The sequence below is a fragment of the Paenibacillus sp. FSL R7-0210 genome (genome assembly GCF_038009085.1).
Lineage (GTDB): Bacteria > Bacillota > Bacilli > Paenibacillales > Paenibacillaceae > Paenibacillus_AQ > Paenibacillus_AQ silagei.
Window position 1 is genome coordinate 5,246,169 of the sequence record NZ_JBBPAR010000001.1, and the last position, 115,343, is coordinate 5,361,511.

92 protein-coding genes and 3 riboswitches (2 of these 95 cut by a window edge) are annotated in these 115,343 nt (G+C 54.1%); of the genes, 19 read left to right on the top strand and 73 right to left on the bottom strand.

Annotation, left to right across the window (positions count from 1 at the left end):
- Positions 1–590 carry the 3' portion of a (2Fe-2S)-binding protein gene (locus MKY64_RS22180; RefSeq protein WP_340955753.1) on the top strand. The gene continues 202 nt to the left of window position 1, outside the view, so only the last 590 of its 792 coding nucleotides appear in the window; the start codon falls outside the window, past its left edge; its stop codon occupies positions 588–590.
- Between the two features lie 48 nt (positions 591–638).
- Here MKY64_RS22180 and MKY64_RS22185 read toward each other — a convergent pair whose 3' ends face one another.
- The 4 genes from MKY64_RS22185 to MKY64_RS22200 form a co-directional block, all read right to left on the bottom strand.
- Entirely contained in the window at positions 639–2,843 is a 2,205-nt protein-coding gene (locus MKY64_RS22185) for an alginate lyase family protein (protein ID WP_340958146.1), read from the bottom strand.
- A 48-nt stretch (positions 2,844–2,891) separates the two neighbouring features.
- The gene (locus tag MKY64_RS22190) at positions 2,892–3,761 is read right to left on the bottom strand and encodes a carbohydrate ABC transporter permease (protein WP_036723143.1); all 870 of its coding nucleotides are present in this window, start codon (positions 3,759–3,761) and stop codon (positions 2,892–2,894) included.
- A gap of 24 nt (positions 3,762–3,785) precedes the next feature.
- Entirely contained in the window at positions 3,786–4,694 is a 909-nt protein-coding gene (locus MKY64_RS22195; RefSeq protein ID WP_036723142.1) for an ABC transporter permease, read from the bottom strand.
- Between the two features lie 78 nt (positions 4,695–4,772).
- Positions 4,773–6,344: an extracellular solute-binding protein gene (locus MKY64_RS22200; protein ID WP_339312952.1), complete on the bottom strand. Its 1,572-nt coding sequence runs from the start codon at positions 6,342–6,344 to the stop codon at positions 4,773–4,775.
- Positions 6,345–6,566: 222 nt separating this feature from the next.
- Here MKY64_RS22200 and MKY64_RS22205 point away from each other — a divergent pair, with 222 nt between their 5' ends.
- Both MKY64_RS22205 and MKY64_RS22210 read left to right on the top strand, forming a co-directional pair.
- A complete protein-coding gene (locus MKY64_RS22205; RefSeq protein ID WP_339312951.1) occupies positions 6,567–8,372 on the top strand; it encodes a sensor histidine kinase in 1,806 nt (601 codons plus the stop codon).
- Complete coding sequence (locus MKY64_RS22210; protein ID WP_339312950.1) at positions 8,359–9,975, top strand: helix-turn-helix domain-containing protein; 1,617 nt, start codon at positions 8,359–8,361, stop codon at positions 9,973–9,975. The genes MKY64_RS22205 and MKY64_RS22210 overlap by 14 nt, the downstream gene beginning before the upstream one ends.
- A gap of 193 nt (positions 9,976–10,168) precedes the next feature.
- On the opposite strand, the gene modB is transcribed toward MKY64_RS22210, so the two are convergent.
- From modB to MKY64_RS22225, 3 genes are all read right to left on the bottom strand, one after another.
- Complete coding sequence (gene modB / locus MKY64_RS22215) at positions 10,169–10,831, bottom strand: molybdate ABC transporter permease subunit (RefSeq protein WP_036723137.1); 663 nt, start codon at positions 10,829–10,831, stop codon at positions 10,169–10,171.
- 29 nt (positions 10,832–10,860) lie between these two features.
- The gene (gene modA / locus MKY64_RS22220) at positions 10,861–11,604 is read right to left on the bottom strand and encodes a molybdate ABC transporter substrate-binding protein (RefSeq protein WP_340958148.1); all 744 of its coding nucleotides are present in this window, start codon (positions 11,602–11,604) and stop codon (positions 10,861–10,863) included.
- 335 nt (positions 11,605–11,939) lie between these two features.
- Complete coding sequence (locus MKY64_RS22225; protein ID WP_340955758.1) at positions 11,940–12,161, bottom strand: hypothetical protein; 222 nt, start codon at positions 12,159–12,161, stop codon at positions 11,940–11,942.
- Positions 12,162–12,364: 203 nt separating this feature from the next.
- Here MKY64_RS22225 and MKY64_RS22230 point away from each other — a divergent pair, with 203 nt between their 5' ends.
- Positions 12,365–13,576 (top strand): IS4 family transposase, encoded by a 1,212-nt coding sequence (locus MKY64_RS22230; protein ID WP_340955761.1) that lies wholly within the window; start codon positions 12,365–12,367, stop codon positions 13,574–13,576.
- Positions 13,577–13,865: 289 nt separating this feature from the next.
- Here MKY64_RS22230 and MKY64_RS22235 read toward each other — a convergent pair whose 3' ends face one another.
- The 11 genes from MKY64_RS22235 to MKY64_RS22285 form a co-directional block, all read right to left on the bottom strand.
- On the bottom strand, positions 13,866–14,243 hold the full coding sequence (locus tag MKY64_RS22235) for a PLDc N-terminal domain-containing protein (RefSeq protein ID WP_339253901.1): 378 nt from the start codon (positions 14,241–14,243) through the stop codon (positions 13,866–13,868).
- Positions 14,221–14,541 carry a hypothetical protein gene (locus MKY64_RS22240; RefSeq protein ID WP_340955762.1) on the bottom strand — a complete coding sequence of 107 codons (321 nt, stop codon included), beginning with the start codon at positions 14,539–14,541 and terminating at the stop codon, positions 14,221–14,223. The genes MKY64_RS22235 and MKY64_RS22240 overlap by 23 nt, the downstream gene beginning before the upstream one ends.
- Positions 14,542–15,096, bottom strand: coding sequence for an RNA polymerase sigma factor (locus tag MKY64_RS22245; protein ID WP_340955764.1), 555 nt, complete (start codon positions 15,094–15,096; stop codon positions 14,542–14,544).
- A 473-nt stretch (positions 15,097–15,569) separates the two neighbouring features.
- The gene (gene nikC / locus MKY64_RS22250; RefSeq protein ID WP_036723130.1) at positions 15,570–16,463 is read right to left on the bottom strand and encodes a nickel transporter permease; all 894 of its coding nucleotides are present in this window, start codon (positions 16,461–16,463) and stop codon (positions 15,570–15,572) included.
- A gap of 12 nt (positions 16,464–16,475) precedes the next feature.
- Positions 16,476–17,480, bottom strand: a complete 1,005-nt coding sequence (locus MKY64_RS22255) for an ABC transporter permease (RefSeq protein WP_036723129.1) — start codon at positions 17,478–17,480, stop codon at positions 16,476–16,478.
- Between the two features lie 25 nt (positions 17,481–17,505).
- Positions 17,506–19,173 carry an ABC transporter substrate-binding protein gene (locus MKY64_RS22260; protein WP_155991270.1) on the bottom strand — a complete coding sequence of 556 codons (1,668 nt, stop codon included), beginning with the start codon at positions 19,171–19,173 and terminating at the stop codon, positions 17,506–17,508.
- Between the two features lie 113 nt (positions 19,174–19,286).
- Positions 19,287–20,279 carry an ABC transporter ATP-binding protein gene (locus MKY64_RS22265; protein WP_036723126.1) on the bottom strand — a complete coding sequence of 331 codons (993 nt, stop codon included), beginning with the start codon at positions 20,277–20,279 and terminating at the stop codon, positions 19,287–19,289.
- Positions 20,276–21,265: an ABC transporter ATP-binding protein gene (locus tag MKY64_RS22270; RefSeq protein WP_036723125.1), complete on the bottom strand. Its 990-nt coding sequence runs from the start codon at positions 21,263–21,265 to the stop codon at positions 20,276–20,278. Before MKY64_RS22270 ends, MKY64_RS22265 begins: the two co-directional genes overlap by 4 nt.
- Positions 21,266–21,524: 259 nt before the next feature.
- Positions 21,525–22,490: a helix-turn-helix transcriptional regulator gene (locus tag MKY64_RS22275; RefSeq protein ID WP_036723123.1), complete on the bottom strand. Its 966-nt coding sequence runs from the start codon at positions 22,488–22,490 to the stop codon at positions 21,525–21,527.
- 233 nt (positions 22,491–22,723) lie between these two features.
- On the bottom strand, positions 22,724–23,407 hold the full coding sequence (locus MKY64_RS22280; RefSeq protein ID WP_036723121.1) for a hypothetical protein: 684 nt from the start codon (positions 23,405–23,407) through the stop codon (positions 22,724–22,726).
- Positions 23,408–23,594: 187 nt separating this feature from the next.
- A complete protein-coding gene (locus tag MKY64_RS22285) occupies positions 23,595–24,281 on the bottom strand; it encodes a M50 family metallopeptidase (RefSeq protein ID WP_036723120.1) in 687 nt (228 codons plus the stop codon).
- A 211-nt stretch (positions 24,282–24,492) separates the two neighbouring features.
- On the opposite strand from MKY64_RS22285, the gene MKY64_RS22290 reads away from it, so the two are divergent.
- Both MKY64_RS22290 and MKY64_RS22295 read left to right on the top strand, forming a co-directional pair.
- On the top strand, positions 24,493–24,981 hold the full coding sequence (locus MKY64_RS22290; RefSeq protein ID WP_036723118.1) for a hypothetical protein: 489 nt from the start codon (positions 24,493–24,495) through the stop codon (positions 24,979–24,981).
- A gap of 12 nt (positions 24,982–24,993) precedes the next feature.
- The gene (locus MKY64_RS22295) at positions 24,994–25,698 is read left to right on the top strand and encodes an AIM24 family protein (protein ID WP_036723116.1); all 705 of its coding nucleotides are present in this window, start codon (positions 24,994–24,996) and stop codon (positions 25,696–25,698) included.
- A 155-nt stretch (positions 25,699–25,853) separates the two neighbouring features.
- On the opposite strand, the gene MKY64_RS22300 is transcribed toward MKY64_RS22295, so the two are convergent.
- The 24 genes from MKY64_RS22300 to MKY64_RS22415 form a co-directional block, all read right to left on the bottom strand.
- A complete protein-coding gene (locus MKY64_RS22300; protein ID WP_036723115.1) occupies positions 25,854–26,309 on the bottom strand; it encodes a Dps family protein in 456 nt (151 codons plus the stop codon).
- Between the two features lie 247 nt (positions 26,310–26,556).
- Positions 26,557–28,035: a potassium/proton antiporter gene (locus MKY64_RS22305; RefSeq protein ID WP_209879434.1), complete on the bottom strand. Its 1,479-nt coding sequence runs from the start codon at positions 28,033–28,035 to the stop codon at positions 26,557–26,559.
- A 129-nt stretch (positions 28,036–28,164) separates the two neighbouring features.
- Entirely contained in the window at positions 28,165–30,849 is a 2,685-nt protein-coding gene (locus MKY64_RS22310) for a discoidin domain-containing protein (protein ID WP_445671706.1), read from the bottom strand.
- Between the two features lie 76 nt (positions 30,850–30,925).
- Positions 30,926–32,446, bottom strand: coding sequence for a glycosyl hydrolase (locus MKY64_RS22315; RefSeq protein WP_340955773.1), 1,521 nt, complete (start codon positions 32,444–32,446; stop codon positions 30,926–30,928).
- A 193-nt stretch (positions 32,447–32,639) separates the two neighbouring features.
- Entirely contained in the window at positions 32,640–35,012 is a 2,373-nt protein-coding gene (locus tag MKY64_RS22320; protein WP_340955774.1) for a PA14 domain-containing protein, read from the bottom strand.
- 14 nt (positions 35,013–35,026) lie between these two features.
- Positions 35,027–35,107: riboswitch (cyclic di-GMP riboswitch) on the bottom strand.
- Between the two features lie 137 nt (positions 35,108–35,244).
- Complete coding sequence (locus tag MKY64_RS22325; RefSeq protein WP_339253882.1) at positions 35,245–36,618, bottom strand: sugar phosphate nucleotidyltransferase; 1,374 nt, start codon at positions 36,616–36,618, stop codon at positions 35,245–35,247.
- 863 nt (positions 36,619–37,481) lie between these two features.
- Positions 37,482–37,871 carry a hypothetical protein gene (locus tag MKY64_RS22330; RefSeq protein WP_340955777.1) on the bottom strand — a complete coding sequence of 130 codons (390 nt, stop codon included), beginning with the start codon at positions 37,869–37,871 and terminating at the stop codon, positions 37,482–37,484.
- Between the two features lie 71 nt (positions 37,872–37,942).
- On the bottom strand, positions 37,943–39,283 hold the full coding sequence (locus MKY64_RS22335; RefSeq protein ID WP_036723416.1) for a UDP-glucose dehydrogenase family protein: 1,341 nt from the start codon (positions 39,281–39,283) through the stop codon (positions 37,943–37,945).
- Between the two features lie 4 nt (positions 39,284–39,287).
- Entirely contained in the window at positions 39,288–40,388 is a 1,101-nt protein-coding gene (locus tag MKY64_RS22340) for a glycosyltransferase (protein ID WP_036723418.1), read from the bottom strand.
- A gap of 101 nt (positions 40,389–40,489) precedes the next feature.
- Complete coding sequence (locus MKY64_RS22345) at positions 40,490–41,629, bottom strand: glycosyltransferase family 4 protein (protein WP_036723419.1); 1,140 nt, start codon at positions 41,627–41,629, stop codon at positions 40,490–40,492.
- Positions 41,626–42,816 (bottom strand): glycosyltransferase family 4 protein, encoded by a 1,191-nt coding sequence (locus tag MKY64_RS22350; protein WP_036723420.1) that lies wholly within the window; start codon positions 42,814–42,816, stop codon positions 41,626–41,628. The genes MKY64_RS22345 and MKY64_RS22350 overlap by 4 nt, the downstream gene beginning before the upstream one ends.
- A complete protein-coding gene (locus MKY64_RS22355; RefSeq protein ID WP_036693614.1) occupies positions 42,803–43,657 on the bottom strand; it encodes a glycosyltransferase family 2 protein in 855 nt (284 codons plus the stop codon). The genes MKY64_RS22350 and MKY64_RS22355 overlap by 14 nt, the downstream gene beginning before the upstream one ends.
- A gap of 303 nt (positions 43,658–43,960) precedes the next feature.
- Entirely contained in the window at positions 43,961–45,340 is a 1,380-nt protein-coding gene (locus MKY64_RS22360; RefSeq protein WP_076078987.1) for an oligosaccharide flippase family protein, read from the bottom strand.
- Positions 45,306–46,736 carry an O-antigen ligase family protein gene (locus MKY64_RS22365; RefSeq protein WP_340958151.1) on the bottom strand — a complete coding sequence of 477 codons (1,431 nt, stop codon included), beginning with the start codon at positions 46,734–46,736 and terminating at the stop codon, positions 45,306–45,308. Before MKY64_RS22365 ends, MKY64_RS22360 begins: the two co-directional genes overlap by 35 nt.
- Positions 46,737–46,834: 98 nt before the next feature.
- Positions 46,835–47,608 (bottom strand): WecB/TagA/CpsF family glycosyltransferase, encoded by a 774-nt coding sequence (locus MKY64_RS22370; RefSeq protein ID WP_076078985.1) that lies wholly within the window; start codon positions 47,606–47,608, stop codon positions 46,835–46,837.
- The gene (locus tag MKY64_RS22375; protein ID WP_339312936.1) at positions 47,605–48,951 is read right to left on the bottom strand and encodes an O-antigen ligase family protein; all 1,347 of its coding nucleotides are present in this window, start codon (positions 48,949–48,951) and stop codon (positions 47,605–47,607) included. Before MKY64_RS22375 ends, MKY64_RS22370 begins: the two co-directional genes overlap by 4 nt.
- Positions 48,952–48,966: 15 nt before the next feature.
- Positions 48,967–49,902, bottom strand: a complete 936-nt coding sequence (locus MKY64_RS22380; RefSeq protein ID WP_209879411.1) for a glycosyltransferase — start codon at positions 49,900–49,902, stop codon at positions 48,967–48,969.
- Positions 49,903–49,926: 24 nt separating this feature from the next.
- The gene (locus tag MKY64_RS22385) at positions 49,927–50,619 is read right to left on the bottom strand and encodes a sugar transferase (RefSeq protein ID WP_339312934.1); all 693 of its coding nucleotides are present in this window, start codon (positions 50,617–50,619) and stop codon (positions 49,927–49,929) included.
- 79 nt (positions 50,620–50,698) lie between these two features.
- Positions 50,699–51,589, bottom strand: a complete 891-nt coding sequence (gene galU / locus MKY64_RS22390; protein WP_340955785.1) for a UTP--glucose-1-phosphate uridylyltransferase GalU — start codon at positions 51,587–51,589, stop codon at positions 50,699–50,701.
- A gap of 46 nt (positions 51,590–51,635) precedes the next feature.
- Positions 51,636–52,277, bottom strand: coding sequence for a CpsD/CapB family tyrosine-protein kinase (locus MKY64_RS22395; protein WP_036723430.1), 642 nt, complete (start codon positions 52,275–52,277; stop codon positions 51,636–51,638).
- Entirely contained in the window at positions 52,261–53,001 is a 741-nt protein-coding gene (locus MKY64_RS22400) for a YveK family protein (RefSeq protein ID WP_209879404.1), read from the bottom strand. The genes MKY64_RS22395 and MKY64_RS22400 overlap by 17 nt, the downstream gene beginning before the upstream one ends.
- Positions 53,002–53,456: 455 nt before the next feature.
- Positions 53,457–54,092: a response regulator gene (locus MKY64_RS22405; protein WP_036693598.1), complete on the bottom strand. Its 636-nt coding sequence runs from the start codon at positions 54,090–54,092 to the stop codon at positions 53,457–53,459.
- 23 nt (positions 54,093–54,115) lie between these two features.
- Entirely contained in the window at positions 54,116–55,561 is a 1,446-nt protein-coding gene (locus tag MKY64_RS22410) for a sensor histidine kinase (protein WP_339312933.1), read from the bottom strand.
- Positions 55,562–56,401: 840 nt separating this feature from the next.
- Positions 56,402–57,256: a helix-turn-helix transcriptional regulator gene (locus MKY64_RS22415; protein ID WP_339312932.1), complete on the bottom strand. Its 855-nt coding sequence runs from the start codon at positions 57,254–57,256 to the stop codon at positions 56,402–56,404.
- A gap of 84 nt (positions 57,257–57,340) precedes the next feature.
- Here MKY64_RS22415 and MKY64_RS22420 point away from each other — a divergent pair, with 84 nt between their 5' ends.
- The 3 genes from MKY64_RS22420 to MKY64_RS22430 all read left to right on the top strand — a co-directional run bounded on the left by MKY64_RS22420 (position 57,341) and on the right by MKY64_RS22430 (position 61,509).
- Positions 57,341–59,272, top strand: coding sequence for a beta-N-acetylhexosaminidase (locus MKY64_RS22420; protein WP_339312931.1), 1,932 nt, complete (start codon positions 57,341–57,343; stop codon positions 59,270–59,272).
- A 972-nt stretch (positions 59,273–60,244) separates the two neighbouring features.
- Positions 60,245–61,186 (top strand): hypothetical protein, encoded by a 942-nt coding sequence (locus tag MKY64_RS22425; RefSeq protein WP_339312930.1) that lies wholly within the window; start codon positions 60,245–60,247, stop codon positions 61,184–61,186.
- 74 nt (positions 61,187–61,260) lie between these two features.
- On the top strand, positions 61,261–61,509 hold the full coding sequence (locus tag MKY64_RS22430) for an NHLP leader peptide family RiPP precursor (RefSeq protein WP_372238068.1): 249 nt from the start codon (positions 61,261–61,263) through the stop codon (positions 61,507–61,509).
- A gap of 23 nt (positions 61,510–61,532) precedes the next feature.
- On the opposite strand, the gene MKY64_RS22435 is transcribed toward MKY64_RS22430, so the two are convergent.
- Entirely contained in the window at positions 61,533–63,377 is a 1,845-nt protein-coding gene (locus MKY64_RS22435; protein ID WP_340955791.1) for an ATP-binding protein, read from the bottom strand.
- Positions 63,378–63,558: 181 nt separating this feature from the next.
- Positions 63,559–65,454 (bottom strand): ATP-binding protein, encoded by a 1,896-nt coding sequence (locus MKY64_RS22440; RefSeq protein WP_340955793.1) that lies wholly within the window; start codon positions 65,452–65,454, stop codon positions 63,559–63,561.
- Positions 65,455–65,723: 269 nt separating this feature from the next.
- Between MKY64_RS22440 and MKY64_RS22445 the strand changes: the two genes are divergently transcribed.
- The 3 genes from MKY64_RS22445 (at position 65,724) to MKY64_RS22455 (ending at position 68,700) form a co-directional block, all read left to right on the top strand.
- Entirely contained in the window at positions 65,724–66,329 is a 606-nt protein-coding gene (locus tag MKY64_RS22445; RefSeq protein ID WP_340955796.1) for a hypothetical protein, read from the top strand.
- An 86-nt stretch (positions 66,330–66,415) separates the two neighbouring features.
- A riboswitch (Fluoride riboswitch) is annotated at positions 66,416–66,477 on the top strand.
- A 72-nt stretch (positions 66,478–66,549) separates the two neighbouring features.
- Positions 66,550–67,863 (top strand): voltage-gated chloride channel family protein, encoded by a 1,314-nt coding sequence (locus MKY64_RS22450; RefSeq protein ID WP_340955798.1) that lies wholly within the window; start codon positions 66,550–66,552, stop codon positions 67,861–67,863.
- 159 nt (positions 67,864–68,022) lie between these two features.
- Positions 68,023–68,700, top strand: coding sequence for a peptidylprolyl isomerase (locus MKY64_RS22455; RefSeq protein ID WP_340958152.1), 678 nt, complete (start codon positions 68,023–68,025; stop codon positions 68,698–68,700).
- Positions 68,701–68,821: 121 nt separating this feature from the next.
- Here the strand turns inward: MKY64_RS22455 and MKY64_RS22460 are convergent, their stop codons facing one another.
- The 6 genes from MKY64_RS22460 to MKY64_RS22485 all read right to left on the bottom strand — a co-directional run bounded on the left by MKY64_RS22460 (position 68,822) and on the right by MKY64_RS22485 (position 72,948).
- A complete protein-coding gene (locus MKY64_RS22460) occupies positions 68,822–69,166 on the bottom strand; it encodes a DUF898 family protein (protein WP_036723447.1) in 345 nt (114 codons plus the stop codon).
- 96 nt (positions 69,167–69,262) lie between these two features.
- The gene (locus MKY64_RS22465) at positions 69,263–69,592 is read right to left on the bottom strand and encodes a hypothetical protein (RefSeq protein ID WP_209877215.1); all 330 of its coding nucleotides are present in this window, start codon (positions 69,590–69,592) and stop codon (positions 69,263–69,265) included.
- A gap of 36 nt (positions 69,593–69,628) precedes the next feature.
- Complete coding sequence (locus MKY64_RS22470) at positions 69,629–70,330, bottom strand: pirin family protein (RefSeq protein ID WP_340955803.1); 702 nt, start codon at positions 70,328–70,330, stop codon at positions 69,629–69,631.
- Between the two features lie 22 nt (positions 70,331–70,352).
- The gene (locus MKY64_RS22475; RefSeq protein ID WP_036723452.1) at positions 70,353–70,928 is read right to left on the bottom strand and encodes a hypothetical protein; all 576 of its coding nucleotides are present in this window, start codon (positions 70,926–70,928) and stop codon (positions 70,353–70,355) included.
- Positions 70,929–71,091: 163 nt separating this feature from the next.
- The gene (locus MKY64_RS22480; RefSeq protein WP_036723453.1) at positions 71,092–72,024 is read right to left on the bottom strand and encodes a manganese-dependent inorganic pyrophosphatase; all 933 of its coding nucleotides are present in this window, start codon (positions 72,022–72,024) and stop codon (positions 71,092–71,094) included.
- An 87-nt stretch (positions 72,025–72,111) separates the two neighbouring features.
- On the bottom strand, positions 72,112–72,948 hold the full coding sequence (locus tag MKY64_RS22485; protein WP_083684953.1) for an AAC(3) family N-acetyltransferase: 837 nt from the start codon (positions 72,946–72,948) through the stop codon (positions 72,112–72,114).
- Between the two features lie 151 nt (positions 72,949–73,099).
- Between MKY64_RS22485 and MKY64_RS22490 the strand changes: the two genes are divergently transcribed.
- The gene (locus tag MKY64_RS22490) at positions 73,100–74,083 is read left to right on the top strand and encodes a ring-cleaving dioxygenase (RefSeq protein ID WP_340955808.1); all 984 of its coding nucleotides are present in this window, start codon (positions 73,100–73,102) and stop codon (positions 74,081–74,083) included.
- A gap of 124 nt (positions 74,084–74,207) precedes the next feature.
- Here the strand turns inward: MKY64_RS22490 and MKY64_RS22495 are convergent, their stop codons facing one another.
- Both MKY64_RS22495 and MKY64_RS22500 read right to left on the bottom strand, forming a co-directional pair.
- Positions 74,208–74,900, bottom strand: coding sequence for a hypothetical protein (locus MKY64_RS22495; protein ID WP_076078959.1), 693 nt, complete (start codon positions 74,898–74,900; stop codon positions 74,208–74,210).
- A 105-nt stretch (positions 74,901–75,005) separates the two neighbouring features.
- Positions 75,006–75,695: a YjjG family noncanonical pyrimidine nucleotidase gene (locus MKY64_RS22500; protein ID WP_340955810.1), complete on the bottom strand. Its 690-nt coding sequence runs from the start codon at positions 75,693–75,695 to the stop codon at positions 75,006–75,008.
- Between the two features lie 94 nt (positions 75,696–75,789).
- Here MKY64_RS22500 and MKY64_RS22505 point away from each other — a divergent pair, with 94 nt between their 5' ends.
- Complete coding sequence (locus MKY64_RS22505; RefSeq protein ID WP_445323362.1) at positions 75,790–76,749, top strand: MraY family glycosyltransferase; 960 nt, start codon at positions 75,790–75,792, stop codon at positions 76,747–76,749.
- 906 nt (positions 76,750–77,655) lie between these two features.
- On the opposite strand, the gene MKY64_RS22510 is transcribed toward MKY64_RS22505, so the two are convergent.
- The 5 genes from MKY64_RS22510 to MKY64_RS22530 all read right to left on the bottom strand — a co-directional run bounded on the left by MKY64_RS22510 (position 77,656) and on the right by MKY64_RS22530 (position 83,591).
- Positions 77,656–78,177 (bottom strand): mismatch-specific DNA-glycosylase, encoded by a 522-nt coding sequence (locus MKY64_RS22510; protein WP_339253844.1) that lies wholly within the window; start codon positions 78,175–78,177, stop codon positions 77,656–77,658.
- A 258-nt stretch (positions 78,178–78,435) separates the two neighbouring features.
- On the bottom strand, positions 78,436–80,466 hold the full coding sequence (locus MKY64_RS22515) for a YrzE family protein (RefSeq protein WP_340955814.1): 2,031 nt from the start codon (positions 80,464–80,466) through the stop codon (positions 78,436–78,438).
- Positions 80,420–81,322, bottom strand: a complete 903-nt coding sequence (locus MKY64_RS22520; RefSeq protein WP_036731456.1) for an ABC transporter ATP-binding protein — start codon at positions 81,320–81,322, stop codon at positions 80,420–80,422. The genes MKY64_RS22515 and MKY64_RS22520 overlap by 47 nt, the downstream gene beginning before the upstream one ends.
- Positions 81,315–81,704: a GntR family transcriptional regulator gene (locus tag MKY64_RS22525; RefSeq protein ID WP_209877193.1), complete on the bottom strand. Its 390-nt coding sequence runs from the start codon at positions 81,702–81,704 to the stop codon at positions 81,315–81,317. Before MKY64_RS22525 ends, MKY64_RS22520 begins: the two co-directional genes overlap by 8 nt.
- Before the next feature lie 438 nt (positions 81,705–82,142).
- A complete protein-coding gene (locus MKY64_RS22530; RefSeq protein ID WP_235192053.1) occupies positions 82,143–83,591 on the bottom strand; it encodes an MFS transporter in 1,449 nt (482 codons plus the stop codon).
- A gap of 157 nt (positions 83,592–83,748) precedes the next feature.
- Here MKY64_RS22530 and MKY64_RS22535 point away from each other — a divergent pair, with 157 nt between their 5' ends.
- Positions 83,749–84,366, top strand: coding sequence for a TetR/AcrR family transcriptional regulator (locus MKY64_RS22535; RefSeq protein ID WP_036731451.1), 618 nt, complete (start codon positions 83,749–83,751; stop codon positions 84,364–84,366).
- Between the two features lie 126 nt (positions 84,367–84,492).
- On the opposite strand, the gene MKY64_RS22540 is transcribed toward MKY64_RS22535, so the two are convergent.
- Positions 84,493–85,647: a polysaccharide deacetylase family protein gene (locus MKY64_RS22540; protein WP_340955820.1), complete on the bottom strand. Its 1,155-nt coding sequence runs from the start codon at positions 85,645–85,647 to the stop codon at positions 84,493–84,495.
- Positions 85,648–86,146: 499 nt separating this feature from the next.
- Here MKY64_RS22540 and qoxA point away from each other — a divergent pair, with 499 nt between their 5' ends.
- From qoxA to qoxD, 4 genes are read left to right on the top strand one after another with little or no spacing between them, the layout of a single operon-like run.
- The gene (gene qoxA, locus MKY64_RS22545) at positions 86,147–87,163 is read left to right on the top strand and encodes a cytochrome aa3 quinol oxidase subunit II (RefSeq protein ID WP_076078945.1); all 1,017 of its coding nucleotides are present in this window, start codon (positions 86,147–86,149) and stop codon (positions 87,161–87,163) included.
- Between the two features lie 44 nt (positions 87,164–87,207).
- Positions 87,208–89,157, top strand: coding sequence for a cytochrome aa3 quinol oxidase subunit I (gene qoxB, locus MKY64_RS22550; RefSeq protein WP_036731445.1), 1,950 nt, complete (start codon positions 87,208–87,210; stop codon positions 89,155–89,157).
- Positions 89,154–89,750: a cytochrome aa3 quinol oxidase subunit III gene (gene qoxC, locus MKY64_RS22555; protein ID WP_036693560.1), complete on the top strand. Its 597-nt coding sequence runs from the start codon at positions 89,154–89,156 to the stop codon at positions 89,748–89,750. Before qoxB ends, qoxC begins: the two co-directional genes overlap by 4 nt.
- 1 nt (position 89,751) lies before the next feature.
- Positions 89,752–90,045 (top strand): cytochrome aa3 quinol oxidase subunit IV, encoded by a 294-nt coding sequence (gene qoxD / locus MKY64_RS22560; protein ID WP_036731442.1) that lies wholly within the window; start codon positions 89,752–89,754, stop codon positions 90,043–90,045.
- A 125-nt stretch (positions 90,046–90,170) separates the two neighbouring features.
- Here qoxD and MKY64_RS22565 read toward each other — a convergent pair whose 3' ends face one another.
- The 15 genes from MKY64_RS22565 to MKY64_RS22635 form a co-directional block, all read right to left on the bottom strand.
- Positions 90,171–91,301 (bottom strand): TolB family protein, encoded by a 1,131-nt coding sequence (locus MKY64_RS22565; protein ID WP_340955824.1) that lies wholly within the window; start codon positions 91,299–91,301, stop codon positions 90,171–90,173.
- Positions 91,302–91,423: 122 nt separating this feature from the next.
- On the bottom strand, positions 91,424–93,133 hold the full coding sequence (locus MKY64_RS22570) for a methyl-accepting chemotaxis protein (protein WP_340955827.1): 1,710 nt from the start codon (positions 93,131–93,133) through the stop codon (positions 91,424–91,426).
- Positions 93,134–93,282: 149 nt separating this feature from the next.
- Entirely contained in the window at positions 93,283–93,969 is a 687-nt protein-coding gene (locus MKY64_RS22575) for an ECF transporter S component (RefSeq protein ID WP_340955829.1), read from the bottom strand.
- Entirely contained in the window at positions 93,942–95,720 is a 1,779-nt protein-coding gene (locus tag MKY64_RS22580) for an ABC transporter ATP-binding protein (protein ID WP_340955831.1), read from the bottom strand. Before MKY64_RS22580 ends, MKY64_RS22575 begins: the two co-directional genes overlap by 28 nt.
- Positions 95,636–96,580 (bottom strand): energy-coupling factor transporter transmembrane component T, encoded by a 945-nt coding sequence (locus MKY64_RS22585; RefSeq protein WP_340955833.1) that lies wholly within the window; start codon positions 96,578–96,580, stop codon positions 95,636–95,638. Before MKY64_RS22585 ends, MKY64_RS22580 begins: the two co-directional genes overlap by 85 nt.
- Complete coding sequence (locus tag MKY64_RS22590) at positions 96,577–97,467, bottom strand: DUF4430 domain-containing protein (protein ID WP_340955835.1); 891 nt, start codon at positions 97,465–97,467, stop codon at positions 96,577–96,579. The genes MKY64_RS22585 and MKY64_RS22590 overlap by 4 nt, the downstream gene beginning before the upstream one ends.
- A gap of 454 nt (positions 97,468–97,921) precedes the next feature.
- Entirely contained in the window at positions 97,922–100,093 is a 2,172-nt protein-coding gene (locus MKY64_RS22595) for an S-layer homology domain-containing protein (RefSeq protein ID WP_340955837.1), read from the bottom strand.
- Between the two features lie 213 nt (positions 100,094–100,306).
- A riboswitch (cobalamin riboswitch) is annotated at positions 100,307–100,500 on the bottom strand.
- A 1,205-nt stretch (positions 100,501–101,705) separates the two neighbouring features.
- The gene (locus MKY64_RS22600; protein ID WP_340955839.1) at positions 101,706–104,936 is read right to left on the bottom strand and encodes a GAP1-N2 domain-containing protein; all 3,231 of its coding nucleotides are present in this window, start codon (positions 104,934–104,936) and stop codon (positions 101,706–101,708) included.
- Positions 104,933–106,195, bottom strand: a complete 1,263-nt coding sequence (locus MKY64_RS22605; RefSeq protein WP_209877174.1) for a hypothetical protein — start codon at positions 106,193–106,195, stop codon at positions 104,933–104,935. The genes MKY64_RS22600 and MKY64_RS22605 overlap by 4 nt, the downstream gene beginning before the upstream one ends.
- A 48-nt stretch (positions 106,196–106,243) precedes the next feature.
- Entirely contained in the window at positions 106,244–106,879 is a 636-nt protein-coding gene (locus MKY64_RS22610) for a beta-mannanase (protein WP_340943941.1), read from the bottom strand.
- Positions 106,880–106,908: 29 nt separating this feature from the next.
- Entirely contained in the window at positions 106,909–108,180 is a 1,272-nt protein-coding gene (locus MKY64_RS22615; RefSeq protein WP_340955841.1) for a vWA domain-containing protein, read from the bottom strand.
- 498 nt (positions 108,181–108,678) lie between these two features.
- Positions 108,679–108,933 carry a hypothetical protein gene (locus MKY64_RS22620; protein ID WP_340955844.1) on the bottom strand — a complete coding sequence of 85 codons (255 nt, stop codon included), beginning with the start codon at positions 108,931–108,933 and terminating at the stop codon, positions 108,679–108,681.
- A gap of 402 nt (positions 108,934–109,335) precedes the next feature.
- Entirely contained in the window at positions 109,336–111,762 is a 2,427-nt protein-coding gene (locus tag MKY64_RS22625) for a transcription initiation factor TFIID (protein WP_340955846.1), read from the bottom strand.
- 4 nt (positions 111,763–111,766) lie between these two features.
- Entirely contained in the window at positions 111,767–115,156 is a 3,390-nt protein-coding gene (locus MKY64_RS22630) for a tubulin-like doman-containing protein (protein ID WP_339253814.1), read from the bottom strand.
- An 85-nt stretch (positions 115,157–115,241) separates the two neighbouring features.
- Positions 115,242–115,343 carry the end of a vWA domain-containing protein gene (locus MKY64_RS22635; RefSeq protein WP_340955847.1) on the bottom strand. The gene runs 1,719 nt beyond the window's last position, so the window shows 102 of its 1,821 coding nt (coding positions 1,720–1,821); its start codon lies off the right edge, out of view; its stop codon occupies positions 115,242–115,244.

The window sequence follows — 115,343 nt, forward strand, 5'->3', positions numbered from 1 at the left end:
TTGCCAAAAGGTACTCGGTGTTGATTATGGGACTGGCCGCCTCCATCACTCTCTTCGATACCCCGCTCTCTCTGCTGCCCGGTGCTTTACGGTTCAAGCTAACGGATGCAGGAATGATGCAGTATGAAGCGGAGACCGCAGCCACGGACAGATGGTTTGATAACTCTTCGAAAATCCGTCAAGCCTGCCTTGCCGACTATATAGATCGCCTGCTGGCACATTTACGGCAGGTGCTCCAGGCTGTATCAGGGTATACGGGAGCTAAGGAGAAAGTCATGTGGTCGCTGATTGCACATAATCTGCATAATCTGTATGGACGGCTGCATACGGACAAGGAACTCTGGGACTCTGAGGATCGGGGCCGGATCATCAGCCAGGATTATACTGCCCTGCTTCAGCCGGAGAAGCCGGATGAATTATCCATGCGGTTCCGCAAGGTTGAGCATCCGAAGCTGCGCGGCCGTTCATTATATCTGCGCAGGCATTGCTGTCTGGCCTACCAGATCAGGATTGGGCCTGATGCCGGAGAGTATTGCAGCACTTGCCCCAAGCTATCACCGGAAGACAGATGGAATATATTAGACAACTAAGCAACGCCCATCCCCGGTTCAGGATGGGCGTTGCTTAGTTCTGTTCTGCTATCCTCTAGGACCACTAATAACAATAACATCCCGGTTATAGCTGCCTGCGGCAAACGCGATGCCTTCCGGCTCCGTCTTGCGGGGCAGCAGCGCTTCAGAGATAATATTGCCGGTATGGTCGAGGTAGCTGGTGACATCGACACTCTTATGATAGAGGCAGATGTCATCCACCCGGTCTTCCATGACGATACGCAGCGAGGTGGCCTCCTGTACGGAGAGTAGTTCCCCATGCTGCCGTACCGGCAGCCGTTCTACACTCACCTGCGGCTTCGCTGTTCCGAACGGAACGGCCAGGGTAACGATGGCTGCGCTTCCGGTCAGGGTAAGGGAACGTTTCATTACCGGATTCCCGCTGTAGTGGCCCTGCTTGAAGATCAGGCCCTGCTCCAGCGTCAGCCGGTCGTCCGCCAGCCCGGAGGGCAGCGGCTTCAGCAGCAGATTGGCCCCCTCCAGCTGCGAGACCACTTCCCCGCTGAGAGAATCGTAAGACGCTGTACCCGGCGGCAGGTGGAAATACTGCTCATAGCGGTGCTGCCCTTCTGCTTGGAACAGGTCCACGATCAGCCAATAGCTGTTCTTAACGAACAGCACCTTGCGGGAGTGAACCACCGGATCTTCGTACCGGGTATATCCGTACTGGCTCGCAAAGGTGTAGTCATACGCCTCATTGAACTGGGTATCCCAGATTCTGCAGTTCGCCGTAGGCGGCGTATTCCAGTGGAAGCTGCGGACATGCTGGTCCTGACCGTCGACAACTACAGTGTTATGGGCACGGGTCGAGACTGTATATTTACGTTCTTTGTTCCACTCGAACAAGCCCATACCTGAATCCGCCAGCAGCTCGCGTCCTCCGGCGTAGAGCACCAGGCTGAGCGCATCGGAATGCGCATGCCCGCCGATCCCGACACCTGCCCGCATCGCCATGTACATATCGTCAGGGCTCCAGCCCTGGCGCGAGGTCACATAACCGCCTGCCGGGAAGCAGGCTGCCGTCTCCGCAGGCTCCACAGCCTTGAGCTGAGCATACTCCGCCGCAGCCTCCGGCCCGATTCTCCACAGCAGGGAGAACGGCAGCCGCTCATGCCCCAGCGCCTTGAAGTCCCCCCGCTGATACAGGAAAGCGCCCAGGCTCATGACATTACGCAGCTCGCTGAGCACCTGAACATCGGTATCGCCGAACTTGACCAGCTGCCCGTCCGGTGCCAGCAGATGCATCGTGACGACATACATCTTCTCCAGCGTCTCCCGGTATTCTCCGGCATCGATGCCGAGCTTCTGGTACAGAACCACCAGTTCATACAGCTCGCGCATGACGATCAGGTGGTAATTCGGACTGCCCTCGAACTGTACCCCGTCGGGGTAGACGTTCTCAAGGATGTATCCCGGCAGCTTACGCCCGGCGTATTCCAGCCATTCGGCGGAATCCTTCAGCTCCGGCAGAAGCAGCGCCGTCTGAGTCAGCCCCCGGAGCTGCATGCAGACATGATTGCCGCCGCTGGCATGGTATTTGCGCACATATTCGCCATGCTGCTGGAAGGACTGAATCAGCTTCAGCTTCACCTCAGGCTCGAAGGCCGGAGAGCCGAAGAAGGTAATGAAGGCTTCCGGCAGCATGAACATCCGCACACCGGCCGAGAGGGGGTCCCAGCTACAATGCTCCGCCCGGAACGTACCATCCACCGGCATAGGGTTATCGTCAATGAAATGACTGATCATATCATTGAAGCATTTGGCGTATTTATCATCCCCGGTCAGCGCGTAGGCTCTGGACAGACGCTTCACATAGACGAACCGGGTCAGATGCAGCTGATACTGCGAGCTGTCGAACAGCCAGCTGTTCCAGTCGTAGCTTCCGTTCCGGAAGAGCACTCTTTTCCCTTTGAACAGGGGGATATCCCCCTCCACAATCCGGTCCGCCTCGGTAATATCCTGCTGCGCCTCCTCCTCTCCGCTGTAATGGCTGGCGGCGTACGCCTTCAGCTTAGGAACATCCTTCACATCAAAGTAGTATCTCCCGTTGTTACCCGCTGCAATGACTTCTAAATAAGCATCCCGTGCACCGGGGACATCGCCTACGTCCAGCTTCGCAGCTACCTCAGCAAGCTCCGGTCTGGTCAAATCCAGCATTGTGCTTAAGAACTCCCCGGCAGCCAGCTGCGGCTTCGTATATGCGGGATTGTGCCGCAGATCTTTATACCCCATAGTCAATTCTATCATCACCTTTATATTCGCGGATCTCTCCGCCTGAGTCTATTCCTTAATCGAACCAAGCATGGCTCCTTTGGCAAAATACTTCTGCAGGAACGGGTACACTATGACGATAGGCAGCATCGCCAGCAGAATGGCCGCATTCTGGACATTGGGTCCAAGGTTGGCCGCAAGTGAAGCATCCACCGCTGCCTCTGCCGAGATATTGGAGGCGCTGATCGCCACCATCTGCCGCAGGAGAGGTTGAATCGGCCAGCGTGTCGTATCATTCAGATAGATAACCGCCGAGAAGAATTCATTCCAGAACTGCACCATGAAGAACAGGGTGAACGTGGCGATAATCGGCTTGGACAGCGGCAGCACGATCGAGTAGAGAATCCTGAATTCCCCCGCCCCGTCTATTCTTGCCGCTTCGTCCAGACTCTCAGGCAGGCTCTGGAAGAACGAGCGGATGACCATGATATTGAAAGCACTGGAGGCTGCCGGAAGCACTACCGCCCAGTAAGAATCGATCAGACCCAGATTTTTGACGACCAGATAGTTCGGAATCATGCCCCCGTGAAAGATCATCGTGAAGAAAATAACCAGCAGCATGATCCGGCGGCCGGGCAGAAATTTCTTCGACAGGGCATAAGCCAGTGTAATCGAGACAAACAAGCTGAGCACCGTGCCCATCGCCGTGATAATGACAGAGTTCTTGACGGAGGTCAGGAACGTATTCGCATTCAGCAGATAGCTGTAGGCGTCCAGTGTCCAGTGCTTGGGCCAGATGAAGAAATTCCCGGCCATCGAATCTCCCGGCGGACTGAACGAGACCGCGATAATATATAGAAAAGGCAGAATAACCAGCAAGCTGATTAAGCAAATCATGACTACAATAATGGTGTCAAACCAGGTTGCCTTAAGCTTCATAACCTCTCCACTCCTGTTCTTGTTCTAGAATATGCCTTCCTCACCCAGCAGCTTCGCCGCATAATTGGCCCCGAGGACCAGGATCAGACTGGCAACGGATTTGAACATGCCTACGGTAATCGCGAAGCTGTAATTGAATTGCTCCAGACCGACATGGTAGACGAACAGATCGAAGACATTGGAGACATCCAGGTTAAGGCTATTGGTCATCAGGAAGATCTGCATGAAGTTGGAGTCCATCGAGGAGCCCAGTCGGAGCAACAGCAGAATCACGATGGTCCCTTTGATGCCGGGGAGGGTGATATGCCAGATGCTCTGCAATCGGCTTGCTCCATCCACCTTGGCTGCTTCATACTGCTCAGGGTTAATCCCCGCCAGTGCCGCCAGGAAGATAATCGTGCCCCAGCCCGCATCCTTCCAGATCGACTGGAAGATGACCAGCGGCCGGAACCATTCGTTGCTGACCAGGAAGTTAGCGCTGCCGTCGAACCATTGGCCGAGGTAATGGTTAATGACGCCCGAAGGCCCGAAGAAGGAAATCGTAATCCCGTAAATCACGACCCAGGAGAGAAAATGGGGCAGATATACGATGGTCTGCGAGACACGCTTGAACACCTTGAGCCGCACTTCATTCAGAAGCAGCGACAGGAGGATCGTGAAGGGAAAATAAATGATCAGATTCAGCAGACTGATCAGCAGCGTATTTTTCAGCAACATATAGAAATCGGAGGTTCCGAAAAACTGTCTGAAATTATCCAGCCCCACCCAGGGACTGTCCATCATGCCCTTGAACGGGCTGTATTCCTTGAAGGCCAGAATGAGTCCTGTCATCGGGATGTAATGAAAGGTGAGAAAGTAGAGAATACCCGGTGCTGCCAGTAAGTAAAAAGGCCATAGCTGATGAAACCGTTTGGGTCGTAAAGCTCTCTGCACAGGCTAAACCTCCTTATCCAAATGGGCAAAAGAAAGGGGAAAGCCCCCTCCTTTGCCTCTGTATATAGTGTTGTTGTATTACTTCGCGGAATGCTCTGCGTTATACTGGTCCTGCAGTTCCTTGGTGATCTGCACGCCCGGACCCTCCGTCCAGGTATCAATCTCCTTCTGCACATCCTCCCAGGCTCCCTCGCCCAGCACATACTTCGTCATTACCGCACTCATTTTCTTATAGCTGTCCGGATTCTTGCTGGCGTACTGTGAGTTGTAGCTGAGGAACGGATTCTCCACCCCGATCTTGCTGATCGTATCGAGAGTTGTCTTTTGCAGCGCCAGGATGTCCGGCTCCTTGGAGTTGGCGTATACATATGGATCTGCACGGTTCTCCAGGATGAAATTGTTCGGCTTATCCAGCTCATACTGCTTCTTCTGCTCCTCGGTCTGCACCGCAACCCCATTCTTGAAATCGCTGGAATGGATGCCGGTGACTCCCGCTTTGGAGAACGCTACATTCTCTTCTGAGGCCGTGAAGTCAAGGAAGTCTACAATCTGCTGCACCTTATCCTCCGGTACGGAGCTTGGAACCGCCCACAGTCCGTAGTACCCGGAGAGTACAGAAGCACCCTTCTGTCCGTTCGCGCCTTCAAGTACATCGACAATCGCGATTTCGGCCTTCGGGTCCGTCTGCTTCAGCTTTTCTACGTTGGTCTCTACAATATCACTGACATTCCCGACAAAAGCACCCGCTGTGCCCGCAAGGAACTTACTCCGCGCCTGCCCCTGGTTCTTCAGTACCGGCGCATCCTTGTCGATCAGGCCCTTGCTCCAGGAATCTCTCAGCCACTCCAGGAAGGCCTTGTATTCAGGCGTCTGGAAATCACGGACCACGTTGTCGCCGTCCAGCTTCCACACATTTGGAATGCCAAAGGCATACTGGATCGGGAGGACACCCGAGAACGGCCCGGGGCTATTCACACCGTCTGAACCGTAGATCGTGAACGGGATGGTTTTGCCGCCGCCCGCCGGGTCCTTCTCCTTGAACACCGCAAGCGCATTCGTCAGCTCGTCCATCGTCTTCGGAACTGGCAGATTATACTTATCCAGCCAGTCCTTGCGGATCAGAATATTGGCTTCGCCTCCGCCGTACAGACCGCGCGGCCGGGGAATCCCGTACGATTTGCCGTCAATCTTGGCACCATTCCAGACCACCTCATCAATCTGGCTGATATTCTTGGTCTTCGCAAGGTAAGGGGTCAGGTCATGAAAAGCGCCCATTTTCACCAGGTTGTTGAATTTATCGTCCTTGCCGCCATCCATCAGCAGCAGATCATAGGAATCTCCGGCCGATACCGCCACAGAGAGCTTGTCCGTATAGGCTTCGGATGGCACGAAGGTTACGTTCAGATCTACATTGCCGCGCTTCTCCAGATCCTCCAGCGCCTTGTTGTTCGTCATCTCCGGCGGATTGCCGAAAAGAATGGTCATGGCCTTGATGCTGGCCTGCTTGCTAGCCGCACCGCTTGGTGTACTGCCTTCCGGTGCCGCTGTGCTGCCTGCCGCTGAATTATTACCGCTGCCGCAGCCCGCCAGTGTAGTTACCATCAACGCCGCCGAAGCTACAAGTGGTACAAGCTTTTTTGTAATATTCATTGTCATCCCCCATTTGCTTGTATTGATTGCGTTTACATCGTGCTTACACTTTGGATTATAGAAGACGCCGGAGCTTAAGAACATGCCGGATTCCAGCCAAAGTGTCACCATTTTTAAGATTTGCCGGTCCGCAGGTATCTCCATGTCCGCCAATGTACTATAATCTGTTTAGGATAGCCTGCCCGGTATCCGTAGTCCAAAACCCTTAACGGATGTGACTCTATGAATTCACCCTTTTTCAGCTTTTTGCGGCGGAGCTTCTATATTAAGATGATTGTCGTCATGTTCGCCATCTCGGTGGTTCCGCTGATTGTGCTGTCCTTCATTTCTGTAAGCGTATCCAGCACGACGGTGGAGCAGCAGGTGAACCGCCTGAATGCCCAGCTCGTCAATCAGGTCGTGGACCGGATTGAATTAACCATGACCCGGCTGCGGGAGCTCAGCGAGCAATATTCGCGGATCTCGTCCATTCAGAGCGCGCTGGTATCGCCTTCGGCCCAATATTTTGAAGAGGTGGTCCGCAAAAAGGATCTGATCTCCGTGCTCAGCGGCGCCTCCGCCATCATCGGGAATGTGGAGGGCCTACAGGTCTATTCCGCCGTTACAGGAGAGGTCCTCTCCTCCACGGAAGCCCCGGCCATGCTGGAGGAGTCCCCATACCGGCCGCTGATTGAAGCGTATCTGGCTTCGGGACGGCCGAATCTTTTTCTGGACAAGCATTCGCTGCCTGAGCTGGCTATTCTGAATTCGTCTACCTATTATATCTCACGCGTTCCCTTCGACTTATATAAGGACCTGAAGGGCGTGCTGCTGATCTCCATGAATAATAGCCAATACCAGCAGCAGATTGAGAATATTCAGCTTGGGAGCGAGGGCTCTATCTCCCTGCTGACGGAAGACGGCCTGACCATTGCCACGACCAGCAAGCTGGAGAAGCAGGCGGATAAGCAGCGGGTTCAGGAGATTCTGAGGCGCTGGAAGGAGCTGAAGCGCCCGGATCAGTTCGCGGCAGGCTCCTCTATTGTCTCTGTCAAGCAGACCTCCACCTACGACAAGTGGATCGTGCTCTCGGAGATTCCGTCCAAGGAGCTGACGGCCAGCGCCGAGATTATCCGCCGGACGGTCACTTATTTTCTGCTCATTCTGGTCTGTCTGGGGGCGCTCTGTGTGGTCGGCTTCGGGTATCAGCTCTACCGGCCTCTACAGGCTGTGAAGCGGCAGGTCGATGCTCTGAAAAAAGGGAATTTCGATGCCAGGGTCACCCATTTCGCCAATAATGAAATCGGGGATCTGGGCCGGATGCTCAATACCATGGCTGTCCGCATACAGGATCTGCTGGCAGACCTGCATGATTCGGAGGATCTGAAGCGCAAGCTGGAGATCCGGGCGCTGCAGTCGCAGATCAACCCCCATTTCATGTACAATACCCTCAATACGATCCGTATGTTCGCCATGATGAAGGATTATGAGAAGATCAACTCCCTGATGGGAAGGCTGGTGGCCTTGCTGCGGTATTCCATGGAGAATTTCGAGCAGACGGTACAGCTCCAGCAGGAGCTTGATTATCTGGCGGATTATGTCGGGCTGCTAAATATGCGCTACAAATGCCAGATCCATCTGGAGGCTGAGATTGAGGAGCCGCTGCGGGGCATGATGATTCCGAAGCTGGGTCTGCAGCCGCTGATTGAGAACTCCGTGTTCCACGGCATTCTCCCGCGTAAGGCACCGGAAGGGCATATCCGTGTGCGCGTATACAGAAGTCCCGGCGGGAGCCATATTATTGTACAAGTCGAGGACGACGGGAACGGTCTGGAAGAGGCTGAGCTGAGGAAGCTGCAGCTCCATCTCCAGCAGGAAGAGTCTGCCGAGAACATCGGACTGCAGAATGTATGGATGCGTATGAAGCTGCTGTTCGGGGCGGAGACACAGATCCTGCTCACCAGCGCTCCGGGCGAAGGCTTGACCATCCGCATGCTGCTGCCGTCCGGGAACGTTCTGATTAAGGAGGAACATCATGAATCACTATAGAGTTGTCCTTGTGGAGGACGAGATTCCGGCAAGAACGGTTTTCCGGCATTTCATTGAGGAGCGTGCAGATCTGTTCACCCTTGTCGGCGAAGCCGAGGATGGCCGGGACGGGCTGGAGCTGTTCCTGAAGCATAAGCCGGAGCTGATTGTTACCGACATTACAATGCCGGGCATGAACGGGCTGGAGATGCTGCGCGAGATCGAACGGAGCGGGGCACCTGCCCCTCAGATCATTATCCTGACCTGTCATCAGGATTTCCACTATGCCCAGCAGGCCATTCATCTGAAGGCGGCTTCCTACCTGATTAAGGATGACTGCCTCTCCGATCCGGGCCTGTTGACCCGGACGATGGAGGAGCTGGCAGTCCTGGCGGATTCACGCGGCGAGACGAGAGACAATTATCTGCAGTTGGAGCAGCAGGTCCGCCTGAGCGAAGTCGAGATCGAGCAGAGCCTGTTCCTCGACATGCTGCGCAGCCCGGCGGCTGAAGCCAAATGGCTGCGCAGTCTTGCGGACTCGCAGCTCCCGCTTCACGGCCAGGGCTTCATGACCCTGCTTGTGGAGCTGGACCGCAACTCCCTGCGCTTCCCGATCGACCAGCTGGAGGAGCTGAAGCTGTGGCAATTCGCCGGGGTGAACGTGCTGAAGGAGCTGCTCGGCAGCATAGGCCCGCATAAGGTTATCGCCCTCGACAAAGGGCGGTTCCTTGCCCTGTATACCGACAGCTTCAAGACGGAGAGACCCCGCTTCCTGGAGCAGGTGCTGGAATCCCTGGCCGCGAATCTCCGGATGAGCTGCATCGCCCTGCTGTGCAGCTTCGAACAGGGACTGGAGGACCGGCCGGAGGCACTGAAGCGGCTGGCTTCGGCGCCGTATCCGTTCTTTTACCGCTGCAATGAGCTTATCGGCATTAGGGAGTGGGGGCAACTCTCCAGCTTCCAGCGGATTCCTGAGCCGCAGAGCCGCTTCTGGAGCAAGGTGCTGAAGAAAGCGCTGCTGGAGCCGCATCTCAGCACGGCAGCTCTGGAGCAGGAGCGGGTGTCCCTGCACCGTCAGGCGATGGAGCAAGCCTGGGACCCGGAGCAGATCAAGTCCCTATATCTGCGAGTCTTTCTGGATATGAGCCATAACGTTATTGGGGCGGAAGGCGGGGCGGATCTCGAAGCAGAGCTGCGTGTACAAATCGAGCTGTGCCAGACATTCAACGCTGTACATGAGATCACCTGCGATCATTTCCGCAAGCTTCAGCAGCTTCAGGAGGGCGGCCGGAAGATCGATGCCTCCATCACACGTATCATTCAACAGATGCGCGAAGATCTCAGCTATCCCTACAAGCTGGAGGAGCTGGCCGCTTCGATCAATTACAGCGTGCCCTACTTCAGCTCCATGTTCAAGAAGGCCGTCGGCGAGAGCTTTGTCCAATACCTGACCCGCCTGCGGATCGAACAGGCCAAGCTGCTGCTGCTCACCACCGACCACAAAACCTTCGAAATCTCCGAATCCATCGGCTTCGAGAATTACCGGTCCTTCAACCGGATCTTCAAGAAGGAGACCGGCGTCTCCCCCTCGGATTACCGCCGGCAGGGGACACAAAGTATATAAATTCAGAAACAGCAGCATGGCCTACGCGCGCTCCCGGTCCCATGTGGTCGGTTTTTCGATTACATTTTGCCTACGCGCCCGCGCAACGCCGATTGTGGTCGGTTTTTCGATTGTATCCGGTTTACCGCAAAAAGCCCCCGCCTTCACCGGAAATTCCGGTGAGGACGGGGGTTACCCTTGTTAAGCTAAGCCGTCAGGTACGGCGGTTCACGAACATCAGCATAAGTGCGGAGATGACAATGATTGAGCCGACCCACATCCAGGCCAGCGTCATATTGCCGCCATCCACCGCTACATAGATCGCGGTAGGCACGGTCTGGGTGCGTCCCGGAATATTGCCCGCCACCATAATCGTTGCCCCGAACTCGCCCAGCCCGCGGGCGAAGCCGAGGACATAACCGGCAGCCAGTGAACGCCCGGCCAGCGGCAGGGTCACATAGCGCAGCACCTGAAGCTCGCTGGCTCCCTGCGCCCTCGCTGCATCCTCAAGGTCCTTCTCTACCCCTTCGAAGCCTGCCTTGACCGTGCGGTATACCAGCGGAAAAGCAACCACAACAGCGGCAATGACTGCCGCCCCCCAGGTGAACAGAATCGTTTGCTCCGTGAACTGTTCATACAGCCTCCCGATCCAGCTCCGCCGTCCGAGGATCACCAGCAGGACGAAGCCGACCACGGTTGGCGGCAGCACCAGCGGCAGCAGCAGGACCGTTTCGACCAGGCTGTGTCCGAAGAACCGGCGTCCCGCCATCTTCCGGGCAGCCAGTGTGGCCAGCAGGAACACGATCATACTGGTTAATACCGCAATCTTGATGGACAGCCAGACCGGGGCGAAAAAGTCGGTCCAATTGATCTCCATCTCTTTTCACCCTATCTAATAGAAGTTACTTATTTCGCCAATTGAAACCCGTAGCCAGTAAAGACCGAGCTGGCAGCAGTTGTCTGTACATAGCTATAGAAGGCTTTGGCCTCCGCCTGATGCTTCGAATCCTTAACAATGCCCACCGGATAGTTAATCGCCTTGTGTACATGGCCGCCCACCGTCAGGGCGATCTTCACCTTCTTCGAGGTTAACGCGTCCGTCTTGTAGACGAACCCGGCATCTGCATTGCCTGTCTCCACATAAGACAACACCTGACGGACATCCTTAGCGAAGACCAGCTTGCTTTGCAGCGTATCCCATACCTTCTTCGCGGTCAAGGACTGCTGAGCGTATTGTCCGGCTGGTACCGATTCCGGCTGGCCTACGGCTACCTTTTTGAAGGCTGGAGCGGTAAGGTCAGTAATGGTTGTAAGCTTCGTGTTCGAATCGGAAGGCACAACGACGACCAATTGATTCTTCAGCAGCGCCTTGTGGTCTGCAATCAGCCCTTTATCCACCAGCGCGTTCATCTGCTTATCGCCTGCCGAGAAGAACAAGTCGGCCGGTGCTCCCTGCTCAATCTGCTTCTGCAGCGTACCTGAGGCGCCATAATTGAACACCAGCTTAATCTCAGGATGCTGCTTCTCATACTGCACAGCAATCTTGTCCAGACTATCCTGCAGACTCGCTGCTGCGGAGACAATAATCTCCGTCTTCTTCACTGCCGCCTCAACATCTCCTGCTGAACCCGCCGACACGCCCGCCACCATAAGCAGCACCAACAATCCCGCTAACCACTTCTTCAGCACACTCCATACCTCCCAATCCCTATTCTTTATTTTGATCATATTCTAGCAAGTTAAATCGAATTATACAATGCATTTGATTATGTTTGTATATGTTTAGTTATAATTAGTATCAAAACACCCCCACAAAGTGCAGCTTTAGCTTCGATGATGACTCAGGTACTTTGCGGGGACCCCAAAACATATAAATCCTAACAAAATAGGGACTCCCCTAATCCATACAACAAAAAAACCCCGCCCTATGTATATGGAAGAGGCCTGTTCTAAGGCTATTCGCAATAAACTTCTCACAGTTCCAGTTATTCGACCTTGAAAGCAACCTTGAAGCTTCCCTTGGCATCTTCCCCCTTGATTTCAATCCGGTATTTCCCGTCTTTCCCGGCTTCCACCTTCTCGGTACCTGATTCATTGGTTGCCAGTTCAGTAAGCACCTCATTATCCGGCCCGTATAACTTTATGGACAGCTGGCCCTTTTCCACCTTGGATTTGTAATCGATGCTGATCGTTTCGCCGCTTTTCATGCTCAGCTTCTTCTCCTCTGTGCCCGTAAAAAGCTTGTAGGAGCCACTAAACATGCACAGAATCTAACATAAAAAGTTAGAAGATAATTATTACTAATAATGGATAAAAAAAGATATGTTTGCTCTAGTGTACAAAAAGAAAAAGCCCTAATGTAGAGAGTGTAGGCAGGTTACCCATCACTCTCCACAAAAGGAGCTCAACCATGGGTAACATAACAAAAAATTCAGTTTTACGCAAGTGTTTGCAGCGTCTAGCGTTCCATTCTTTTCGTTGTCCATTCGAAGATCATTATTCAAAAAAACTTACCGTCGGAGCTACCGTTACCCTTTTTGTAGAAGCCCAGTTCCAGCAGAGACGCTTTCTTCCCGACATTGTACTCAACCTGCAAACCAATTCGGAACTTCAAGACCTTATTGAAATCTCTACCATCCATGAGTCATCCTTGAATCGCAAGCTGGATGCCATTCCGCTTGCTTATCTGGAGTGGTTGTTTACGGAGCTCGTCCGGGAATTAAAAGTACGTAAAGCAGAAGCCAAGGGGATTCAACATTTTGGGAAATTGACTCCCGTCGATTCAACGAGCATATCCCTACCGAAAGTGCTGGGGGACTGGGCGTTTTATCAAAGCAAAACAAAGGGTGTCAAAATGCATGTCCGGCTGCTTTCTGTGGAGGCCGGATGTCATTTCCCGGATGAAATTGTGCTTTCCACCATCGGCGTGTCGGATCAGCAAGCGGTCAAACGTCTCGTGATTCCCGCAGAAACCACATATATTTTCGACCGTGGCTACGTGAATTACGGGAACTTCAGAGAATGGTCAGAGAGCGAAGGAGCGCTGCTATTTGTCGCCCGGCTACGTGCAAAAACAAAGTATACCGTGCAGGCCGAACGTCCAGTTTCTAGCCACAGCCCTATTTCCCGGGATGCGGACGTAGAGATTTTAGACAAAACGTCAGGTCAAACCTTTCACGTTCGCCTTGTGCAGTTTCAAGATCAGCAAGGGAAAGTCTACGAGGTGATTACGAATCGTCAGGATCTTTCCGCTGAAGATATCGGTGAAATCTATCGCTGCCGCTGGCAAATCGAGTTGTTTTTCAAATGGATCAAGCAGCATCTGGCGACCATACATTTTCACAATCATCATCCGCATGCCGTATGGGTGCAGTGTTACATCGCCATCATTACGGCACTGATCTGCCAGCTCATACATCTGGAGATCCAGACCTCCCAGAGTGTATGGAATATGCTGAGGATGATGAGATATTATGCCAGGGAAGACTGGGAAGACTTTATTAAAGCGCTGAATCGTGAGCCCACCCGCTCTTCGAAAGGGCGACAGAAGGTTCCAAAGCTTGAAGAGCCTCATGCACAAACGAAAGAGAAACGAGCGACGGTAAAGATCATTTTGGCATAACAAACACTAAATACCTTTATTTGGTAACTGAAGTCTACACTTTAAGTCTTGTCTCTCTTTTTTTTCATTGAGTCTGAAAAACGAACTGTAAAATTATTACTTTTGATGGATTGAGTTCATATGTCAGATTTTAAGCATGTGTAGTGTGTAGGAGCCGCTTATTTTGCTCTTTGTGCTGGACCCGACGTACATTATTTTCTTGTCACAGGAAGTCAGCAGCACCGACGCCATGACGATCAAAATCCCCAGTTTCATCCATTTATTCTTCATATCCCTAACACTCCCCGGTTTAGATTAGATGGCCGCAGTGCGGACAACGGATACCCTCATTGCCTGCATTAGATGCTATGTGAATATGATGCTGTTTCCTTGCCAGGAGATACAGGATCAGACCGATGAAATTAGGGATATAGATGACCGCAGTCACCCACAGCCAGGCATTCATCCGCCGCCGCGAGGCATCTTTATAAATGAATACCGCGATTAGCACATTCAGCCCCAGGAACAGCAGGGCCAACAGGCTTATCACGATGAGCCAGGTCAGATTCTCCTCCATAAACTCGCCCATATAGGGGCTTATAGCGTACCCCAGCGCAATACAGCTTACCAGGATGGTTGCTGTAAGCGCCCAAAAAACAAATTTCTCAACGGTTAAGTGAACTTTCATAAGACCCTCTCCCGCCTCCCATAGTACTGTACAACAGCAATGTTCCGGCGACCATTGGAGACAGGATGAACAGCAGCCCCATGCTGATCTTCCATTGCATGGCAGCCGGACCGGCCAGGAAATACAATCCCAGCATCAGGAATACCAGCCATTGCAGGACCATTAACCCGGAAAGGATTACCATTCTTCTGCGCCCGTGAATCCGCCGAATCGCATTAGAGACAAGCTCTGGTGATGGCGTGAGCGGCAGATTGAAATATTCCGTCAGCAGCCGGTCTTCTTCTCCGGACTCCTTCATTTAGTTCATCTCCTTCATTAGCTTGTGCAGCAGCTTCTTACCATGATTCAATCGGGATTTGACAGTTCCGAGGGGAACTCCCAGCACCTCCGCTATGCCCTCATAGCTGAACTCCTCATAGTAATACATTACGAGAGGGGCAAGGTAACGTTTGGGCAGACTCCGGAGGCATTCCTCCAGGAGCCGGTGCTCCTCATGCCGCAGCAGATCCTCTTCTGCCAGTGGAGCCGGGTCTCTAATATGTATAAGCTCCGCATCCGAGGACAACCAGGTCCAAAGGGCATACACGCTTTTCCACTTCCGGTAGCGGTCACGGTACATGTTGAAGGCCACCTGGAACAGCCAAGGCTTAAAGGGACGCTCCGCATCATACTTCTCCAGCTTGCGGAGCACACGTACCCATACCTCCTGGAACAAATCCTCCGCATCCTGCCGGTTCAAGGTAAGATGGCGGCAGAACCGGTATAAATCATCCCTATACCTGACAATGAGAAACTCAAGATGCTCTTGTTGACCGGACTTGCATCCTTCAACGAGCTGTTTGTCGGTCATCATCTGTTCTCCGCCCACCCTTTCAACCTACATTACGTAGCGTCCCGGATATTGTTCGAAAATTCACAAAGTTATTTTTGGGAAAAGTAGGGCTTCGGTTCACAGAACTCTGAGAAACGAATCTCCCATTCGGGAACCACGTTGGGCTAATTCTGAACTAAGGTTTAGCCCTGACCCGAGGACAGGACGGGGTTGGCTTAATTGCAATTCGTACAACTAAAATGCCCGATTCCTAACCCTTCTCACGTTTAGTTGTATTTCGTACATTTAAAAGGCAGCCTTCTCCCGTTTATCAGCTAATTGGGCAGATTTAGTTGTACAGAATACAGTTAGAAGATGAAACTATGCCTTTTGGCTGCTTTTAAGTGTACATTCTGCAACTAACACAGGAAACCACCTTCCATCAAAACAAGAGCTGTCCCAAGCAGCCATTAATATGGCTTGGAACAGCCCTTGCTAATACCTTCTATTCAGATTTAATTCTTCATCCGCGGGTCCAGCACATCCCGCAGGCCGTCGCCCATCAGGTTGAAGCCGAGGACCGTCAGCATGATAGACAGGCCCGGGAACACCACGGTCCAGGGGGCCTTCTGGATAAACTGGCGGGAATCGGAGAGCATCTTGCCCCATTCCGGGTCCGGCGGCTGAGCGCCCAGTCCAAGGAAGCCCAGGGCAGCGGCTTCAATGATGGCTGTCGCGACGCCGAGAGTGCCTTGAACAATGATCGGCGTCAGGCTGTTCGGCAGGATGTGGCTGAACAGAATCCGCCCGTTCTTCATCCCGATGGCCCTGGCCGCCGTAATGTACTCCTCGGACTTCAGGCTCAGCACCTTGGCCCGGACCAGCCGGCCATAGGTCGGAATGTTGACGATGGCAATCGCGTAGAGCGCATTCTGCAAGGAAGGTCCCAGAATAGCTACAATAGCGATGGCCAGCAGAATACTCGGAAAAGCCAGCAAAATGTCAAACAGACGGGAAATGATCATATCCATCCATTTGCCGTAGTATCCGGCGAGGATGCCCAGCGCAGTGCCGACAATGATCGAGCCGATTACGGAAAAGAATCCCACCCAGAGTGAAATCCGCGCCCCATAGATTACCCGGGTGAACAGATCCCGCCCCAGATCATCCGTACCGAACCAATGCTCTGCCGACGGCGGCTTCAGGCGGTTCACCAGCTGCTGGGCCTTGAAATCATATGGGGCGATCCACGGCGCGAGCAGCGCAATCAGTACAAAGAACAGGATAATGCCAAGCCCGGCCATGGCCGTCTTGTTCTTGCGGAAGGCCTTCCACGCATCGCGCCAGGGGCCGGAAGCTTGATCCGCCGGAGCCTTAGGAGGTGGAGCCTGTAGTGCTGCCTGTCCCATAGCTGCTCCCCCTCACTTGTAATTGATGCGCGGATCGATAGCGGCATACAGCAGATCCACCAGCAGATTGATGACCACAAAGATAAAGGCAATAATCAGAATCCCGGTCTGGATCACCGGATAATCCCGCGAGCTGATCGCTTCAAAAATATAACGCCCTACCCCGGGCCAGGCAAAAATCGTCTCGGTCAGCACCGCCCCTCCGAGCAGCGCCCCTGTCTGCAGACCGATTACCGTCAGCACCGGAATGAGTGCATTTTTCAGCGCATGCTTATAGACCACGAGGAACTGCGACATACCCTTGGCCTTCGCTGTACGGATATAATCGGAATTCATTACCTCCAGCATACTGGAGCGGGTCATCCGGGCAATGATCGCCATCGGAATCGTGCCAAGCGCAATACTCGGCAGAATGAGATGCTTAATGACCGTCCACAGCTGGTCCCACCGACGGGCCAGAATCGTATCCAGCACGTACAGATTGGTTATCGTCTCCACCGGATTGCGCTGGTCCATCCTGCCGATGGACGGCAGCCAGTGCAGCTTCAGCGCGAAGAGCAACTGCTCCATCAGCCCCAGCCAGAAGATCGGCATCGATACCCCAATGAGCGCGATGATCATCGCCGTATAGTCAAACCAGGAGTTCTGCCTCCAGGCGCTGAGGATACCGGCGTTCACCCCGACGAAGGTTGCGAACAGCATGCTGGCAGCCGTCAGCTCCAGCGTAGCGGCCAGATACGGTACGATTTCTTTGGCAATCGGCGTTTTGGTGCGGATCGAAGTCCCGAGGTCCCCCCGGGCCAAATCACCCATGTAATTAAAATATTGCTGCAGCCAGGGCTTGTCGAGGCCAAGCTGGTTACGCAGCGCCTGCTTGGATTGCTCGGTCGCCTTCTGGCCGAGAATCGTCTCGGCCGGATCACCCGGAATGGCATGGATAATAGAGAAGACGATCAGGGTCATGCCGATCAGCACGGGGAACAGCACCATCACACGTTTTATGAGGTAAGAGTTCAATTCCGTTCACCTTCCAAAGGTGTATTTATTCAAAATAAATCTCACTGTAATACTCTGTCCCTGTCGGTCCGGGAACGAAGCCCTTCAGATTGGCCTTGCCGGCCAGCAGCGGTGTGGTATGAACCAGCGGAATCCATGGCGCATCGGCTTTGATAATCTCCTGAGCCTGCTTGTACAGCTCGGTGCGTTTGCCCTGGTCTGTCTCCTTCTGGGCGCCGGTCAGAAGCGTATGCAATTCTTCGTTCACATAAAAGGCACGGTTATTGCCGGGAATAGCATCCTTGTCCAGCAGGGTATACAGGAAGTTGTCCGGGTCGCCGTTGTCGCCGGTCCAGCCTAGCATGAAGATATCGTCCTTCTCCCCGGCCTTGGTGTCATCGAGATAAGTCGCCCATTCCGGGGACTCAATAACGGTCTTGACCCCGATCTTCTCCCATTCTGCTTGAATCGCTTCGGCTACCTTCTTGCCGTCAGGCATATAAGGACGGGATACAGGCATCGCGTACAGTGTCACCGGATCAGGCAGTCCGTCAGGATAACCCGCTTCGGCCAGCAACGCTTTGGCTTTGTCCAGATCATACTCATAATCCTTCACACTGTCGTTATAGCCCCACAGGGAAGGCGGCATAGGATTCACCGCAGCCTGGGCCTGGCCGGCGAAGAATGCATCGATAATCTCCTGCTTGTTGACTGCATGGCTGAGCGCCTGCCTTACCTTCACATTGTCGAACGGCTTCTTCTTGAAGTTGAAGCCGAGGTACGCCACATTGAACGGCGGACGCTCAATCTTGGTCAGAGCACTGTTGCTCTCCAGCGTGGACAAGTCATCCGGGCTGAGATCTTCCATCAGATCGATTTCCCCGTTTTGCAGCGCCGTGAAGCGGGCTGAGTTGTCCGGAATCGAGCGCACGATGACCTTGTTCAGCTTGGGAAGCCCTTCCTTCCAGTAGGCGGTATTCTTATCCAGTGTGATGGAATCATTGCGCTTCCACTCCTTGAACACGAACGGGCCTGTCCCTACCGGCTCATTTTTGAAATTCTCCTTTTTCTCCTTGATCGCAGCAGGACTGGCAATCCCGAAGGTGGTCATGGCGATATTCTGCAGGAACGGCGCCTGCGGCTGGTTCAGTACAAATTGAACCGTCGACTCATCCACCGCCTTCACTTCCTTGATCACCCGCGCCCCGTCCGGACCGAACATGGAGTCATAGTAATCGAAAGAATCACCTTCGAATTTGTATTCACTGGCCGGATCACTCCAGCGCTGGAAATTGAACACGACTGCCTCGGCGTTGAAATCGGTTCCGTCATGAAACTTCACGCCAGGATGCAGCTTGAAGGTGTAGCTCAGCCCGTCCGGCGTTACTTCCCAGCTGTCGGCAAGTGAGGCCTGGACTTCAGAGGTACCCGGCTTATACTCGAGCAGCGAATCGAAGACCTGATGCGCAATCTTCAGCGACTCCCCGTCCGTCACAATCGCCGGGTCCAGGGAAGCCGAGTCGCCCCCGCGCCCCAGGATCAGGGTATCCTGCGCTGTCCCAGAGGTCTCAGGTGAGCTTGCCGGAGCATTTGTTGCCGCCGTATTCCCTCCGGTATTTCCCGTGTTGCCTGTGTTGTTCCCTCCGCCGCAGCCGCTGAGCGCGAGCCCCGCGCCAAGCATCAGTACCAATGTGAGATTACCCCATTTGTTCATCTCCAGAAAGCTCCCTTCTTTCATTGAAATATCAAAGTGTTTATATAGAGCCGTGCAGGTAGCACAGCTATAAACCAAGGTTCTTCTGTATATGGCTCTAAGATGCAAGCAAATCAGGCTAGCGGTGTATTGGCTTCTCCATCATAGAGATGGCAGGCTGTGAAGTGTCCGGATTCTGTCTCCATCAGCGGAGGCCTGATCACCCGGCACTGCTCCATCACGCGCGGACAACGCGTGTTAAATGCACATCCGACTGGCGCATTCGCCGGATTCGGTACCTCCCCCTGCAGAATGATCCGCTCCTTACGGATATCGGGATCAGGTTCAGGAACCGCAGACAGCAGAGCCTGCGTATAAGGATGCTGCGGCCGGGCATAAAGCTTATGCTTGTCCGTAATTTCGACAATCCGCCCCAGGTACATTACCGCTACCCGGTCGCAGATATGCTTCACCACACTGAGATCATGGGCGATAAATATGTAAGTTAAGCTGAATTCCCGCTGCAAATCCTGCATCAGGTTAATAACCTGGGACTGGATCGATACATCCAGCGCAGAGACAGGCTCATCTGCAATAATCAGCTTCGGATGGAGTGCCAGTGCTCTGGCAATGCCGATCCGTTGGCGTTGTCCGCCGGAGAACTGGTGAGGGTAACGCTGCAGATGGGCCCTGGACAATCCGACTACATCCGCCAGCCGCTCCACCTCTGCCTTGCGCTGCCTGGCATCGCAAGTAGCGTGTACAATCATCGGCTCTTCGAGAATACGCTGCACAGTATGACGCGGGTCCAGGGAGGAGAACGGGTCCTGGAAGACAATCTGCATCTCCCGGCGCTGACGCCGCATATCTTCCGCAGACAGCTTCGTAAGCTCCTGCCCTTCGAACCAGATCTCGCCCGCTGTCGGCTCAATCAGCCGGAGCAGCGCGCGGCCGGTAGTCGATTTGCCGCAGCCGCTCTCCCCTACCAGACCGAAGGTCTCCCCCTTGCTCACAGCAAAGGAGATATCATCCACAGCCTTCACACTGCCGCGTTCCCGGCTGAAGAAGCCCTTGTTCAGCGGATAATACTTCCGGAGTCCCTTGACCTCAAGCAGGCTCTCACTCATACCGCATCCTCCTGTTCCCTGTCATGCAGCCAGCATCTGCAGCTGTGCTGCTCCTCTTGCCGTGTCAGCGCCGGAAGGCTCTGCATGCACAGCTCCATGACCTCCGGGCAGCGCGGTGCGAACCGGCAGCCCTGCATCTCTGTGCTGAGAATCGGCACATTGCCCGGAATGGAGTAGAGACGTTCCTTAGCTTCATCCATCCGGGGGACGGAGGCAATCAGTCCTCTCGTATACGGATGCAGCGGATTTTTGAAAATATCATGTACACTGCCTTCCTCCACCACCTTGCCGGCATACATCACAGCCACACGGTGGCACATCTCGGCTACTACGCCAAGATCATGGGTAATCAGCATAACGGCAGTGCCCTGCTCCTCATTCAACTGGCGGATCAGCTCCAGAATCTGGGCCTGAATTGTTACATCAAGTGCGGTTGTCGGCTCATCGGCAATCAGCAGCTCCGGGCTGCAGGAGATCGACATGGCAATCATGACACGCTGGCGCATGCCTCCTGATAGCTGATGCGGGTACTCGTCGATGATCGCTTCCGGCCGGGGAATTCCAACCTTGCGCAGCATACCGACAGCATGCTCCCGGGCCTCCTTCCTGGAGAGACCACGGTGCAGGCGTACCGTCTCCATAATCTGCTGTCCAACCGTGAATAAGGGATTCAGCGAGGTCATCGGCTCCTGAAAGATCATCGAGACCGAATCCCCCCGGATCTTACGCATATCCTTCTCCTTCAGCGGAACAATATCGCGGCCCTTCAGCAGGATGCGTCCGTCAACAATTCTCCCTGGGGGGCTTGGGACCAGCTTCAGGATAGACAGGGAGGTGACACTTTTACCGCAGCCGGATTCTCCTACGACACCCAGAACTTCGCCCGGATTAATGTAGAGATCGACACCATCCACTGCCGGAACCTCACCGCGGTCCGTTAAAAAGTGGGTATGCAGGTTTTCAATGCTCAGAATCGGCTGGATCAAGTCTCTCCCTCTTTTCTGTTAAAAATTGAACGAAGGTCAAATGCCTGCTCAGGAAAACTATTTAAAAAGTTAGATATATTAACTAATACCTAACATAATAAGTAATCTAATTAACTTTAAATACATATTACTGTTATTTAATGTATAACTTTACTATGGATATCCTATCTAGGCAAGGAAAATTTGTACATATAACTAACCCTATGAATTTTATATGAATATATCAGAGCATAAAAGTGTGAGGAAAATATACCTGCAGTTATTTGTACAGCGACAGCCACTTCTCCAGTTGTTGCTTCAGCACATCCCGGTAATATAGCGGCTCCATAATCTCAGCCTCTTCCTTGTATTTCATAATCCAATGAACGAAGCCGATATCCTGCTCCACAGCGACCTTGAAATGCAGGCTGCGGTTCTGGCGGTCTACCCTGCTCGGCTTCACAAACATCTCCTCCTGCTTCAGCCGTTCCATCATCCGCTGCGAGAATTTGACTCTGAATTCAACCTGCAGGCTGTCCTGTTCCAGGGACCACTTCTGCTCCATGAAGGACTGCAGATCGAACTGGTCTTTGGAGAACCACCTGTCCAGCGGATTGACACTGGAGAAGCCGTTAATATGAAAGGTGCGGATGATCCCGAAGCGGTGACAGAAACCAATCAGGTGAAAACGATTCTCTAGCGGGACCAGGCAATAGGGATCAATCCGGATACCTTTTTCTTCGTAGGCATTCTCACTATAGTCAGCCTGTATGCTTCTCTGCTTCATTACGGCATCCAGAATGTCGGTCAGAAAGAGGGGCTGGTCTCCCTGAGATCTGCTATTTTCCGTCCAGTTTGGTCCGGCTTCCTTTTTCGTACGCTCCATTGTTTCTTCCCTTTCTGCCTTTTGCTTATAATCTGCCGCCATCACTTTCTCGTATGCGTCTTCAAAGCCCGGGGGCAGCAAAGGTTTGATCTCTGCCATAATACTGCGTAACTGTGAAAAAGCCTCTTCTTCCTCTTCTGACCAATCCAAGGGGTACAGCGCGAAATTACCGATAAAAGCATACCCCTTGCCATGTCCCATATGAGTAATGGGGATATGCATGGCACTGAGCGCATCCATATCCCGATAAATCGTTCTCTCGCTGTTGCCGCATCGTTCCGCCAGCTCACGGGCCAGAATTCCCGGTTTGGCTTGAACTAGCGTAATGATGCGCATCAGCCGGATCAATCGGTCTGTCATATTCAGTTCTCCTTGACTTATGGTAAAATAGACCCATTATTTTTAAATAAACTAGTTATATATATCTATAACCAAGGATGTAATAACCGAGATAAGAAAATATAATAGAACTATTTTACTATGTTACCACATTTAGATATTACGCATTTCTTAATCTGCTCCGCCCGGTGTGATTCTATATTTGAGCCCTATGTATGGGTAATTCCTATTCTATCTACGCAGCTTCCCAGCAATTATCTCATTCCTATCCTGCTGAGCGGCAGATGCTCTGCCTCCAGTCTTTTATACAGCGCTTCCGCTTCTCTGAGCAGCTGCATATCCCCGGATCGGGCAGCCATCAGGAGTAGTTGATCGGCCTGCCTGCGAAGAATATCTGCGGGTACCTCAGGCTTGTTCTTCATCCGGGCCTCCTGGGCTTCCGCGATTAGCGCCTCTGTCTGCAGCAGCGCCAGATGCTTCTCCACATGGAAGCAGGAGCCTGCCCCCAGCAGGCCGGTATGATGGGAATATTCGATTCCCAGCTTCTTGAGCGGCAGCTCGCGGATACGTTCCACCGTAGGCTGCTTGTATTGCCATTGCAGCCAGAGGGCTTCATGTATGCCTGCAGGCATACCCGCCATCATGAATTCCAGGGCGATGTACCTGCGCTGCCCGGAATGGATTTTGCCAAGCTTCAGGAGCAGTGATCTCCCCTCTCCTTCTTCTGCACTACAGCCGTAACATCCTGTTACCTTGACATGACTTTCGAGCCAGACACGCAGCTCAATATCCCGGGCTACCACCTTCCGGCTCTTCTTGCGGGAATCCTCCCCTTGTAGCGCTCCCTTCCACTCCACGAGCAGCACTATTTTCTTGGCACCGCCTGCCAAAATACGCTCCTGGCTCCATGTAAACAACGTCTGAATACTTGCTTGCATATTTCCACCTCTTTCTTAATTTGGGTCTTCTATTAATGTACCAATATTGGCGGACAACTCCTTGTCATGGAATGTATGTTCGGTCCTATAATATCGACAAAAAAAGAGCCAACCTACCCCAAAAGGTGATTGCCTCTTTATGAAAGTCTATTCTTTTGTCAAAATATGACGAACAAAGTTTTACGCATTACATCAATCGGACCCGTCTGCCCGCCTTCTCATGCCGGAAGAACAGCCCAAGGGCCCAGGTTGCACACAGCAGTGCGAAGAGGAAGAACAGCAGAGACCATACAGCGGCCGGTAAAATGGTCAATCTGGCCAGATTCGCTGCGTCCCCTGCCCGGGAAGGTGTCACGACGGAAGCATAGACCAGGAATAAGGTCCCCATCACGGACTCTTCCAGGGTCAGGAACGCAAGAAACAGATAGTAGTACTTGCTGACCTTCGGCCAGAGGAACAGCATCGCAGCATTCAGCAGAATGAAGCCGCTCAGCCAGATCATTCCGAAGCCGCCCCGTACATACAGCACAAGCATAATCAGCGCGACCAGGCTGGTCAGAACAAGCCCCCATTCCCGCTTATCTCTACTATAGAAATAGAAGAGCAGCAACGCGAACAGTGAAGCCAGAGGATAACCCGCCAGCGACACCAGGATCGCCTTGCCTCCGGCAGCAATCGCCGAATAGGTCACACCGCTGTGATCAGAATACAGCTCAATGCGCAGCACATTGCCGGAGAGCAGCAGAGTCATCAGCGCATGGCCGAATTCATGGAACATGGTATCCAGATTACGGAATAAGGAGGAGAACGGAATAAACCGGGTCAACAGGGCGGAGCCCGCCAGGAACAACAGTGTTTTGAGCCATCTATTCATTGAATACAGCCCCTTTCCGTTCACAGTATACGTTAATTTGCAGTTACACTCAATATTATGGAAACCATCCCTGCCTTAACGCTGTATTACCTCTTGGTTCTCTCCATAGACACAAAGGGTAATTATGCCTACAGCCGCCCGGGTTGTTCAAACAGCAAGCAGCTATGATAAAATAGGAGGACAATTAGCTCTAACAGGTGGTGATCAGCTTATGAAAAGACGGGTAACAGGAGTGATGCTGAGGCTGCTGGGTTCTTCCCTGCTTATGCTTGGCCTTACTCTCACTTGGCCTGCCCCCCAGGCCAAGGCCAATTATCTGAATGATATATACAATGGAATACAGAGCTTCTCGGAGCTTCCCGGAGAAGTCACCAAGCTGCAGGAGAGTTACCAGAAGACTGCAGAAGAGCTTCAGCAGACGAAGGAGGATCTCGGTGAAGCCAAGGAGCAGCTGACGGACAGCCTGCAGCAAATGCAGACGTATCAGTCCCAGAATGCTGCCCTGCAGGAGCAGAACCGCCAGCTCAGCCAGGTCGTGGACGAACTGAAGAATGACCGCACGGCGAGAGAGAACTACTTCAACCGGATCAAGGTGACGGTCATCTCCGGGATTGCTCTTCTGCTGGGCTACTTCCTGCTGATCCGGGTGCTGCGCTTCACGATGCGGTACCGCTCCAGAAGAAGCGACCGGCTGCGTTAAGGAGGATGAAGAATGAACATTGACATTCAGGATGAAGGCGACAGCGGCAGCGGACAGGCGGTTGCTTTTACCGTTCAGGAGAACGAGGAGGTCCATGTGCTGCATCCGCAGCAGATTATTGCTTACCAGGGCCCTTCGGCGGGACGGGCCGACCGGTTCATGGATGTGAAGGGCATGTACCGCAAGCGCAAGCTGATCCGGGCGGATCTGACCGGCCCTTGCCGGTTCACAGCCGCGCTGCCGCCCGGCTACCGGGTCAAGACCATCCAGCTTGACAGCAAAAGCGATCTGCTCTACGACTTCAGGCACCTCTTCTTCTACAGCAAGGGCGTCACGATGCAGACGAGAGTGCTGAGCATGAAGAATATGCTGATTACCCGGGATATCGTCAAGGTCAAATTCTCCGGCCGCGGCAGCATCGGCATTCTGACGGAGGGCACGGTCTGCGAAGCCGAGCTGCATCCCTTCGATCCGCTCTATGTCGATGCCGGCAGTATTATCGCTTATCCCGAGAATGCCAAGCTTGAGCTGACGGTGTACGGCAACCATCTCGCCAGCCAGCATATGAGCTATCACTGGAAGATGACCGGCCACGGGCCTGTGCTGTTCCAGGCCGGACGCCAGAGCAGACGCTTCGAGCGCGACAATAATGAAGACGGTATTATCAAGCGCTTCCTGCGGGAAGCCCTGCCCTTCGGCGGTGTATTTATTAAGTAAGTGGAAACGGCATTGCCGTCCTTTTAAAGGACGGTACCGTTTCAGCGAGAAATAGAAGGATAAGTTATTGTGTGCAACATATAAATTCTTATATTTTAAGCAAAGAGCGCCCGCATGTATAACGCGGGCGCTCTTCTATATGTCCTATGCCGGAGTTACGCCAGATAAGCGTTCAGCATCCAGGCTGTCTTCTCTACACTTGTCCGGATGCCGATCAGCAGATCGGCGGTAGGCTGGTCGCTGGCCTCCTCTGCGCTAGTAATGCCCTGCTTCAGCTCTTCAGCTACGGCAGCGAAGTCTTGAACCAGCTGTACCACCATTTCCTTGGCGCTCTCACCGCCGGCAGCTTCCTTCAGGCTGGAGAGCTTCAGGTACTCTGCCATAGTAGAAGCAGGACGTCCGCCGATCGCAAGCAGCCGCTCAGCCAGCTCATCCACATAACCCGCAGCTTCATTGTACAGCTCTTCGAATTTCTCATGCAGGGTGAAGAATTGGGTTCCGCTGACATACCAGTGGTAGTGATGCAGCTTCACTCCCAGCAACGTCCAGTTCGCGGTCTGACGGTTCAGAACAGCATGCAGTGCAGTGTGGCTGTTAACTTGTGTACTCATTTAAATAACCTCCCGGAATGTGTATTCTACAATATATTGTATTTAGACTCGTTCTAAATCTATATACAATTTAACACACTTTTTACTGTATTGCAATCTAATGTCCCGCATCCTTGATGTACTGCACATTCTAGCACTCCTCCGGGAGGCTATCCTATAATTTGAATCACAATTCTGCAAAAGCATATGGATTGACATAAATCACTCGAACCGGAAGAGAAGCTCACATCCTCCCGTAGGATGTCCCTTATACCGTAGGGATATCCGTCTCTGCCGCCCGTCCCAGTCCGCTGCGGAAGATGGCACGCATCTCCTCCCGCTTGCTCTTGGGGCTAAGCACATATACCGTATCTCCGGGCTCAATCACCGTGCTGCCATGCGGCGTCACGATGGTCTTGTTCCGTATAATGGCCGTGAACAGAATATCGTCCGGCAGGCCGATCTCTGCAATCTGCATGCCGGATATCGCCATCTGCCGGTCGATTCCGATATGATTGAATTCGGAATCAGTCTTCCCTAGCGCGACAAGCTCCATCAAGGATGGCTGGGATGCCTGCTCCCGGCCCACCAGCCTCAGCCGCGAGGCCAGAGGTGAAATGGTTGTTCCCTGAATCACTGCCGAGGTCAGAACAACGAAGAATACGACATTGAAGAACAGCCTGCCATGCGGCAGCCCCGCGAGCAGCGGGTAGGTCGCCAGGACAATCGGGACGGCTCCCCGGAGCCCGGCCCAGGAGATCAGTGTCTTTTCACGGAAGGAGAACCGGGACAACAGCAGGCTGAGGAATACGCCGAGCGGCCTTGCTAGGGCCATCAGAATCACGGACAGCAGCAGCCCCTGCCAGGCCACAGCCGCCAGCTCCTGCGGGAAGACCAGCATCCCGAGCAGAATGAACATGGCAATCTGCATCATCCAGGCAAAGCCATGACTGAAATTCATAATGGTGCGGTGGTACATCAGCTCGGAATTCCCCAGCACCAGCCCCATGACATAGACAGCTAGCAATCCGCTGCTGTGTACCATAGCCGAAACCCCGTAAGTCAGAACTGCGAAGCCGACCGCCATGACTGGATACAATCCGGTGGAGTCCAGATTAATCCGGTTAATCAGGTACACCGCCAGCTTGCCGATGATGATCCCGACCAGCAGCCCTACCCCCATCTCCCAGAAGAACGACAGCACCAGGCGCAAGACTGCGGTATCCGGGTGCTGCACCCATTCAATCAGCGACACGGTAAGGAATACAGCCATCGGATCATTGCTGCCGGATTCGGCTTCAAGCGTCGAGGTTAGCCGTTTGTCGATATTTTTGCCGCCCAGCACGGAGAATACCGCCGCTGCATCTGTCGAACCGACAATGGCCCCGAACAGGAAGCTCTCCGCCCAGGGCACTCCAAGTATAAATTTGGCAAACACACCGACGATCACCGCAGTCAGCAGCACTCCGAGTGTAGCCAGCGACAACGCCGGCTTCAGAATCGGGCGAATATCCTTCATGCTCGTCTGCATCCCGCCCTCAAACAGAATCACCACCAGGGCAAAAATGCCGGCAATCTGCGTGAGCGAAGCATTGTTGAAATAAATGAAATGGCTGAGTACCATGCCGGCTGCAATAAACAGGACCAGAGCAGGCATGCCAAAACGGGTGGAGAATTTGGTGGAGAGCACGGCGATCAGCAGCAAAGCCGCCAGCAGCAGGATGATTTGATCTGCAAGATGAGTCATGAACCGGTTCACACCTTCCCCGGAGCCGGGTATCCGCCTTAGCCCCATGTATTTTATAGTATGTGTATGATTCTGAGACAGAAAAAAACCCCGGTGGGCTGAATTCCACGGAGGTTATTATGCCGTCCTTCATTCTCTTGAATACACCTGCAGCTCCTGAATGGACCAGTAGTTGCCGCCGGAGCCAGTCTGGGTAATCTTGATATGCCGGGTCTTGACCGGGGCAAACGTAATCTTGGTCTTCTCCAGCTGGCCTTTGCCCGCTGCGACCTGTCTCCAGCTCTTGGCATCCTCCGATACGTGGACAGTGTAGCCGCGCGGATAGTCATATGGCGATAAAGGGTAATCCATATCTATAGCTTCTACCGTATGTTCTGCGCCCAGATCAATCTGGAAGTACTCCCCCGAGGCCTGATGCTTGACCGTATCCCAGCGGGTCCGCCGGTCTCCGTCAATGGCACCTGCCGGATTGGAAGCCTCCTTACTCACACTGGACGTCACCTTCCAGCCTGCCCGGTCCAGCGGGACAAGTCCGGTTGCTGTAATCTGTGTCTTCTCTGACATCACGCCAGAGCCGGACACTCTTACAGCATAAGTATAAAGTGTGCCTTCCTTCAGCTTGCTGTCGTTGTACTCGGTTCCCTTCACTGCTGTAGCGATGACCTTCAGCTTCTCGTCCGGGCCGTCCGCCCGGAGCACTTCATAGCTTGCTCCGGGGGCTTCCAGCCAGTTCAGATGCATCGATAATCCCTTGACAGCAGTCGCCTTGAGGCCCTGAGGCGCCATATCCGCCACCTCAGAGGAAGGCTCCAGAATGTACTGCACGCCTTCTCCCGGAGCCAGCGTCTCCGTGAATTCCAGCTCCGGCGAAGCAGCCCTGCCGGTTACATAGCTGCGGGCCTCCTCATAAGTATCGCCCTTGCCAAACCGTTCTCCTTCGTACTCCGTTTTCTTCGGCATAGTGACCTTGATCTTAACGGTCTGCTCCGTCTTCTCGAAATTGACGAAGTTCACCAGCACCTTGTTGGAGGTCGCCTTGCTGCCAGCCAGCGGCTCAAGCGTGGAGGTGTCCACTGCTCTTACGTAGACCAGCTTATCCTTCAGCTCCTCCTTATTGCTGATCTGATAGGTCAGCGGAGCGCCGTGTGTAGCATAAGCCAGATCCAGCCTGCGCATGATACTGACGCGGGATTCTTCGCCTTCCTTGGTGTAGTAGATCTCTGTAGCCGCCGGATCATGATCCTCCAGATTGAAGCCGTATTTGAACAGGCTGAAATTCTTGAAGAAGGCGGCATGCTGCACGAACATCTCGGCATAGCCGATATGTGCCCGCATAATCCGGTCGAACACCGCTGAAGTCCGCTCCTTGGCCCCATATTGATACGCGTCCACATGGGAGTCCGAGGTGCCGAACTCGGTGGCGAGCATTTTTTTGCTAAGGCCGTCTACCGAGCCCCCGAAGGTCTTCAGGTTCTCCGTGAAGCTCCCGCCCTGTCCGAAAATATAGGAATCCCCATAAGAATGGCCATTCGTCAGATCCGTTACCGCTTCAAGCTCATCGCGCTGCTTCGGATCGCGTTCCCAGCCGTCCGGGTCTCCGCACTGCTTCACCGGACCCTTCTGATTGCCGCACGAGTCTTCGCTGTAGCCCGGCCAGTAGGCCCATCCGGGTGCAACCGTCTGCAGATGCGGGGCGATCGTCTTACCCTTGCTGTTCAGCCACTCGGCTATGGCCAGATTGACCGCTTTGGAACGGTTGAACAGGCCCGGTTCGTTATCCACCTCGTAATACTGGAAGTACGGGCTGTACTTCTGGAAATAATCCGTCAGCTTCTTCTCCGCATCCTCTGGCAGCGTTCCATCCGCCTTCAGCTTGATATCGCCTGTGTACAGATAGAGCGCTACGGCCTGCATATTGTAATCCTTCAGGACCTTGTAGTACTCCTCCATATTCTCACACGAGCGGCCTACATCGCTGGCACAGCTGGTCCGCATGATATTGCCGCTATAGGCTACACCCAGCCACTTCATAATATAGGGCAGATGGGTAACCGCCCCCTCGTCAAAATAAAACTGCTTGTTATTCACCACCGTCCCCGTCAGCGTATAGCTGCCGTGAATCGGCTCCTTAATCGGAGACTTCAGCGCCTCCAGACTGAGATTATCCCATGTCCACCAGTTGTACTTATCCTCAGCCTCTGAGGAATAGATTCCTCTGGCCGTCCGCAGCGTCAGCTCGTTGGTGCCGCTGATGAGCTGCTCTTTGGGAATGTACAGCTCATAGGTTTTGCGGAAGTCGTATTTGCTGCCTGTTCCGGCAATCCCGGCGATCTGAATGATGCCTGAGAGCTGACGGTTGGAGAACACGCTCATCTGGGGAACGGATTTGTAAGCATCGATAATGCTCACGCGAAATAAGACCCCGTGCTCCGGGATCTTATCCAGCTCATACTGAATCCGCAGCTCCGGGTTGGTCTCCCCGTGCAGGCCGGAGGGCAGTGACTTCAGCTCTGCCGACCTGGCAGTGGTTGAGGCTATGCTGAGCGTCTTCTTCACCCCGCTTGACCCTGCCGCCTTGAACTCACCGGCAGAGCCGTCATGCTTGCCAAGCTTCCATAGAACAGTTCCTTCCGGCATCTCAGGACCGGCATCCTTGGCCGCCGACAATGAAGACAGATCCACATCATCTTCACCGTCCTTCGTCCCGTAATCTCCGAAGACAGAGACGGACAACAGAATCAAGATGATCAGTGCTGCAAATTTTAGTAGTCGGTGGAGATATTTACTGGGTTTCTTTTGAACTCTAGTCCTCATTCCCTTGTCCTCGCTTTCTTCCGGAATTCTATGCTGTACCTGGTTTACGTCACACTTCGTCTTCCGCGGGGCTTCCTTAAGGAAGCGTCAGCGCGCTCTGGGGAATAATCATCTGCTTCTGGCTCTGGCTCCTCCACATCAGACTGACGCTGGCATCCCCGCGGTTCTCGTAATACTCCACCTTGATGGCGTAGGGGGTACCCGCAGAGAGCGTGATGCTGCCCTCCTTGCTCGCACTGCTCTGGTTCTTCCAGCTGTCGATCAGGAGCTTGCCGCCGATCCATACGCGGATGCCGTCATCCGAAGAAGCGGTGAACGTATACTTTTCACTGTAGAGAGGCTTAAGGGTCCCGGTCCAGCGTACCGAGAATGCATCCTTGGGAAGGCTGGGAGCCGGTGAATTGCCATGCCAGTTGAATTGAAGGGTGCTGTCGTTACGGGTAAGCAGCGGTGTGCCGGACAGGTCCATATTGCCATAATACTGGCCTCTCAGGCCGTTCCTTGAGCTTACAGCCGCCGCATGCGTTTTGGCACCCGCCGCGAGCTTGTAATCCTCCCGCGATACCGTGTATTTATGGTTCATGAAGCTTTGAATTTTCACAGTTGGGTTATTCTCAACCAGCATCTTGCCCCATGTCATCGTATATACCCATTTGCTTTGTTTTTGAGACATGATGACAGGGTCTGGAAGCTCTCCGCTCTCCCCGATTCCGATCGGTTTGCCATCGGCCAGCTTCAGGAGGCTGTCATAATAAGACTGCTTGAAATCATTGTCATAAATGTCGGCGGCCAGAATATCCACCTTGGCGATGCCGGGAAAATAGGCGGCGTACGGCTCAGACGACTTGTTGGGAGCATTCGGATTCCATACCCACAGCAGATTATTCAGCTTATGCGTATTCACCATGCGGTCATAGACCAGGTCCCAGAGCTTCGCGAAGTCATCCTTCTGCCCCCACCAGAACCAGCCGCCGTTCATCTCATGATAGGGCCGCCATAACACCGGAACTCCGGCATCGCGCAGCTCGCCCAGATACTTGGCCACTTCATCCAGCTCGGCGACCAGGGCTTTGTACTGCGGCGTTCCGGGAGTGACATACAGCTTGAATTGACTCTGGCTCAGCGGCTTCTGCACATTGGTCCATACCGGCGCGGTTCCCGGCAGATTCTGATGGAAGGTCATGGCGACAATACCGCCGCCCTCATGCCAACGGATAGCGCTGTCCACGACAGCCTGACGCTGCTTGGCAATGGTCTCCTTGGACTGGTTGCCTATGGCTCCCAGCTCATAGCCATGCAGAACGGCATAGCGGCCGGTTGTGGTGCGGAGCTTATTATTGAATTCATCGGGGCTCTCCAGGTAATCATGCTGGCCGGATATCATACCCTTGCCGCTGAGATCACTGAGATAGCTTAACAGTGCGGAAGCCTCCTTGGAGGCTGAAGGATTAATGGGCTTGATGGAAGCGGGGGCGGCAGGTGCCGTAACCTTGGCGGCTGCGGGCAGACTGCGCCCTTCCCCCCATGGAAGTAATGAAAGGATAAGGATTAGAGGAAAAATAGTTGTATATAGCCTGTACTTACGGTAAGTGTTCAATGTAATCTCCTTTCTCCAGCCACACTCTCCGGCAGGGCCCCCGGAGGTTACGCCTGCCGGATTGTCTGCCTTTCTATAGCTTAGTAGCCCTGCTGGTAAGCAGGGCCATTAAGAGTGGCTTACAGGATTTATAATTGTAACGTCTTAACCAGTAACAGCGCCAATGTTGAACACAGCTGCGGACCTTATGAGCTTACGAAGCGGACGGGAGGAACAACGCGCTTGCCGGAATGGTTCCTTTGGCCTGGCTTGGACTCTGCCACATCAGCCGCGCTTTTGCATCCCCTTGATTCTCATAATACTCTACCTGAATATCATACAGCTCGCCTGCGGTCAGGCTGATGCTGCCCATGCGTTCGGTGCCGCTCTGCTTCACCCAGCTGTCAATCACAAGCTCACCGTTCACCCGTACGCGGATACCGTCATCAGAAGTGGTGTAGATCTGATAAGTCTCCGTGTAGAGTGGCTTCATCTTCCCGCTCCAGCGGACAGAGAAGAAGTCTATGCCGATAGCGGCATCCGGCGTGCCTTGGCGCCAGTTGAAATCAAGCACAGCATCGGTACGCACTACAGCGGGTTCGCCCGATAACGTCATGTTATTGAAGTATTCCGCGTACAGTCCATTGGCAGCAGGAACTTCTACCGGCGGATCCGCCGGTGTTGCTGTAGGAGAAGGAACGGGAACAGGAACCGCTGTCGGCGTAGGCACCGGTGTTGGCGTTGGTGTCGGTACTGGCGTCAGTGTTGGTGCTGGTGTTGGCATTGGTGTCGTTACTGGTGCCGGCGTTGGTGTCGGTGCTGGTGCTGGTGCTACTGTCGCTGCTGGTACCGTGGTCGGTACTGCTGTTGTAGCCGGAGCAGGTATGGATGTGTTGCCTGCTCTGGAGAAAAGCGCACTTGCAGGCACGGTTCCCTTCACCTGGCTGGGGCTCTGCCACATCAGATGGACATTCGCATCGCCTGCATTCTCATAATACTCTACCTTAATATCGTACAGTTGCCCGGCAGTCAAGGCTATGCTTCCTGTGCGGGCAGTTCCGCTCTGCTTGACCCAGCTGTCAATGACTGCTGTGCCGTTCACCCACAGGCGGATACCATCATCCGATGTAGTATAGAACTGATAGGTCTCACTGTAAGCCGGCTTAATCTGGCCGGTCCAGCGGATCGAGAAGTAGTCTACACCGAGTGCAGCATTAGGAGTACCCTGGCGCCAATTGAAGCTGATGACATCATCGTTACGCACCATAACCGGCGTTCCCAAGAGCGTCATGTTCTTGAAGTATTCTCCAAGCAAGCCATTCTGGGCAGGCTTACTGTCCGTATCACCGGAGGTTGGGACCGGCTTCGGAATCGGCGCAACGGTTGGTGTTGCCGTTGGTGTCGGTGTTACAGTCGGCGTTGGTGTTGGTGTTGCAGTCGGCGTTGGTGTCGGTGTTGCAGTCGGCGTTGGTGTCGGTGTTGCAGTCGGCGTTGCGGTAGGCGTTGGCGTTGCCGTTGGCTTAGGAGCCGCCGCCGGAGCAGACCAGGCCTTATATTGGTCACGGGTCAGTGTGTAGCTGTCATTCATGAAATTCTTGATCGTAGCCGTGCTGTTATTCTCATAGAGCATCTTGCCCCAGTTCATCATGAACACATAATTCTGCTGGGTCAGCTTCAGCTTCGAGATGTTCGGCATTTCGCCGTTCTCGCCGATGCCGATCGGTTTGCCGCCAGCCAGGCTGGTCAGATCATCATGATATTTATTCGAGTAGTCGTTATTATATATATCTGCTGCCAGTACATCCACTCTGTCCGCGCCCGGATAGGTCCGTGCATAGGGATCAGAGTTGGCATTCGGCGCATTCGGGTTCCATACCCAAATCAGATTATTTAACTGATGAACGTTCACGAACCGGTCATACATAATATTCCATAGTGCAGTGAAGTTGTCTTTCTTGCCCCACCAGAACCAGCCGCCGTTCATTTCATGGTACGGTCTCCAGAGGATCGGAACCTTAGCATCCCGCAGGCTTTTCAGAGAGACAGCTACTTTATCCAGATCGGTGATCAGCGCATTATACTCTGGCGTGCCGGGGGTTACGTATTTGTTAAATTGCGCCTGAGTAATTGGCTTCTGCACATTGGACCATTCGTACTTGGTGCCCGGCAGACTCTGGTGGAAGGTCATGGCGACAATGCCGCCCGCTCTGGACCAGTTCGTTGCACTCCAGACGATATTTTTGCGTTGTGCAGCTACTCCGCTCTCGCTCTGTCCACCGATTGCTCCAAGCTCATACCCATGCAGTGCGGCGTATTGTCCGCTTGTTCCCTTCAGCTTGTTGCTCAGCTCATCCGGACTTTCGAAATAGTCATGCTGCCCTGTAATGATTCCGTTCCCGGAGATCTCATAGAGACTGTTCAGCAGCTTGACCGCCTCGGCTGAAGCATTAGGATTCACTGGTGCCCCTGTAGAGGAAGCAGCCTTGACAGTGGACGGGGCGATTCCCAGTCCCACGGGTACAGCAGACAATACCACGGCCAGCGACAGCACAGCGCAGAGCAAACGAGACTTACGGTAAGTTTTCACAATATTCTCTTCCTTTCGGTAGCCAGGCTGCCACTCTTGCGAAGGCCCTATAGCTTTGCGTCCCTATCTTTCGATTAGGTTTGCCATTGTCGTTTTGGAAGGATCAATCCCTCTTACCGTAAGTATCGTCGATATGCAAATTTAATGTAGAGTAAAAACAAATTTTGTCTGAAAAATAGTTCTAAATGCCTGATTTAAAATTGTAACAATTGGTTAAATAGATAAGTTAGACCTACGAAATGAACTGATGTAGAGCGATATCCTCCCAGTCCAGAGTAATACGGATATTGTCCTCCTCTACCAGCTCAGACCCTGTCTGCACCTCAATGAACTCCACATCGGTAAGAGCAAGAATGGCATGCTTGGTTCCTTCCGGTATCCGCACCACATCTCCCGCCTTCACCTTATGCATCTTCTCATTGATGACAATGCTGGCTTCCCCGCTGACGAAGGTCCAGATTTCACTGCGTTTGTGATGCAGCTGGTAGCTGATATTTTTGCCCTCATTGATGAAAATCCGCTTGGTCAGCACCTCGTTGCCTTCGTCATATTTCACATAATCGATCACCTTGTAGTGGCCCCAGCGGCGCTCTTCGTACATCGGTCTTTGTTCAAAAGTCTTCAGCACTTCCTTGATCCGCGGACTCTCGGCCTTGTGCGTCACCAGAATGCCGTCCGGGCTGGCGGCGATAATCAGATCCTTCGCCCCGATTACCGTGATTGGAATATCCAGCTCGTTAATGAGGCAGGTGCCTTCGGAGTCAGCGGTGATAAAGCCTTTGCCGACATGGTTACTGGTCATTTCCTCGGTCAGCGTATTCCAGGTGCCCAGGTCTTTCCAGAATCCGGCGTAAGGCTGCACGACGATGTTCTCTTCTTTCTCCACCACTTCGTAATCGAAGCTAATCGAGGACAGCAGCTTATACTGCTTCTGCAGCTCCTCGTAATTGAGCGGCAGCCCTTTGCGCTGCAGGATATCCAGCAGGTAACCCAGACGGAAGGCGAACACTCCGCAGTTCCAGAGCGCTCCCCGCCTGATTAGCTCCTCAGCTTGGATGCGGTCCGGCTTCTCCTGGAAGTGGCTCACTTGCAGGTAACCATTCGCTCCCGCATCTGCGCCCGTTGGAATAATGTAGCCGTATTTCTCCGAAGCATGCTCGGGAACTACGCCCATCAGCGCCAGGTTCGCCCCGCTCACCAGCATGGTGTTCTCCAACTGCAGCACCGTTTCGAAAAAGGAGGATTCCACGTATGGGTCCACCGGCAGAATCGCCACGGTCTCGCTTGGGGACACCCCCGCGATGGAATACAGGTAGGCCGCCGTCAGCGCAATAGCCGGGAAGGTATCCCGCCGCTCCGGCTCTACAATGATCGGCACCTCGCTGCCGAGCTGGCTCTGGATCATCTCCACCTGGCTGCGCCCGGTCGCCAGATACGAGGACCCGGCCATGCCGTTCTCCTCCAGCTGTCTCCATACCCGTTGTACCATTGATTCCGGTTCACCTGCCGGGCTTGCCAGTACCTTCAGAAATTGCTTGGAGCGTGAATCATTGGACAACGGCCAGAGCCGCTTGCCGGAGCCGCCTGATAGAAGTACTAGTTTCATAGTGAACCCTCCATATCGTATTGTTATTGGGTATTTCTTGTTGCCGGAGCTGTGAGTTAAAATCCCGCCTGTTATGAGGGTCGCTGCAAGGAATTTTGGGCTTACGGCCGCTGTTGTCTCCAGATGTTGTTGATTATATTGCTTGCAGCAGATAACATCCGGAGACAAAGGCGGACGCTACCGCTCCTACAGCTCCAAAATTCCTCTCCGCTCCATTTCATAACAGGCTTGTGATTTTATATCCGCTTCGCCCGCTGGCGAAGCTCCCGGCTAAAGATCCGATATTGCCGCTTGTGGTAGCGGCAAGGGGAGCCGGGCCGCCGCTATGCTTGCGCGGCAGCAGTGGTAGCCTGTTGCCGGCAGCCTGCCTTCACGACAATTGAATCCCTGGTTGCCGCCTACTGTTGCGGCGGAGAAAAATCCAAAGGCTCAAAGACTCTTAAGTGCCGCTTGTTCCAAGGCGTCGCCGCTGACCTAGCGGCTGGAGAGAGCAAGAGTATAAGGCAACAGAAGCCAAGACAATGTAATTCAAGACGGCAATTCAAGACCTGGATTCAAGACTCTTGTGCCAAGGGCTCGCCGCACAAGTTCGCGGCGGCAGAAGCTGGTTAGTTAAGTACTAGGCACTAGTGCTCCTCATTTCCTCCATTTGGCCCATATCCGAGAAATCAGGTGCACTTGTGCTCTTCATTTGCTCGTTTAACCAACATTCCTGGGATTCAGGTGCACTTATGCTCTTCATTTGCTCGTTTAGCCAACTTTCCCGGGATTCAGGGGCACTTGTGCTCTTCATTTGCTCCATTTGGCCCGCATCCGGGAAATCAGGGGCACTTGTGCTCCTCATTTGCTCCATTTAGGCAACTTTAAGCACCATCAGAGGGATTTATCTCCTTCATTTCATCGCTCAGCCCACTTTCGGCGCATTTAATGGGATTTATCCCTCTCATTTCGCCGTCCAGCCCGCTTTCGGCGCATTTAATAGGATTTATCCCTCTCATTTCGCCGTCCAGCCCACTTTCGGCGCTTTTAATGGGATTTATCCCTCTCATTTCGCCGTCCAGCCCACTTTCGGCGCTTTTAATGGGATTTATCCCTCTCATTTCGCCGTCCAGCCCGCTTTCGGCGCTTTTAATGGGATTTATCCCTCTCCAGTCGCCCATCAGCCCACTTTCGGCGCATTCAATGGGATTTATCCCTCTCCAGTCGCCCATCAGCCCACTTTCGGCGCATTTAATGGGATTTATCCCTCTCATTTCGCCATCCAGCCCACTTTCGGCGCATTCAATGGGATTTATCGCCGTAACGCTTCAAGTGGATTGCCGGTCTACACCGCGCCAGCCACGCTGGCGGAGAATCCGCTAAGCCCGCCCATCTGCGGGCGGCCGACGGAGATATATTCGAGGCCGGTGCCCTCGATCTGCTCTTTGGTATAGACATTGCGGCCGTCGATCAGCACCTGGCGGCGCATGGTTCCGGCAAGCTGGTGCAGGTTGATCTCCTTGAACTGGCTCCAGTCGGTCAGCAGGCAGACAGCATCGCTGCCCTCGGCTGCCTCTTCGGCCAGTCCGCACCAGCGGAGCTGCGGGTGATCGTATTCCTTGCGGAAGTTCTCGGCGGCGATGGGATCGTACAGCTTCACGATGGCGCCCTCAGCGACCAGCGCCTCGACGATCTCACGGGCCGGGGCCTCGCGGACATCATCGGTATTGGGCTTGAAGGCAAGCCCCCAGATGCCAATGACCGCGCCGCGCAGGCTGCCGAGCGATTCATGGAGCTTGGAGATAATCATGAAGCGCTGGCCTTTATTGACTTCAACGACGGATTTGAGCAGCTTGAACTCATAATCCACATTCCCGGCAATCTGGATCAGCGCATTGGTATCCTTCGGGAAGCAGGAGCCGCCATAGCCGATACCGGCCTGCAGGAAGGTCGCACCGATTCTCTGGTCCATCCCCATGCCGCCTGCGACTTCGGTGACATCCGCTCCTACCTTTTCGCAAATGTTGGCAATCTCATTAATGAAGGAGATCTTCGTCGCCAGAAAAGCATTCGAGGCATATTTGATCATCTCGGCGCTGCGGATATCCGTGACGAATACATTCTCTGTGAAGCCCTTATGCAGCTCGCGCATGGTCGGCTCAAGCGCCTGATTATCCAGTCCGATTACGATCCGGTCGGGATGAAGCGTGTCGCGGATGGCAGAGCCTTCACGGAGGAATTCAGGCGCAGAGACGATATCGAAGGGATGATTCGTGAGGGAGGAGATCAGCTGGCGGATGCGCTCATTGGTTCCAACAGGGACGGTCGACTTGGTCATAATGATCTTATAGCCTTCCATCGCCTGCGCAATCTCGGCAGCCGCCCCTTCGATATATCTCAGGTCGGCTTCGCCGCCCGGCAGAGAAGGCGTACCCACGGCAAGAATGACGATATCGGAGCGGCGGACCGACTCCTGAAGATCGGACGAGAAGCTCAGCCGCCCCTCGCGCAGATTCATTTCAATCAGGGCCTCAATGCCCGGCTCATAGATAGGGGATTCCATCCGGTTCAGCTTCTCGATCTTCTGTTCATCCTTATCCACACAGATGACATGATTTCCATTTAGGGTAAAGCATACGCCTGATACAAGTCCTACATAGCCGGTACCAATCACTGCGAGTTTCATACTTTCATCCTCCTTTTAGGAAATTGACGTAGGCCTGTTCCACATACTGCTTGAACTGAACCATAAACGCCTGCTCATCGAATTTGCGTGCATGGCCCATAATCTGGTCGATATCCCACGCATAGGACTCCACCTCATCAATGGCCTTAAGCAAATCATCAACTTCCTGATGCTGGAAAAACACGCCGTTAACGTATGGAATAATCGTGTCCAGCGCTCCCCCGGCCTGATAGGCGATGACCGGTCTTCCAGCAGCATTCGCCTCCAGCGGCGTGATGCCGAAATCCTCTTCCCCCGGGAAAACAAACGCCCGGCACTGGGACATCAGCCCTGTGACTTCCTCATCCTCCAGCCGGCCCAGAAACGAAACATTCCCCTTGGCCATGCCTTCCAGACGCTTCCTGTCCGGTCCGTCCCCGACAATATACAGCTTGAGCCCGTTACGGTTGAACGCCTCCACCGCCAGATCGATCCGCTTGTAGGAGACCAGCCGCGAGACAATCAGATAATAATCGCCGATGCTCGTAGAGCTGGAGAAGCGGGCCGTATTGATGGGCGGGAAAATCACATCGGAATCCCGGTGGTAATAATTCTGAATCCGCGTCTTCACGACTGAGGAGTTGGCGACGAACTGGTTCACATTTTTGGAGGTGCGCTGATCCCAGTTCTTGAGCCGCTGCATATACACCTTAAGCAGTCTTTTGAACAACCCGGAATTCGATTGCCGCTCCATGTATGTGTCATAGTCCCAGGCGAAACGCATCGGCGTATGACAGTAGCACAGATGGAAGGTGGACTCGGGCACCTGAATGCTTTTCATAAAAGCACTGCTGGAGCTAAGAACGATATCATACCCGCTGAAGTCCAAATCGCGGACAGCCATGGGGTAGAGCGGGAGCACCCCTTTGAAGTTACGCTTCACTCCCGGAATCTTCTGCAGCCAGGAGGCCCGGATATCGGCATCTTTGAGGTTATCGGTCAGGCGGCTTCCGTTAAAAACCGTTGTGAAGATCGGAGCTTCCGGGTACATGTGATGAAACACCTCCACCACCCGTTCCGCCCCGCCCATCTGGATTAAATAATCGTGCGCGATCGCAATTTTCATGTGAATCATCCTCAAAGTTTTATGGAGCAGCATCATTAAGCAGTACACGCATGGCTAGAGACAGATATGATGCAAGCCTTAAGCATTATGGAGCGGGAAGGTCAGGTGACTGCCAGCAGACCTTTGTAGTAAGCGACAATATCCTTGACCGTATTCTCGATGACAAAATGCTCTTTCACCCGTCTCATTCCATTGTCCGCCATCCGTCTACGCTCTTCGGGATGGTTCAGCATCCAGGTGATGGAGTCTGCAAGTACAGTAGCATCTCCGGGCTGGATCAGCAGTCCTGTCTCACCAGGAACTACGATCTCTACCGGACCGCCTTCATTGGAGGCAATGACCGGCAATCCGGCTGCCATGCCTTCGACGATGACCTGGCCGAACGGCTCAGGAGTGATCGACGTATGAATCAGTAAATCCGCTTGGTTCATGAGTCCTTGTATATCATCCACATGACCCAGCAGGCTGACATTGGTGATGTCCCCTTGCTGCATCTGCTGAATTAATTCCTGCTTGTATTCTTCCTCTCCGAACAAAGCGTCACCGGCCAGCCAGAACTTCACGCGGCTGTCCTGCTTGAAGGCCTTGGCCGCTTCCAGCACAATATGCTGGCCTTTCCAGTGGGCGAGCCGCCCGACCAGCAGGACGTTGAAGTCCTTCCGGTCCCGCCGGCCGATCCCTTCACCGATCGCCTTGGCGAAGGCCGAGTAGACGACCAGCGTCTTCTTCGAGCGCGGCAGCTCCAGCGCATTCAGCGTGGAGTGGGAATTGGCAATGACCCCGTTCGGCAGCAGGCGTGACAGCAGCCGGATCGCCTTGGCGACAACCGGCTTCAGATAAGGCGCCCCGATGTGATCCCGGATGTGCCAGATCAGCGGCACGCCCGCTTTTTTGGCAGCAACAGCTCCGTAAAAGGCCGATTTCAGGGAATTGGTATGCACGCAATCCACCTTCTCTTCCTTCAGCAGCGGAGCCAGCTTACGGCCATAAGCCAGCAGCTTCATAGCAGCCGCCGGAGCCCCGAGATTCACGGCATTGCGGCCGCGGCTGCGGATGCTCTCATCCAGCGGGATAATGCGGACATCGATGCCCTTCTCCCGCAGACGTTCGGCAAGCGTGCCTTCCTCCGCCAGGATCACCAGCGGCTCAATCTGCTCACCAATGTTGGTGAGGATGTTGAACAGGGCAACCTCGCCCCCGCTCCATTTGGCGGTGTGGTCGATATAAGCGACTTTGATCATCCTACGCTCACACCCTTTCCCAAGGTTTCGAGGAATACAGATTCAATCTTGTCGCCCACATGCTGCCAGGTGTACTTCTCCAGCACATGATTCCGGCATTCGTCCCGGCCCGGCAGCAGCTTGCGGTTGCTCAGCATATGAATCATGCCTTCCGCCATATCCTCGCTGGCCGCACTCTTGAACAGCAGCTCCGGACGGAAGCCCTGGAGAATCTCCTTGTTGCCGCCGACCGGCGTAGCCATCACCGGCAGCCCCGAGGCCAGCGCCTCGACGGTGATCAGGCCGAAGCCTTCCAGCGCCTGGGATGGAACGACGAACATATCTGCCGCCTGATAATAGGAGGCCAGCTCATGATCGGGAATGTACCCGAGCAGCCGGACCTTGTTGCCCAGCCCGTAATCGGCGATCCGCTCTTCCAGCTCCCCGCGCAGCGGGCCCTTGCCCCCGATCAGCAGAATCGCATTCGGGAACCGCTCTGCCACCTGCTTCCAGGCTTCCAGCAGCTGCAGCAGCCCCATCCGGTTCATCAGCCGGCGGACCGTCAGGACGGTTGTTGCGCCTTCCGGCAGATTCAGCGTCCGGCGGACCGCCAGCCGATTGGGGGCGGGTGTGAACCGCTCGACATTGGCCGCTCCCGGAATGACAGTAATCTTATGCAGCGGTACACCATGCAGTTCGTGCAGCATATTGCGGAAATAATCGCTGAGGACGATGAATTTGTCCGCCAGCTTGTAAGCCTTATGTTCTATCGATTTGGCAATCGTTGTTTTGACCTTATGCTTGATACCTTGACCTTCGATCTTCATCTCTTCGTTCCACGGGCCGTGGAAGGTCATGATGACCGGAATCCCCCGCTTCTTCGCTTCAATCGCCGGCCCGATGCCGTAAGGGGCGAAGTGGGTGTAGAGGATATCAATCCGCCCGCTGCCATCCCCCATCAGGGAGGCCGCCTTGCGCTGGAAAGCATCCTTGCGCTTCCAGATCGTCTCCTTCGGATCACCGGCATTGTGAATGATCAGTTCCTTCGGCGTCTCCGGTGTTTCCTGGCTGCAGATCAGGGCATGCACCCGGTTCCGTGAAGAGAGCTGTTCACACACGGATTTGAAATAGGTGTTCAGTCCTCCGGGCTGTAACGAGGGCCAGCTGAGGCCGGTCGTCATAATGTTGAGTCCGTCATTGTACGACATAGCTTCTCTCCCCCTTGTTCTCCTTCTCGGCCTGACCCGCTTCGTTATGCCGGGCCAGCCTGCCTGCGCTGTGCAATTCGTAATGCTTGAAGCCGACCATGAATTCATACATCACCCAGAAGACGGATACCGCGAAGCCCGAGATGCCTTTCTTGAACAGGCCATGCAGGAAATACTTCTGCAGGAACCGTGCCGGCGGACGCAGCAGCAGGTGACTCAGCTTGAACGGCTTGCCGCTGGCGAATGCACTCTCTGCTTCCAGATCGGTGTATTTGTTGAACCGGGCGACATGATCGTTGATGCTGCGGAAGCCTTGATGCCACAGCGTTCCGTTCAGCTTCACGGTCCGTTCCTCGGACACCTCTGGCATCTCATGCACCAGAGAGTTGCGGATACCGTATTCCTTGCGGTTATACAGCCGCACCAGATACTCGCCTTTATCCAGCCATTTGCCTAGGAAGTCGCCAATCCGGTACAGCGAGAACGCGACCGTAGCATCGGTCAGTCCCGGCTTGCGCTCCAGGATATCCCGGGCCAGCTCCTCGCTGACCACTTCGTCGGTATCAATCAGGAAGACCCAATCATGGATGGCACGTTCCACTCCGAATTCCCTTTGCTTCGCATATCCGGGCCATGGGTTGACATACACCCGGCATCCCAGGCTCTCGGATAGCCCTACGGTCCCGTCTTTGCTTCCTCCGTCGATTACAACCACCTCATCGGCGAATAACCGGCAGGACTGAATGGCTTTGGATATCCGAACTTCGTCGTCCTGGGCAATGATGACCGCCGAGATCGGGTAGCTGCCCCGGCCGCCAAGCACGCTTGTTACTGAATCCATGATAGGTATCCTCCTTCTGATGGTCCGGTGTGTGTCGTCGCTCCGAGAAAAGTTTGGGCTTACGGCCGCTGTTGTGTTTAGATTTCCTGATTAGAACCGCTTTTCGCGGTAGAAATCCAAACACAAAGGCGGACGCATTCGCTCCTACAGCTCCAAATTTTCTCTACGTTCCTCCAAGCACCGTCCCATGGTTTTTTAAGCAGATAGGGGCTCGCATCGTGTCTCTGCTCGCTGAAACAAATACAAACCATTTGATTCATAAGCAAAACACTTGAATCAAACCCTTAAATGCTTAGACATCCTCTACACATCCATAGGTTTCTTACGAATATACGAATTCATCGTCGTCTTCATCCACTGAAGGTCCTGGGCGTTAATGAGCAGCCGCGGAAGCTTCACCTTCAGGTTGTACCTGATATTGAGAATAATGAACAGGAACCGCAGCACAGCCGATGAGAGCATAGCCACCCCGGCTCCGAACAATCCGAACTTCGGCACCAGCAGGAAGAGCAGCGGAATCACGAGGATCAGGCCGACCCCCTGCAGGATGGATACGAACTTCGGCTTGCCCAGCGCCATGAACACCTGAGCCAGAATCAGCGTCCCGCCGCTGATGGTTACTTCCAGCAGCAGCAGGCGGAACACGGTAAGCGCGGTATTGAAATCCTTGCCGTAGAGCAGCGGGATGACAAAGGGCGCTACCAGCATCAGGAACACTGCGCCAAGCAGAGTACAGGTAGTACTGATCCGGAAAGCCTTGAAGGTAAGGGCAACCGCTTCGTCCTTCGACATCTCGGAGGCCTTCGGGAAGAGCACCACCGTGATCGAATTCGCGAAGAAGTTCACCATACGCGACAGGCTGACCGCTACCGCATAGAGCCCCAGATCTGCCGGTCTCAGTAATCCGGCAATGATGATCTGGTCTATGTATACCGAGAATTGTCCAAGCAGGTCGTTCCCGTAGGAGCCCAGACCGTAGGTGAACAATCTTTTGAAATTAAGATAGGAATCCCGGAGCTTGACCTTGTAGGTCCGCAGCAGCAGAATTGTCATCCCGATGAACAGCGGAACTGACGGCACCAGATAGGCCAGTGCAGTTGTATAAGGATTCATGTAGCCGGTCAGGATCAGAATGCCGATGGCTCCCAGCGTCAGCAGCGGCACCAGGTACCGCATCCAGTTGAAGGTCTTGTAGTCCCCTCTGAACTGGAAGGCCGCGTTGTTGATCTGCGACACCACAATCAGCGGGCAGAGAATCATCGACCACTGGGCGAAGACCACTACCTCATGACTGAACGACCCCAGCCAATAAGGCAGCACGAGTATCCCGACTGTCATGGCGATGGTTCCGAACGTCAGGCCGATCAGCAGGGCGATCCGGTACAGCACCCCGGCTTCCTCCGGATTCTTCTTGGCGTTGTAGATCAGCGCCGAGGGAATCCCGAAGCTCATGCTGAAGGCCAGGAACTGCGACCAGTTCACCATCGCTGTCTGCTCCCCCCGGCCGGTCGGACCGAGATAACGGGCGGTCAGTACGCCGGTCAGCATATTGACCAGCAGGATCAGCACGCTGACGAACATCGTTTTGACAGCAGCCGAGCTATTGTCCTTACTCTTCGTGAATCTCCGGAAGGTGGACCATACCCGGTTAGCGGGTAGTGATTTGGCGCTTGACTGCTGCATGCGGTAGTCCCTTCTTTCTGCTTTGATTGAGCTCCTTGGCACTGAGGCCAAGTCCGATCAGCATCCAGATCAGATACCCCTTAAGACCGGGAAAGCCGTTATCCGATATCAGGCTGGCTACAGCTCCCATCCACGCCGCCAGCGCCAGTCTGGCGTAAGGCTGAAGTTCATTCCTGCGGGTGACTCTGGCGCCGATCTCCTTGATGACCGCACCGAGCGCTCCGAAGAAAAACAATGCGCCGAGTACACCGAAGGTCAGCAGCAGCGCGATGAAGCCGTTATCCATATTGCCGTATTCCCCCAGCTCTCCGCCGTTGCCAAGCTTGGTGCCCTGGCCTACACTGCCGATCCCCTGCCCTACCGGGTTGCCTGCGACCATCGGCAGCATGTTGGTCCAGAGACTGAGGCGTTCATTGTAGGAATGATCCTCCTGCACGGAGGTCAGGGTCTCCATCCGAGCCACCAGCCCCTCTGCTCCAGGGAGCTTCGGCACGATCCAGAACAGCGCGGCTGCCACGAATGCGAGCTGGAACAGCGTCTTCCATTTGCCCTTGGAGGGAGAGGAAGCGATGTAGACCAGCAGCATCACCAGCAGGACCAGCCATGCGGACCGGACGAGCGTAGTCAGCAGGCAGACTACTACGAGCAGAACACCGAGCCAGCGCAGGGTACCCTGCCATCTTTTCTCCAGAATCATCGGCACCAGGGCGAAGACCAGGAAGGTTGCAGCGGGACCCGGGGAGTTCAGTGTCGAGAAGACCCGGATCTCCAGCGGATAGGGGGTCCCGATGGAGATCATATCGGCATTCCGCATCCAGAAGGCATCCCAGGGAGGAACGGTCAGATACTGCACGATCCCGTAAACGGCAACCAGCACGGCAATGTTGGCAAAAGCGTACAGCAGCCGGTCGATATCCTTCGGCTTAAACGGCGTCACCGCGAAGAAGGGTATCAGCAGCAGCGGTACGATGTAATTCGCCAGATCGTATACCGAGCCGATGCCGTTCTTCGCCAGACCAATCAATGCGCCGTAGGCCAGAGCGATGGAGAACAGCAGAATAATCCGGGTGGAGGACTTGCGGATCCGGTGAATTTCCCGCAGCACCGGAATGGCTAAGGTCGCTCCGGTCAGCAGCGGGGCCAGACTGAGCAGAGAGACGGAATGATACACGCCTTCGTACCAGTCTGCAATCCGCCGCAGCTCCGGGGCAACTGCCCAGATCAGCAGAGTGTACGGAATCAGCATCCGTGTATTCAGCAAGGCCAGCAGCAAGGCCGGAAAGAGGATGCCTGCCAGAATGATGCCCTGCAGGCTGTTCGACGCGCTCAGGTTCGCACTGGCGAAGCCGATCGCAAGCGGCAGGGCCAGCGCCGAGGCGCAGATCAAGGTCATCATTACAGCCGACTTCACGGCTTGTGCCGATGGAAGATTCAGACTATTCTCATCTCTGCTTAGCATCTTCATTCCCTGCCTCCCGTCTTTCGCCGCTTTCTTCAATCCGTACTGCTGTTCTTCACCTTGCCCCGTTTGCGCAGCTCCTTGAGCAGCAGCACCAGGAACTGGGCATCGTCGACAAGGTATCTTTTCCATAACCGGCCCGGCTCCTGGCTAAGTCTCCATAGCCACTCCATGCCGGTTCGCTGCATGAAATCCGGTGCCCGCTTCACCGAGCCGGACAAGAAGTCGAAGGTTGCACCTACGCCGATGGAGACCGGCGCCTGGTAGGAGGTATAGTGACGGTAGATCCACTTCTCCTGCTTCGGTGCGCCTACCCCTACGAACACGATATCGGGCTGGCTCTCGGTCAGCAGCCGGATAATATGCCGGTTCTCTTCTTCGTTGTGCTCGAAGCCGTAGGAGGGAGAGTAACAGCCCACTACGTTAATGCCCGGGAAGGCGGCCTTCAGATTCTTCGTTGCCTGCTCTGCCACACCCTCGGCGGCACCGAGGAAGAACAACCGGTATTGCCTCTGCTCGAACGCATTGCCCAGGCGACTGAACAGGTCTGCGCCGGACACCTTTTGCTTCAGCGGCTTGCCGAGCATCTTGGACGCCCAGATAATCGGCATCCCGTCCGCGACTACGGCACCTGCTTCGGAGTACACTTCCCGGAACTCTTTATCCTTGCGCAGCTTGATCACATGGTCGACGTTACAGGTCAGGATGTAGGATTGGTTCCTCTCCTGAATGGTTCTGTCGATATAATCCAGCAGGTCCATGAAATCATAGTTATCGAAATTGACATCGAACATGTTCACTTGATTCATCGTATCACTTCTTTTTGTGGGGAATCGGCCAGCTGTGAAGATCGATACAGGCAGTTCAGGTACCAACAGAACGGAATGATGAATTGGACCGTCGACAGCGTGTTATCCGTGAAAGAATAGATCAGAAATGCTGCAATAAAGAGAGAATAATAAGGTTTGACCGCCGGCAAAAGAACTCTGTATACCATTAAAAACACAGCGAGCAAGGACAGCAGCAGCAGGATGGCACCAACGTATCCCCCATCGTAATAAAAGCGGATATATTCGTTATGCGGAACCACGAACCCTCCGTAGAGCGTTCCGTCATTCGCCACCGTTACGGCTCCAAGCCCCCGTCCTGCCACCGGCGAATCCGCCGCCTTGTTCAAGAAGTACTCCCAGGCCTCCGCCCGCCCCGACAGGTCAATTCCCGTCTCGGTCGTCCGTTCGAAGGATCGCTTCTTGATGTTGTCCAGCTGCATATATACTGCCGAGGTGATGACCAGCAGTGAACACAGCAGCGGGATCAGAAATCTCTTCTTCCCCTTCAAGAAGGCGCGAGAGATATCATAGAAGTAATATAGCACCATCAGGACCAGGGCGAGAATCGGCCCGCGCGTGCCTGTAATCACCAGAATCAAGAAATTCAGCCCCAGCATGATGTAATTGAACCGGGTATACTGCGGACTGCGCTTGATCTCGATGAACGCGATCGCTACTCCCATGAAGGCCAGCATCGCCAGGTGAGGCGGTATGTTCGCCCCCTGCACCCGAACCGCGCCTGTGAACTCAACGGCTACCAGTGAATGTATATTCGCAGCTTGGAGCACCACGCCCAGCAGCATGCTGACCAGCGGCAGCAGGGTAATGATCCGAATCTGCTTCTCGGCGACCTCCTTCTTCCAGTTGATCAGCAGAAGCACGAAGGGCAGAGACAGTCCGATGAAGGCTTTGACCGCAATCGATGTGCTCATCTCCGGCAGCCAGATGGAGAAGCTGAAGGTGAGCAGAATCAGGGCCAGCATCGCCCATAAGGGAGGACTGAGCTTGAACCTGAGGCCATTGACCAGGATACACGGCACCAGCAGCATCAGAATAACCAGCTTGTAGAGCGACAGGATCTCAATACCGAACATACTCCCGCTGTACAAGAAGTTAATCGAGACCGCCGTGGTCAGCAGAACGAAATAGCTGATCAGTTCAGGGCGTGATAGGGAGGCAACCAGCAGCAGAATGAAGAATACGGCCGCTACTGCGATGACCGGCTGGAAGATGACGGCTGTTCCCAGGAACAGTGCAGTTACGAGATAGAGCATTCCGTATGGCAGACTATTGATTTTGGAGCCCCACTCAAAATGGGTCATCGCGCGTACCTCCCCTCACCCCGCTGCGGATTCCCTCTTCCGGTTAAGAATCATATGAAGAGTTCCGCGAATACTCTCCAGCCGGCATTTATTCAGCAGCTTCCTTCCCTTACTGCGGGATAGAACGGAATCTGCCAGAATGTAGATGACTTTGGCGCCTGTCTTGCCCAGGAGCAGCAGATGCCCTTTCATTCCTTCACTCTTCATAGCGTTCGATATGCCTTGGCTGTAATACCGCTTCATGATCCAGTCCTCCGTCAGCCGGTTCGCCGGAACGAAATGATCCACGGCCATCTCGGGATGATAGAGAATGGAATGCCCTTCCTGCTGCAACTGGCTGAACAGCCAGGTCTCTTCACCCGAGAGCAGCGAATCGCCCTTGCGGCCCAGCTCCAGCGGGAACAGGCTGATATCGAATACCGGCTTGCGCATCGCCATATTGGCACCGCAAGGGTGAAGCCGCTTCGGATACTCTTTGATCCGGCTCCCCAGATCGACAATCGTATAAGGAAGCTCGAACGGCTTGATCAGCCAATCCGGGCGCTTGCTCTCGAAGATCGGAGCAATCCTGCCGCCCATAGCCATCACCTCCGGCTTATCCGCAAAGGTGTTCACAATGGTTGTAATCCAGGTCCGGCAGGGGATCGCATCATCATCCAGGAAAGCGATGAGCTGCGATTTGGAAGCCAGAATTCCTGTGTTCCGGGCTGCTGACAGCCCTTGAACCGGCTCCAGCAGATAACGGATATCCATATCCGCACCATAGGTTTCGATGAACCCCTTAATGGCGGCCGCCGTATCATCCGTGGACTGGTTATCCACGACGATGATCTCGGCCTGGTGCAAATTCTCCAGCGGCAGCAGTGAATGAAGAGTCTTCACCAGCAGCGCCGACCGGTTATAGGTGCATATGATAATGGAAATCTCAGGTCCATCTCCGTGTACGAACATCGGCATCACCTAATTCCCATATTTTTAATAAGCATTTTTGGAACCTAGCAGCATCAGGCCGGTCTTGACAATAATCTTCAGATCCAGCATCGTGCTGCGCATGTGGATATACGTGAGGTCCAGCTGAACCATCTCGTCGAAGCCGACGCTGTTTCTGGCATTTACCTGCCAGTAGCCGGTGCAGCCGGGGGTTACCATCAGCCGCTGCTTGTCGTATTCCGTGTACTGCTCCACCTCTTCAACGAGCGGAGGACGGGGACCCACCAGACTCATATGCCCCATCAGCACGTTCCAGAGCTGCGGCAGTTCATCAATACTGGTCTTGCGCATGAATTTTCCAATCCGTGTAATACGGGGATCATTCTTGATCTTGAACATCGCGCCGCTTACTTCGTTATAGGCCATGAGACTTTCCTTCAGCTCCTCGGCATTAGAGACCATGGATCTGAACTTGTACATGGGGAACAGCTTCTCGTCCTTGCCGACCCGCATTTGGCGGAAGAACACCTTGCCCTTCGGATCTTCCAGCTTAATCAGGACAGCCACCACTGCGAAGAGCGGGAGCAGGAACAGCAGCCCCAGGGCAGAGAACAAGATGTCGATGATCCGCTTCATGACCAGATAGGACTCCATTCCCTTGCTTTCTTCACCCGAATGCAGCATGTAAAGTTTCGGCAGGACGGCCTCATAGTCTTCCGGCAGTTTTTGCATGCTCATCTCTCCTCATTTCTCGTTAAGGTTTATGCAGCCTTACTTCTTGACTCCGGCTTGTGTCGCCCGCTTTCGGGGAACCGTCTCAGCTGCTGACCGAGGTCTGTCCCGCTTTTTTTAACCATTCCGCCATAGCATCCATGACCTGATAACGCAGATCCTCGCTCTCTAAGGCAAATTCCAGTGTGGTCAAAATATAACCGAGCCGTTCGCCGACATCATATCTGGTACCGTCGAAGTTATAAGCATAGACACGTTCGCTCTGGTTCAGCTTCTGAATGGCATCCGTCAGCTGGATCTCACCGCCCGCACCCTTCTCCTGAAGATCGAGATACTTGAAGATCTTAGGGGTAAAGACATAGCGGCCCATGATTGCCAGATTGGAAGGCGCCGTGCCAAGTGCCGGCTTCTCCACGAAGTTGTTCACCCGGTAGAGCTTCCCGTCTTGCAGATCCGGCTCGATAATCCCGTAGCGGTTCGTGAATTCATCCGGGATAACCTGTACCCCGATCACCGAGTTCTGGGTCTCCTCATACTGGTCGATCAGCTGCTTCAGGCAAGGGACCTGTCCGGTTACAATATCATCGCCGAGCATAACGCCGAATGGCTCATCGCCGATGAACCGTCTGGCACACCATACGGCATGGCCGAGACCCTTGGGTTCCTTTTGCCGGATGTAGTGAATTTCCACCTTGGAGGACCGCTGTACCTCTTTGAGCAGCTCCAGCTTACCGTCCTCCAGCAGCCGGGATTCAAGCTCAAAGGCGTTGTCGAAATGATCCTCGATCGCCCGCTTTCCCTTACCGGTAACAATGATGATGTCTTCAATCCCGGAGGCAATGGCCTCCTCCACGATATACTGGATCGTCGGTTTGTTGATAATAGGCAGCATTTCCTTGGGCATTGCCTTGGTCGCCGGAAGGAAACGTGTGCCTAACCCGGCCGCCGGGATAATTACCTTTTTTACCTTTTTCATCACACATACCTCCCAATAGTTTCGTTCACATTGCCGCTTCGGTGTTCTACTTGGTCTGGTTCATTGCTATTCCGAGAATCCTTACACCCGTCTGTTCCATGAGACCCTTCAGCTTGCGGAGCGCTTCGCGCTTCGTCCGGCCGTGTCTGGCGACAATGACCACCCCATCCGAGAGCGGGGCCAGAATCCGTGCATCGCTGTAATCGACCGCCTGCGGCGAATCCAGCAGAATCAGATCGAAGCTTGCCTTCAGCTCTGTAAGCAGCCCGGCCATCTTCTCGCTGCCGAGCAGATCCGGCGGACTGACTGTACTCACTCCGGCAGGGATTACCGCCAGATTCGCCAAGCTGCCGTATACCAGAACGTCCTTTGCTTCCTCGTAGCCGCTCAAGTAAGCTGCCAGCCCCTGGCTGCCTTCCACATCGAACACGCTATGCAGGCCGGGCTTCCGCAGGTTACAATCCACCACCGCCACCTTCTTGCCATCCTGTACGAAGGATACAGCCAGATTGGAGAGAATGGTGGTCTTGCCTTCGCCGCTCTCCGCTGAAGTGAAGAGCAGCACCTGTCCGCCTGGCCCCTTCAGCAAGCCGAGCTGGCGGATATACGTGCGCAGCGAGCGGAAGGATTCGGAGACATGCGATGACGGGTTTATGTCCGCGATTAGACTTCTATTCAGCCGTAACATATTTGCCCTCCCCTACTCTTGCCTTGTCATTGTTCGCACTGCCGAAATCGCGTTTGCGGATGGCTGGAATACTGGCAATGACCGGAAGGCCAAGCTCAAATTCCGCTTCCTTCTCGTTTCTCAGCGTACCGTTCAGCGTCTCCATCAGCAGGATAATCCCGACCGCTGCCATCAGTGACACCACGAAACTGATTAGAATATTCATGGTCACCCCGCCGTTGACCGGCAGAGGCTGGGCTGCAGGATCAGCCGGAGTCAGGAATGTTACATTATCCAGGTTCATCAGTGCCGGCAGGCTGCGGATGAAGGTCTGCGAAACCGCGTTTACAATCGTAGCTGCAGTGCCGTAATCCTTATCCTCCACGGTCAGATTAATCACCTGGCTTTTCTCCGAGGATTTGATCTGCAGCTTGGCAGCCAGTTGGCCCGCCGTCAGACCGAACTCGGGATGCTCCGCGATCACACTCTTCATAATGGTTGGCGACTTCATGATTTCCTTATAGCTCTCGATGAGGTTAAGACTGAAGTTAAGTGCGTTGAGATTATTGCTCTCGGGGACATTCACAACGTTGTTGACCAGTAGCTGTCCAGAGGCGGAGTAGACGGGTGCAACGAAGTTTTTACTGACGTAGAAGGTGGTGGCGCAGGAGATCAGTACAAATACCATGATTAACCATAATTTTTTCTTTATCAGGTTAATGTAATCCAGAATCGTCTTTTCCACAGTAACCCTCCTTCCGCTTATGTTCGTTTTGAAAGCAATCATGAAAGTTTCAGATGTCTTGCTTTTATTCTAACAACGCGCAGGATTTATCACATGCCCCCTAGCATCACTTTACACTTCACTTTCGAGTGACTGTGTTTGGTCCGCCAGAGGGGGTGGATGGTATACTTTAGTACCATATCCATGGAAAATGCTAACACCAGCAGTGAGCCAAGATTACCCAGCCGGGTGAAGGATGCCGGCGCACCTTCGTGTCAGCACTCCGCGCCAGCATAATGTATGCTGTTTTTCACATACATTCGGGCCGTGGGCCCGCTTGCGAGCATAATGTGTGCTGTTTTTGGCATACATCCGGCCTGCACCGGTAATCTCCCCCTTCTTTGATTTCCCTGAACGCAAAAAAACACGGACAACGTGGTCCGTGCTCCGTCCCCGATCATTCACAGGGATGATTATTAATCGTATGACATCTCATATTTGGTAAGCCCGACAGCATTGGCGTATAAGGCCGCCTGCGTCCGGTCTGCCACCTGCAGCTTCGCCAGAATCTGGCTGACATGCTTCTTGACGGTGAATTCGCTGATGAACAGGCGTGAAGCAATCTCGCGGTTGCAGGCCCCCTGTCCCAGCTCAATCAGAACTTCCTTCTCTTTGGGTGTAAGCTCATCGGTCGGACTGCTGCCGCTCATGCGCATCTTATCTTCCATCAGCCCGGGATCGTAATACTTCCTGCCCTTGTGGACCAGTTGAATGGCAAACAGCAATTCCTCCGGCAGAGCTTCCTTCAGTACATAACCGTCTACCAGCACTTCCTCCGCCTTCAGGAAATCTTCCCGGCTGGCTGAGGATGTTAGCAGGATGAACTTGCATGAGAATCCGCGCACGCGGGCTTCCTTGATAATATCCAGGCCCGATTCATCGGCAAGCTTCAGATCAATCAGCACAAGATCAGGCTGTATCTCCTCAATCACGAGAAGAGCTTCTTGGCCATTCGTTGCTTCGCCGGCAAACTGCAGATTGGACTGCATCGATATCACAGATGCCAATCCTCTTCTCACCAAAGGGTGATCATCAACAATGACGATTTTCACTTGAACGACCTCCTGCCTAAAGTTTATGCATTTTTCAGTTCAGCCACACCGACAGGTATAGAGATTAAAATTCTGGTTCCAGCGTTCTCACTGCTGGTTAACTGGAAATCGCCTCCAAGGGACTGTGCCAGATATTGCATATTCTTCATTCCCAGTCCGCCTGAGTGCTCATCAGGTTCGTTCCAGCTTAGATCTGCATCGAAACCGACGCCATCGTCGATAATCGATAGTCTAATCCATTTCGGCTTAAGCGACAGTTCTACATCCACCCGGCTGGCAGCACCATGTCTTATGGCGTTGCCGGTCGCTTCGGAGATAATCCGGAAGAGTGCCTTGTGGTAAGGATAAGGGAGACTGAAATCATCCCCCGTTATTTTCAGTTCAATCTCAACATCATTAAGCCGGGAGAGGCTTTTCAGATGCGAGCGCACCATCCCAAGCCAGCTCGGGCCGCCGCTCTTCTTGGAGCTGAGGCTGTAGATGGTAATCCGCAGCTCCTTGGCTACCTTGGTGGCTGAATCATGGATAAGCTCAATCTGCTCCTCCAGCTCCCGCTCAGACATTTTGCGCCAGGTCTGCTTCAGGGAGTGGGTCGCATAGACGATTCCGAAAAGACTCTGGGAGACACTGTCGTGCATCTCATCGGCTATCCGGTTCTGCTCGTTCGTGATGATCAGCCGGTTCTCGATCACGCCCAGCTCGTGGCGCTCAAGAATAATCGCACTCAGCTCCGACAGGAACATCAGTTGCTGGATGTACCACCGGCGGCCCTCCAGCCCTTCCGAGGCTTCCAGCTTCACGCCAATCATTCCGACGAACCGGGTGCTCATTCTTACCGGCATCAGCAGGAAGTCGCCGATCCCCGGCATACTCTTGAATACCGGTTCACGCTGCAGCCTCCATTCATGCTCGTGCTTCTCAAGCTCCATGAACAGAAAGCGCTCCTCCTCATGCTGCCATCCCGTCTGGCGGCTCTGCGGAGCAGGCTCACCGCTTTTTTTGGCGAACCAGAACAGTGCCTTCTCCAGCTTGGTAAGCTTGACCACATAGTCGGTAATGACTTGGCCAATATTCATGAAGTCATGCTGGCTTGATGTTTCCACGATGTGATAAAGCGATTTGATATGCTCCATGGTATCGTTGGTCCGCGCGTTCGCTTCCTCCCGCTGCCGCTTTATCCCCTTAACCATCTGCATAACTATAACCGCGAGAGCCAGGGCTAGAAACAGGTTACCATTGGCAAGCATAGTTTCAGCAATCGTAAGACCCGGAGAACCGGCATCCATGTAGCCCGATACCGCCACCATGGCAATATAACCCAGGATCAGACTCCAGGCACAATACAAAGAGAGCGCACCCGCCGCAAACAGCACCGGATTCAGTACATATAGCTTAAAAGGACTATCGTATCCTCCAGTAAATAACATCAACACCGCAATGAGTGCCGTCTCCATACTGACCATCAGCATTAGAGTACGGGCTTTTGCATGGAACCTCCGGTAATAATACGGGAATAGTTGGGCAAATAAGAATAGCACAATGATTAGTAGGGATTTGTATATTACGGAAGGCCCCGCAGGAACCATGAGGTACATAAACGATGTGAGGGACAAAGAAAAGATTCTGAAAAAGGCGATCGTACGGTCTTCGACTGTTAATTTAATGTTCATCCCACCACCCTATTCTCCAGTTTGTGGAAAATTCGAGTTTATTCTAAGCTATGTTTAAAAGCATCATACATGAGAAAAATCACAATAACAAGTTTCGATTTCTAATGATAGCGTTTACTTTGAAAATAAAATGGGTATAATTATTCTTTTTTCATGAAAAATTAAACAATTCTATCCATCTCCTCAAATGATAGCGTATGCAAAATTATCCAGTCCGGCTCCGGGCATGACAAAGAGCCTCTCCCTCCAGGGACAAGCTCTTCAAAAGAGAAGTCTTCGGTTATCCGGTGAGTACACCCGGCACAGTCTATTCAGTCACCGCCGTCACAGCTTGCTCCAGCTTGGCATTATTACATATACAAATTTGATAGCGCTGTTCGCCAACGATATGATACCCGGTGGACAAAATACGCAAGGTATGATTAGGTCCTACCACCTTATGGAGACTGCGGCAACTGATGCAGTAATACTCTCTCAATAGTCTCATCTCCGGCATAGTCTAGAAGAACTATTCTAGAACTGCTAATATTATCTAGAGCATATCACTGTTTTTTTCTGTGTGTCAACAAAAATCTGCAAAAAACGACATTATCCTGAGACTATTTTAAGATAAAAAGTAGAATTATGTCGTTTAATATGTCACAGATGATTCCGGCAGGTCTGCGGGGAGAGGCCCATATATTTCTTGAATAGCCTTGAAAAATAAAAACTATCCCTATAATGAAGCATTCCCGCTATCTCCTGCACCTGCAGGGAGGTATTCAGCAGCAAATGCTTGGCCTCGGCCATCTTCAGCCTGTGGATATATTCATGCAGCGGGTACCCGCTGCTCCGCCGCACGGTGCGGCGGAGTGTAGACATGGACAGGTGCAGGCGCTCGGCCATCCCCGGCAGATCGGGCTGCTCATAAATGCAGGCATTCAGCGCCTCCCGGATCAGCGGCATGGCTTCCTGCTGCCACGGGCGGCGGCTGCCCTGGAGCTGCAGCGAGCATTCCAGCAGCATCTCCTCCAGCAGCAGCGCAGCCCGGTCCGCATCACCGGGAACATCTCCGGCCATGTACGCCAGAACCTTTTCAAAGGACGCTTTCAGCCCTTCCGCCTTATCCCCCCGGGTTACCTCTCCACCCGCAATCATTCCCGCTTCCAGCCATTCTGTGACACGGCTTCCGCTGAAATTAATATAGTATTCATCCCAATACCCGCCTGGGGGCGGTCCGAAGCTGTAGCTATAACCGGGTCTGAAAAAAAACAGGCTTCCCTCATGGACCTGCTGCTCTGGTCCTCCGTTCTCCGTATAAGTTCCGGCTCCTGCGACTATATATACAAGTGCCCAGTGTTCAAAGGTGACACCCGAACGAAACAGCGTTCTTCCCGGCAGATGGCCGGCTTGCCCGACACGAATCGACTTCAGGCGCAGCCTGGCGGCCTCCACCTTCGGATCAATAATTCTTATAGGATACGGGCTGATCATATAATCCATGAGCTTGGGCATACATTGCATTCCTCCATGTGTTCAGGAGTGATATGTTGATAATGAAGATGATCATATTCTACATGAATAAGAGGTGTCCACGCTATGTCTGATGTTGTTCACTTACAGCTTTTTCCCCGGCCGCAGAAGATCACGGTATCCGCAGGACAGTTCCCCCTTCCTTCCCGGGGCAGCATTGTGCTGGCCGGTGAGGATCAGGTGTCTGCCCTTCCCGCAGCCCGCAGGCTTCAACAGACCGCTTCCGAGGTGGTCCGTCTCAGTCTGCCTCTGTCCATAGGGCAGCGGGCTGCCACAGTTCCGGCTTGCACCTTCCGCTATAACGCACTGCTTGCAGAAGGAGCCTACGAGCTGCACATTAACGAAAAAGGTCTCATTGCCGCTTACGGTTCTCCGCAAGGCGCTTATTATGCAGCGGCGACGCTGAAGCAGCTCCTGCAGCAGTGCGGCCGGACGCTGCCTTATCTGCATATCTGCGATCAGCCTGATTTCGCGGCCAGAGGACTCATGCTTGATATCAGCCGCAACAAAATCCCCACGCTGGATACCCTGTACCGGATCATTGATCTCATGGCGGACCTCAAGCTGAATCAGCTGCAGCTATATATAGAAGGAGCTCCGTTTGCTTACGAGTCCTTCCCGCAGGTATGGGAGCTGGAAACTCCGCTCACCGGCGATGAAATCCTGCTGCTGGATGCCTACTGCCGCGAGCGGTATATTGAGCTGGTGCCTAATCAAAATAGCTTCGGCCATATGGAAGGCTGGCTAACCCGGCCGGAGTTCAACCATCTGGCAGAGATCCCCGCAGGCTTCATGCTCCCGGATCAGATGTATGATCGCGATTTATACCCAGAAGGATTATTTATGCATCCCGGAACCTTCCATACAGAGGACCCTGAGGTATTGCAGCTCCTGGGCACGATGTACGATGACCTCCTTCCCTACTTCAGCTCAGAGATGTTCAATGTCGGCTGTGATGAGACTTATGAACTGGGACTTGGTGCAAGCCAGGCACTGGCGGAGTCTTCCGGCAAAGGCGAGCTGTATCTCTCCTTCCTGCAGAAGATTCACGGACTGGTCAAACAGCGCGGCAAAACCATGCAATTCTGGGGCGATATCATCATCCAGCATCCCGAGCTGATCCCACGGCTGCCGAAGGATATCATCGCCATGGAGTGGGGATACAGCGCGGCTCATCCTTTTGAAGCGGATACCCGCAAATTCAAGGAGGCAGGCATCCCGTTCTATGTCTGCCCGGGAACCAGTTCCTGGAACTCGCTCACCGGCAGGACCGACAACATGCTCGCCAATCTGCGCAGCGCTGCGGTGCATGGCAAGAGAAACGGCGCTGTCGGCTACCTGATTACCGACTGGGGAGATTTCGGCCACTGGCAGCATCTGCCGGTCAGCTATGCCGGATTCGCCTACGGGGCAGCGCTTGCCTGGAATGTAGAGGGGAATCTGGAGGCGGATGTGGCGCATTATCTGAACACGGCAGTCTTCCAAGACCGCTCAGGAACCATCGGGCAATTGCTGCTGGATCTGGGCAACTACTACAAGCTGGAGTCGGGCACGGTCCGCCCGAATGACACGGAGATGTCTATGCTGCTGCGCAGCCATCTGGAGCATGTGCAGCTGGCTGTGAAGCTGCCTGTAGAACAGCTCGACCAGCTGGAGCAATACATTCTTGCCCTTGAAGCCAGGCTTGAGCAGCCCGTTCTGGAATGCAGCGACGCCGGATTGGTCATAGAAGAACTGCGCAGCGGCATTCACTTCGTGAAGCATGCCGTGCAGCTTACCCGGCTTAAGCAGCAGCTCGCCGCCGCCGATTCGCAGCCCCAGGCAGCGCAGGTACAGGCGCTGATCCATGATCTGGATCTGCTGCTCCACCAGTACCGCCAGCTCTGGACCCGGCGCAACCGGCCGGGCGGCCTGGAGCGCAGTGTCTCGAAGCTGGTCCGCCTGCGCGGGGAATATACCGCACTTGCCGCCAAGCTGGATGCAGAGGCAGTTAGGTAGATTACACTACGGAAGAACACACTACAAGTGGAAACGGCTTTGCCGTCCTTTTAAAGGACGGTACCGTTTCAGCGAGAAATAGAAGGATAATTTATTGTGTGCAACATATAAATTCTTATATTTGAACGTACAATAGAAACCTCTCCTTTGAAATGGTTGTGCAGAAGCTCCATTTCCCAAAGGGAGTTTTTTTTGTGATATAGAAAGATTTTGAAAGAATGTTTTTCCGCATACATTCGGGCCACACGCCTCCGTCAGGCCCAATATGGTCGGTTTTTCGATTACATTGGGACCACACGCCTCCGTCAGGCTCAATATGGTCGGTTTTTCGATTACATTTGGCCTACGTGCTGCCCCCGGGTCCCATTGTGGTCGGTTTTTCGATTACATTTGCTCCACGCGACTCCGTCACGCCCAATGTGGTCGGTTTTTCGATTACATTCAGCCTACGCGCTGCCCCCGGTCCCATTGTGGTCGGTTTTTCGATTACATTTGCTCCACGCGACTCCGTCAGGCCCAATATGGTCGGTTTTTCGATTACATTCGGGCCACACGCCTCCGTCAGGCTCAATATGGTCGGTTTTCCGATTACATTTGGCCTACGCGCCGCCCCCGGTCCCATTGTGGTCGGTTTTTCGATTACATTCGGGCCACACGCCTCCGTCAGGTCCAATATGGTCGGTTTTTCGATTACATTGGGAACACACGCCTCCGTCAGGCTCAATATGGTCGATTTTTCGATTACATTCAGCCTACGTGCTGCCCCCGGGTCCCATTGTGGTCGGTTTAATACGCATACATTTACCTTCAACCGGTGAAATCAGGTACACTCCTGCTCCTCCCGGCGATCCTGCGCCGCACAGCAACAAAATTTGGATTGAAATAGGTCATTCGCAGGATTATAATGTGATCATATAACCACTTTTTACCTAATATTTTAAATAAAATACATAATTGACAGGAGATAAGCCTATGGATTGGCTTCATGCTTATGAGGACGAGCTCCGTGTGGTCTTTGAGGAGAACCGCAGGGTGATCTCTGCGTTTCCAGAGCCGCTTAATGCCCGCGGCCTGTCGTATCTCAATCAGTTCAACGTGTTCCACCCGGACAGCCACAAGAATTACATCTGTTACCTGCTGCCCTTCTGGCTCCAGGACCCTTGTGGCCTGAGTCCTGAAGTGGCCCGCAGGATGTCCGCAGGTAACATCTTCCTCATGCTCTACTTCTTCCTCCAGGATGATCTGATGGACAGCCCGGAGGCCTCGGCTGCGGAAGCGCTGCCACTTGCCAATCTGCTCTATGTCGAGTTTCTGGCTACCTACCTTCCGCTGTTCCCGGCGGACTCTCCCTTCTGGCCCTGCTTCAGCCGTTACATCAGCGAGTGGGCAGACAGCGTGAGCGGTGAAGCCGGCAGCGATTACTTCCTGAATGACCGCATCCGTATCTCCCATAAGGCCAGCCCGCTTAAGCTCAGCAGCACGGCCGCGCTGCTCCTCTCCGGCCAGTCCTCCTCCATTCCCGAGGCCGAAGAGATGATTCACACTGTGCTGTTGACCCTGCAGCTGCTTGACGACTATGAAGATTGGGAACAGGATCTGGAGGACAGCAGCTATAACTGCCTGTTGTCACTGGTACGCTCCAGTACCGGGATGGCCGCAGGAGAACCACTGACCGAATCAACAGTGAAGGACTTCATCTATGTAGCAGGCGGACTTACCGGATATGCTGCGACTGCCCAAGCCAACCAACTCATCCTGGAGGAGGCCAGCTTACAGCTGCCCTTGCTGGTGTCCTTCCATCTCGTGCTCGTGCAGAACCTGCAGCAAATCGCCGCAGCCATTGAAGCGCAGAAGCAATTGCTGCTGGGCGGGGGGCTGGATTACTGGCTGTCTTCGCACTCGAATCTCTCATAATTTATGCAAATAGCAATAGAATTATAGAATGGCCTATGCTATACTAAAAAGGCAATTATAACCATTTTGAAAGGGTGATTGTATTGTCAGTAGGAGTTCTTAAGAATCAGGTGATTCAGAAGGCGTGGGAAGATCCGGCTTTCAAACAAAGACTGCTTGCAGATCCGAAGGCAGCGCTCCAGGAAGCGCTGGGCATCAACCTTCCTGACAACATTACACTGAAGACCGTAGAGGAAGGCTCTAATGAATTCTACCTGGTCATTCCCCCAAGCCCTTCTTCCGATGTAATGAAGACACGTATCACCCCAATGGGAACCTGGTAGCATATTCAAGTCAACCTATTATCTTATCGGGAGTTGGAATCGTCCGGCCCTTCTGCACGCGGCAGAATGGTGATGGACTCGGTTCCGGCTCCTTTTTTGCTCATAAAACGAATTTCTCCCTCCATCGCTTCAATAATACGGAAGGTAACCATCAGCCCGAGCCCCGTGCCCTTCGTCTTGTTAGAGGAGAAATACGGCTCGCCCAGACGGCTAAGCACAGCCGGTTCCATACCTGCCCCGTTATCCTTAATATGAATATGTATTTTATCCCCCCGGCTGTATGCCAGCAGTTGAATCGTGCCTTCCTCCCCCAGGGATTCAATGCTGTTCTTGATGATATTAATCATCGCCTGCTTGAACTTCGAGGAATTCCCTTTGACCCGCAGACCGTCTTCCACCTCCAGAATCATTTTGCCCCCGTTCAAATGGCATAAAGGCAGCAGGATGCTCTGGATATGCAAGAACTCTTCATTCACATAGAGCAGGGAGACCTGTTCAAATTCGGGCTTGGCAAAGGTCAGAAAATCGGTGATAATACTCGCCGCCCGGTCCAGCTCACTGAGCGCCATGGACAGGTATTTCTGCTCGTCCCCGCTCGACTTCTCGCTGAGCAGCTGGAGGAACCCCCGGGTCACCTGGAGCGGGTTACGTACCTCATGGGCTACCGATGCTGCCAATTCGCTGATAATCTCCATTTTCTCTGAACGCTGCAGTTCGTTGTTGAACAGCTCCAGCTCCTGCGAATATTTCACCACTTGGCTGTGGTTCTGCGCCAGCCGCCGTCCCAGAATCACAATCAGCGAGAGAATAAACACAACCAGCGCCCACTTCCAGTAGAAGAGATCATAATTTCCGCGTTTGAAATAATACCACATCAGCTCCAACACCCCGGTAAGGGCAGCCGTACCGAAGCCGCAGGCGAAGATGATCGCATCCTTATTGCGCTTCAGGGAGAACACGATGACGCAGCCGATCAGCAGAATGAATTGAAGAATCATAATAATTCCGACAATGTTGGTGGAGATGAAGTAGTAGAATTTCAAATACTGGCCCCCGGAGAGTGCATTTATAATGAGGAGGACACAGCAAAATAAGGAATAGACCATCTGGAATTTGCGGAACCTGCGGATGATGCCGTATTTGCCCGCGCCGAAAATTTTCTCGAACAGGAAGGTCAGTGCGGGTAACAGGGACAACAGCGCCACATCGAACAAAAATACACTGAGCCCGCCCAAATAGCTGTAGAAGGTATACGTGAAGGGAGAGTAGGTTACAGACAGCACACCGGTAGAGGCGATAACAACAGACAGCGAAGCCGTCACGGGGAAATACTCCTTGTTCAGGAAAAATGCGCACACAAACAGCACCGCCGCCACGAAGATAAAAGCGCCGCCCAGAATCACATCTATGAGTCCGTTTTTGATATAGTCCTTGATTAGAAGACTGTGCTCACCGAGTATCACCTGCTCTTTGATTCCGATCCGGTCCTGGAGCGTCTGCGTCCAGATATAGAGCGTCTTTCCGTTATCCCGCATGTCCAGAGGCACAAGCAAGGAATAATTATCCATAATGAAGCCGCGGTCTCCTTCAAAAACCAGCCGGTCCTCCACATACACCTTCACATGCAGCGCATAAATCGTCTGAATATAGACGGAGGGGGACACGTAATGATAGGAGGGCAAAGTAATCTTGGTCCAGGCGGAGGATACCCCGGTAGGCTTGCGCGGCATCTCCGCCTTCGCCTCCACGTCAATCCACCCCTGGTCATCCTTTACAGGAGCCTGGAGTCCGCCATCATCCGGCCCCTCCTGCCACTTCATCTGCCAATGTCTGATCTCACTGGCGGGGGAAGCGCTCTGCGCGGACACCAGGAGGCTTCCGCAGGTTAGGCACAGCAAGAACAATACTAACGCTGTATGTAAACTTTTGACCATCAAAGACATGCAAGCACCTCAGAGGAAAGTTTTAGAAGCAAAGTTCTGTAGTGTTAATATTTCGCCCCATGCTCTGCCCATCCCTTCAAAAAAACGGAATAAACAAAAAAAATTTCTAATTCATGCTGGAGGCCGGCAATTTAATAAGCACCTCGGTTCCTTCGCCCTTGCGGCTGTGGAACTCAATCGTGCCGTTCATCGCTTCAATAATACGGAAGGTGACCATGAGGCCGAGCCCCGTCCCCTTGGTCTTATTGGAGTAATACGGCTCGCCCAGACGGGCCAGTTCGCTAACCTTCATTCCCTCGCCGTTATCCTTCACGCTGATGATTACCCAGTTGCCTGTCCTCCAGGCTGTTACTACAATCTCCCCTTCCTCCTGCAGTGATTCAATGCTGTTCTTGATCAGATTAATGAACGCCTGTTTGAATTTGGCCGGGCTGCCCGTCACTTGAAGCTCCTGCTGCAGACGCAGCTCTATCGAACCGCCCTGCAGATTAGCCAGCGGCAGCAGGATTCCCGACACATGCTTCAGCTCCCCCGAGACTTCAAATACATCCACGATATCCAAGCCCGGCTTCGCAAAGGTAAGGAAATCAGTAATGATTACCGAGGCCCGGTCCAGCTCTCCCACAGCCATCTTCAGATATTCCTTCTCCTTGTTGCCGGAGCGCTCCCCCAGAATCTGCAGGAACCCGCGTGTGACCTGGAGCGGATTACGCACCTCATGGGCTACCGAGGCGGCCAGCTCACTGATAATCTCCATTTTCTCCGAACGCTGCAGCTCATTATTGAACTTCTCCAGCTCCCTGGCGTATTCCAGCGCCTTCTCATGGCTTCCCGCAAACCGTTTCCCCAGAATAGCAATCAGGGAAAGAATGAATACCACCATGCCCCATTTCCACCAGTACAGATGATACCTCTCCATTGAAATGAAGTAACGCAGCAGCTCCGCCACCGAGACCACGGCAAATATAGAGAAGCCGCCCGTGAACAGGATGGCATCTGAATTGCCTCTGCGGGCATAAGAAAATGCCAGATACAGCAGGTAGATAAGCTGGGCCATCATTAGTACACCGGTTGCGTTAATAGTCAGAATAGAATACAGCACATCCAGCCGGAAGGATACTGCGGCATTCAGAATAAGCGCTGCGGTACAGAACAGGGAATAGGCCAGCTGAAATTTACGCACCCGGGTAGTGAAGCCCCGCTTGCCCGGTCCGAATAGCTGCTCAAAATAAAGCGTGAACGCCGGCATAATGGTGAACAGGGCCAAATCGAAGCTGATCTGCCTCAGACGATCCCCCCGGCTTAGAATCAGCGTCAGAAACGGGGAGTACGTCAGCAGCAACACTCCAAAGGACAGGATGACAAGGGCCAGAAAAAAACCGCTGTAGAAAAATTCGGGCTTAAGGAACAGCAGGCAGATCAATAACGCTCCGGCCATGAAGATCATGGCGGCTCCGAGCACAACGTCCACCAGATCCTGCTTCACATAAAAGGACAGCAGCTGATTATAGCTGCCAACCCTTATGTGCCCCTCGATTCCAAACTCCCCGCTGCCCGCATTCCACAGATAGAGCGGCTTTGCACTGTCTTGTGCCGGTAATGGAATCAGCACCTTGTTGCCGCTATATTCCACATCCCCGCTGGAATCGTAGATTAGCCGGTTGTCTATATATGCTTTCAGGTTGTCGCCAAATACTCTATCGATCAGAATAGCGGGAGTTGCTCCCGCAGGAGGCAAGGTAATCCGCATCCAGGCGGAAGCGGTACCTGTTGGCGAAAGGGGCCTGGCCTCCCTGGCCCGCACCCATGTCCATCCGGCGGCTGGCCCTGCCATTACAGCTTCTATGCCGCTATTCCCGGCCGTTTCCCACTTCAGCTCCCAGGCCGGAATTTCCGCTTCGGTATGTGCATCCCATTCTATGGCGATCCCCGCCGGAATGATGGTTATTACAAGCAGCAGCATAATAAAGACTGCGGCTGTTTTGGTTGATGCTAACTTCATTGTGGCACCTCAGTGAATCCTTAGTTGTATTTATATAGTCCATATGATTCTTATTTTCGACAACGTTTGCACAATACCTGCCATCAGACTGCAAATAACCTCGAAACGGCTCGGTTAATTCATCTATTCCGGTTATTCTGCCGGAGAAATGAATATATTAATCAGATGGGCAGCCTGGATGCCGGGCAGATTCGCCGCCGCTTAAACGGGTATAGTTGTACTATAAGATGAAGAAGACTTACAACAAGGGAAAAGGGAGCTGATTCACGATGGGTAACGAATTCAATAAGACGGAAGCCGACTTTGCATATGAGCGCTATACCAAAATGGGCGGTGTCTCCCCAGAGCAGGATATCCCGCTGGAAGAATTGCGTCCGCTTGGCACGATTACTGAGCCAAGCCCCAGTGAGGAAACTGCAGGCGCCGGGAACCGCCCGCTGGAATCTGCACTGGCCAGTCATGACCCTGCTCACTTCACACCGATCGATTTCGACGGTGTAGTGGATGACGGCTCGGATCCGGCGCTGGAGAGCGATCCTATTCTGGCAGCCGATATCGGCCTGAATGTGCCGGACGCCGGGCTTGGACCGCGCGCAGACCGCCCCGCTCCCTCTTCCGCCACCCCCGGTCCGCAGCGGGATGAGCTGCTGGAGTCGGATGCTATATACACGGCCGGTGCAGCCGGATTAACCGGCAGCGTCATTGATTATGCGGATACGGAGGAAGAGGTGACCGAAGAAGCGGAAGCCGCTCCGCTGGAGGATGTCCCAGATGCGGATGAGCTGGTTCCCGGAAGCAGCATTGACCCGGTCTCCCCCGACCCTGATGCCATGCCCGGAACCGATGTGCTGAACGGCTCGAACGGTGACGAGTAGACACGGCTAAGCGGTCCTGCCGGGGCGTTCACCCAAGGTCCAGGTTCATATTGACTTTTGGAGACAATCGGCATACGATAGTTTCATTCGATTACGGCGATGGAGTTCGCCATAACCGCCCTTCGGGGCTAATGACTCCTACCAGTGGTTAACTACGCTGGTAGGAGTCTGTTTTGATTTCAGGGCAGTATTTATTTCGGGTAGGGGAGCGTTAGCCATAATGAAGAGGAAGTATGAACGGTGGGCAGCACTTGCAGCGCGCCAGAGCCAGCTTGCGCTCTGGAGTACATTCGTCAAATGGGTGATTCTGGGGGGACTGGTCGGGCTGCTGGCAGGAAGTGCCTCGGCCTTGTTCCTGGCCAGTCTGAACGCAGTCACCCAGGTAAGGCTGGAGCATGCCTGGCTGCTCTTCCTGCTTCCGGCGGGAGGCGCGCTCGTCAGCGGAATGTATATGCGCTACGGCAAGAGCAGCCTGAAGGGTAACAATCTGATCCTGGAGCAGATCCGCCAGGGCAATGAAGCGATTCCGCTGCGCATGGCCCCGCTGGTCCTTGGCGGGACGCTGATTACCCATCTCTTCGGCGGCTCGGCCGGACGCGAAGGCACGGCTGTGCAGATGGGCGGCAGTCTGGCCGACGCACTCGGACGCTGGCTCAGAATCGGTCCGCTGGACCGCCGAATCCTGCTGATGTGCGGCATCAGCGGCGGCTTCGGCTCCATCTTCGGCACTCCGCTGGCCGGAACGGTGTTCGGCCTGGAGGTCATCGCCATCGGGCTGATCAGCCATAAGGCGCTGCTGCCCTGTTTTGCCGCCAGCTTCACCGGTGATCTGGTAGCCTCCCGCTTGTGGGGCGTTCACCATATCCATTATCAGGTAGATGTCTTCCCCGCTATGGATGCGCTGGTGCTGGTCAAGGTTATATTCGCCTCCATCCTCTTCGGCCTGTGCAGCCTGCTGTTCAGTGAGCTTACCCATTATCTGAAGCGGACCTTCACCGCCATAATCCGTAATCCTATGCTCAAAAGCGCCGCCGGCGGGCTGATCATTATCGCCCTGGTCTACATAGCCGGTTCCCGGGACTATCTGGGGCTGGGCCTTCCGCTGATCAGCAGCTCCTTCGAAGACGGCGTATCGCCCTTCGCCTTTCTGTGGAAGCTGATCTTCACCGCCTTCACCCTGGGGACCGGCTTCCAGGGCGGCGAAGTGACGCCGCTATTCGCGATTGGAGCTTCCTTGGGGAGCAGCCTGGCCGGAGTGCTTCATCTATATGGGCCTTTCCTGGCTTCACTTGGCTTCATCGCTGTCTTCTGCGGAGCAACCAATACACCGCTTGCCTGCTTCATAATGGGCATCGAGCTGTTCGGCTCCGGCGGAGCGGTCTATATGTTCATCGCCTGCATCATCAGTTATCTGTTCTCCGGGCACAGCGGCATCTACAGCTCCCAGCTTATCGGCATCTCCAAAAGCGCCTTACTGCCGGTTCCCGAAGGAACGACGCTCGCTTCCGCCAAGGAGCAGCCCGCACCAAAGTAGCGGAATCCGGCAGGACGCGGAAGCAGGCTTTGCCAGAAGCAGGACAAAGAAGGTATGATACAGAGGTGAATGCACCAGATTATTTAAGGACAAAAGGACAAAAGGAGAGATTCTGAAGTGAAGTCTATCACAAGAAAACCCGTCATCCTGCTTGCGGTGATGTGCCTGATGCTCGTCATTCTGGCGGGCTGCGGCAATAAGCCAGTGAATAATAATGCCGCCGGTAATGGTAACAGCAGCTCCGGAGCAGGCAGTGAGGCTACAGCAGCACCGCAGGAGAGCGCCGCCGCTACAGAAGGCGTGCCTTCAGCCACAGCCAGCCATCCGGTGGTTACGATCGAGATGGATAACGGCGCTGTTATTAAGGCCGAGCTGTATCCCGAGGTTGCCCCCAATACGGTCAACAACTTCATTTCATTGATTCAGAAGGGCTTCTATGACGGAACCATCTTCCACCGGGTCATTCCGGGCTTCATGATCCAGGGCGGGGACCCGGATGGCACAGGAATGGGCGGACCGGACTACAGCATTGCCGGAGAATTCAATAACAACGGCTTCACCAACAATCTGTTGCATACAGAAGGTGTGCTGTCCATGGCGAGAAGCAAGGATATGAACTCTGCAGGCTCCCAGTTCTTCATTATGGCCGCTGCTTATCCAAGCCTGGACGGCGAATACGCCGCCTTCGGCAAGGTTACCGAAGGACTGGATGCGGTCCAGGCCATCGTCAGTCTGCCCCGTGGCAAGAATGACCGTCCGGATCAGCCGCCGGTCATGAAGAAGGTCACCGTTGATACCCTTGGGGTTACTTATCCCGAGCCGCAAAAAGCACAATAAGCAGCCTACAGGCCGGTTGCACAGACTAGTCTTGCTCCAAAATCCATGCAAAAGAGCCATCCTCCATAACCGGAGAATGGCTCTTCTTCGCATCCTGCGTATACTCGAAGCATGCAGCTTCTTATTGGAAGTGGGTGTGCTTCGTTCTCCACTGCTCCAGCTTAATAACCACCCAGAAGCCGTAGATCCCAATCGTAATCACCGTCAGCAGGAACCACTTGATCCATTGTCCGAACAGGCTGACGGCTGTACCGTCGAACCGCAGGCGCTGCCCTTCCACCACGGTATGCTCGACCTTCCAGCGGTAGAGCATGACCACAGACCAGGGATAGCAGATGCCGAAGGTACAGACCGTAACCAGCCAGCCAGCGAGGCACCACCCAATGTACTCAATAAGCTTCCCGTCAAAATAAGATTCCCTGCTTCCATAATTCATCGCTGCCGTATTCATGTGCAGTGCTCCCATGGGTCTCCGCCTTTCATTCATGCAAAATTATTCCTGGTTCTATTTTCCTTATTATCCATGGTGAGCACTGCTACATTTCTCACAATTCTATCCCCATCAGGCCCAGTATTGATCTGGCCGGTATTCGATTTCGGACTGCACGGCTATCGTTAAGCGCCCGGAGTCCGCATCATAGGTTACAGGCTGATCTCCAACGTAGTACCAATGCTTGATGACCGGCCCGTCCGCAGGCTCCTCGAAGCGGAATACATTAAGCTCCGCCTTCAGCTCCACCACCGCAGCGCCCTTATCTGCAGCCACATCCGTCAGAGTGATTAAGGTCAGCCCGCCCTGCTTATCGAAGGTATACCCTACTCCCTCCATGCTGTTCACAAGCATGCGTCCGGTTACGGAATGCTTCACCAGCACTCTCTCCTGTTCTGCCATTCAAGCTCCTCCTTCATGTCTGAATCCCGCCGCTCATTACGGCAGATCAATCACCATGACCAGTATATTCTCATCAGCCTTCAGCTCCAGCTGCGCTATGTCCTCGATTCTTGCCGAATCACCCGGCTTCAGCACATCATCCCCGTTCAGGGTAAGCTGCCCTTCAACCAGATATACAAAGCTGCGCCGCCCCGGCTCCTGCCGGAAATCCAGTTGCCCTCCCGCCTCGGCCTTCCCGAGATAAATGGTCATGTCCTGGGCTATACCGACAATTTCGTCAGAGGCTTCGGAGGCTACTACCGGAAGCAGCCTTCCTTCAAGCTTGGCCGGATCGAAGCGTCCGGTTGCATAAGAGGGAGCCGTCCCCCGGGCCTTGGGCATGAACCATAGCTGAAGCAGGCGGACCGGCTCACTGTCCGAAGGGTTATGCTCCGTATGAATCGCGCCGGTCCCTGCCGACATCCGCTGGATGCCGCCGAAGGACGTCTGCGCGACATTGCCGAGGTTGTCCTCATGACGAAGCACGCCGGACAGCACAATCGAGACAATCTCCATGTCACTGTGCGGATGGGCGCCGAAGCCTTTTCCCGGAGCGATCGTATCATCGTTACAGACGCGCATCGGCCCAAAGGCCGTATTGTCCGGATCATAGAAATCCCCGAAGGAGAATACATGACTGCCCTTCAGCCAGCCGTGATCGAACTGGTGCGCAGACGCAGCAGGATAGATTGTAATCAATGGAACCGCCTCCTGAGGTTTATTATGAAGTGGTCGATATCTGCAGTTCAGAAACGATGAACCATTTCTTGGACGCAGCATCCTTAAAATACACCTGGATCATGTAGTTCCCTTTGTCGGTAACCTTATAATTATACGCTGCCGATTTGAACCAGAAGCTGTCCTTCTTCTCTGTAATCGGCTGGTTATCCACAACATCCGTCTTGCCTGCCGGGTCTGTAATGGTGATTTTCAGATCGGAGATATCTGTTTTGAGATCATCCACCTGCACCAGGGCAGAGAAGGTATTGCTGGTGTCCATTCTGACTTTGCCGAAAATCTTGCCCGACTCATCCAGCAGCACCGTATTCACATTAGGCTTGTAGATCTTGACCGTCCCTGCTGAGTCGTCCACCGATACAATCGCCTGCATATTCTCGGAAAGCTGTTCCACAGGCACATAGACCCCGCCATCCGAGGATAGTGCAGACTGCTTAAGCAGCATATTATTTACATAGAATGAGAGATCTGTTTTGCCGGCAGCAGCATACAGCAGGCCTCCTCCCGAGACCATCATCAGGCACATTGTTGAAATCGCCAGCTTGCGCATCTTCCCCATTATTCCCGTCCCCCTCTATAATGTCCTATGCTGTTTATACCCTTCAGGCGGCAAGGAGTTGCTGTGAATTGTAAAATAAAACCGGCTGTACTTTTTTCCTGAGGAAAAGGCACAGCCGGTCACGGGACAACCTTCTTACTCCGGGCACACCCGGAAGCAGCAATTACAGCTTGGCGATCGTCTCGGTAAGAACCGGTACAATCTGAGATTTACGGGACACTACACCCTTCAGCACAGCCTTGTTATCATCCAGCTTCACATTGTAAGCCTGCTCCACAGCGCCGGCTACGCGTCCCAGGGCGAGGCCCACAGAATCGTTGTTCAGGATGTCGGTAACCACGAACAGGAACAGATCCAGTCCCTTGTCATCAATAATCGCGGTAAGCGCCGCTTCCAGCTCCGGCTGCTTGGACAGGACATCATTCACATCCACAGCGTTAACCTGGGCAATCTCCACCTTATATTCACCCATTTTGAATTCCTTGGCATCCAGAGAGATCAGTTGGGCAATGCTCTTGTCGCTCAGGTCTGCACCGGCTTTGAGCATGTCCAGGCCATAGCTCTCGGCATCCACTCCGGCAATGACGGCCAGCTCACGCGCAGCAGCCACATCCTGCTCCGTGCAGGTCGGCGATTTGAACAGCAAGGAATCGGAAATGATAGCGGACAGCATCAGACCGGCGATGTTCTTGGGAATGGCCACGCCATTCTCTTTGTACAGCTTGTTCAGAATGGTAGCCGTACAGCCGACTGGCTCAGCCCGGTAATATAGCGGATAAGCAGTCTCGAAGTTCGCAATCCGGTGATGATCAATCACCTCAACCACACGGACCTGATCGATATCATTCGCACTTTGCTGGCGTTCATTATGGTCAACCAGAATCACTTGTTCAGCTTCTGCAGCAACGTTCTCCACCAGACGCGGCGCTTCTACCCCGAAGTGATCGAGGGCGAACTGAGTCTCTCCGCTGATGTCTCCAAGCCGGACCGGCTCAGCATCCCAGCCCAGTTCCTTCTTCAGTGCCGCATAAGCAATGGCCGAGCAGATCGTATCTGTATCCGGGTTTTTGTGACCAAAGATCAAAGTTTTTGTCATTTCCAATCTCCTTACTATGTTTTTGTGAGAATAATATACCATACATTGATAGAAACCTGCCAGAGACCCGTAAATATCCGGCCTGGGTTAACTCTTGGTATGCTCCTGCACTGCCTCTACAGGTTGACCCCGCTTCGTCTTCGGCAGCGCCTCAGGCGCATTCTCCCCGTATAAAGGCTCGTTATCCGAGAACAGATCCGGGTTCTCTCTGAGCATATCACTCAAGATACGCGTAGTCTCTACAGTGCCGCAGAGCATAACCGCCGCATCGCCGAAGCTGCCCCTGCGCAGCGCCCCGCCGTCCTCCAGCACGGATTCCACCTTCCAGAAATGCTGCGACCAGGACAGTCCGCAGTGTCTGCGCGAAGGCACCGCGATCTCCCTGCCTTCAGGCGTCACGGTACAGAGCGCCTCATGCCCGTCCGTCATCCGGCCGGGAATATCCACCCACTCTTCAATGCCGTGAATGAATGTATTTCTCCGCAGATCCACACCAAGCAGCATAATCTCCGCTTCCCGGTCCAGCAGCTTGCCATAGACCGAACCGCGTGCACAGGGCGTATCCCAGCGCTCATCTCCGGCCGTGAACACCGCCGCATCCCTGCCTAGCGCCGCCACCGAATGCGTAGGATGCCAGGAACGGATCACGCCCGGCCGCTTGCGGAACAGCTCCGGCAGAATCCCTACGCAGGCGGGCGACTCCAGCACAGAGAAGCGCGGATTCTGCCCGTCGATATAAGACCAGGTATGCGTGGGCAGGACCAGCAGTCCCTCCTTCATATATTCAGAGAGAACATCCAGTACGGTATCCGCTCCCCCTTCCACTTCACCGATGCTTTTGAGCGAGGAATGGACCAGCAGTGTCCCCTGCGGATCGATCCCCATCCTCTCCAGTTGCTTCATCAGACTTGATCTGGTGTGCATGATTAACCCCGCTTTCCTGAATAATAAATACCATCCTTGAAATACACCTTGCAAAATTACTCATTTACTATTAAAATTATAGTAACTTAATATTAATAAGTAATTTGCGGCTTTTATATAACCAACAACCTAAATTTCAGGAGGTATTCCCATGAGTTTAACATTAAAAGGACTTCACCATGTATCTGCCATTACCGCAAAAGCACCGGAAAACTACAAATTCTATACAGAAGTGCTCGGACTCCGCTTGATTAAGAAGACCGTCAACCAGGATGATGTATCTGTCTATCACCTGTTCTACGGGGATGAGACCGGGAATCCCGGCACGGAGCTTACCTTCTTCGAGCTGCCTAACGCAGGGCGTAACCGCGACGGCAACAACAGCATCTCCGCACTCTCCCTGCGTGTTCCCGGGGATGATGCCCTGCTCTTCTGGACACAGCGCTTCACGGTGTTCGGTGTAGAGCATGAGGAAATCACCGAGCGCGGCGGCCGGAAGACGCTGGCCTTCACCGACCATGAGGGCCAGCGCCTCATCCTCGTCTCAGATGAGCATAACGAGGGCATGCCCGGCGGCAAGCCGTGGGCCAAGAGCCCGGTTCCTGCCGAGTATGCCATTGTCGGACTGGGACCGGCACATCTGACCGTCGAGACCGCTGAGCATACGGCCCTGATTCTGGAGGACCTGCTCGGCTTCCGCCGCGCAGGCAGTTATCCTTCTCCGGTAGCGGGCCAGCCGGATATCCTCGTGTTCGAGACCGGTGAAGGCGGCTCCGGTACGGAGATCCATCTGGAGGAGCGCAGCGATCTTCCGCAGGAGCGCCTGGGACGGGGCGGCGTGCATCATGTAGCCTTCCGTGTCGATAACGAAGAGGAGCTGAAGCAGTGGATTGAACGCATCCGCAGCGTACAGCTCCCGAACTCGGGCTTTGTGGACCGCTTCTACTTCCGCTCCCTGTACTTCCGCGAGCCGAACGGTATTCTGTTCGAGCTGGCAACGGACGGACCGGGCTTCGCCACAGATGAGGAAGTCGAGCATCTGGGCGAGGCGCTGGCCCTGCCGCCGTTCCTGGAAGCAAAGCGCGAACAGATTGAGGCCCACCTGAAGCCGCTGGACACCCGCCCGCAAGTCTAACGTTATTGACTTAGTGAATTAGTTCAGCTGAATTGCACATGAAGAAACTCCGGCTGACTTACAAGCCGGAGTTTCTTTTTAGGTTAGCCAAGCCTGCATAGCAGCTTAACTGTACTGGCTCAGATCAGCTCTCCGACCAGGTGATCGTGAAGAGGTTGAAGCCGGGCCGGGCCGTGGAAGCTTTGCCTGTAATGGATACAGGACTTGTCCCGCCGAGTCTGCCCGAAATTTTTACATTGCTGGCGGATACCGACTCCGAGGCATTATCCAGATTTTTAATCCGCGCATATTCACTGTACACGAAGCCCATGATCTCCAGTGTCTCCTGCGTGGAATACGTGAACGCCACCTTCTTCTGGCCGTTAGCATCCGTATCCAGAGTAATCGCAATTAGGGCGTCCTGGGGAATCGGAAAATCCTTAGGCAGATTAACCGGTCTGGCCGTTCCCTCCACTACTGGAGCAGGAGTTGTATTCCCCCCGCCGGTAGAGGTTCCCGGTGCAGGAGTCGGAGCAGGAATATTTGCGCTGCCTTCTCCAATTCTCACTTTATAGTTGACCGAGTCATAATTGATAGGCACCTTCAGCACCGTGGCGATCGATTGGACCGGCAGGTAGGTGAGACCTTCATAGGTAATTGGAGTCAGGGTTTTGCCGTTGCCGTCTTTCATCCAAAAAGGATTACCATCCACCACAATACCCAGGCTATGGTTCAGATAAGCCTTAATCTGCTGCAGCTTGGTGCCCGCATACACTCCTGCCGAGCCTGTTACCGTCATGCCGGTGACCACCGCGGCAATCAGCCATTTTTTTTTCATAATATCCTCTCCCGTATGTTGTTGTTAAAATAGTAGAAACTTTGCGTCCCTATATATTTAACACGGAAGCGAAACTTTCAACCTGCCTGCCGCCGTTTATTCCGCTTACGCGCGGTTCACGATCTCCACCAGCTCGTCCAGACTGCGGATTTCATAGGTAGGAAGGTTCTCAGGATCACCGGACTTGCCCAGCGGATTGAACCAGCATGTATCGATGCCATAGTTGTTCCCGCCCCGGATATCCGAGGTCAGGGAGTCTCCGACGATTAGCACCTTGCGTCTATCGGACAGCTTAAGCTTAGCAAAAGCATAATCAAAAATCCCCGTCTCCGGCTTCTGGTAGCCCGTCTCCTCCGATACAATCACCGCCTCGAATACCTCGCTGAGCGGGGAACCCTTAATCCGGGCATGCTGCACATCGCTGATTCCGTTCGTAATCACTGCCAGCCGGCACCCGGTAAGCTCACCGCAGAGCTCGGCAGCCCCCTGAATCAGGAAGGTACCCTCCCCGAGAAAGCGCAGGTACGCTTCACTGAATTCCTCCGGCTTGAAGGTGAGCTGACGGGCGGCAAACAGGCGGTTGAACCGTTCCACCCGCAGGGCGGCAGAGGTGATTAAGCCTTGCTCGAAATCCTTCCATAAGGCATGGTTAATCTCCTGGTAGCTGGCTGCATACTCCTGCGCGCCTGTCGGCAGCCCGAAGTGGGCAAAGGCATGGCTCAAGGCGTGGCTCTCGGCCATTCCATAATCGAACAGTGTATCATCAGCATCAAATAGGATACATTCGTATTTCATCTTTTCCTCCATCTCGCTTATGTAGTTCGACAACATACATCCTTCTGCGATATAATTTGGGATAGGCCTTAAAAAAATCAACGGGGTGATTGTCATTTTATACGGTTTAGCTTTTCTCGTGTCATTTTTTATCGTTTATCTGCTGATTCCTCCTCTGGGCAGGCTCGCTTTCCGGCTGGATTTCGTGGACAGGCCGAGGGAAGATGTTGAACGCAAAATCCATAGGGAACCCATCCCGCTAACGGCAAGCTATGCCATATTCGTAGGTTTTTTCATTACATATCTGCTCTTCGCACGTGAATTCACCCTGGAGACGCTCGCCCTGTTCATTGGCGGTGTGCTTCTGCTGACTATAGGAACCATCGATGACTGGTACAAAACCAAAGGCAAGGATTTCCCGGCCCTGCCCAAATTCATCGTACAGATTGCCGCCGCCGTTCTGGTGTTCTTTTCCGGCAATGCGTTTACCGGCTTCATTAATCCGTTCTCAGGTGATTATATCTCACTGCCGTTCATTTTGCAGTTCCTGCTGACGATCATCTGGATCTTCGGCGTCACTACGGTCATTAATTTCTCGGACGGCATGGACGGTCTGGCCGGCGGACTTACAGCGATCTCAGCAGTAACCCTGTTCGTAGTCGCACTTACGATGGGCCAATCCACTTCAGCCTTCATGGCAGTTTCGCTGATCGGGGTTACCCTGGCGTACTTGCGCTTCAACAGGGCTCCGGCCAAAATCTTCATGGGCGATGCCGGCGCCACCTTCCTCGGCTTCATTCTGGCAGTGATTGCGCTGGACGGCGCCTTCAAGCAGGCAACGGTGTTGTCGTTGTTCATTCCGATTCTCGCGCTGGGCGTACCGATCTTCGACAATATTTTTGTCGTCATCCGGCGCTTCCTGAAGGGACAAGCCATCTATCAGGCGGACGCCACTCAGGTTCATTACCGTCTGCTCAAGGCTGGTCTGAACCAGAGACAAGTGGTCGGCGTGCTCTATCTGGCCAGCATTTGCCTCTCCCTGTCGTCCATTATCCTGCTGCTGATCCAGACGTAGGCAGGCTGCTATTGCTATTATGAAAAGGGCTGCTCCCAAAGGTCATGAAATGGCTGATGGGGCAGCCTTTTTAGTTTGGGTGGACGCTGAGTGAACGGAATTGGTTACTTGGGAGAACCTTTTACTTGGAGTAGGATCATCGTAGGCGCTTTGGGTGGACACTCCGCGAACGGACCGTTGTTACACATGAAACGGTTACTTGGGCGTTTACTTGTGAGCAGGATCAGCGTAGACGCTTGGGTGGACGCTCCACGAACGGACCGTTGTTACAATCGCTGTTGTCTCCAGATTTTATTTATTTCCCTAATCGGTAAAAATCCGGAGACAAAGGCGAACGCTATCGCTTTTCCGCGGGTCGTTCCGTCCTCTCCGCTGTTTAAGCGGTATACGAAATAAAGACCCTGCCTACGCAAGCTCGCGCCTTGGCGCCTGCCCAATGTGTTCGGTTTTTCGCCTATATTTGGTCCACGCGCCTCCGTACTGCCCAATGTGTTCGGTTTTTTGCCTACATTTGGACCGGGCGCCTCCGTACTGCCCAATGTGGTCGGTTTTTCGCCTATATTTGGTCCACGTGTCTCCGTACTGCCCAATGTGGTCGGTTTTTCGCCTATATCTGGTCCACGCGCCTCCGTCACGCCCAATGTGGTCGGTTTTTCGCCTATATCTGGTCCACGCGCCTCCGTCACGCCCAATGTGGTCGGTTTTTCGCCTATATCTGGTCCACGCGCCTCCGTACTGCCCAATGTGGTCGGTTTTTCGCCTATATCTGGTCCACGCGCCTCCGTACTGCCCAGTGTATTCGGTTTTTGGCATACATTGGGCCGCGCACCCCCATCCGTCCCTATTTTGTGTTCGGTTTTTAACATACATCGAGCCCACGTACCCATATGCCGGGCTTCTCCGGCCTTAAGGCTCCTGCTCCTCCGTAAAGTCACGCAGCTGCGAGTAGATTCCGATGATCTCTGGCATCGGCATGCGGACCAGGCCGCTGGAGGAAGGGGCGACGAACTCGCGGACTCCGTCCACCACCGGAGCAATGCCTTCCTGGAAGCCCCATGAGGCTGTAGTTCTGCGGCTGAATTCTGTGTACACGCCCTTGCCGACAAAGCAGGCAATCTCCGGGCGGTATTCCTCCAGCTTGGCCCGCAGGAGTTCACGGCCCCTGGCGTACTCCTCCCGGGTGATATCTTCAGCGCCTACGGTGGGGCGGGCAACGATGTTGGTGAAGCCGTATCCCAGCTTCAGCAGTTCCCCGTCCTGGGAGGCCTCGTATAACCGCGGCGTCAGCCCGGACTTATGCAGTATGCGCCAGAAGTTATTGCGCGGATTGGCATAATGATGACCCAGCTCGCCGGAGCGGATGCTGGGGTTGAACCCGATGAAGACAATCTGGAGTCCATGATCCAGATGATCCCGTACCTCTTCCATAAGGCTTCCCTCCTTAGCTGTCGTAGCTGGCAGGTCCATTTGAACCCTTACTTGCTATAATATAAGCATAACCCAAGCAGGCAGGTTAAGACACTCAGACGCTCTTGCTACCGCTATCCGAATAATAGATTTTGCAACGGAAGCAGCTGTAACCTCTTCTGCCGTCATGGATGCGGCAGAGCAAAGCCCCCGCACAGGAAATATTTCCGTGAGCGGGGGCCTTAAATCTGACTAGGATTAACATAGTATGACAATGACCTAAGGAAGAAGGGCCTTAAGCGCCGGTGCCACATCTTGCTCATGCAGCGAAATGTAATTAACTGTCCCGCCCTTATACTCGATCTTCACTACATATCTGCCCTCTTCGCGGGTGAAATCGCGCCGGTGCTCCAGAATACTATCAATCAGAGTCTTATCTGTAACCACCGCTGACCGCTTCTCGCTGCGGGCCAACTCCAGACGGGTGTCAGGATCGTAAATCAAACCCTGAGGGATTGCACTCTGGTGTATATCCCGGAACATTTCTGCGGACAAAACATCTGCTGCGGTAAGCTTGATTTTACCGGCATAGCCCTTCTGTTCCAGCCAAGCGGTCATCTCCTTGAAGGAAGGAAGCCATTCATACGTATAGAATAGCTGATAATCGGTCGAATCCGGCTTGTAGACCAAATTGATGGATGCTCTCGCCCGTTGATCAGAGACCTCATCTTCATAGGACATATTAAGAATTTCCCGTTTCAGAATTTCGTTGAACTCCTGTACATCCTGCGGGTCAGAAATACTTATGACCTTGTTCAAATTGCTTAGCCTGAAGCTCTCTACGTTCTCGTCCATCCGGGACAGAAGATACCGGTCACGTTTGTATTCCGCATGCTCCATGACCGCCTTCAGCTCCGGCTCAAAGCCCGCTGCCGGAATAATGTAGGTCCGCATCAGCTTCCGCCCGCTCTCCAGCCGGTAAGCAAACGTGAAACGCTTGCTCTCGCGATAATCATACCGACGGGTATTATGCTGCTGGTCCGGCTTCGAAGCTACGACAGCATGATGCAAGGCGGTTACAGCCTCGATGTATTTCCGGTCTGCGGAGAATATCTCATCCTCCCGTTCTTCCCGGGTAGTGATTCCTTGCGGATTCCGGGTTAATTCCCCGTAATTCCCTCCGGCAAATACTTCGGTTACTTTATCATTTCGCGGAACCCGGTTCTCATAACCCGTTAATTCGGACACGGGAACATAGAGCAGCAGGCCCAGCAGTACACCGTACACCACGAATTCCAGCGGCATTCTGCGGTTCAGAATATGCCAGGTTTTGCGGAGAATCATTTCAACTACGATATAGCCGATCACCCCTCCGGCAATGGCGCTGCCGATAATCCAGCCGGGCTGCTGCCTGATGCTACCGAAGTAGCTGCTCGCCAGCAGCATGCTGCAGAGCATTACACCGCCTTTGAATAGCGGATTGAAGTAGGTGAAGGCCATCGCCTGAGTGGCTTTTTCGCTGTGGCGCTTACGGTACAGCACGAATGACAATACCATGAACACAGCAGACAAGAGGATATAGCTCCATATCTCTTTATTACTAAGAGGCTCATAGGAGATATTCATAATACGCAGTAACGGCGCCCAGTTTATCAGGGTCCCCCACAAGCTAGACCCTTCCGGATACCCGTACAGATATCTGTTCAAATGCATGTCGGTAAATTGCAGCAGTGCTGCTGGAAGAATTAACAGAATGAAGACCACTATTCCCTGCAGAATGGTCTGTCCTGTGCAAATACCTACAAAGATAGTAAAGACATACAGAAACAGCGTCAGCACACTGATAACCAGGCACCACTCCCAGACATCCGCGCCTTGATAGATATACATATTGCCGTCCAGCGGGCGGACGATAGCTGTAACCGCAGCCGTAAGCCAGACCGGCACAAGCAGCAGGATCAATCCGCTTACCGTATGGGAAGCCAGCAGGTGCGAGCGGCGCAGCGGGAGGCTGTGCCACAGATCCGAAGGCATTTTGGACTGCAGATAACGGAACAGGAACAATCCGGCCACAACCGGAAAAGCGATAAGGAACGGTGCGATATCCGCACCACCGATATTGAACAGATTGTCTACTGTATTTGGCTCCGCAAGCGGATTGCTCTCCATGAACATCTCCAGCGGGAGAACAAACAACAAGAGCAATGTATATAAAATTCCAATCCAGCCATGCTGGCGCAGGTTCTGGCGGATAATGCTGCTGTTAAAGAATAATCGGCTGCGCGTCATAACCGGCATCCCCCATTTCATAAATAAAGATTTCCTCCAGCGTCAGCGGCAGCAGATCAAATACATAAGGCTCGTAGACATGAAAAGCCTGGCTGATCCGCTCCCGGTCCCCTTTTACAATATACAGGCTGACACTTCCCCGCTGCTCCCGGTGGAGAATCTGCAGCTTGGCATCCAGTGCGGCCGCATGGCGTTCGTCGCGGAAAGCCACCTGAATCTTATGCGTGTCCGCCTTCAGATCATCCAGATCCTTCTCGACCAGCATCCGTCCCTCATGCATAATGCCGACATGGTCGCATAAATCCTCAATCTCCCGCAGGTTATGCGAGGAGATCAGCACCGTCAGCTCCCGCTCGGCGACCTCCTGGAACAGGAGATTCTTGATCTGCCGGCGCATCACCGGGTCCAGCCCGTCGATGGGCTCGTCCATGATCAGCACATCCGGCTTGCAGCTGAGGGCCAGCCAGACAGCAGCCTGGCGTTGCATCCCCTTGGAGAAACGGCTGAGCTTGCGCCGGGTGTCGAGCCGGAACATCGTCCCAAGCTCCTCGTACCTTTTCTGGCTCCAGCCCGGATATATAGAGCGGTAGAATGCCGCCATACTCTTAATGGTTGCCTGCGCGAAGAAATACGGACTATCCGGCATGAAGATCATTCTGCGCTTCACCTCCGGCGACTCATACACCGGCTGCCCGGCGAGCTTGACACTCCCCGCCTCAGGACGATAAATACCGGCGAGCGTCTTCAGCAGCGTTGTTTTGCCCGCCCCATTCGATCCCAGCAATCCGTAAATAGCGCCTTTATGTACAGTCAGCGAGATGTTATCAACAGCCTTTTCCTCCTGAAAAATCTTGCTGACTCCGCGAATCTCAATCATGGCTGTTCTCCTCTCTTCTCTTATCCAGCGCCTGGCGGTACAGCGCACTCATTTCACTTTCCGTAAAACCAAGGTATACCGCCTCTGCCATCAGACGCAGCAGCTCTTCCTTCAGCTCCGCCCGTTTGCTCTCATTCTGCCCCTGCTGCAGCGGGGCCACGAAGTTGCCCTTGCCCTGCTGTGAATAGATGTACCCTTCCCGCTCCAGCTCCCTGTAAGCCTTCTGGATCGTATTCGGGTTCACTGTGAGCTGCGAGGATAAAGTCCTCACCGAGGGCAGCTGTTCATCCGCCCGCAGAATACCATGCATAATCATCTCTTTGACCTTGTCGGTGAGCTGCTCATAGATCGGCTTGCGGCTGCGCACATCCAGTTCGAACATGACAGTCCTCCTTTCTTCGGATCTATGATCCGGCTGTTCAACTGTGTTAACTGTACTACTATTATTAATACAGTTGAGGATTAATGTCAATCATTAACTTTTACTTTGTCTATAAAAGACGCACTTAAGATTAGAATTCAAAGCCTGGTCGTCGCTGCGGTGAACATTTGGACTTCCGGCCGCTGTTGTATTTCGATTTCTTGATCGAACCGCTCTTCGCGGTAGAAATCCAAACTAAGCCTATGCTTCCGATGCGAGCTTTCCTGTGGAAAGCTTTCAGGCGGACGCTACCGCTCCTCCAGTTCCAAATTCTCCCCCCGCTTCTTTTTGCTTTTTGTTATTCTTTAGTGTGTCTTATAGAGTTTCAGCATGTCACGCAAATAACCCCCACCCTGCCTGTTGGACAGTTGGGGGTTATGATTGCTTAGTGGGACTATTCTATTGAACATGGACACTGCTGCTCCGCCGCTGTCTGCGTTCATCGCTGAACAGGGCAGCGCCTATACCCGGGAGCAGCAGGTAGCCTGCGAACTTATAGGTCTGACTGAACGCATCCACAGCCGCCTGCTGTTGTCTTATTACCCCGGCCCCCGCCTCTGTGCCTGCGGAATTCGCCGCGCTCAGCTCCCGGGTTGTATTGTGCTGGAGCACAGTGACGATGATGGCCACACCGAGCACACTTCCCAGCGCCTTCGCCATATTCGTCACCCCCGAGGCGATGCCGACCTTGTCTTCAGGAACAACCCGGATCGCCGATGACATCACAGGAGCCATTGAGAGCCCCACGCCGAAGCCGGTCAGTGCAAGCCGTAGCATCACCGCACCCAGCGTAGAATCAGCCTCAAGCCCGCTCATGGAATAGGTGGCAGCGCCAATCATCACCATTCCCGCTACGGCGAACAGACTGCTGCCATATTTCGCAGACAGCGGCCCGGATACAGCCGAGCTGGCGATGGAGCCTAAGGCCATGGTTGAGAGGACAAGCCCTGCCTTCAGCTCCGATACCCCCATCACCCGGGTCAGGTAAAAGGAGGTCAGCAGCGAAATATTCATCAGCGCCGCCCCCAGCACGATCATCGATACCGAGTTACTGTTGAAGGCTCTGATCTTCAGCAGGGACAGAGGCAGCATCGGTTCTTTCCCCTTATACTGCGTAAGAAAAAAGATCACCAGAAAGAGCAGCCCCACAGCCGTCAGACCCAGGAACGGGCGCGAGCTCCAGCCGTAATCCTGCACTTTAATCAGAGCATATGTAATGCAGAACATCCCTACCGTTATCCCCAGGATTCCGCCGTAATCTATGGATCGCCCTGCTGAATCATCCCGTGATTCCTGAATGAATATAGCGGTCAGCCCTATGCTCAGCAGCCCAAGCGGTACGTTCACAAAAAAAATCCACTCCCAGCTCAGCTTCTGTGTCAATATTCCGCCAAGCGCCGGACCGCTTGCAGCAGCCACTCCCGAGACGGCCCCCCATATGCCTATAATCAGTCCGTGCATTTCTTTGGGAAAGGTGGTGGTGCTCAGCGGAATCGTAACCGGCACAATAACGGCTCCCGCCAAGCCTTGAATAACCCTGAACAGAATCAGCATGCCAAGGGAAGTGGAGAGTCCGGCCAGCAGGGAACTCAGTGTGAACAGCCCCACGCCAATGAGAAACACCTTCTTCCGTCCGAATTGGTCGGCCAGACGCGAGGCAGTCAGGATGAACACGGCAAATGCCAGGTTATAGCCGTTCATCACCCAGGATACCTGCGACACACTTCCCCCGAACTGGCGGGTCATCTCCGGCAGGGCAATATTAATAATGGTCGTATCCAGCAGCGCCATGAAAAAGCCCAGCACAATCGCCGTAAAGGATAAAGCTCTGCGCATTCCAATCCCCATCTTGATCATCTCCTGAAATATGAAATAAAGTTCATATTTCAGATTATATGAACCAAAGTTCATATTTGTCAATTAAAAAAATGAACTTTGGTTCAACTTTTATTGACAGCACAAAACCGCTCCACTAAAATCTGTACTATGAGGGGGATCTTACGATATGGGTGGAACAGAGGACAAAATTAGAACTCCGCAGCAGGAGCGCAGTATACGAACCAAGGAAGCCATTATCCGGGCCGCGATGAAGCTATTCTCGGACAAGGGCTTCTATCAGACGAATACCAAGGAGATTGCAGCCGCCGCCGGGGTCTCGACCGGGAGCTTCTACTCCTATTTCGTGGATAAAAGAGCCGTATTCATTGAGGTGCTCCACATGTACGGGGATGAGCTGCTCGCCAGAATCGATGATTCAATGTCAGAAATTAATTTCAATACGATTGAACGTACGGACCTGATCCTGCATCTGATAGACACGCTTCTGCTCTCGCATAAGGCTTTTATCGGATACCATAAGGATCTAAGCATTATGTATCACAGCGATGAGGCCATCAAACAGTTGATGGATGCCCAGTACGAGACCGGCCGACTCAAAACGCTTACCTATCTCCAGATGGGGCAAGACGAGCTGAAGACCGGGGATACGGAGGCAGCTTCGATCATTGTGTTTGAGTCTGTGAGCGCTATTGTCGACTTCATCTCCTTCTCCCCCCAGCGGATCACCGTGGACCGGCTGAAGTCAGAGCTGGTTCATATGCTGGTGCAATATCTGTACAAGTAGACAGAACCAGTGATTTCTCTATACCTCTGCACGCCAAATAACCCCACAACATATAGATTCTCGCCAAAAAAAGAGCAAGCCCGCAGGTTACCCTGCAGCTTGCTCTTCTCTATTAACCCTTACGGATCAGCGTTTATCCTTCCAGAAATTGAGCGGCTCCATATCCTTCGTAATGAGCTTGAAGGTATAACCATCCTTCTTCAGCTTCTCCAGAATACGCGGCAGCACCTTGAGTGTAGCCTTCTGGTCATGCATCAGAATGACCGGATTGGTCTTGGACGCCTTCAGCTTGTTCACCTGATCCATCACGGTGTTATAGATTCTGTCGCTGTTCTGTTTGTATTTCCAGTCATAGGAATCCACGTTCCAGTCCCAGAGATGATATCCCTGCGTCAGGACTTTATCCCTGAAGGACTTGGTGAAATACGGCTTGCTTCCGTATGGCGTACGGATCAAGGTGGTGCTGGCTCCCGTCAGCTTCTTCAGTGTCGCATTGGCCCCCGACATCTCGGCAAGCGCCGCTGCCGGTGAAGCATAGAACTTCTCCTGGCGGTGGGTCACGCCATGCAGCGCTAAGCCATGGCCTTCTTTCGCAGTCCGCTTCACCTGGGCGGGATGCTGATTCATGTTGTTCCCCAGCATGAAGAAGGTTGCCTGTACGTCATATTTACGGAGGATGTCCAGCAGGTCGCCAGTCGTGGCTGACGGGCCATCGTCGAAGGTCAGGTATACGGTCCGGCCCGGCTTGCCCGGCTCAGTTGGTGTAACCGGAGTCGCTGGATTCGTTGGAGCTACCGGAGCCTCCGGCTTCAGCTCGGCAGCATATTTATCGGTGAAGGCTGCATCGGTAAGCTGCGCCGAGCCGTCCTTCACACGAAGTAAATATTTATCTCCCGCATAGGAAATGCTATACCCGAGGTAACCGCTGAGCTTCAGCGGAGCCATGAGTTTGCCGTCCTGTACGAAAGTGCTCATAGGCACGGCAGTCCCATCCTTCAGTACCGCACCTCCGTCCTTGCTCAGCAGGGTAAGCGAACCTGTCCCGCCGGCTACGTGAATCCCGTCCGTCAGGCCGGTAAGGGTCCATTTCAGCTCATCCGCAAGCGCGCGCAGCGGTACATAATAGGTGCCTTTTACGGATACAGCTTCAACCTTGCTTAATTTATCGTTGACTCCGAGTTTAAGAATAGTGCTATTACCTTTAGCGTTAGCCGGGACCTGCACAAGCCCCATAATTAGGAATAAAGACATGAATAAGAGCAGAATTTTCTTGATGCGCACAGCAGCAGTCTCCAATCTATGTATATTTGTCTATCACTTTATCATATATACTTTCAACGTAATTTGAGAGATTGTAACCGCAAGCTAAGAAATTGTTACTCTTATGCAATGATAAATGAGGGTTCGCCATTATTTTCAGAAAGCACGCAATTCTCGTCGAATGCTGTCACAGCAGGCGTTACACGGTTAAATCAGCGGTTTTTGGCACAGAATAATTGTGACAAATTTAATAACAATATCGGAATTTTGAACAAAAATTGAACAACCTTAAAATTAGCTAAAGTGCGCCACTACAGTGATCTTTATCATACCCTTAGGGAGTTGTAACAATTTGATCACACATATTTAACTTGTTCGCCATTTTTAAGGTCTATTTTATATATTTATACAAAATATGTATTTTGCATTATGGGTAAGTAGTTCTTACTATAGATACAGATCAATGTACTTCCGTTAATGAACGGCGAATGAAAAGTAGTATTGAAGGAAGGAGTTCTATATGAAAAAAAAGGGACCGTTATACGCTCTGTTTCTAAGCCTGATCCTTCTCCTGCCGGGATGCAGCTCGATCGCTGTTCTGAACCCGAAGGGGCCGTCTGCCAGAACGTTATCTGACACCATTATCCTCTCAATTATTGTAATGCTTGGTGTTCTGGCAGTTGTCTACATCCTATACATCTTTGTATTGGTGAAATACCGTGCGAAGAAGAGTAATGAGGGTTACATTCCAAAGCACGAGGAAGGCAATGTAGTCCTTGAGGCGATCTGGATTATTATCCCGATCATTATCGTAGCCTTCCTGTCTGTTGTAACCGTCAAGACGACAAACGAAGTGGAGAATGTGGCTGCGGATTATAAAGATCAGACTCCGCTGGTCATCTATGCTTCCTCCTCCAACTGGAAATGGCATTTCAGCTACCCTGAGGAAGGGATCGAGACGGTGAACTACGTGAATATGCCGGTGCATCGTGCGGTAGAATTCAGAATGTACTCATTCGGCACCATTACCAGTCTTTGGATTCCACAGCTTGCCGGTCAAAAGTACGCCATGAGCGACATGCTGACAACGCTTCATCTCTCCGCTGATACGGAAGGCTCTTATATCGGAAAGAATGCTAACTTCAGCGGTAAAGGCTTCGCCCACATGGAATTCGAAGCACTTGTTCTGAGTAACAAAGGTTACGAGGACTGGGTGAAGGAAGTGAAGGAAACTGCACCTAAGCTGACGGAGGAAGAATTCAAAGGCCTGCTGGCCACGGATTACCTCGGACGCAAAACGTATTCCTCCACCCATCTGGAGTTCAGCCCTCCTCCGGGAAATCACGGAGATCATATGAGCGGCGGCGGCAAGGAAATGGATATGGACAACGGCAATCCGGAGCATCAGGATAACAAGGAAATTCATCCGTCTCCCGAGCCGTCCAGCGGAACGGAATTCGACAGCAAGCCTGATCCGGAAGTCGATCAGCCGCTGCCAAGCTCCCCTGTCGATGAAAGCACACATGAAGGACACTAGCTCTCTGAAGAGCTTAATGCAACACACTGAAAGGAGCTACCCTAATGGATTTGGACAAATTTAAGGTTCACGGCGAACCCTTGATATACGGGGCCATGATCAGTATTGCACTGGCAACCATCGGGATTCTCGTAGGGCTTACCTATTTCAAGAAATGGGGCTATCTGTGGCGCGAATGGCTGACCACGGTTGACCACAAAAAAATCGGGATCATGTACATCCTCGCGGCGCTGCTGATGCTGTTCCGCGGCGGTGTAGATGCGATGATGATGCGTCTGCAGACGGCTGCGCCGGAAATGAAATTCCTCGATGCGCAGCATTACAATGAGGTCTTCACCACCCATGGTCTGATCATGATTCTCTTCATGGCCATGCCTTTTATCATCGGTCTGATGAACGTAATCATTCCGCTGCAGATCGGCGCACGGGACGTTGCCTTCCCGCGGCTGAACGCGGTCAGCTTCTGGCTCTTCTTCATGGGCGCCATGCTGCTGAACATTTCCTTCGTCATCGGCGGCTCGCCGGATGCGGGCTGGTCAGCCTACTTCCCGCTGGCGAGTCTTGAATTCAGCCCGACCGTAGGGAACAACTATTACTCTCTGGCCCTGCAAATATCCGGTATCGGTACGCTGATCACCGGGGTTAACTTTATCGTAACGATTCTCAAAATGCGCGCACCAGGCATGACGCTGATGAAGATGCCGATGTTCACCTGGTCCGTACTTATCACCAACGTTATCATTGTCTTCGCCTTCCCGGTTCTTACCGTAGCGCTGGCGATGATGATGTTCGACCGCCTCTTCGGCTCCCAGTTCTTCACGATGGCCAACGGCGGGATGGATATGCTCTGGGCCAACCTGTTCTGGGTCTGGGGACATCCGGAGGTCTATATCGTTATTCTTCCGGCCTTCGGTATTTATAGTGAGATTATCGCCACCTTCTCGAAGAAGAACCTGTACGGCTATACCTCCATGGTATTCAGCATGCTGATCATCTCGCTCCTGTCCTTCCTTGTATGGGCGCACCATTTCTATACAATGGGTCAAGGTGCCATGGTCAACAGCTTCTTCTCAATCACAACGATGGCCATAGCAGTACCTACCGGGGTCAAAATATTCAACTGGCTATTCACCCTGCGAAAGGGCAGGATTACCTTCACGACCCCGATGCTGTACACACTGGCCTTTATCCCGATCTTCACGATCGGCGGGGTAACGGGCGTCATGCTGGCAATGGCCAGCGCCGATTACCAGTATCACAACACGATGTTCCTGGTGGCGCATTTCCACTACGTGCTGATTCCGGGTGCCGTGTTCGCCGTCATCGCCGGCTTCCACTATTGGTTCCCGAAAGTGTTCGGCTTCCGCCTGAACGAACGGCTGGGCAAGCATGCCTTCTGGTGGATCATCATTTCCTTTAACGTAACCTTCTTCCCAATGTTCTTCCTGGGACTGATGGGAATGACACGCCGTCTGTATACTTATTCTAAGGAATCAGGCTTTGGTCCGCTCAATATGCTGAGCTTCGTCGGGGCCGTCGGACTCGCGATCGGCTTCGTGATCCTGGTCTACAATATTTACTGGAGTACCCGTTACATGCCGAGAGATACAACCAACGATCCTTGGGATGGCCGGACGCTCGAATGGGCTACACACAGCCCGATCCCGCTCTACAACTTTGCGATTGTGCCTAAGGTTGAGACGCGCGATGCTCTATGGTCTGCGAAGCACGATAATATTCCGCTGTACACAGAGACCAAATACACCAAGATTCATATGCCTAGCAACACCGGCAAGCCGTTCATATTGGGTGTAGTCTTCTTCTTCCTCGGCTTCTTCCTGGTCTTCAGCATGTGGATTCCGGCGATTGTCTCGGGGATTGGAATCCTGGTTGTGCTGGCCTTCATGTCCTTCGATAAGGACCAGGGCTACTACATTCCTGTAGAAGAGATTGCAGCTACAGAAAAGAAACTGATGCGGGGTGAGACTGTATGAAAATAGATGCGTCCAAGCCGCTCGAATATTCAACGGAAGAGAACAGTAACAAGATCTTCGGCTTCTGGGTCTTTCTCGGAGCCGAGATCCCTCTCTTCGCTACGCTGTTCACTGTATATTTCGTAATGGTTAACCGCTATGCCAGCGGACCAAGCGGCAGCGAGCTGTTCGAGATCGGCCCGGTGCTGATGGAGACCTTCCTCCTGCTGTCGAGCTCCTTCACCATCGGTCTGGCTGTCCATGCCATGCGGCACGGCTACAAGAAAGCCATGATGGTCTTCATGGCGATTACGCTGGTGATGGGTCTGGCTTTTGTCGGTATTGAAATCGACGAGTTCTTCACTTATGTACATGAAGGAGCTACGCTGCAGACCAGCGGCTTCCTCTCCAGTCTGTTCATACTACTGGGAACGCATGGTCTTCACGTCAGCTTCGGTCTGCTGTGGGGAATTGGCATTATGATTCAGCTGTGGAAGCGCGGCATTACTCCCGCTACCGCCAACAAAACGTTCATCTTCTCCTTGTTCTGGCACTTCTTAGACGTGGTCTGGATCTTTATCTTCAGCTTCGTCTACCTGAAAGGACTGATGTGACATGATGAAGCAACTATTCCCTATTAAGCATGTGATGGGTTATGTAGCCTCTCTGGTCCTCTCTGCCGCTGCACTGATTGTAATTTACGGAGACCTGTCCTCCAGTGCCAATATGGTGGTGCTGCTGGTTACAGCGCTGATCCAGGCCTCCTTGCAGCTGTTTGTGTTCATGCACATCGGAGAATCGGCCGATTCCAAAAAAGAACTGTATATCAACATCGCATACGCCATGTTCGTGGCTCTGGTCACCATCTTCGGCACCCTGTTCATCTTCGTATGGGGCTGGTATGCTTAGCATGTAAGAAGCAGAGGAGCATTATGCTCCTTCTAGTAATCTATAATAAAAGCGGTCCGTATCCGGTAAATTTACCGGTGCGGACCGCTTTTTTGAATTTTAAAGATTGCCATCATGTTGTTGTTCTACTTTAACTGGACTATACTGCTGCTGCTCCCGCTGTCATCCCGCTCTGTATACGCAAGCTGCTTGCCCGAGGGGCTCCATGAGGTGGTCATCGTTCCATTGCTCTCCGCAATCTGGACGGACTTGTCAGAAGACAGATCGTAGACATATAAGGTATTATTCGTTGTCCCGTTCTCCTCAATAGTTACACTATAGGCAATCAGCCGCTGATCCGGGGACCAGGAGACGGCCCCAAGCTCGGCGCCTTCCACCAGGGTCCGCGGATTCTTACCGTCTGTGCCGCTGAGCAGCAGCGACTGGGTAGTCTCCTTATATTGCAGGATCAGCATTTGTTCTTCGTCAGGTGAAGGGATTACGCTGCTGGTACCCGGAATATTCAAGTCAGCCTTCACCTTAGTATTCAGGTCCAAGCTATGCAGTGAGTCCTTCGAATTACTGGTGTAATAGATCTTATCCTTGATTTGTCTTACAACAATCAGACCTTCCCCGCCTAGTCCCTCCACCGGGGCAATCTTCATTGAGGTAGCCGTCGCTGTGTAAGCACCGCCGCTGTATGCAGGACCCACTACCGTATCCTTATCCGCCCACTCGGCCCCCATCGCTCCGGCAATGGCATCGCCCTTGATGGTGAACGTCTTCTTGGACCCCAGGTCCATTACATTGTAGACTGGATCACCCAGGGAGAATTCACTATAGAGCAGAAATAACTGATTGGCGGATAGCTTGGCATCCCCCAGCATCATGTTCGCCTTCTCTGTAATCATTTCGTATTCGCCGGTATCCGGATGGAAGAAATACAGGCTCTGCGGATAGGAACCCTTCAGCTCTCCTGAGCTGATCGGCCCCAGCTTATCGTTCTGCTTGGACACGACAACGGTTCTATCGTCCTTCCAGTCGGAAATTGCTATTTTCTCATACTGTTTACTTTCCCCTACCGTTACCCCAGCAGCTTCAGCAGGTGCCGGTGTAACCTTTGGCCCTTCCGTAGGCTGGGCAGAAGCTTCTACAGGAGCCGCTGTTGGCTGTGGGCTGGGGCTAACCGCTGGAGCACTAGCCTGATTCGAGCTACAAGCTGCAAGTGTCATTAACAAGGCTGGAACTATCGCCAGCTTCCATGTTCGGGTGTTCATTATAGAGACCGCCTCCTTGAGATTAATAATAATACGTTCAAAAGCCCGGCTCCGCCGAAGATGCCCGGGAATCTCCAGGGTTCCTCGGCCGAATCGGGCCGGGCTGATGTCTATTATAGCCGTTACAGCCGGAACCGGGCCAGATGCTTCTGCAGGTCCTCGGCCAGGGTAGCCAGATACTGTGCAGAGGAGGACATCTCTCCCATCGCGGTCAGCTGCTCCAGGCTTGCTTCACTGGTGCCCTGAACGTCTGCGGCGCCTTTGCGTGAGATTTCATTCACCGTTGACATGGATCTGGCCACTTCCTCCGATTCCTGCGCGACATGGCCGATGACCTGTGTAATCTGCTCTGTCTGCTCACTGGCGGCCTGAATGGAGGTCTGGATCGCCGTAAAGGCTTCGGATACCACCTCACTCTGTGCTACACCGTGAGAGACAATCCCGGAGCCTTGCTCCATCGATTCTACAGCACTGGCGGTCTGCTGACGGATATGGTTAATGATCTCTGTAATCTGCAGCGAGCTTGTTCCGGTAGCTTCCGCCAGCTTGCGGATCTCACCGGCAACTACAGCGAAGCCACGGCCATGCTCGCCTGCCCGGGCGGCTTCGATGGAAGCATTCAGGGACAACAGATTGGTCTGGGTCGCAATCTCATTAATGGTTGTAATGATGGTGTTAATCTCTTCGGACAGGCTACCCAGGTTGCCGACAATCTGGCGGCTCGCCGAGACACTGGAGTCAATCTCCCGCATCTGGGCCAGAATCTGTTCTACTGCATCTACACCGCGTTCCGTGGAGGAGGCAGCCTGCTCCATCAGGCGGGTCATTTCTTGTCCGCTATACCGGGCTTCGGCAATCTCATAGGACATCGTCCGTACAGACTGTGTAGTAAGGGTAATGCTCTCCGCCTGCACATCGAATCCGGCTGCGATCTCGCCTGAGGTCTCAGCGATCATCTGTGAGGCGTGCGCGGTCTGGTCGGCACTGGCGCTCATCTGCTGGGAGGAGGCCGAGAGAATCTCGGCACTCTCCGAGACGCCGCGCATCATATTTTTCAACCCGTCCAGCATGGTATTGAACGATGTATTAATCTGGCCGATCTCATCCTTGGACCGGTAAGCGGCAGAGGCCGTCAGGTCCCCTTCTTCCGCCCGCTTCATCAGCCCCTGCAATTCCTTCAGCGGTCTCGTAATCAATCTGGTGATGATCACACTCAGGACAATACTGAGCAGCAAGGCCAGCGCAATCAGAACGCTGCTTAACGTAACAGAGCTCTTGGCACTGTCAGCCGTCCGTGTATTATGGGCAGACGCATCCTGAATGAATAACGTCGCTGTCTCTTCTAGCAGCCGGACCATTTTGTCACGCAGCTCGTTAAAGGTCCGGCCCGTGAACACCTGATACCCTTCGTCGTTAAGATCGTTATCGGCCAAATGGATAATATTGTCACGCTGTGAGCGGTAATCCGGCAGCAGCAGGGTATATTCGTTCACATAGGCTGCAATCTTGTCATTGTTAAATTCAATCTTCCTCAGTTCGGCCATCAGCTCATTGTTCGTCTGGATATTCTCCTGAATTCTCGCCTTCAGCTCCTGCTTCTTCGCGTCATCCGTTGTAATCAGATCCTCCAGCAGAAAAGACTCAATCGCCCGGTTATTCCCGCGGATCTCCGTTACGAAATAAATCGGCTGCAGGTTCTGCCTGTATGTCTCTTCAGACCTCTCAGCCATTCTGGTTGTCGTCAGGATACCCGTTGTTCCGATCCCGATTAGTAGTAGAATAACCACTGCGATCAGTACAATCATTTTATGCTTAATCTTCAGATGTCTCATTTCCTGTTATCCCGCCTTCTCGATATCTAGCTGTAACCTTACTTATCGGAGAATAACATCGAATTGTTGATGGCCCTGCTAAGAAATTTGTCGAAAAAAGAAGAAAAATATCGTTTTGGTAGAGCGTTATCCATTAATTATAATTCTATTCACTCTTGAAGCAAGCCATATTTCTTGCGGAATCTCTGCAGCACCTTGGTCCAGCCTCCGGCCAGCACCGCTAAGAAGAATACATTCGACAAGGCATGGGCCAGATCGAAATAAAAGCTTGCGGCAAACGTAACGGCAACCAGCCGCCAGCTAAAGGCATCCGGCAGACTGAGCAGGACCCAGATATTCATAATCCAGCCGAACAGGAACCCCCAGATGAAGCCAAACACCAGCAGCCCGGCCCGCTGGCGCAATAGCCAGCTCCTCCGCAGCCACCCGGCTGTAAGTCCGGTCATACCCCAGGCGAACATCTGCCATGGCGTCCAGGGCCCTTGCCCGAAGTACATATTAGAGACCAGCGCAGCGACTGCTCCGATAACGAATCCCGCCTCTGCCCCGAAGACATAAGCGGAGAGGATGACAACGGCCGACACAGGCTTTACCCCCGGTAATGCGGCAAAAGGAATCCGGCTGACAGCTGCAATAGCGGACAACACCGCTAGCAGCACAAGTTCACGGGACTGGAGCGGTCGGCGCTCCAGACGGATGAACAGCGGCAGGAGAGCTGCCAGCAGCAGCACCACGCTAAGCAGCACATAATGCCGGTCAGTGAATGCTGCGGTAAGCGCAAGCCCCGCGATGAAGAGTCCCAGGGCAATTAGCAGCGGTATGCGGAAGCGGGCCATGTGCGAATCACATCCTCTATTGTCAATGCCTGCGGCAGCCAGTCCCGCACCATCCGGTTGACTGCCGTGGTATAGAAGTAGTTGCTGCTGAAGAACTCCGCCGGTGTGCCTTCCGCCGTAATCCCCCCGTCAAACAGGAGAGCGCAGCGCGAAGCATGCTTAGCCGCGAATTCTACATCATGCGTTACGATGAGAATACTGATCCCCTGCCCGCGCAATTGCTGAAGCAGGGCGGCCAGCCTGTCTTTGGCGGCCGGATCAAGCCCCTTAGTCGGCTCATCCAGCAGCAGAATATCCGGCTTCATCAGCAGCATCATGGCAAGCGCGGTCTGCTGCTGCTGCCCGCCGCTGAGGTCATGCGGATGACTCTGCAGCACCTCCCGGAGCTGGAATACCGCCAGCAAAGCCTCAATCTCGCTTGCTGCTGCCTCTGGCGTTAACCCGGCGTAGCTCCCCATATGCTGCAGCTCCTCGGCTACCGTATCATAGCTGAAATAGAGCAGCGGATTCTGTGCCAGCAGACCTGTAGTCTTGCCCTTGGCCAGCTCTATCCTGCCGCGCTGCGGCTTCATCAGCCCGTTCAGCACATGCAGCAGGGTGGACTTGCCCGCACCGTTTCCGCCCATGACTGCCAGGAGCTCCCCCTGCTTAAGCGTCAGCGAGAGCTTCCTCAGGACCTCCCGGCCCTCCTTCTCATACCGGAAGGTTACTTCGCGGCAGAAGAGGAGAGTCTCTGCTCCGGCCGCTTGGAGTTCCTCTGACGAGGATTTCACGGATACTCCGGCGGGGGGTGGAGGTGAATCCCCCTCTGGAACAGATTGCATGCGGGAAACGAGGGGAGTCGTCCCTGCCTCCCTATTCAAGTTATTAACCAGTTCAGCGCCTGCGGCAGCGTCCGTTCCTGCCATCAGGGCATGCAGCCAGCGTCTGCCCTCACGCACGGTCAGCGGAATATTCTCCGGCGCAGCGGAATCCGCTTCCGGAGCAAGCGACAAGTACAGGCGTGAGGCGGCTGGCAAGTAACGCCCAGCGGAAGTCAAGGCTCCGCTGCCGGTCTGCCGGGCGAACAGGCGGGGAGCGGCATCTGCCAGCAGCTTGCCGTCTTCCAGCATCAGCACCCGATCGGCCAGCGGCAGCACCTCCTCCAGCCTGTGCTCGCTGATGATCACTGTGACCGCCATTTCCTCGTTAAGCCGCTGCAGCGCCATAATGAATTCCCGCGCAGCAACAGGATCAAGCTGGGAGGTTGGCTCATCCAGCAGCAGCACCTTGGGCTGAAGCAGCAGTACTGAGGCCAGGTTCATGAGCTGCTTTTGTCCGCCTGACAGCTCATGTACCGGACGGTAGAGCAGCGGCTCCAGCCCGAACAAGCCGCAAATCTCCGCCAGCCGGGTCCGCATGACAGCAGGCGGTAGCCCCAGGTTCTCCATGGAGAAGGCCAGCTCATGCCAGACCGTATCCATCACGATCTGTGCATCCGGGTTCTGGAAGACCATCCCGATCTCCCCGGCGGCCACCGCTGCCGGAAGCCCGGACAGAGGCTGCCCTTTGTAAGTCAAGGTTCCTCTGGATGAACCCACCGGAGTGAGCTCCCGCTTCAGATGACGCAGCAGGGTGGTTTTGCCGCTGCCGGACGGGCCGCAGAGCACGACAAATTCCCCCTCTTCTATGACGAACGATAGCTCATGGAGCGTGTCCCTGTCTTCTTCAGGGTATCGGAAGGATAATTGCTGTGCTTTGAGGATCTCCATAACCATTTCTCCTTTCCTTCCAGTCCCGCAGGAATCAGCACGAACAGGCAGAAGCTCCCGTACATGACGGCCTCCTGCCAGCCGAAGTCCGCTGGTCTCATCCGGGGATAGATCTCCAGCTTGCCGTAGCCCTGCACCCAGAACAGCAGCGTAACCACACCGCTAACGGTTAACAGCAGCATCACCAGCTTATCCTGCAAATCAGCCTTGTATATCGTGTAAGTGCTACGTTTGGTGCTGCCGTAACCACGGGCTGTCATGGAGTCTCCAGTCTGGAGGGCTTCTTCCAGCGACCAGGTCAGCAGCACCTTGAGCAGCGTCATTCCATCTGTCATTCTTTTCTTAAGGCTTCCCGTACCGGTATCTACCCCGCGCAGACGCTGGATAAGCGTAATCTGGCGCAGCCGCCGCTGGAACAGCGGCACGAACCGGATAGCCATCAGCGTCAGCAGCGCCGTTCTCGGCGCCGCCGCCGCGAACAGGTACATGAACTTATCTGTAGTCACCGTGTAATTGTAGGATATAAACCAGATGAAAATAGTAAGCAGCATTGTCATCATCATCAGCCCGTACAGCACAGCCTCCAATGTAATAGGCTGATCCAGCCAGTAGAACAGAATATGCGCCCCTCTATGCGAGAACAGCGGGTTCAGCAAGGCCACGGAAGCTGCCATCAGCAGCATAAAAGGCAAGCTGCGCAACAGCAGCCGCCCTTGGCCCTGCAACAACAGAAGTGCCAGCAGTCCAGCTATCTCTGTAGCCAGAAATAACGGATGGAAGACCAGCAGAGTGAACAGCAGCAGCCCTGCATAATACAGCAGGGCTACTACCGGATGCATGGAACGAAAGCCGCTGCTCATGGCGCTTTGGCCCCCAGGTCTTTGCCTAGATCAAGTGTATACAGCCACTCGATGGTATCCCCGGGCTCGACGATCCAGCTACCCGCAGCCTTGGAGGGAAATTCTCCATTGACCTTGTACATCCAGCCGCTCTCTGCCCCGTGATCACCCTCGTACAAATTATCTATACCTTCCACATAAGCAAAAGCCTTGCTGCCCTGAAATTCCATCTGGATCTTCTGTGCCCGTGTAATCCGCTTCAGCAGGTCCAGCACACTCTCGCCCTTCTTGATCTCGTACTGGGCAGCGGCCAGAATCACGCCATGCTCCTCATCTCCGGTGATGGAGAGGGTAACCACGTTGTCCGGCTTTGGCGTGGCCGCCGCAGCGGGCGCGGGGGTCGGCGGCTTGGGTGTGGCCGCCGGGGACTTGGCGGGCTTGCTTGCGCCCGCCGATGGCTGCGTCGTCGCTGCGCTTGGCGACGCCGGCTTGGCGGGCTCGCTCGCGCCCGCCGAAGGCTGCGTCGCCGCTGCGCCTGGCGACGCCGGGGACTTAGCGGGCTCGCTCGCGCCCGCCGAAGGCTGCGTCGCCGCTGCGCCTGGCGACGCCGGCTTGGCGGGCTCGCTCGCGCCCGCCGATGGCTGCGTCGCCGCTGCGGCTGGCGACGCCGGAGCTGCCGTACCTTCCGCAGGGGCGGATGGTACGGCAGTGCCCTCAGCGGCTCCCGGCAGCGGAGCCGCTTCGTCTCCAGGCCGCAGCGTCTGCGCGGCCGGGGTCCCGGCGGGCGGCTGCGGGCCGCCGCCTGCCTGATCCGGCTGCCCAGAGGAGCAGCCGGGGAGCAGCAATACCATCAGCAGGAGAAGCAGCGGAGCCAGCCTTCCCCGGCCTCTTTTGACTAGATAGAACATTACCTGCACACCTCCACAAAAAGGGAAAAGAACGGGGGCCAGTCAGCCTGTTCCCCGTTCCTTCATACACCTTATGCTTACTTTTCAAGACATATCCGAACTAATTCCAAGCAAAATCGCCTGTCTAATGGGCCTGCAACGCTTCAACAACCCTATACGCCTCAACTACTCATCGGCACGGGGGCGTTAGTTAGATTTTCTACACTTAATTATTCTTGTTACGCACCTGTATAGAAATTAGTTGGATTTCAGGCATCTAATTCTGCCCACAACCCATCATACGGGAGCTTCGGGCGTGAATAAGTGTTGTTTTTCCAACTAACTCCCGCTTTGCAGCAAATCCTGCCAAATTAGATGTCATTTATCCACTTATTGTCCGCCCCAGCGTACAGCACCCATCCTGCAGCGGAATGGAAATTTCAACTAAACTATACCATCCCCTACTCTTACTCAACTATGGCAATCTAACCGCTACAGCAGCAGCCATCTCACGGGTTACCACAGCAGTAGGCTCGAATGCGCCGCCGGTACCGCTCATATATCCAAGTCCCGTCACCGTACGGACAGCGGACAATGCATAGTCGCTAATCTTATCTTCATCGCTGAATTTACCAGCCCCTGCTCCTGCTCCGGCTGATGTAGCATCCAGCTTAAAAGCTCTAACCATCATCACAGCCATATCCTGGCGCGTAACCAGCCCGTCCGGGTTGAACGTTTTGGCGCTTACGCCGCTGATGATTCCTAGCTCCTTCGCCCGGTTCACTGTTCCATAATACCATGTACCGGCCTTAACATCACTGAAGGCCCCAGCAGAAGACGCCGCAGACGGCTCGTTCCCGGTTAACCGCAGCAGCAGCGCTGCAAATTCAGCACGGGTAATATTCTTTTTCGGTGCAAACAGCAGGCTGTTCTCACTCACACCGTTCATCAGCTTGCGGTCATACGCCGTGTATACCGACTCCAGCGCCCAAGGCGAGATCGACTTCACATCACCAAAAGCCGGACGGTCCGCCGCCGCAGAAGCCACCGTTACCGGGACCGTATGACGCACGATGGCCGGGGTTTTATCCTTCAGATATCCCGTAACCGTCAGGGTATATTTATTTGCTGGCAGTCCTCCGGCCACAACAGCCACGCCCGCAGCATCTGTAACTGCTGTTTTGCCGCCGATGGTTACCTGTACGCCTGCTGCCGGTGAGGTTACCGGATCGGAGGTGAAGGTCGCCTCATTCCAGACCCATTGCTTCTGGGTTACCTGCACCTTCAGATCTTGTCCAGGCTGCGGCTGTCCGGGAGTCACGGTTACGGCATCAACCACCTGCGTGTTGTCCCCGCCATAATAGATCACAACGCGGTCATTCTCCTCCAGCGCGAAGTCGCCCATCCCTACACTTGGATAGATCCATGCTCCGCCGCGTGCGACTACATACATCCAGCCATCATATCCGCCAAAAGTACCCGCAATCACGCCGCCGATCCCCGTCACATAATTGCCTGCTTCATTGACCAGAGCCAGGCGCTTGGCTGCTGCTGTCTTATCCAGTGCCGTAAGCACATTTCCGGCGTATACGCTGCCCTCAGCCAATGTTCCATTCGGACCTTCAACTGTAACCGAGACACTTACCTGAGGATTCTTCACTGGTGTGCCGCTAAAATCAAAGAGCTTACCGCCTGTTCCAAACAGCTTGTACGCTACCAAAGCCTCCAGTGCCTGCTCTGTAGAGAGCGGATTGGAGCTGCCGCCCGCAGTGTGGGCGAACCCGCCGCCTGTAGCGCTGAAGCTCAGCAGCTTGCTGACCAGATTGATTTGGCCTTTGGTATACTCTGCTCCCGCCGGATCAATGCCGAAGGCAGACAGACCGATGATGGCCTGAGCTACACTCTCGCTGCTGTCGCCATATCCTCCGTTCTTATCCTGTGCCTTAGCCAGCCAGGCTGCCGCCCGCTGACCGGCAGCATTCACTGCCGCTTCCTGCTTATGTCCAGCCAGTGCGTTCAGCACCATCGCTGTCATATCCGGATCACTCGCACCCGTGGTCAGAGTAAAGCCTCCGTCCGGGTTCTGCTTCGCCAGAATCTCTGCCAGCAGCTTAGACTGTGTCCATTTCGCATTTGCCGGGATTGTATAGCTGCCGGAATCCAGAGCGAGCAGTGCATAGACCGGATTATTCAGCGTCTGGCCGGTAATTGCATCGTGATTGTAGAGCTTCTCAATCAGGTTATAGCCTGCCACATTCGCCGGGTCGCCGCCAAGTGCCTTAACGGCGAGCGTGATCCGGGCATAGTCCGTAGCTCTGGCAAAAACACCCTTAGCCTCAGCCACCTTGCCTTCAAGCGCCTTCAGATAGCTGGCAGGAACCTTGTAGCCTGCTTGCGCAAGGCCAATCGCCTGCCAGTCCGACTGGACTCCGTTCTTCAGCATGAACTCCGCAGTGGCATAGACCGCAGCAGTTACGCTGGCTGCCTCACTTGCGGGCAGAGCGGATACCGCGGGTGCGGAAGTCCCGCCTGCCTGTGCAGCAGCAGCTTGTCCTGCCGGGGCTACGGCTGCTCCCAGCAGTGCGAACAGCATAATGACAGCAAGTCCCAGCCGTGTGAACCTGGATGATAGAGAATGGTTCTTCATAACTAACCTCTTTCCTGAAATAGAATGGATGAATCCTGCTTCCTCCGCAGATAGAGCGGCAACCTAAAGACCGCCCTGTGCAGGGCGGCCGGGGAAGAATACAATACAGGGCGGCTGAAGGAGCCGATTACTCTCCCACACTACATACAATACAGCATATACAGCCCTCGCCAATATCAGCATCTGCTTTCACATTCTTACCCCCGAAGAATAGAAACAACAACGAAAAAGGCAGGTCTCCTGGCTCATACTTCACCGCTTCCCCCGCCTTCCCATCCCGTTAGCAGGACAGTGGCTCCTCAGGAGTTGCTCCGTATTTACAGTGGCGGGACCGCGCCGGACTTGCACCGGGCTTCCCTTTTAAGCAGATTCCTCTATTAGACATAGCCCTGCCAGCATCTGCTAGCGACAGCGCACGGCCTCTGAGGCAATCTGCACCTTTTCCCAAAGCTTATTAAATTTTAATATTCTGAAACAATCATATCTACTATTCCCCTGTATGTCTATAGACAAGCTATTTCTATTCCATCCACTCGAGTCCCGCTCATTCTGCACAAAAATCCTGAACAGCACATGCCCGCTTCCCCGGCACATCGTACTATTCAGGACTATGGAGTGACTCTTCTGCTGTTAATTAAGGCGTTGGCGGTACTAGCGGAGACAGCGGCAGCAGGCGATTGTATTATGTACATTAGAATTCGTGTAAAAGCGGCCGATAACGCATTCTGCTGCATTTTATACAATCGATTGTGGCAAATAACCCTCCGCCGGGCCAAATTCCCAAAATCTAATGTACCGAATACAACAGAACACCATATTAGGCTCGATATGCCTCATTCTAGTGTACAAAGTGCAATCGAGCAGCTTCATTCGGACACTAACACACTTAACTAATTACTTTATGCTCGTATCAGCCTGCCGAAGCGCAAATCATTGTACTACATAAAGTAGTATGCACCAGGCTCTGACCAGCCCACCATGCCGCGCTGTATGCGCCCACAGCAGATCAGCTACCGCAAGTCGATCATCAGGTCCTAACTAATCAGCATTCATTTAATCCCCTAGCTTGCTGGGGAGCTGCCGTACCCCGACTAACTAAGGTACTGTTCTAGCTCCAAACGTTATGCTTAAATGCAATCTGTACAACTAAATCGTCTGATTTACTGACAAATGTACTTTTAGCTGTATTTCGTGCATCTAAAATGCTTCCGTATCCGCTTTTTGGCCCATTCGGGCAAATTTAGTTGTATAGAATACAGTTAGGAGAGGTGTGCCTTCCTTTTTACTGTTTTTAGTTGTATAGAGTACACCTATCACTGTAAGCAATGCTACTCAGTACCATCACTTGGTATCGAGTCAAAACCATCAGTTAGTTGTATAAGTCGGCTGAGTGACTAAGGAGCGTTACTAGATAGCGTTAGTTAAAAGCGACACTCGGTAGCGTCAGTCAGTTGAGTGAGTCGGTAGCATTAGTCGATTGTGTTGGTCGATTGCATCAGTCGGTAGCATTAGTCGATTGTGTTGGTCGGTAGCGGCAATCAATTGCGGCAGTCGATTGCATTATCCGATCGCGTTAGTTAAAAGCTTACGCAGCCTGCTTGTTGCCGCTGTGTTATTCCGCGTCCGTGTCCGCTTCCGGGCTTGCGGAAGCGGACGGCTCCGCACTAGGCGCGGCTGTAGCTGTGGCCTCCGGGGCGCTGCCCGGATCTGCCGCCAGCTTCAGCGAGTATCTTCCGGCGGTGATCATATCACCTGCTGCCAGCTTCGCGCCTGCTGATAGCTCCACCGTCACCTCGTAGACGCGTGACGGAGGAGTCCCCGCCGCCGCTGGAGAGGCGGCAGCTCCACTATCCGCGCCGCTGTCTACTCCGGCGCCTGCCTCACCCTTCGCATCGCCGTCTACTCCGGCTCCTGCCTCACCCTTCGCATCGCTGTCTACTCCGGCTCCTGCCTCACCCTTCGCATCGCCTTCTACTCCGGCGCCTGCCTCACCCTTCGCACCGCCGTCTACTCCAGCGCCTGCCTCACCCTTCGCACCGCCGTCTACTCCGGCGCCTGCTTCACCCTTCGCACCGCCGTCCACTCCGGCGCCTGTCTCACCCTTCGCATCGCCGTCCACTCCGGCACCTGCTTCACTCTTCGCATCGCCATCCACTCCGGCGCCTGCTTCACCCTGGCAACTGCTAACCGTTGCCTTAACCTCGTAGTCCGTAACGCCGCTGGCGGACTCCACGCCGATCCGCTCCGGCTTGAAGGCGGAGCATTCCGCAGCATCAGTGAAGCTGAACAACAGCTTAACGCCGTTATTCTTACCCGCTTCTCCGCTTCCCTCATCACCGCTACTATTCCCGTCAGTCCCCGCGTCACCGCCGACAAGCCGGACAGAGACCGGGGCCGCTACAGCGGCTTGTCCGGTCACTGCCGGAAGCGGGCTGGGGCTGGCCACCGGCGCAGCTGTATCCTTGCCGCGTCCCCCTAGCTGGCTCAGCAGGATAACCGCCGCAATCAGAATGATCCCGAGGATGCTCCCTGAGATCAGGATTTGAAATCGGCTGCGGCTGACCCACCGCGCCAGCGGCGAAGCCAGCTGGGCGCGGGCTTCATTGTAGACAGTCTGCATAGCAGGCGTTGCTGTGTCGAGATGGTTTTTGCGGAATTCCCGGTTCTTGAACGCCTCGCGGTCGCTCTCCAGGAAGTATCTCAGCACGGCCCGCTTGTAATTCGGCCACAGCTTCTTGCCAGAGCTTGCGAACAGCCAGCTATGCTGTGACCAGTCCAGGAACCGGTACACCGTCTCCTTATCATTGCCCGCCTTGCGGACCACCAGATCCAGCAGCGCATCATAATCCAGCGGCCCGCCTTCACGTTCACTGCTGTGATAAAAGGCCAGCGGCAGCCGGTCGAACGGCTCCAGGCTCCGCGCTTCCTTCAGCCACCGCGCACCGAGCAGTTGTACATCGTCCAGCTCACGCGGCGTCAGTCCGGCAAAAATCTCCTCGTCCGGCGACTCCTCCCCGAACCAGCGGTAGGCTGCGCGTAGCGCATTCGATTTGCGCTTCGCAATCGCATCGAGCGGCGGCTGCCAATCTGCCGTATCCCGGTAACGCAGGAACGAGATCTCCAGCAGCTGCTCCATCGTCAGCTCGTCCAGCGAGAGCCGGTTCAGCAGGAAGCGGTCAGCAACCGTGCCGAGCTCCTCCATAACGGACAAGGCCTCCGGGTATACGCCGCCTCTGCGGCGCTGCTTCTCTGCCTGCTGGACCGCTTCATGAACAGCCGTTACCGCCGCTACCGGATCGGATTCCCGCTGCAGCTTCTCCAGCAGATATTCCTTGAAGGTATCCCGTACCGCTGCCTGCTGAAGCACCTCCGGAAGACTCCGGCCGAAGTGGCCCACGAGGCGGAGGATATCCGCCGTTCCGGCAGCGGCAGCCAGCCGGGATTCCAGATACGGCTCGAACAGCGCCCTGCGGAAGAGAGATTGGGACAGCACTTTTTTGAAGAACGCCTCACTAAGCTCCGCATCGCTCTCAATAATCCCGTAAGCCGCCGCCAGCACATCCTCCCGGCCCCCGGACTGGCAGTTCAGCATCCCGTTGATGAAGTAATCGACGATCTTCACCCGGTAATTATGGCCCGGCAGCGCGTAATACGCCTTGAACTGTTCCAGGATCTCCGTTGACGGAATCCCCTTCTTACGGATCAGATCATATTCGCGGTCGAACCGCTCCAGGAACATATCATTCAGCCGCACCCGCGAATCCAGCTTCCCCTCCGGCTTCAGATAGGACAGCAGGCCGCCGAGTATAGCGTTCTTGTTGTCTGTATATAGGGCTTCATTACCTTGCTCGATTTCATAAAAGACCGCCAGCTCATTGTAGAGCGCCAGCGACAGCTTACGCTCCGCACTCTCCCCGAGCAGCAGGCTGTCGGCAAACTTAGCGAAATCACGGAGGCTTCCGCCCTTCTCCACCAGCGTCTTCCAGGCCAGATCGGCATAGATCTGCCGCGACTCGCCGAAGTCGGTATTCAGGAACCTTGCGCCGGCCAGATCGAAGATATAATCCTTCTCAATATTGCGGTCGCCCGGACGCAGAGAGCCCTTCTCCACGAAGGTCAGGTGAATGTATTTGCGGCTCTGCGGCTCCTTGGCATACGTGATCACTCCCAGCCTGCGGCGGAAGTCATACGGCAGCGCAGCGAAGAGAACCTCCGTCAGCCGGGCCGCACGCTGCGACAACTCACTGATCGGCACATCCAGCGCTACATAGATTTTCTTCTTCCCGGCTACGGACAGCATCACCGCCTGCAGCAGGGCCTTGAACAGCTCTTCTGTGAATCCTAGACCTGACAGCACCGTACGCGGATCAGACGGCTCGTCCAGCTCGCGGGTTGCCACAGGAATCGAATCCAGCTCAGGCAGGGTTCCGCCAGGCTCTCCCTCATAGCTCCGGGCAAACCCCGCATGCAGCCAGCTTCCATACCCCTCGACAATCTCTTCGGAGCGGATAGGCGGCACCACGAAATTATGGGCAAAAAAAGCGCTCCGCTGACCCGTGAAATCCGCCGCCAGATAACGGCTCTCTCCGATCACTGTCTCGTTGCTCTCCGTATGGAACAGATGCAGCGCAGCCGGATACAGCTCCTCATCCTTCTCGCCGCGTGCCGTAAGCTCAGCCGGGGCATCGTAGAGGCAGAAGGGATGCAGAATTTTTTTGACAAAATTATTATCGAGACTCTCCGATTTCGCTACCGTATCGAAGCCCTCTGTAGACCGGTATACGCCCCGGCGCTCGCGGGTATACATCTGCTGGGTGATCATGGACCCTGAGAATCTGTTCACGGCCCGTCGCTCCCCTCAATATAATTCAGCTTGTGCAGCAGCCAGATGAACGGCTCATCGACCCGGATCGGACTGACTACGCCTTCCACCTTCTGATTGACCGGATTGCTGCCCAGCGCAGACACGGCGAAATATCCCGTATTGGCAAAATACACATCCATCGTATCCTTGAACGGCCGGTCCACCTTCTCAATAAAGCGCCGTATTTCACCGTCGATGTTGTGGAACTCGTTCAGGTTCAGCGTTTTGCGGTGCACATAGTTGTTGAACACATTGCTGTTCGACTTGATGTAGTCGCCATCCTCATCCTTGAGGGAGTGGAGCATATCGCTTTTGGCCAGGACGACTGCGGTCGGAATCTCGGTCTTGCTCTTCTCCTGATAAGCGATGAAATCACCGAACATAGTCAGCACCACATCACGCGGCTCATCATACTGCGATACCCACTCTCCCGGGCGGTCACCGAAGTTAATGCGGATCTTCTCCCGGACCGAACGGATCTGCAGCGGATCGACCATGAACAGAATCCCTGCGGAGTTCTTGATATGCTGGCCGTGCAAGCCCAGATAATCTTGATCGACCATGCCTTCACCGGCCACATCGAAGAACACCAGCGTCAGCGGAGGCTTGGACTCATCCTTGAACACGAACTGGAAAATAAACGGCTCCTGCATCTTCTCCTTCTGGGTAGACGCCAGAAGATCCCCCCGCTCGAACAGCGGCTCCTCATACAGGGTGCGGAATTTGCGGCTGATCTCGGCATTCAGCGGCATACAGGCTGCGTCGAAATGCCCTGCCGTTGTATGCTGGAGCGTATGGATCAGCGAGGTCATATAGACAGACTTCCCGACCTGGGAAGCTCCGATAATCGAGATAATATTGCTAGGCACCTTGCCGGCTGTTACAGGCAGCTCGTTATGACAGGACGGACAGAGCCGTCTGCGGGTCATCACTCCATAGCGGTCGGTGAGCCCGGTCAGCACGTTGTCGGTATAATGATGGTACTCCTCCGGGATATCCGCCGGATGCAGAACCGCTTCCATATCATCTACCGTATCGAGGCCGAAGCGCTCCCGGTATTTATTCAGCAGATCATCCTCACCGAGCGCATAATTCTCATCATCCTCACGGCTGTGCATGGCCCGGAACACCACTTCCTCCGGCTCAAAGCGCGTGAAGCAGAACGGGCATACAATATCGTAATACAGCGGCCTCGCTGCGGGCTGATTCTTCTTCATGAAACGGCTAAAAAAAGACATCTCTCATCCTCCTCAGGGTTGTGTCAGCACCCGGTATGCTGCTCCCGCTCACTCGGGAACCAGCTCATAATACGCCCCGTATTTAGGCCCATCGGTGAAAAAAATACGGATAAAGTCGTCTTTGCCGACCTCAATCGGCGGGAGCTGGTTGCGCCCGGGAGCGAAGTCCTGGACGAACGGGAACCTTGCACCGTCCTCCTTGGAGGATGGGTGCGCATCCCGCTTTTTGACGTAGCAGAGCACTTCCTTCGGCACCGGCACCTCGGCAGTAATCGTCATCTGCACGGTTTTCAGCTTGCTGAATAACCCTTTTTTGTGCTGGACCGCGTAGTAGATCCTCGCTTTACCCGCGCTGACGAGCGCCCGGTTACCGCCATCCTGCTGGCGGACCAGCAGCGTCTCCCCATTCCCGCTAAGCCGCACGTAAATGGTATAAGCCACCATCCCGATCTCGTCCAGCCGGTCCCGGTACCCGTTATTCGCTTTGTACTCTTCACGCGTATAGAGCTTCATGCCCGGAGGCGGATGCTCATGACTGTCCGGTGCCTCCGCAGAGGCCTTATGAATATATACCGCCTGTACACCGTCCGGCCAGCGCCAGCGCAGCGTACAGAACCGGTCCTCCACTCTGGATACAACTTCGGTAATCACCGGTGCTCCAGCGTCTGCCTCGGCGTACTTCATGGCAACCTGCCCCTTTCCCTGCATCTGGCTTAGAACCCTTTACTGCCGCGGTTACGGCGGGGTGAATGAATACTGTCAGCAGGCGCATTACCAGCTCCGGCAGCTCTTCCCCGGCGCGACAGGCGCCCTTCCCCTACAGGCACGATATATGTGAACAAGGTGAGAATAGCCGCCAGAACGAGCAGCGCCAGCAGCCGGGTCATAGGGTCCCAGAGCGTGTCGCCGTTCAGGCCCGATTCCAGAATCAGCCCCGCCACAAGTCCCGATACCGCGCCCCCGATACTGAAGCTCCGGGCCAGATGGCGGTTATCGAACACAATGCCAAGGCCCAGACCCAGCGCCGTGCCGAGCAGCATCAAGGCCAGCACACGCACCACAGCATAATAAGGGCTGTCCGCGGTCTGGTCGCTGCGCTCGGTCAGCAGTGTCCGGTCGCCCAGACGGTCATAAATCTGCTGGAATACATCGCCAAGCCGGTTCGCATCGGCCACATCATAATACTGTCCGCCGGTGCCGCTGGCGATATTCTGCAGCAGACTTGCGCCGGACGGATCATCCAGGGCCAGCCCGATCGTATTTACTTTAATTCCCCGCGCCACATAGTCTGTCAGCTCCGTAGAGGTATTGAACTGGCTGACGCCGTCGGATAAAAGAATAACCATCGCCCCGCGGTCCGCGCCGTCTTCATGAATCACCTTCATCGCTTCGGCCAGCGCGCCGCTGATGTTCGTTCCGCCTTCGGTCGTCTTCAGACTGCTGATGACCTCCATGACCTTCTCGCGGTTCGCCGCTTTGGAGAGCGGGAGCAGCGGCTGGACCACGGAAGCCTCGTTGCTGAAGGTGACTACAGCGACTTTGTTGTCTTTTTTGAGCTGCTGCACCAGATTCTTGGCCGCCGCGTAGCGCCGGTCTGACGGATCGCTCTGCATCATGCTGCCGGAATCGTCAATCACCATGACGACATTCTTAACCGGCTTGCTGCCGCCGAAGTTCAGCTCGTACACGAACTCGGTCAGCGTGCCCACGCCAAGCAGCAGCACGACCATGAGCGGGAACATTTTCCACGAGGTCCCCAGGTAACGCAGCTTCCAGGACTGTCCGTTCAGCCTCGGCGAGAGGGTCTCTGCCACCAGAGCGCCTATTCCAACACATAAGGCCAAGAGGGCAAAATAGATGCCGACCAGCACCATCTGAGGTAAATCATACGGCCTGCGGTCCAGCAGCAGCTCACCGAGCACGAACGCTACACCCGCGCCGAGCAGACTGAACAGCAGCAGGAGCAGATTGATTTTTCGCTGCATTGCATTTCATCCTTTCCGGGAAAAGCTTGATCAACACACGCTTCCCCATTCCATTCTATTGCACATCCGGCAGCAGAATGAATGAGAATTGTCCTACAAAGCCTGTTAGTGTAGGCCCGTACCCGCGTCCGGGACCCGGAGCATGGGCATTATTATGGTGAGCCCTCGGATTTCGGCCGCACCCCTGTAATCAGGGGCATTAGTGCTCCTCATTTGCTGGTTCGGCGCACTTTCGGGAGAATTCAGGAGCACTAATACTCCTCATTTGCTGGTTTGGCGCACTTTCGCTGAAATCAGGGGCACTAGTGCTCCTCATTTGGTGGTTCGGCCTACTTTCGGTGAAATCAGGGGCACTAATGCTCCTCATTTGCTGGTTTGGCGCACTTTCGCTGAAATCAGGGGCACTAGTGCTCATCATTTGGTGGTTTTGCACACTTTCGCTGAAATCAGGGGCACTAGTGCTCATCTGGCGCGCGTACGGCGAAATCGAGATCACTATTACTTACACACGTCAGCACCAGAGGGATTTATCCCTCTGTTTCCACCATCCGGCCCACTTTCAGCAACATTAAAGGGATTTATCCCTCTCTTTCCACCATCCGGCCCACTTTCAGCAACATTAAAGGGATTTATCCCTCTATTTCCACCATCCGGCCCACTTTCAGCAACATTAAAGGGATTTATCCCTCTCTTTCCACCATCCAGCCCACTTTCAGCAACATTAAAGGGATTTATCCCTCTTTTTCCCGCCATCCGGCCCATTTCCACCAGCATTAAAGGGATTTATCCCTCTCTTTCCCGCCATCCGGCCCATTTCCACCAGCATTAATGGGATTTATCCCTCTCATCCCGCCGTCCAGCCCACTTCCACCAGCACCAAAGGGATTTATCCCTCTCATCCCGCCATCCAGCCCACTCTCAGCAGCACATGGTCAGCCGCCGAACTCGCGTGGACTATAGATCCTGCGGTTGTGTTAGCCTGACCTAATATGGTTGTGATAGTCTGACCTAATATAATAGTTTGTCATAGCACTCATCTAATCTAGTCCGCTCATCAGCACTCCACTCATCTAATCTAATCTAGTCTCCGCTCACAGCACTCCGCTCATCTCATCCCGGCTCTGCTCATCAGCACTCATCCCATCTATTCCCTACTCATCGCATCTCCGGCAGCTGCTCTTCTTCCAGACCGTGGAGCTGGTATCCGTTGCCGGCATAAGTCTCGTAATAGACCTTACCGTTGCGGTAGTAGAGCAGGTCCTCCAGGTGGAAGCCGCCCATCAGGTTAAGCTTTTCCACGCCGCTGCGGCGCTGCTCATGCACGAAGCCGAGCCGGTAGATGCGGGTGGTCTCGTCCGCGCTGAAGGCGTAGCGGAGGAATTCGGAGGAGCTGTCACCGAAGAAGTACTTCTCCTCATGCCGGTGCTCCTGCGTATACTCGAACAGGCGAACATTCATCGCCGCCTCCTCCTCCAGACTGCGGTAGAGCTGCTTGAACAGCTCCTCCTTGGAGACGATATCCCGGTTCTCGTAAGCGGCTGCAACATTAGCGCGCCGCAGCAGCTCCTCCTCGAACGGGAGCGTGAACGGACCCGCCGTAAGCAGCTCCCGGCGGCACAGCCCGATCAGCCGCTCAGCCAACGCCTGGCCGCCTCCGTTCACCAGCAGCCCGGAGAGACTGCCCATGAACCGCTCGCTGAAGAAGATCCCCGCCCCGCGCCGGTTTTCGATGTCCTTCATGACCTCATCCGTCACCGTGCGGTAGTACTCCATAATATTCTGATCTACCGTCTCCTTGCTGCGGCCGATGCTGGCCAGAGCGACACTCTGCAGCTCTTCCTCCAGTGCTTCCATCTTCGCAACCTTGGTCTTGCTATCTGCATGCAGCTGCTCCAGTGCAGCGTCATAGCGGAGACAGAGGGCCAGCTCGCTCTCCAGCAGCAGAAGCTCATACTTCTTGCCGTAGACAGACTCGAACAGGTAATGAATGAAATTGCGCACCGTCCGTTTGTCCAGCAGCGGCACCCGCTGGAACGGCTGGCGCTCCACGCTCTCCGCATAGAGCCGCTCCAGCTCCTCCTGACCGGAGAGCAGAGCGGAACGTAGTCCGCCCATATGCTGGCGCAAGGCCTGCAGGACGCTGCCTCCCTCACCTGTCTTCTCACTGGTCCATTCCGCCAGCTGGTAGAAGGTGACCGGGGAGGCTCCCGCCTCCTCGGCAGCCAGCACTCCGGCCCACTCCCGGGCCGGATCAATCCCGGCAGCTCTACGAGCAGACACCTCCGCAAAATTACTGCGGAAGTAAGCCTGCGCCCCTTCCCCGAACAGCAGCTCCTCAGCCTCGCGCAGCGAGAGCATCCGCAGCTGTGAATAGGACGGACGCCCGTGGCTCATCAGCCCGGTCATCTCGGCGAGAGCGGACTGCTCCGGCAGCAATTCCGCCGCGCGGTCCCGCAGGGTATCGGCTCCAAGGCCAAGCATCGCCTGCCGCTCCTTAAGACTCCGGGTATGGCCTGCACGCAGCCGCCCGGACAGATAATGCAGTGCATGGTACAGCACCGCCAGTGCAATCTGGCGGTTCGGCCGCCGCACCGCCGAGAAGCCGGCAGACGCATAGCCTTGTCTGCCTGTGCTGCCGCGGATGCCGCTTTTGAACGTCATATTATTGTAGCCGCCGTGCCCGGAGGCCTGATCGGCCGCAGGCCGGACCCGGTTCTTCAGCAGGCTGATGTGGGCGATAATCTCGTAATTGTCGTCCATGCCATGGACCGACATCAGTCCGCGCTCATTCTTGTCGGAGAGCAGATAGACCAAATCGAACAGCGGAGAAGGACCATGCGTCACGGGAATGGACAGCCCTTCCTCCGTCACCAGCAGCGGAGCGCTTAAGGCATAATCCGCCGCCTGCATCCCGTCCAGCTCACGCAGACAAGCCAGCCCGACCGAGCTGGAATAGCCGAAGTTATCCCCCTGCTCACGTTCGTTAATCAGCGCGTACAGATCAATCTGTACCGATTTGAACGACTGGCTGAGAATGGCGCGGGCCAGCAGCACGATCTCCGGCATCAGCACATTCTGCGGGTCATCGACCCGTGTAATGACAGACAGATGGATGACGTCAAAAGAAGAATACAGCCGCCCGTAATCCGCTATGCTGTTGCTTAACTGACGCAGCGTCCGGTTCATTCCGGCTAAATACTGGCTATCCTCATGAAATTCACGGTACAGCTCACGCCGGACCGTACGCGGATCACGCCCTGCCGTATCCGGCAGGGTCATGTGCATCACGCGTTCATGGACACTGCTGTTACCGCTGCCGATCCGCCCCTTGACCCCCTCCTTCTCCTGCGTACTGCCGCTGCCGTTATGCGAACCGGCATGCAGTGCCATCACGCCGCCTACATTGTCCCATTTACGCTGACAGCGTTCCAGCACCGGACCGATGGCCGGGGTCACCTTATCGCCCAGAAACAGGAACAGCGCAGGGTAATGGATACTGCTGCGCCCATCCCCCTTATTATGCTGTGCTTCCTCCTGGGCAGCGTATTGCTCAGCATATTGTAAGGCCTGATCTCTGATCATAGGCCTACTTCAGCTTTCTGCGGATGCTGCCAAGCTTGCCGGTCAGGCTCTTGTAGAAGCCGTACATTTCATCTCCGTTGGCATGCTCTACCCGCTCATATTCCAGAGCGTCACGTGCCTCCAGGAACGAGACATACATCCCTTCCAGCTTATACAGCAGCGGAGTTACATCTTCAGCTGCCGTCATTTCTCCGGCCCGGCGCGCTGCCTTGCGGAGCAGGAGACTGCGGCTTTTCTCATCCAGCTCACGGAAATGGCGGTAGACGGCATACTCCACATAGCTGCGTTCCTTCATCAGATTCGCGAACGGCTCCCAGGCATCCTCGTCCTCGTCACGGTCATAGACATAGAGCGCGCCTTTTTTGGTAATGGTATCGGTGTACAGCGCCTCAATGAACTGGTCCAGCCATTTGTCTTCATCCAGATGCTGATGCACCAGCGCTTCCAGTTCCGCAGATTTGGCCGCCAGCGCATCGTATTTCGCCAGCTCCTCACGGACACGGGCAATGAGCTGCGGGGAACGGATCAGGTTCTCCTGGGCCAGCTCCAGATTAATACTGCCGAAGATATCCTTCACGGCTTCACGTTCAATACCTGCTGTGCGGAGTGCTTTGAGCTCCTCAGCGGCCTTGCGCACTTCACCCAGATTCGGACGCGGCGCATCCAGCTGCAGATCATAAGCACCCAGCAGCTTGCCCAGATCCAGCGGCTTCGTGAAGATCACGGAGAAGCGGCTGCTGGTGTTCTCGTCCACACCCTTCTCTATGATCACACCGGACTCCAGCGCCCGGCCGAAATCTGCCCGCACCCTGGCATTGTACTCACGGACCCGCGGATTCGCATACGTATCGCCCCAGGACTTCTCCGGGATCGGCGAAGGCAGATAGGTCCAGTTGTCCTTATCGGTCATCACCAGATGGCGGCCGATGCCTTCCTTGTCGAGAATGGTCCGCTCGTAGTTCTCCTCGTACACCCGCAGCGGCGTATAGACGAACAGCGGCACCCCGTTGCGTGTATTCAGCCAGAAAATCCGGTTCTTGACCTCGCTCTCCTTGATCGTGAACTGCGATTTACCGAGTGCATTGTTCTGATAATTCCGCACACCCTTCAGAATCCCCGGCGCTTTCACCGGCACAGAGACGAAGCCCCAGGACGGGAAGTGCAGACTGCCGGAGCTGTTGCTGAGGTGGAAAATCGGCACCGCATCCTCATCCAGACGCCCGGCAATAATCCGCTCCACGAACTTATCCAGCGGTTCCTCGCGCCCGTATTTCATCACCAGGAAATCCTCCATCGAACGGGTAATGAGGTCCCCGAACTTGTCGCTGAGGAACTCGGATATGGAGCGGACAATATCAATCTCCTGCTCCCTTACCCAGCGCCCGGAATGCTTCAGCATCTCACGTGTGAAGTCACGGATCAGATCATCGCCGTCCTTCTGGTCCATGATTTTGGAGATGGTCGCCGAGATATCCGGCACGTTGACGATATTCCAATAGTAGGTTTTGTTGCCCTTGTGGTCGGCCTGCTCTTCGCCGTTAATCAGAATGTCGCCGTTCTTCTCGAAGATCGAGCTGAGCGCGGTCAGAATCTCGGTGAACACACCGTAGATCCGGCTGTTCTCTTCATTCAGCAGCTCATACAGATCCTCATAGAACTGGATCATCTGCTCGGTGCGCTCCACATCGGCATGCAGCCAGTATTCATTGATTTTGGCTTCAATATAGGCGTTCTTCTTCTTCTCTTTGGACACAAAAGCGCTCCGCGCATCGCCCAGCTTATCCTCTGCACTCTCCTGTGCGGTCTCAATATCACGCGGCAGGCGCAAGAGACTCTCGCGCAGCGCTTCAATATAAGACTGGATCAGCTTCAGGATGCAGAAGCCCTTCTCGGTGTACAGCAGCCGCGACACATAGAACGGCCCCTGCTCAGGATGCAGGAAGATGCGCTCCAGCTCTTCGCCGAACCGTCCGGCAATCTCACCCGGAAGCTGCTTCTTGGATTTGATATATTCCTCACGCGCACGGGCCAGGAAGTTCTGCTCCAGCTCCGTATCCATGCTGACGACCTGATTCTTGACGACATTGGCATGGCTGAGGCGCTCGCTGTTCTGATAACCCGGCAGCGGCTCCGGCACACGGGACTCGAACGTCTTGATCATCGTATCAAGATCGATGCCGAGCTTGCGCGCCATCTTCTCCACATCCTCCTGATTCGGGGCGTGATGGAACATCTTGTCCATTTTGTCGAAGAGACGGTAAGCCAGGTAAGTTGTCATTTCCTCAATCGGCAGCACGGCCGAGGATGCCCCGATAATGTTGTATTCATAGTTGGCAGGATAGGTCTTGTTCATCTGGGCAATGTTCGTGCGGATGTTGCTGATATAGTCATGGATGGCAAACTCCTCGCCGGAGGCCTTCTCTTCACTGGCCATGAAGTTGGTGATATTCTCAGCCGTCACGTTCATGCAGTAATCGTAGGCGTTCTCCAGCAGCTTGCCTTCCGTATTCGTTGCGGAGATGAGATGACAGAGATTGAACGGCGGCAGCGGCGAGTTGACGCTCAGAATATTGCCGTACTTCTGGCGGAAGCGTTCGCCCCGGCTGTCCACGTTCATCCAGTAGTCCAGCTCTTTGAGCGCGGCATACCCGTTCTTGCGGATATATTCGCGGGTATGCTCGCTGAGGCTCTTGTTGGACAGATTGACGTCCGGTGTGAACAGATAGCCCAGCGTATTGACACGGTCTATCCCGGCTGCGCCGTAGTCACGCTCAATAATGCCGCGCACGATGTAGGCAATATCCAGGAACGCCCCGCTGCCGGTTCCGCCGGACAGACCGGTAAGCAGGAAGACCATGAGCTTCTTGCTGGTGCCGACAGACAGCGTCTTGATCTTCTTGTCGATGGCGGCAACCACCTGGTTAATCTTCGTGAACAGCAGCAGACGTCCGGCCTGACGCACCCCGGCGGCTCCGTTCATCCCGTCTGTGATGCTCAGCTCCGGCGACAGCCAGTCTGTAATGTAAGAATCCAGGATGCTGCGGTTCTGCAGCAGTCCGCCGATCTCGGCATTGGCCAGCAGAACGAATTCATTCTGCGGGTCGAGGCCGATGCCCTTGTATTTTTTGCCGCGGTCCTGTTCATTGGTCTCGAACGCCAGGAACTCCACGTTGTCGGGCTTATCCCGTTTCTTCTTGGACAACGGATCTTCAGGCAGCTTGAAGCGGCGGTTAATCTGGTATTTGAGCCGCAGCAGGGCATCGATGCCCGTGCCGCCAAGCCCGATAATGAGGATCGGGTTGTCGATGGTATCCACTCTGATCTTGTCGCTGACGATTCCTCCGCCAAGCGATACATCCAGCTGTTGAATATGTTCTCTTACTACCGGTTTCATAGGTTCTCCCCCAAAAGTTGTGATAGCCTACACATCCCGAATCACTTCGCGTGATCGCTTCGGGAGCATACACTTAGCCTGCTTATCAGATCAAATATTCCAATAGAATCGTCTTGTCTACCGTCTGCAGAGAGACCGTTACCCGGTCCCCGCTCTTCATCTCCAGGCCCCGCGAGGGATCAGCAGC

Bases quoted from the DNA above. Each gene is read 5' to 3' on its own strand.
- galU (WP_340955785.1), bottom strand. From the start codon at position 51,589: ATGAAAAAGGTAAAAAAGGTAATTATCCCGGCGGCCGGGTTAGGCACA.
- MKY64_RS22535 (WP_036731451.1), top strand. From the start codon at position 83,749: ATGGGTGGAACAGAGGACAAAATTAGAACTCCGCAGCAGGAGCGCAGT.
- MKY64_RS22490 (WP_340955808.1), top strand. From the start codon at position 73,100: ATGAGTTTAACATTAAAAGGACTTCACCATGTATCTGCCATTACCGCA.
- MKY64_RS22410 (WP_339312933.1), bottom strand. From the start codon at position 55,561: ATGCTGATGGTCAGTATGGAGACGGCACTCATTGCGGTGTTGATGTTA.
- MKY64_RS22580 (WP_340955831.1), bottom strand. From the start codon at position 95,720: ATGGAGATCCTCAAAGCACAGCAATTATCCTTCCGATACCCTGAAGAA.
- MKY64_RS22365 (WP_340958151.1), bottom strand. From the start codon at position 46,736: ATGATGACCTTGATCTGCGCCTCGGCGCTGGCCCTGCCGCTTGCGATC.
- modB (WP_036723137.1), bottom strand. From the start codon at position 10,831: ATGGAGATCAATTGGACCGACTTTTTCGCCCCGGTCTGGCTGTCCATC.
- MKY64_RS22335 (WP_036723416.1), bottom strand. From the start codon at position 39,283: ATGAAACTCGCAGTGATTGGTACCGGCTATGTAGGACTTGTATCAGGC.
- MKY64_RS22190 (WP_036723143.1), bottom strand. From the start codon at position 3,761: ATGAAGCTTAAGGCAACCTGGTTTGACACCATTATTGTAGTCATGATT.
- MKY64_RS22325 (WP_339253882.1), bottom strand. From the start codon at position 36,618: ATGAAACTAGTACTTCTATCAGGCGGCTCCGGCAAGCGGCTCTGGCCG.
- MKY64_RS22265 (WP_036723126.1), bottom strand. From the start codon at position 20,279: ATGAGTGAGAGCCTGCTTGAGGTCAAGGGACTCCGGAAGTATTATCCG.
- MKY64_RS22565 (WP_340955824.1), bottom strand. From the start codon at position 91,301: ATGAACACCCGAACATGGAAGCTGGCGATAGTTCCAGCCTTGTTAATG.
- MKY64_RS22285 (WP_036723120.1), bottom strand. From the start codon at position 24,281: ATGAATAGATGGCTCAAAACACTGTTGTTCCTGGCGGGCTCCGCCCTG.
- nikC (WP_036723130.1), bottom strand. From the start codon at position 16,463: ATGGGACAGGCAGCACTACAGGCTCCACCTCCTAAGGCTCCGGCGGAT.
- MKY64_RS22510 (WP_339253844.1), bottom strand. From the start codon at position 78,177: ATGGAAGAGGTACGGGATCATCTGGATCATGGACTCCAGATTGTCTTC.
- MKY64_RS22485 (WP_083684953.1), bottom strand. From the start codon at position 72,948: ATGCACACCAGATCAAGTCTGATGAAGCAACTGGAGAGGATGGGGATC.
- modA (WP_340958148.1), bottom strand. From the start codon at position 11,604: ATGGTGGCGGGCGTGTCGGCGGGTTCAGCAGGAGATGTTGAGGCGGCA.
- MKY64_RS22630 (WP_339253814.1), bottom strand. From the start codon at position 115,156: ATGAAACCGGTAGTAAGAGAACATATTCAACAGCTGGATGTATCGCTT.
- qoxD (WP_036731442.1), top strand. From the start codon at position 89,752: ATGATGAAGCAACTATTCCCTATTAAGCATGTGATGGGTTATGTAGCC.
- MKY64_RS22530 (WP_235192053.1), bottom strand. From the start codon at position 83,591: ATGGGGATTGGAATGCGCAGAGCTTTATCCTTTACGGCGATTGTGCTG.
- MKY64_RS22570 (WP_340955827.1), bottom strand. From the start codon at position 93,133: ATGAGACATCTGAAGATTAAGCATAAAATGATTGTACTGATCGCAGTG.
- MKY64_RS22185 (WP_340958146.1), bottom strand. From the start codon at position 2,843: ATGGGGTATAAAGATCTGCGGCACAATCCCGCATATACGAAGCCGCAG.
- MKY64_RS22230 (WP_340955761.1), top strand. From the start codon at position 12,365: ATGGGTAACATAACAAAAAATTCAGTTTTACGCAAGTGTTTGCAGCGT.
- MKY64_RS22585 (WP_340955833.1), bottom strand. From the start codon at position 96,580: ATGAGCAGCGGCTTTCGTTCCATGCATCCGGTAGTAGCCCTGCTGTAT.
- MKY64_RS22225 (WP_340955758.1), bottom strand. From the start codon at position 12,161: ATGAAAAGCGGCGAAACGATCAGCATCGATTACAAATCCAAGGTGGAA.
- MKY64_RS22595 (WP_340955837.1), bottom strand. From the start codon at position 100,093: ATGAAGAACCATTCTCTATCATCCAGGTTCACACGGCTGGGACTTGCT.
- MKY64_RS22590 (WP_340955835.1), bottom strand. From the start codon at position 97,467: ATGTTCTATCTAGTCAAAAGAGGCCGGGGAAGGCTGGCTCCGCTGCTT.
- MKY64_RS22380 (WP_209879411.1), bottom strand. From the start codon at position 49,902: ATGTTCGTACACGGAGATGGACCTGAGATTTCCATTATCATATGCACC.
- MKY64_RS22515 (WP_340955814.1), bottom strand. From the start codon at position 80,466: ATGAAATGGGGGATGCCGGTTATGACGCGCAGCCGATTATTCTTTAAC.
- MKY64_RS22610 (WP_340943941.1), bottom strand. From the start codon at position 106,879: ATGAAGTACGCCGAGGCAGACGCTGGAGCACCGGTGATTACCGAAGTT.
- MKY64_RS22300 (WP_036723115.1), bottom strand. From the start codon at position 26,309: ATGAGTACACAAGTTAACAGCCACACTGCACTGCATGCTGTTCTGAAC.
- MKY64_RS22295 (WP_036723116.1), top strand. From the start codon at position 24,994: ATGAACATTGACATTCAGGATGAAGGCGACAGCGGCAGCGGACAGGCG.
- MKY64_RS22385 (WP_339312934.1), bottom strand. From the start codon at position 50,619: ATGAGCATGCAAAAACTGCCGGAAGACTATGAGGCCGTCCTGCCGAAA.
- MKY64_RS22205 (WP_339312951.1), top strand. From the start codon at position 6,567: ATGAATTCACCCTTTTTCAGCTTTTTGCGGCGGAGCTTCTATATTAAG.
- MKY64_RS22375 (WP_339312936.1), bottom strand. From the start codon at position 48,951: ATGACCCATTTTGAGTGGGGCTCCAAAATCAATAGTCTGCCATACGGA.
- MKY64_RS22210 (WP_339312950.1), top strand. From the start codon at position 8,359: ATGAATCACTATAGAGTTGTCCTTGTGGAGGACGAGATTCCGGCAAGA.
- MKY64_RS22280 (WP_036723121.1), bottom strand. From the start codon at position 23,407: ATGCAAGCAAGTATTCAGACGTTGTTTACATGGAGCCAGGAGCGTATT.
- MKY64_RS22275 (WP_036723123.1), bottom strand. From the start codon at position 22,490: ATGACAGACCGATTGATCCGGCTGATGCGCATCATTACGCTAGTTCAA.
- MKY64_RS22480 (WP_036723453.1), bottom strand. From the start codon at position 72,024: ATGACAAAAACTTTGATCTTTGGTCACAAAAACCCGGATACAGATACG.
- MKY64_RS22200 (WP_339312952.1), bottom strand. From the start codon at position 6,344: ATGAATATTACAAAAAAGCTTGTACCACTTGTAGCTTCGGCGGCGTTG.
- MKY64_RS22245 (WP_340955764.1), bottom strand. From the start codon at position 15,096: ATGATGACCGACAAACAGCTCGTTGAAGGATGCAAGTCCGGTCAACAA.
- MKY64_RS22615 (WP_340955841.1), bottom strand. From the start codon at position 108,180: ATGCAGCGAAAAATCAATCTGCTCCTGCTGCTGTTCAGTCTGCTCGGC.
- MKY64_RS22465 (WP_209877215.1), bottom strand. From the start codon at position 69,592: ATGGCAGAACAGGAGAGAGTGCTGGTGAAGCATTCCGTAACCGGACGC.
- MKY64_RS22360 (WP_076078987.1), bottom strand. From the start codon at position 45,340: ATGCAGCAGTCAAGCGCCAAATCACTACCCGCTAACCGGGTATGGTCC.
- MKY64_RS22500 (WP_340955810.1), bottom strand. From the start codon at position 75,695: ATGAAATACGAATGTATCCTATTTGATGCTGATGATACACTGTTCGAT.
- qoxC (WP_036693560.1), top strand. From the start codon at position 89,154: ATGAAAATAGATGCGTCCAAGCCGCTCGAATATTCAACGGAAGAGAAC.
- MKY64_RS22345 (WP_036723419.1), bottom strand. From the start codon at position 41,629: ATGATCAAAGTCGCTTATATCGACCACACCGCCAAATGGAGCGGGGGC.
- MKY64_RS22370 (WP_076078985.1), bottom strand. From the start codon at position 47,608: ATGAATCAAGTGAACATGTTCGATGTCAATTTCGATAACTATGATTTC.
- MKY64_RS22475 (WP_036723452.1), bottom strand. From the start codon at position 70,928: ATGGGGAAGATGCGCAAGCTGGCGATTTCAACAATGTGCCTGATGATG.
- MKY64_RS22445 (WP_340955796.1), top strand. From the start codon at position 65,724: ATGGGTAACGAATTCAATAAGACGGAAGCCGACTTTGCATATGAGCGC.
- MKY64_RS22420 (WP_339312931.1), top strand. From the start codon at position 57,341: ATGTCTGATGTTGTTCACTTACAGCTTTTTCCCCGGCCGCAGAAGATC.
- MKY64_RS22235 (WP_339253901.1), bottom strand. From the start codon at position 14,243: ATGAAAGTTCACTTAACCGTTGAGAAATTTGTTTTTTGGGCGCTTACA.
- MKY64_RS22340 (WP_036723418.1), bottom strand. From the start codon at position 40,388: ATGAAAATTGCGATCGCGCACGATTATTTAATCCAGATGGGCGGGGCG.
- MKY64_RS22605 (WP_209877174.1), bottom strand. From the start codon at position 106,195: ATGTCTTTTTTTAGCCGTTTCATGAAGAAGAATCAGCCCGCAGCGAGG.
- MKY64_RS22240 (WP_340955762.1), bottom strand. From the start codon at position 14,541: ATGAAGGAGTCCGGAGAAGAAGACCGGCTGCTGACGGAATATTTCAAT.
- MKY64_RS22330 (WP_340955777.1), bottom strand. From the start codon at position 37,871: ATGAGAGGGATAAATCCCATTAAATGCGCCGAAAGTGGGCTGATGGGC.
- MKY64_RS22450 (WP_340955798.1), top strand. From the start codon at position 66,550: ATGAAGAGGAAGTATGAACGGTGGGCAGCACTTGCAGCGCGCCAGAGC.
- MKY64_RS22520 (WP_036731456.1), bottom strand. From the start codon at position 81,322: ATGATTGAGATTCGCGGAGTCAGCAAGATTTTTCAGGAGGAAAAGGCT.
- MKY64_RS22620 (WP_340955844.1), bottom strand. From the start codon at position 108,933: ATGGCGGGAAAAAGAGGGATAAATCCCTTTAATGTTGCTGAAAGTGGG.
- MKY64_RS22625 (WP_340955846.1), bottom strand. From the start codon at position 111,762: ATGATCAGAGATCAGGCCTTACAATATGCTGAGCAATACGCTGCCCAG.
- MKY64_RS22455 (WP_340958152.1), top strand. From the start codon at position 68,023: ATGTGCCTGATGCTCGTCATTCTGGCGGGCTGCGGCAATAAGCCAGTG.
- MKY64_RS22440 (WP_340955793.1), bottom strand. From the start codon at position 65,454: ATGAAGTTAGCATCAACCAAAACAGCCGCAGTCTTTATTATGCTGCTG.
- qoxB (WP_036731445.1), top strand. From the start codon at position 87,208: ATGGATTTGGACAAATTTAAGGTTCACGGCGAACCCTTGATATACGGG.
- MKY64_RS22415 (WP_339312932.1), bottom strand. From the start codon at position 57,256: ATGCCCAAGCTCATGGATTATATGATCAGCCCGTATCCTATAAGAATT.
- MKY64_RS22310 (WP_445671706.1), bottom strand. From the start codon at position 30,849: ATGAGGACTAGAGTTCAAAAGAAACCCAGTAAATATCTCCACCGACTA.
- MKY64_RS22495 (WP_076078959.1), bottom strand. From the start codon at position 74,900: ATGAAAAAAAAATGGCTGATTGCCGCGGTGGTCACCGGCATGACGGTA.
- MKY64_RS22575 (WP_340955829.1), bottom strand. From the start codon at position 93,969: ATGGCCCGCTTCCGCATACCGCTGCTAATTGCCCTGGGACTCTTCATC.
- MKY64_RS22460 (WP_036723447.1), bottom strand. From the start codon at position 69,166: ATGGGAGCACTGCACATGAATACGGCAGCGATGAATTATGGAAGCAGG.
- MKY64_RS22305 (WP_209879434.1), bottom strand. From the start codon at position 28,035: ATGACTCATCTTGCAGATCAAATCATCCTGCTGCTGGCGGCTTTGCTG.
- MKY64_RS22355 (WP_036693614.1), bottom strand. From the start codon at position 43,657: ATGGATTCAGTAACAAGCGTGCTTGGCGGCCGGGGCAGCTACCCGATC.
- MKY64_RS22260 (WP_155991270.1), bottom strand. From the start codon at position 19,173: ATGAACAAATGGGGTAATCTCACATTGGTACTGATGCTTGGCGCGGGG.
- MKY64_RS22425 (WP_339312930.1), top strand. From the start codon at position 60,245: ATGGATTGGCTTCATGCTTATGAGGACGAGCTCCGTGTGGTCTTTGAG.
- MKY64_RS22395 (WP_036723430.1), bottom strand. From the start codon at position 52,277: ATGTTACGGCTGAATAGAAGTCTAATCGCGGACATAAACCCGTCATCG.
- MKY64_RS22525 (WP_209877193.1), bottom strand. From the start codon at position 81,704: ATGTTCGAACTGGATGTGCGCAGCCGCAAGCCGATCTATGAGCAGCTC.
- qoxA (WP_076078945.1), top strand. From the start codon at position 86,147: ATGAAAAAAAAGGGACCGTTATACGCTCTGTTTCTAAGCCTGATCCTT.
- MKY64_RS22290 (WP_036723118.1), top strand. From the start codon at position 24,493: ATGAAAAGACGGGTAACAGGAGTGATGCTGAGGCTGCTGGGTTCTTCC.
- MKY64_RS22350 (WP_036723420.1), bottom strand. From the start codon at position 42,816: ATGTCGTACAATGACGGACTCAACATTATGACGACCGGCCTCAGCTGG.